This is a genomic window from Pseudomonas sp. MAFF 730105, from assembly GCF_055380705.1.
The window spans coordinates 5,869,595-5,981,519 of record NZ_AP018438.1; the positions used below are offsets into that span (position 1 = coordinate 5,869,595).

Here is a 111,925-nt window from a genome sequence, read left to right on the forward strand (position 1 = left end):
GGCTTGGGTGACATCGCCCGGTTCGTCAAAGGCGACGCCTTCGACCGCCAGGATCTCGCGGCGCTGGAGCCCAAGCCGACCCTCGCCGTAGTGTCTGGCCTGTACGAGTTGTTTGCCGATAACCAGATGGTCGGTGGCTCGCTCGCCGGCCTGGCTGAAGCGGTGGAGCCTGGCGGTTACCTGGTCTACACCGGCCAGCCATGGCACCCGCAACTGGAACTGATTGCCCGCGCCCTCACCAGCCACCGTGCCGGCCAGGCCTGGGTGATGCGTCGGCGCAGCCAGGCCGAAATGGATCAATTGGTCGAAGCGGCGGGCTTTCGCAAGATCACCCTGCGGGTCGATGAGTGGGGCATCTTTAGCGTTTCGCTGGCGCAGCGCGTGCAGTGATGAGTGCCGTCATCGCACCGCCCCGCGAACCTGCCCTGCTGAAACCGGCGGTGTGTTGGCTGCTGTTGCTCGCGCCGCTGTTCTTCAGCACCTACGGTTTCGCCACCTGGGTGACGGCCCGGCGCAGCGACGTCGGCAGCCTGGTGTTCGGCTGGGAAAGCCACATGCCGTTCATGGCCTGGACCATCGTGCCTTACTGGTCGATCGACCTGCTTTACGGCCTGTCGCTGTTGCTGCCCACCAGCCGCGCCGAACTCAAGCGCCACGCCCTGCGCCTGCTCACGGCCCAGGCCATTGCGGTCAGTTGCTTTCTGATCTGGCCGCTACGCTTCACCTTCCCCCGGCCGGAAATGGATGGGGTGTTCGGTTGGCTGTTCGAGGTGCTGGCCGGTTTTGACAAGCCATTCAACCAGGCACCGTCGTTGCACATCGCTTTGCTGGTGATTCTCTGGGTTTGCTATGAGCGGCACTTGCGGGGCGTATGGCGCTGGGTGATGCACGGCTGGTTCGCGTTGATTGGCGTGTCGGTGCTGACCACTTACCAGCACCACTTTGTCGACGTACCGACCGGCGCCTTGGCCGGTTGGCTGTGCGTCTGGCTGTGGCCGCTGGACCGGCCGAGCCCGCTGCAAAGCGCTCGGCTGACGTCGGACCGCAGCCGCCTGCAACTGGCCCTGCGCTACGGCGTGGGTGCGGCGGCGCTGTTCATTCCGGCGTTTGCCTTCGGCAGCGCGTGGCTCTGGCTGATCTGGCCGGCGGCGGCGGTGTTGTTTGTGGCGCTCAATTATCTGCTGTTCGATGCCGGCGGCTTCCAGAAGCGGGCCGATGGCCAACTGAGCCCAGCGGTACGCTGGTTGTTGGCGCCGTATCTCGCCGCCGCCTGGATCAATTCCCGCTGGTGGACGCGCAACCATCCGCAGCCGGATCACGTGACCGACAACGTCTGGCTGGGTCGCATTCCCACGCCACTGGAGTTGAAAGACAGTGCGTTTACCGGGGTGCTCGACCTCTGTGCCGAAATGTCCATGGACAGCACCGGGATTGCCTATCGCTCGCTGCCAGTGCTCGATCTCACGGCACCGACCGCCGAGCAATGCCTGGAGGCCGCGCTGGCCATTGAACAACTGCGCCAGCGAGGGCCGGTGCTGGTCTGTTGCGCCTTGGGTTATTCGCGCAGCGCCACCGCCGTGATCGCCTGGCTGTTGCACAGTGGCCGGGCGGCCAGTGTCGATGCCGCGATTGTGCAGCTCCAGCGCGTCCGCCCCCATATCGTTTTGCATCAGGCGCACCGTCAGGCGCTGGAGCCACTGCGCAAAGGCCATCGCCATGAGCAGTGATATGCAACTGCACGCCGTGGCGAGCCTGTTGCGTCGAGGCCATTCGCTGGACCAGTTTTCCACCGGTCTGACCCTGCTGGCGGCGCTGCTGGGGTTGGGGCAATGGCTGGTGGGCAGCGTCGACCCCTGGTTGCTGCTGTTCAGCATCACGCTGTTCAGCCTCGGCGTGTTGCAAAAATACTGGGCGTTGCGCGTGGCGTTCGATGCCGATCTGTTCCAGCGCGTGGCTGACGGTATCCAGCCATTGGCCGAACGCACCCAGGCACTGGATCAGGCCTTGAGCACGCTAGGCCTTCATCCGGTCGAACGCGCTGGCCGCCCCTGGAGCGAACGCAGCCACGGCGCCTTGCGGTTGCTGCGCACGCAGTCGCTGTTATTGGCCGCACAAATTGTCTTGACGCTGGGCTTCATCCTGGCCAGCCCTTGGTTAGCTTTTACAGGATAAGGAATCCTCATGCTCGAACCCGTCGTTGCCAACCTCATCACCTCCGCGGCCCGCATGGTCACGGGCGCCCGCAGCCTGTGGCTCGGCAGCGCGCCGCAGCCGGTGCAGCGGATCTATTTCGCCAACCACAGCAGCCACGGTGATTTCGTGCTGCTCTGGGCCTCACTGCCGCCGGCGCTGCGCAAGCTCACCCGGCCCGTGGCGGGTTCCGATTATTGGCAAAAGAGCCCGGTGCGTCGCTACATCATCAACCGGGTGTTCAACGGCGTGCTGGTGGATCGGGAGCGCAAGGACCCGTCCTACAACCCTCTGCAACCGATGCTCGAAGCCCTGGAAAATGGCGACTCGCTGATCATCTTTCCCGAAGGCACGCGCAACCCCGATGAAGGCTTGCTGCCATTCAAGAGCGGGATCTATCACTTGATGAAGAGCCACCCCGAGGTCGAAGTGATTCCGGTGTGGATCGCCAACCTCAACCGTGTCATGCCCAAGGGTCGCGTGCTGCCCCTGCCGCTGTTGTGCACCACCAGTTTCGGCGCACCGCTTCGCATCGAAGACGGTGAAAGCAAAGAGCATTTCCTTGAACGCAGCCGCGCCGCACTGCTGGCACTGGCCCCGGAGCACGTCTGATGGATCGATATACCCTGATGTTGTTTGGCGGGATTGGCGCGATTCTGGTGCTGGCCTCGCTGATCGGTTTCATTCTCAAGCTAAAGACCAAAGGTACGCCGAACTCGGTCATCGACAACCTCAACGCGCGAATCAACGCCTGGTGGATCATGGTGCTGGTGATCGGCGTCGCGTTCTGGCTCGGCAATGCGGCGGTGATCCTGCTGTTCTATGCGGTGTCGTTCTATGCCCTGCGGGAATTCCTGACCCTCACACCGACCCGGCGCAGTGATTATCCGGCGCTGGTGGCCGCGTTCTACCTGGCGCTGCCGTTGCAGTACCTGCTGATCTACTACGACTGGTACGGGCTGTTTTCGATCTTTATCCCGGTGTACGTGTTCTTGCTGCTGCCGATCCTGGCGTCCCTGGGGGGCGACAGCACGCACTTCCTGGAGCGTGCTTCCAAGGTGCAGTGGGGACTGATGATCGCGGTGTTCTGCATCTCCTTCGTCCCGGCACTGCTGACCTTGGACATCGCCGGTTTTGAGGGACGCAACCTGCTGTTGATCGCGTACCTGGTGATCGTGGTGCAATTGTCGGACGTGCTGCAGTACGTGTGCGGCAAGCTGTTCGGCAAACACAAGATTGCGCCGAATCTGTCGCCGTCGAAAACCGTCGAAGGCTTTGCCGGCGGTATTTTCCTGGCTTCGCTGATTGGTGGAGCGCTGTGGTGGATCACGCCGTTCAATCCTTGGCAGTCGTTCCTCATCGCCTTGCTGATCAACCTGCTGGGCTTTGCCGGCGGTATCGTCATGTCGGCGATCAAGCGCGACCGGGGCGTCAAGGATTGGGGGCACATGATCGAAGGTCATGGCGGCATGCTCGATCGGTTGGACTCGGTATGCTTCGCCGCACCGATCTTCTTCCATCTGGTGCGGTACTGGTGGACCTGAAAAAAAAGCCCACTTGAAGTGGGCAAGGGGAAACGAGCGCTCTGCACGCCGGGAAGCGTCAGCTTGACTGTTTGCCGGTGGCGGATGGCATAGCGGTGCAATCGCCCCGGACCTTGCGCGCCCGGGCCAGGGCGCGCTCCCATTCCCGGGCATCGTGACTGCAGAAAATGTCCACGGGCTGATGGTTGCGGGACAGTGCCAGTTCCCGCAAACGCCCCTGGTTATGCAGGCGCGCCGGGCGATGGGTGTCCATCATGTACTGGTAGAACTTCAGGCCCGGTGGGCAATGGGGTTCGGGCTGATGGACTTCATCATGAAAGAAATACGCGTCGCCGGCGTGCAGCATCCAGCCGTCCGGGGTGCGCAGGGCGATTCCGGCGTGACCGGCGGTGTGGCCCCGTAGCGGCACCAGGAAAATGTCCTCCTCTTCCGCACCGATCAGTGCCCGCACCGAATCGAAGCCAAACCAGGTGTCGCCTTCGGTGGTGTAGAACTCCCAACTGTCCACACCCTGCCACTGGCGGGCCTGGAACCGACGCCGACCGATCCAGGTGTTTGCAGAGCGGGCCACCGCCATTTCATCGCGCATCACATGTACCCGGGCCTGGGGGAAATCCTGCAGCCCGCCGGCATGATCGAAATCCAGATGGGTCAGTAGGATATGGCGCACATCGTGGGCGTCGAAACCCAGGCGCCGTACCTGTTCCAGGGCCGTGAGGCGATGTTCGAACTTGATGTTGTTGAAGACACGAAAGAATCGGCTCAGCCGCTCCGGCGTCTGGATATCCCGTTGGCCGAACCCGGTGTCCACCAGGATCAGGCCGTTGGTGTCGGTTTCAATCAACAGGCAATGACACACCAGACACGCCGTCAGCCCCCCGCTATAGCCATCGAACAAAGCCCCACCCACCGGGCACATGCAACCGCAGTTCAGGTGATGGACGCGCATGGGTGGCCTCCTGTCGCGAGGGTGGGCTTGCCCTGTTTTATGAATGGGCTCTTTGAAATCGACTGGAAGTCAGGGGGAGAATTCAGGGGAGGCGACAAGCGGCGGCACCCGTCAGACCTCCTCTTCGTCTGAAAGACACCCGATCAGCAAATCGAGGTTGCCGAATACAAGAGGCAATTGTTAACGTAACGTCAAACGTCATTACAAGTACCACCCCATGGCTTCTATCAACATTCGCATCGACGACGACCTGAAGCAGCGATCATTCGCCGAGCTGGAGAAGCTCGGCGTCACACCTTCCGAGTTGCTGCGTCAGACACTTCAGTACGTAGCAGAGCGAGGCAAGCTGCCTTTTAAAGCAGCTCTGCTCAGTGAAGAAGACGAAGCACTCATTGCGGTGGTAACGGAGCGTCTTTCCAACCCTCAACGAGTGAAGGTCAGCCTGGATGACCTATAGCCTCGAGTTTGATCGACGTGCATTAAAAGAATGGAACAAGCTAGGCGATACACTGCGACAACAGTTCAAAAAGAAACTGATCGAGGTACTTGAAAACCCTCGCATCGAAGCCAATCGACTTAGACAACTTCCCGACTGCTACAAGTTGAAATTGCGAAGCGCCGGTATCGCCTGATCTACCAAGTTATTGATCAGGAAGTTGTGGTGCTCGTTGTTGCGATAGGAAAACGCGAGCGTGAAGCAGTTTATCAAGATGCGCAGGAGCGCATCTCATCCGATTGATAAGCGCTCTCCGAGTAGCCTATTGAATTGTCCAACCGCTGTCGGACAATTCCTTTTCACGGATAGCTAAAGCTCTTCACCAACGTCAGCTCCCCCACCGCCCGCATCGGCACGACGAACGTTTCCATCTTCTCGCTCGGGGTGCCTTCCTCGGTGATCACGGTGACTTGCGCCGTGGTCAGGGCTTGCACCGCGTCCTGGCCGCCGCTGCTTTCCCCGTCGCCTTCCTCATCATCCGAAACGCTGCGATAGCCGCCGCCGTAGTAGTTCAGGTAGACCTGGTATTGCCCCTTGATCGGTGCGGGCATGGCGAAGATTTCCGGGCCGTAGCCGGTGGTGACGTCGACGTCGAGGACCGCGCCGTTGGGGGCGACGCGGTCGCCGTACCAGATGTGAGCGCCGTCCGGGGTGATGACGTGCAGGTCCAGGTCGGTGCCGTCACTGTCCCAGGTCAGCAGCACCCGCAGCTTGGCCGGTGTGGCGCCGCCGCTGGTGTTGAGGAACTGGGTGCGGTGACGGTGCTGGCCATCGGGGCTGCGCACCTCGACGCTGTTGCTGCCGTTGGGGAACGAGAACGGCCGGTCGAAGCGACCTTCCTCATCAAGTTTCAACGGCAAGGCCACACCGTTGACGATGAGCTTGCCCGGGTCATTGCTGTCCTTGGGCATGGCCTTGATCTGGCCGGTGATGCGCGCGGTGTTGGCCTGGCCCTGGGGCGTATTGACCGACGAGGCCGGGTAATTGACGGTCTGGCTGAAGTTTTCACCTTCGCCGCCCGGCGCCCCGCTGCGCCACCCACCAATCGGAGTGTCGAGTTTGATCTCATCGGCGGCAATGGCCAGGGGCAACGCGGTCATGGCGCAGAGCAACAGCAAGACCTGTGGGTAACGGAGTGTCATGGTCTATTCCAGCAAGAGGTGACGGGCGAGCCCTTCGATATAGTCTTCGTCCTGGCCGTTGGGATGAGCTTCAAAGGCCAGGTGCAAATATTCGTGAGTCAGGTCGAGACGGTCCTGCAGCGACAGCACGCCACGGACGTAGATGCGCTGGCGTTCACGGTCAACGTAAGGCCGGCCGAAAGCGACGCGGCACACCGCGAATGAGCTGATTTCGTTGTAGCCCACTTCGCTTTCCAGCCTGGAACGCCAGCCTCGACGCTGCTTGAGCAACCAGTCCTGGGCGGCCGGCAGTGCTTCGCAGGACGCCACCGGATTGTCCCAGCGGCTGAGGCTGGCACGCGGATAGGCATGCAAGAGAATGGCGTCGTAGCGTTGGCCGGCGTTGGCTTGTTCCACGGCTTGCAGCCAGGACAATTTGTCCGGGCCGGATTGGTCGGAGTGATAGGTGACGTCGGTGCCGGCCAGGACCAGATCGCTGGTCCAGGCCGCGACAGCGCGGGTTTCCGGTGCCGCCGGGCGTGGCGCGACGCGCTGGCGATGGCTGCTGTCGTCGATGCTCAGACAATCGCCGTTGCGTTGGGCGTTTTGCAGCAGGTAGGTGCGGATCGCCACGGCCAGGGCCTTGGCCGCCTCGGCGGGCTCGGCCTTGGCCTCCCGTTGCAGGACTCGGGCGACATACTCCTCCCGATCCAGGCGCGCCACCAGCTTGCCGGGCGTGAGGAACAGCTCGCCATCGCTGTGGATATCCAGCTGATTGCCATTGGTGAACTCGACACGGTAATCGCCCCGCAACTGACCCGGCGAGGCTGGCTGGTTGCCCGACATGACCCGCTGCAACGGATAACGGGCAAACAACCCCACTTCCACGCAACGCCCGGTTTCGGCCGGCCACTGGGTCGGCAGCGCCGTAGCCAGGCCATCACCGAACACCTTCAGGACCTGCTGGCTGGTGCCGCGTCCACCGGCCCATACGGGCGTGCCGTCGGCCAGCCAACCGGCGAAACCACCCTGGCGCGACGACGGTCCCTGGTCGCCCAGCCAGCTCCAGGTCTTGACCCGCAAACGGCTGCCCAGTTGCCCGACGAGGCGACCATCCGCTGCGTTGAGTACCACGTCCAGCAGCACCCGGCGGGCCTGGTCCTGGGCCGGCAGCGTCGCCAATGCCTTGAGCAATTGCGCGACGGGAACCTGTTTTTGCGGTTGCAGGGTCGGCAGGTCCAGCAGCCACTCGGGCGCCTGACGGATCTGCCAGTAGTCGCGCCAACTGGCGGCCGACAACCCGAGCCGCTGCGGTTCGAAATACAAGCCGCAGGACTTCACCAGTGCCTGATCGCGACCGATACTCTTCCCGGCGCTGCAGCAGTAAACCTCTTCTTTCGACTCACCGCGGCACTCATAGGCCGGCTCGTGGGCATCGGTGTCCACCAGCCACGCGTAGACGAACAACTTCCACAGACTGCCCAGCGGGGCCTGCAGGGAATCGGGCAATGGCTGGCGATCGAGCACCTGGGTCTGGCTCACCCGCAGCAACTGGCCATCGAAGGCCAGGCGCAAGGGTTCGTCCTGCGCTGTCGCCAACGCAGGTATCAAGCACAACAACCAACCCACCCACCGCAGGCGCATGTCAGTTGACCGTGACCTGGCCGAGCGCTGGTTTCTTTTCCCAGGCCTGGTTCTGTGGTGCGTAGACCTGAGTGAAGCGCACCGGTGGCAGGTTGAACTGCCCTTTCTGGGAGAAACGCACCAGATGACGCAGGCGCAGTTCGCCACTCAGGGCATCCACCGGCACCGCATAAGCCATCTGGCCCGGCTCGAAGCGCGCCTTTTCCAGCGACGTCGGTTCGCTGTCGGCTTTGCCCTGCAACTGGATGCCCCAGGTAGTGCGTTCCACGTCGGCGCCCGGCGGCAGCGGTACTTCGAGCATGCCGTAGCGCAGCGGTACGGTGGCCTTACTGTTGATGATCACTTCATCCAGGTAGAGGCTGTCGCTGGACAACGGCTTGTTGCCCACGGCCTCAAGCGTGAAGGTAAAGGCATCGCCACCCGGTACCAGGCGCGACAACCGACGGGTGATGGACACTGCCATCGGTGCCACTGGTGGTTGCTGGCTCTGGAAGCTCAGCGCCGCTTGCAACGGACGCTGCTGCGCACCGCTGAGGGTCAGCGTGGTCGGCAACTGCGCGCCCTGCCACTGCCAGTAGGTTTCCCCGGTGGCGCCTTGGCGGGCTTTCCAACCTTCGCCAGGAGCGAGCGCCACGGCCGGCGACGCCTGCTCGATGCTGCGCTGCAACCAGGTCAGGGCCAGGGCCCGTTCCAGGGTGGACTGTTGTGGCAGCAGTCGTTCCAGCAACGCGGCGGCTCGGGCCTGATCGAAGGTTTGCAACGACAGCACCAGGGCCTGGGCAAACGGCTCGACGCTGACGTCCAGTTGCTGTTGCGCGGCGGCCAGTTGACGGTTGAAAGCATCCGGCAGCGGCACTTTCGCCTGCTTGGCGAGGGCTGCGGTCAGTACCCGAGCACTGGCCAGCCCCAGGGCCGAATCCGGTGCGTTCATGACCAGGCTGTCGTCACCGTTGTCCATCACGCTCCCGGCGCTGCCTGCACCGGCCTTCGCCAGATCGTCCATCAGACCGCTGAGCAAGGTGTTCACCGGCAATTGCATCTGCTTGGCGAACGACAGGATCAACGCGCGCTGCAACAGCGGCGTGTCACCGGCCTGCTTGGCGTAGACCTCCAGCACGCGCTGCCAGTGTTCCGGCGGCAGGCTGATGTCCAGCGCCTTGCTGGCGTGCCAGTCGGCGTAATAGGCATAGGCGGTCAGGAAAGCATCCGGCTCGCCGTCCTGGCCCCACCAGGTGAAGCTCGCCGAGGGGCCGGCCATCTGCACCAGGCGCAGGCGACTGTTCTGCATGATCAGGCGCAAGCGGTCGCGGGTCTGCGAGTCCGACGCCAGGGTCGGGTACGCGATGCTCAACGGCAGCAGGCTACTGGCGGTCTGCTCGACGCCACCGTAGGGGTAACTCAACAGGTCGTCCAGGGCGGAACGGAACAGCGCTTGCGGGCTGTCGTCCAGGCGCAGGCGAACATCGCTGGCGTCGGCCGGCAAGGCCAGTGGCGTGTCGCCGACGGCAACATCGAGGCGTTGGCTTTGGGTAACCTGCCAGCCATTGCCGACGGCGTTCAGGTGAACGGCCAGGGCGTCCTGGGTTTCACCGCTCAACTGCAATTGAACACTCAGGTCACCGCTGCTCAACTCCATGGCTGGCAGCGCCACGTAGTTGATACCTTTCTTCAGGTCCGCCACCACACGTTGCTCGGCACCGGCGTAACGGATCAGCAGTTCCGCCTTCAGCGGTTTGTCCGCCTGGCTGAAAGCGAACAGGCCCAGTTGCGGCTTGTCGCCGATACGGAACCGGGTCGGGCCGCTCCACTTCAGGTACAGCGGTTTTTCCGAAGCGATGAATTGCTTTTTCTGACCGACCTGGCCGTCATCGGAGATGGCCTTGGCGGTGATGCGCCAGCGGGTCAGCGAGTCCGGCATCTTGAAGGTGAAGCGGGCCTTGCCGCTGGCATCGGTGACCAGTTCCGGCTGCCAGGCAGCCGTGTCCACATCTTCACGACGCGGCCGCTCCAGCACCTTGACCCCGCGTTCGCTGCGGTTGGCCTTGCCCGGCGCACCCGGGCTGCCCGGCAATGCCACGTCGTAGCTGATGAACGAAAGGCTGGCGCTGGTGCGCACGTTGTTGCGGCGCGGGTGATAGAAGAACTGATCGATGGTCGGCGCCACTTCCGGTTGCAGGGCGTAGATCATTTCATCCACGACACTGACGGTCAGGTGCGCCGGAATCGCCTTGCCGGCGAACTGGGTACTCAGGTCCACGGTCACCGTGTCGCCAGGCCGGTAGGTGGCCTTGTCGGTGACGACAGCGACGTCGATCTGCGGCGTAACCACCTTGATACCGGCGTTCTGGAAGCTGTATTGGCCACCCTTGGTGTACAGGACCGAGAACGTCATGTTCGGCGCAAAGTTGTCTTTCACCGGGATGCGGGCACGGTATTGGGTCGGGCTGAGGCTTTCCATTTTCAGCCAGTCGCCGCCCTTGGACAGCAGCGCCGTGGCCTCGACCTTGTCCCGTTCCAGGGACAGCAGCGCATCGCTGACCGGCTCCGGGAAGGTGATCAGTGCCAGTGCTTCGTCACCAGCCTTGTATTCCGGCTTGTCGAGGACGATCTCGACGGTGCCCGGCACGGCCTTGACGCCTTCGCCGGTCACCGCATGAGCCGCGGCGCCGATGACCCGGCCGTGGTCGTCCTTGAGGGTGAGGTTGTAGGTACCGGGACGGTCAAAGGCCACGGTGAAGCCCTTGTCCTTGGCCGTCAGCTTGCCCTCGCCAGTGCTCTGGTCTTCCAGGCGCACCCAGGCGTAGCCGGCCGGCGTCACGGCCTTGCTCTGTTCGCTGCCGCCTTCGTTGACGTAGCTGAACGCGACCTTCTCGCCGGCCGCACTGAAACGCTGACGAGCGCTCAGGCGGAAATTCGCGGCACCGCGGTCGATGAGGATTTCCTTGGTGGTCTTGACCCGATACGCCGCGCCATCGCTGGCAAACACGGTGAGCGTGTAGCGGCTCGGCTTGTCGGCGGCCGGCAGTTCGAGCGTCGCGACGCCCTGGCCGTCGGTGGTCACTTCACTGCTGGTCAACTCCACCGGGAATTGCCCCAGGTATTGCAGTTCGTTGTCCACCATCGACAGCTGCTGGGCCCGCAGGCTCAGGCTCACCGTGGCATCGACCACCGGCTTGCCGTCCGGGTACAGCAGCACGAGGTTGCCCTTGACCGGCTCGCCGGTGCGGTATTCCTGCTTGGCCAGGTTCAAGGCGATCTCGAAATGCGGCTTGATGTATTCAGCCACGCGGAAGGCGCTGCTATAGAGCTGGTCCTTGTAGCTGAAGCGCAGTTCATAGCCACCGGCCACAGCGTTTTCCGGCAGTTGGAAACGGCCTTGGGTACCGGCCTTGGAGTCCAGTTTCAGGGCCAGGGTCTGCAGCGCGGTGCCCGTGGCATCCAGCACGCTGACGTTGACGTCGGCCGCCGTCGGCTGCACCGAGTCGCGGGCATTCTTGAACTCACGGCCGACGATCTTCAACGAGACCCAATCCCCCGGGCGATACAGCGGTCGGTCGGTGAAGGCGTAGAGCTTGGTGTCGTAGATTTCGCTGTCGTAGTAGAAGTTTTCGGAGACGAATACCCCACCCTCCTCATCCTCGCCAATGACGAACGAACGCTCCGGGCTGACGTGCTTGAGCCGCAGCAGGCCGCTTTCATCGGTAGCACCGCTGTTCATCACGCCCAGGCCGTCGGTCCACAGCACATTGACCTTGGGCACCGAGCTGCCTTCATGTTTGCGGGCGGCCCAGACCAGCAGCTCGTCGCCGGAAATCTTGCTCACCGCCACGGTGTTCGAGACGAAGACCATGGTGGTCGCCCGGTACTTGCCGACCAGTGCTTCCACCAGGTACAGGCCAGGCTTGAGCTGGCCCAGCGGGACGTAGACGTTGCCCGGCGCGACGTTGACGAACTCGCTGGACGAACCGGCCAGGTTGACGCCTGCCGGCGGCTGGATCGGCTTGGCCTGCCACAGCGGATAACGGAATTGGCTGACCAGCGGAAGGCCAGGGATCAGGGCGAACTGGGCCGGAGCCTCGTAAGGCGTCGGTGCGACCAGGGCGTCACCGATCTTCAGCTCCGGTACTTCTTCGGTGACCTGTTGGCGGGACTCGTAGGAGAACGCCCGCTGCATGACCCGCCGGGACTTGCGGTACCAGTTGTCCCACAGGTACGCGAGGGTATTCGAAAGCCCTTCACCCTTGAACTGGCCGTCGCTGACGACGCGGTGCAGGTTCTTCTGGCGCTTGAGGAAGTCCAGGGGCTTTTCGATGCGATAGACGCGGATATCGGCGCCACCGTAAGGCTCCATGCGGAACCGGCGATAGTCGCGGCCCGGTGCCTCGAGGCGGACCATGGCCTGCTCATCGCTGGCAAAACTGCTGTCGGCCAGCAGGAAGAAGCTTTCACCGGACACCGGCGTGTAGCCGCTTGGTTCCACCGTGTCTTCGGCGTGAACGAAGGAGGCCAGCAACAAGGCAAACAGCAGGGACAGTTTCGAACACAAGCGCAGCATGCGGGCACCGGTCATTGGGAGAGAAAGTTGAGTCGATAGACGCCGATGAAGTTGGGGTTGGCTGCGTCGGGTATCCATCGGGTGTCCTTCCAGTTCATGAGTTGTTGCAGGCTTGCGGAGCGCATGCCGTTGTCGGTAGGGGTTGTGGTGCCGGTGTGATAGGCGATGTAGCGACCCATCCAGATCATCAGGTGCTGGTCATCGCCCTGATCGAAGAACATCAGGTCGCCGGGACGGGCCTGGGCCACGTCACGGCCCACCAGGCGACTGTTGAATTGAATCAACTTGATGGCGTTGACGTAGGGCCCGACCTTACCGCCGCCCTGCTGCCATTGCTGGGCCAGGCGCCGCTGCTCGTCGCTCAGCTCAAGCTCCGGCGGCAGGTAGCGATTGGACAGGCCGTTGCTGCGCAGCCATTTTTCGTTGTGGACCTTCAGCGCTTCGTTGGCGGCAAAACGCACCAGCCCGGCACAGTCCTGCTGATACCAACGCGGGCTCGGCCCCCGGCTCAACTGCTCCTCGGCGATGCGCACGAACCAGGCACGGAACACCTGGGATTGCTGCACATCCAGCGCCGGCGTTTCCACGGCAAAGGCCTGCCCTCCGAGGAACAGTGCCATCAGCCCGAGCGTGCGGATCAGTCCGGTCACAGTGCTTTCCATTCCAGCGGCAACCACTGCCAGTGGCCGTCCGGCTCGCTGCCTGCCGGCAGGGTCAACGCGTATTTGCCATAACCGCCGAGGGTGCGCAGTTTTGGAATCAGGTAGGTCTGCGCGGCGTTGTAAAACACCGGTTCCATGTCCTGGGGCAAGCTGTCCAGGGTTTCACGCTGCATCAGTTGGGCCATGGAGTCCGGGCCGAAGTAGAACGGCATCAGCAGGTCCTTGGGCACCACGTCGGCCATCGGCGGGAAGCGCTTGTCGAGGGTACCGAGGGCCTTGTCCACCAGTTTGTCGTCGAGGGAGAACAGCAGGGTCGAACCGTGGCGCGCCAGGCTGACCCGCATGAACGCCTTGCCGGTGATGGCATCGGGTTGCAGCGAGTCCTTGGCCAGGTACGGGCCGAAATTGGAGCTCACCTGGCGCTGCCAATGATGCATCGAGCCTTCCTGCTTCTCGACAACCGGGAACGCGTGCTCGGCCACATTGTTTTCATAGGCGCCCACCATCGACCCGAACAGGTTGCCCAGGTCGGCGTCGATCTTGCCGTCGTCTTCGTTCAGGCTGGCCACCAGCAGCGGCGTGTACAGCCGCGAATCGGCGTACCAGCACAGGCCCGCCGCGCCGGCCATATGGTCGACCATGGCCTGGGCGGCTTTCTCCTCGGCACCGAGTTTCACCAGCAGCGGTTTCTGTTGTTCGGCGGCCAATGGCAAGGCCACGCAGGCACTCGCGCCCATGGGCATGGCTTGCCAGATCGGCTTGAAGTCGAAATCCGGCTGGTTCTCCAGTTCGTCCATGGCCAGGAAGCTGTGCCAGCCCTTGTCGTCCATGTCGAAACGCAACCCGGCGAAGTTCGGGATGAAACGCTGGTAGCCCATGGCAAGCACGCTGGCATTGACCGAGATACGTTGCTTGACCTCAGGCGCCTTGGGCGGCAGGCCGAAGGCTTCGGTGAAGAGTTTGTCGCCATTGAGCAGCGCAGCCAGTGCGGTGGTCGAAACGCCGCCGTGCTCTTCGGACGCCCCATTGGCCGGGTCATAGAGCTTGGTCGGGTCGGACAGCACCACCAGCTTGTCGCCATGGGAGGCGAAGACCAGGGATTTGCTGGCGTTGTAGCTGAGCTGGTAGAGCGCGACGTCATCGCCGCCGACCTTCAGGTCGCTGAGCTTGCTCAACTGCGTATCGTCCAGGGCGACTTTCGCCAGCGGTTCCAGCACCTTGGCCAACCCGCCGCGGTCCAACACCAGCAGGAAATCCTTGAGCCGGCCATCCGCGCCGCGCCACAGCGCCACATCGGCCGGCTGGTCGAAAAGCTCTTCGATCAGGCTGTCCTGCAGCTTCAGGTCATGCTCGTAGATGATCCGGCGCAGGCTGCCGATCAGCCCCAGGCGGTCGGCATGGGCCTGGTAATAGAAGACGAAATCCTCGGTGAGCGTGGCCTTGAGGAACGGCACCGCCAACAGGTCCTTGGGCAACTGGCTCAGGGAATGGGCTTCGAGCAGCCCGTCGGGACGACTCAGGCCGAGCTTTTCCAATGCCAGCGCCGTGGGCGGTGCCTTGGGCTTGTGCATGAACCAGCCCAACCCGGCGGCGACACCGGCCACCAGGCACAGCCCGATCAGCAACGCCGGCCAGCGGCGCGCAGGTTTAGCGACAGGTGTCGGCACGGTCGGGGAAGCAGTGTTGTCGCTCATATTCACAAGGGCCTGTTCATCCGTGGAGCGGAATTAGTAGTTGAAAGTCTTGACCAGCAAAAGATCGCCGATGGCGCGCAAGGGCACGACAAAGGTTTCGCGTTTCTCATTGACGGTGTTTTCGTTGAGCACCAGATTGATCTGCGAGGTGATCACCTCGTTCTGGTTGCTGGTTTCGTCGAAGTTATAGCCGCCGTCGCCGTAGTTGCCCCAATAGTTCACGTAGACCAGGTAGGTGCCGTGCATCGGCGCCGTCATGGTGAACATTTCGGGGCCGGGGCCATCGACACCGTCCGGGTCGAGGCCGCCGCCATTGCTCAGCGCCGGCTGGCCGAAGAAGGCGTGCTGACCGTCGGGGTGATGATGTGCAGGTCCAGCTCGGCCTTGGGATCGTCCCAGCCCAGCACCACGCGGATCTGCGCCGGAGTCCGCAGGTTGTTGGCCTCGTAGAACTGCACACGCTTGAGGGACTTGCCTTCGGAGCTGCGGACCTCGACGCTGTTGGAGCCGGCACCGAACGCATACGGCCGGGCGAAACGGCCTTCGTCGTCGGTATAGAGATTCAGTGGATTGCCATTGACCGCCAGGCTGTGGGGCGGACGGGCGGTGCCCATGGCCTTGAGCCGGCCCTCGATCATCGTGCGATTGCGCTGCACGCCCCGGTCGATGGGCGGCGTGGGATAGGCCACCTGCGGGTTTTCAGTGCGATCGAGCAAGCCGCTGTAACGCCAGCCGCCCACCGGCTCCGACATCTCGGCCGTAGGCTCGGCCCACACCAGCGGTGCGACCGTCAGCGCGATCAGCAATGAAAGAAAACGCATGTATGCCTCCTGCCATGCACAACGCAACCCGGCGCCCTTCCTCGGCGCATTGATTATCTTTTTTCAGGTTTCGTCAGGGGCCCGCCATACGGGGGCTGTAGATGGCGCGAAGGTTAGCGATTCGGCGCGTTATTCACAATCGGGGAACGCGTGATTCTGTGTGGGAAATCACGTCTTGAGGAGAGCGTGAGCCGATTAGTGAATTTATTCGGCTCACAAAATGAGCCGAATAGCATTATTATTCGGCTCATCCCAGGAATGGAGAGACTCATGGAACCCTATTGGATCTGGCAACAGCCCGACTGGCCCAACTTTCACTGGCAGTCTGAAGCGTTAACGCCTCTGCTACGGGAATGCGTACAAACCCAAGGTCAATTGCTCGGAATGACCGGCGCTGTCACTAAGGCGCTCAACGCCCAGAACGAACTTGACGCGTTGTTGCAGAACATCGTGACCTCTTCGGCCATTGAAGGGGAGCAATTGAATGTGGGCTCGGTGCGGTCGTCCCTGGCCCGACGCCTGGGCCTGGAGCGGGCCGGCGATAACCCCGTCAGCCCACGCAGCGAGGGTCTGGCAAACCTTCTGCTGGATGCGACCCGGCATTTCAGCCAGCCCCTGACGGTCGAGCGGCTACTTGAATGGCATGAGTGGCTGTTCCCTGAGCAGGCGGAGGAACTTTTCCACCAGCACATTCGCGTAGGTTCGCTGCGGGGGGACGAGCCGATGCAAGTGGTCTCGGGCAGGTTGGACCGCCCTACCGTTCATTTCGAGGCACCGCCTCGCCAAGGTCTCGAACGGCAATTGCAAACGTTCCTCGACTGGTTTGAGGCCAGCCGCCATCAACCCGGACTCGATCCTTTGTTGCGGGCCGGTATCGCCCACTTCTGGTTTGTCACTCTGCATCCGTTCGACGACGGCAACGGCCGCCTGACCCGCACTCTCACCGATCTCGCACTGGCTCAGGGCGAAGCCCAGGCAATCCGTTTCTACGCCATGTCCGTGAGCATTCTGGAAGACCGCGCAGGCTATTACCGAGCCCTCGAAAGCACTCAGAAAGCTACGTTGGATATCACCGATTGGCTTAGCTGGTTTCTGCAGACCCTGTCACGCAGCTTGCACAAAGCCATGGTGCAGACCGAAAGCGTGCTAGGTAAGGCACGGTTCTGGCAGGTCCATCGCGCCTCAGGACTCACGCCAGAACAGACCAAAGTGCTTAACCGGTTGCTCGATGGTGGTGAAAAAGGTTTTGAGCAGGGTATCAGCGCCGCGCAGTACCAGGCCGTAGCCAAGGTTTCCAAGGCAACGGCAACCCGACATCTGACGGAGTTGCTGGAAAAAGGCTGTCTGGAGCGCTTACCGGGAGGTGGACGCAGCACTCGGTACCGGATCAATTATCCAGCGGCATGAGATTGCGTTTATAGCGAGCAGATGCTGCAAAGGGGCGCCACAAACGAACACGCCACCTGTAACCCGCCCTGATTTGCCCCAAAACCCCATGTCTGCTAGTGTCGCGCCGGTTTAACAGTCAACCGGAATAGCCGCCATGGCCCGCAAAAAAGCTGCATTGGACTTCGAACAATCCCTGGCCGACCTGCAAACGCTGGTCGAACGGCTGGAGAACGGCGAATTGTCGCTGGAAGACTCGCTGACTGCCTTCGAACAAGGTATCGGCCTGACTCGCGACTGCCAGGCGGCGCTGGCCCAGGCCGAGCAGAAGGTGCAGTTGCTGCTCGAGCGCGATGGCGAGCTGACCGAAGAACCTTTCGACGCGGAACAACCTGAATGATCGGCGCCTATCAGGCCAGCAGCCAGGCCCGGGTCAATGCTGCGTTGAGCACTTTGTTTACCGCGCCGAGCCCCGAGCTGGCGCGCCTGTACGAAGCCATGCGCTATAGCGTGATGAACGGCGGCAAGCGTGTGCGGCCCCTGCTGGCTTATGCCGCATGCGAAGCCTTGGGCGGTGTGGCCGAACAGGCCAACGGCGCGGCATGTGCGGTGGAACTGATCCACGCTTATTCCCTGGTGCACGACGACCTGCCGGCCATGGATGACGACGACCTGCGTCGCGGCCAGCCGACCACCCACAAGCAATTCGACGAAGCCTGCGCGATCCTGGCCGGTGACGGCTTGCAGAGCCTGGCCTTCAGCGCCCTGCTCGATCCGTCCCTGAGCGATTGCCCGGCACAGGTCCGCCTGGATATGGTCAGCACCCTGGCACTGGCGGCAGGACCCGCCGGCATGGTCGGCGGCCAGGCCATCGACCTGGGTTCGGTCGGCCTGAAGCTGGATCAGGGTGCGCTGGAATACATGCACCGGCACAAGACCGGTGCCCTGATCGAAGCCAGCGTCAAGCTCGGCGCCCTCGCCAGCGGCCGGGCCACCCCAGAACAGTTGCACGCCTTGCAGGCATACGCCCGAGCCATCGGCCTGGCGTTCCAGGTGCAGGACGATATCCTCGATGTCGAAAGCGATACCCAGACCCTGGGCAAGCGCCAGGGTGCGGACATCGCCCGCGACAAGCCGACCTACCCGGCCCTGCTGGGCCTCGACGCCGCCAAGGCCTACGCCCTGGAATTGCGCGACCAGGCCCTGGAAGCGTTGCGGCTGTTTGACGCGGCGGCCGAACCGCTGCGCGACTTGGCGCGCTATATCGTCGAACGACGCAGCTGATACGGGGTCAACCTTTCAGACTGCGTATCGGCCAAGTTCCGGCCAACGCGTGGGCAGCTTGCGATGCATAAGGTAAACTGCCGCCTCTTTCTATACCTATAACGATTCGCCTGATGCCCACGACGTTTCAAGAGATTCCCCGCAAACGCCCGACCACGCCCCTGCTGGACCGCGCCAACACGCCGGACGGCTTGCGTCGGCTGGGTGAAGCCGAGCTGGAAACCCTGGCCGATGAGTTGCGCCTGGAACTGCTCTATACGGTCGGCCAGACCGGTGGGCACTTCGGTGCCGGCCTGGGCGTCATCGAGCTGACCATCGCGCTGCATTACGTATTCGACACTCCGGACGACCGGCTGGTGTGGGACGTCGGCCATCAGGCCTACCCGCACAAGATCCTCACCGGTCGCCGCGAGCGCATGGGCACGCTGCGCCAGAAGGACGGCATCGCGGCATTCCCACGGCGCTCCGAAAGCGAATACGACACCTTTGGCGTCGGTCACTCCAGCACCTCCATCAGCGCTGCCCTGGGCATGGCCATTGCCGCCCGGCTGCAGAACAGCGACCGCAAGGCCATTGCCGTGATCGGCGATGGCGCCCTGACGGCGGGCATGGCTTTCGAGGCGCTGAACCACGCGCCGGAAGTCAACGCCAACATGCTGGTGATCCTCAACGACAACGACATGTCGATCTCGCGCAATGTCGGCGGCTTGTCCAACTACCTGGCGAAGATCCTTTCCAGCCGCACCTACGCCAGCATGCGCGAAGGCAGCAAGAAGGTCCTGTCGCGCCTGCCCGGCGCCTGGGAAATCGCTCGCCGCACCGAGGAATATGCCAAGGGCATGCTGGTCCCCGGCACGCTGTTCGAAGAACTGGGCTGGAACTACATCGGCCCGATCGACGGTCATGACCTGCCGACGCTGATCGCCACGCTGCGCAACATGCGTGACCTCAAGGGACCACAGTTCCTGCATGTGGTGACCAAGAAGGGCAAGGGCTTCGCCCCGGCGGAAGTCGACCCTATCGGTTACCACGCCATCACCAAGCTCGAACCGCTGGATGCCCCGGCCTCCGCCCCGAAAAAGGCCGGTGGCCCCAAGTACTCCGCCGTATTCGGCCAATGGCTGTGCGACATGGCCGCCAAGGACTCGCGCCTGGTGGGCATCACCCCTGCCATGAAGGAAGGCTCGGACCTGGTGGCCTTCAGCGAACGCTACCCGCAACGCTATTTCGACGTAGCGATTGCCGAGCAGCACGCCGTGACCTTTGCCGCCGGCATGGCGTGCGAAGGGGCAAAACCGGTGGTGGCGATCTATTCGACCTTCCTGCAACGCGGTTACGACCAGCTGGTCCATGACGTCGCGGTGCAGAATCTCGATGTGCTGTTCGCCATCGACCGCGCCGGCCTGGTGGGCGAAGACGGCCCGACTCACGCCGGCAGCTTCGACCTTTCGTACCTGCGCTGCATCCCCGGCATGCTGGTGATGACCCCGAGCGACGAAAACGAGCTGCGTAAGATGCTCACCACGGGCCACTTGTTCAATGGCCCAGCGGCGGTGCGCTATCCCCGTGGCAGCGGACCGAACGCAACCATTGAGGCCACCCTCGAGCCGATTGAGATCGGCAAGGGTGTGATCCGCCGCCAGGGCAAGCAGACCGCCCTGTTGGTGTTCGGCGTGCAACTGGTCGAGGCCTTGAAAGTCGCACAGACCCTGGACGCCACTGTCGTGGACATGCGCTTCGTCAAACCGCTGGACGAAGCCCTGCTCCGCGAAATGGCCGCCAGCCATGAGCTGCTGGTGACCATCGAGGAAAACGCCATCATGGGCGGCGCCGGCGCGGCGGTCAGTGAGTTCCTGGCCCGGGAGAACATCCTCAAGCCCGTGCTGCACCTGGGCCTGCCGGACATCTACGTCGAACACGCCAAGCCTGCGCAAATGCTGGCCGAGTGCGGGCTGGACGAGGCTGGGATCGAAGCATCCGTGCGCCGGCGGCTGCAGTTGCTGGGCCTGTAACCTACCTACCCTGTGGGAGCGAGCTTGCTCGCGATGCGATCTGTCAGTCGACGACTGTTTGGACTGATACACCGCCATCGCGAGCAGGCTCGCTCCCACAGAGGAATGCATTTCAACTGTGGGAGCGAGCCTGCTCGCGATAGGGGCGCCGCGGTGTATCAGCCGAGCTGACGCGGAAGGCGATACAGGTAGAACAGCACCGTGGAAGACAAGGCCAGCAACATCAGCGGCACGGCTTCCAGGCCCACGAACACCGCCAGGGCACCGATCCAGGCCGGCAGCCCGGCGACCAGGAACGCAGCACGCCGACTGGCAGCCAACGTGATCCAGGCCTGGGGCTCTTCGGGGGTATCGAGGGCATTCTGGGTGGCGATCAAAGCGTGTTTGTATGCGCCAAAGAATCGCAGGCTGACGAACATCGAGGCCACGCCGGCGATGAACAGCGGCATCGCCAACACCGGCAGGATCGCTTCGCCCTGGCCGAAGACCAGATTGATCACGAACAGCGGCAGCAACGCCAACGCCAGGTATTTCCACCAGCTGATGGACAATCGCCGCCGGACCTGACCCCGCGTCACGCCCGGTCGACCTCGCCCTGGTGCTCGTTGCCCATCATGTGGTCGAGCTTGCTGGCCTTGGTCGCCAGGTAGAGCTTGTTGTGAGGGTTATGGCCGGTGTGCAGCGGCACCCGCTCCGCCACGACGATACCCATGTCGGTCAACGCCTTGACCTTGCGCGGGTTATTGGTCATCAACCGCAGGGACTTGACGCCCAGGTGTTCGAGCATGGGCAGGCAGATGCTGTAGTCACGCAGGTCGGCGGCAAAACCGAGGCGCTCGTTGGCTTCCACGGTATCGGCACCGCCATCCTGCAATTCATAGGCACGGATCTTGTTCAACAGGCCAATGCCACGCCCTTCCTGGCGCAAGTACAGCAACACGCCTCGACCTTCGCGGGCAATGGCCTGCAAGGCGGCTTCGAGTTGCGAGCCGCAGTCGCAGCGCTGGCTGAACAGGGCATCGCCCGTCAGGCATTCGGAGTGCAAGCGGCCCAGTACCGGAACGCCGTCGGCAATATCACCCAGGCTCAGCACAACGTGCTCGCGGCCGGTGGCCTCATCCAGAAAACCATGCATGGTGAATTGCGCAAAGGGCGTTGGCAGCTTGGAAGCGGCAACAAAAACGACAGGCACCGGTGTGCTCCTGATCTAGTACTGGAGATTCGCAGAGGAGGGCATTGTAACAGCAGGTCCCGGCAGACGCTTAGGCTGAATTGTCGACTATTACTATCGAAGAGATTGATTACGGCTTCGGTGGCTTACCGTGCTCATCGAAAGGATAAGGTTGTTTCCAACGCTCGAAAATCGGTTTCAACCGACCACTTTTCACCAACACCTCCATACGCCGGTCGAACAGCGCACGTAGCGCCCGTCCGTTTTCGGTGTTGGCGAAGCCCAGGTACAGCGGCAGGTTGATCAACGGCGAGAGCTTGAACTGCTGGGGATTGTCGGCCTTGGCGAGCACGCCCTGGATCTCCATCAAGGCGTCGATGTAATAATCGGCCCGATCATGCAGCAGCATCGGCAAGATACCCACCGCCCGGTGGATTTCGTTGAAACGGCGGATGTTGGGCAGATAGGCGTTGTATTCGTACCCGCGCATCCACACCAGCCGATAATTGCCGACCGTCTCCAGTGTGGGTGACGGCTTGGAGGCCAGCCCCAAGGCATAAATATGATCGACGTCGTAGTGCCATTGGGGATAGAGCAGCCCTTCGGTTTCATCGCGATAGGCACCGACCTGTGCATCGGCCTCGCCGCGCTGCACCAAGCCGATCGAACGGGTGTAGGGGACGCTGCGGATCTCCAGCTTCACACCTTCAGGTTCGAACACCTCGCGCAAGATGTCCCAAGCCATGCCCCGGCCATCAGCGCCGGTATAGTCGCTCCACTCTTCACTGGCTGCGCGGATCTTGCCAGGTAACGGTGTTGGCTCGGCCGCCAGAACGCCGAGGCAAGTCCCTAGACACAGAAACAGCAACAGCGCTCGGCTTACGCCCATGCCTGGATCCCTCAGGAAAGACACCACACCAGTCCTTGCATTGCCAGCCAGGCAAACACCCCGGCCAGGATGTCGTCGAGCATGATACCGACGCCTCCGTGGACATGCCGGTCGATCCACCGGATCGGCCATGGCTTGAGAATATCGAAGAAGCGGAACATCAGGAAACCCGCCAAGAGCCAGTACCAGCCTTCCGGCACCAGCCACAGGGTAATCCACATCCCGACCATTTCATCCCAGACGATCCCTTCATGATCGTGCACACGCAGGTCGTCCGCCACCTTGCCACACAACCAGAAGCCGAACAGCATGGTGATGCCGAGCATCAGCCAGTAGCCCCAGTCCGGCAACATCTGCCACAACGGTATGAAGGGTAGCGCAACCAGCGAGCCCCATGTACCTGGCGCCTTGGGCAAAGTACCCGAACCGAAGCCAAATGCCAGGAAATGCCAGGGATTACGCCAGACCGAGGGGGGACGAATTCGGCTGGAACCTGGTTGGGATGATCTGTCACGGTGTCTCCCGAAAATGTTGATAACCCCGGGTTTGCGGGGTGATGTCGCTTCCATCGGCGTCCACCAGCATGACACCCTGCCCTGCCATGACACTGCCGATCACGTGGATTGGCCAGCCTTCGGCCTGCAACGCCGATAATCGGACCGGTGGCAAGCTGAACAGCAGCACATAATCGTCACCCCCGCTCAGCGCGGCCTGCTCCGCGTCCGTTCGGCCGAGGAAGGCCAGCAAAGCGTTGGACAGCGGCAAGCGCTCCCGTTCAACCTGGATGGCCACGCCGGACGCCAATGCGATATGCCCGCAATCGGCCAGCAGACCATCGGAAATATCCATGGCCGCACTGGCCCTGCCCCGTAGCGCCAGCCCCAGGCGGGTCTGCGGACGCGGTGACCAATAATGCGCCAGCAACGGCTCGGCGACGGCCGGCTCAGTGTGACGCTGGCCAAGCACGAGCGGCAATGCACCGGCAGCATTGCCCAGTTCACCACCGACACACAGCAGATCGCCAGGCTGCGCGCCGCTCCGGGTCAACGCCTGGCCGGACGGCACGCGACCGAACACGGTCATGGTCAGGCTCAGCGGCCCGCGAGTGGTGTCACCACCCACCAGCGCAACGCCACAAGCCTGGGCCATCTGGTTCAAACCACAGGCATAGGCTTGCAACCAATCGGCTGTCACCGTCGGCAAGGTCAGGGCGAGGGTAAAGGCAAGGGGCCTGGCGCCCATGGCGGCGAGATCGCTGACCGCCACGGCCAGCGAGCGCTGGCCGAGCAGGAATGGATCGCAAGGATCTGGAAAATGCACACCGGCCACGAGCGTGTCGGTGGACACTGCCAACTGCTCCCCGGGAAGAACCGCCAGCAAGGCACAATCGTCGCCGATCCCCAGCGCAACGCCGTCGCCGCCCTGCGCACAAGGCGCCGCGGCGAAATAGCTGCGGATCAGCTCAAACTCACCCATTCAGCGCTTGAACGCCTTCACTTCAGCTTCCCGCAGACGCGGGGCGAGCTTGTCGAGCACACCGTTGACGAATTTGTGTCCGTCGGTGGAACCGAAGACCTTCGCCAGCTCGATCCCTTCGTTGATCACTACGCGGTACGGTACGTCGACGCGCTGCATCAGTTCCCAGGTGGACAGGCGCAACACCGCCAGTTCAACCGGGTCCAGCTCTTCGATGGTCAGGTCCAGGCAAGGTGCCAGGGCCTTGTCGATTTCGGTCTTGTGCGCCGGAACTCCGTGGAGGATCTCGCGGAAATACGCGCCGTCAACATCGCTGAAATCGTTATCGACACGAAACTGCGCTTCGATCTCGTTCAGCGACTGCTTGGCCATGTGCCATTGATACAGCGCCTGGGTCGCAAGCTGACGGGCTTCGCGACGCTTGACGCTTTTCGAAGGCTTGCCGGCATCGGCAGGCTTGGGATCGCGCGGGTTGAAACGATCGCTTTCGTCGCTAATCACTTGGCCTCCAACTGCGCCAGCAGACTGACCATTTCCAGGGCGGACAGGGCGGCTTCGGCGCCTTTGTTACCGGCCTTGGTGCCGGAACGTTCGATGGCTTGCTCGATGGAATCAACGGTCAGCACGCCGAAAGCCACCGGCACGCCGAACTCCATGGACACCTGGGCCAGGCCCTTGGTGCACTCGCCAGCCACGTACTCGAAATGCGGAGTACCGCCACGAATGACCGCGCCCAGGGCGATGATTGCTGCATATTCGCCTTTTTGAGCGACTTTCTGCGCAACCAGCGGAATTTCGAAGGCGCCAGGGGCACGGATGATGGTGATGTCGCTTTCGCTCACGCCATGGCGAACCAGGGCATCGACCGCACCGCCAACCAGGCTCTCGACCACGAAGCTGTTGAAACGGCCCACTACCAGAGCGTAGCGGCCTTTGGGGGCGATGAAGGTACCTTCGATGGTCTTCAGGGTCATTCGTCAATTCTCTTAAAGAGCCGGAACGCGCTCGGTGCGCGCTCCTCGGTGATATTTAGCCACGAATTACAGGGCCAGCCGTTCATTTCAGGAAACTGCACCCCTAGTGGGAGCGGTCCTGCTCGCGATGACGTCAGCTCAGAGACATTAATGTCGCCTGATGCACCGCTTTCGCGAGCAGGCTCGCTCCCACAGGGGGAAGACCTCCTTAACTGAACGAGGTCATTATTCGGAGGGCACGTATTCTACAACTTCCAGATCGAAACCGGATATCGCATTAAATTTCATCGGTGCGCTCATCAGGCGCATTTTGCGTACGCCCAGGTCACGCAGGATCTGCGAACCGGCGCCGACCGTACTGTAAGTGGTGGTCTTCTTCACCGGCAATTGCTCGCCGGTTTCGCGGATATGCGCCAGCAGCACATCGCCATCGAGGGGGTGTCCGAGCAGCAGCACCACGCCGCTGCCGGCCTCCGCCACCGCAGCCATCGCGGCCCGCAGGCTCCAGCGGCCGGGTTGCTTGACCATCAGCAGGTCCCGCAGCGGGTCCATGTTATGCACGCGGACCAGGGTCGGCTCTTCGGCGCAGACGGTGCCCAGGGTCAGTGCCATGTGCACGTCGCCTTCCACCGAATCGCGGTAGGTCACCAGGTTGAAATGGCCCAGCTCGCTGTCCAGCGGCTGCTCGGCAATCCGCTGAACGGTACGTTCGTGGATCATCCGGTAATGGATGAGGTCGGCGATGGTGCCGATCTTGATGTCGTGTTCGGCGGCGAAGGCCTCCAATTCCGCGCGACGGGACATGGTGCCGTCGTCGTTCATCACTTCGCAGATCACGCCGCTGGGCTCGAAACCGGCCATGCGCGCCAGGTCGCACGCTGCCTCGGTGTGGCCGGCGCGGGCCAAGGTACCGCCGGCCTGGGCCATCAGCGGGAAGATATGGCCAGGGCTGACGATGTCTTCGGCCTTGGCGTCCTTCGCGGCGGCGGCTTGCACGGTGCGTGCGCGGTCAGCGGCGGAAATACCGGTGGTCACGCCCTCGGCGGCCTCGATGGATACGGTGAACTTGGTGCCGAAGCCGGAACCGTTGCGCGGAGCCATCAGCGGCAGCTTCAGCAGCTCGCAACGCTCGCGGCTCATCGGCATGCAGATCAGGCCACGGGCGTGCTTGGCCATGAAGTTGATGTGTTCGGCCTTGCAGCATTCGGCGGCCATGATCAGGTCGCCTTCGTTCTCGCGGTCTTCGTCATCCATGAGGATGACCATCTTGCCTTGGCGGATGTCTTCAACCAGCTCTTCGATGCTATTGAGCGCCACGCGGCACCCCCTTGGGTCAGGATTTGAGGTAGCCGTTGGCGGCCAGAAAGCTTTCGGTGATGTTACTGCCGGACGTCGGCTCTGCGGCCTTGTCACCGAGCAGCAAGCGCTCCAGGTAACGGGCCAGCAGGTCGACTTCCAGGTTGACCCGGCGCCCAGGCCGGTACGAAGCCATGATGGTTTCGCTCAAGGTGTGCGGGATGATCGTCAACAGGAATTCGGCGCCATCCACCGCGTTGACCGTCAGGCTGGTGCCGTCGACGGTGATCGAGCCCTTGTGCGCGATGTACTTGGCCAGCTCCTTCGGCGCACGGATGCGAAACTCCACGGCCCGGGCGTTATCGGTGCGCGAAACCACTTCGCCGACGCCGTCGACATGGCCGCTGACCAGATGCCCGCCCAACCGGGTGGTGGGCGTGAGGGCTTTCTCCAGATTGACCGGACTGCCGCTCTTGAGGTCGTTCATGGCGGTGCAGTCGAGGGTTTCGCGGCTGACGTCCGCCAGGAAACCATTGCCGGGCAGTTCGACGGCAGTCAGGCAGACACCGTTCACGGCGATGCTGTCGCCCAGTTTGACGTCGCTCAGGTCGAGCTTGCCGGTTTCGACGTGAACCCGCACGTCGCCGCCCTTGGGGGTGAGTGCACGGATACTGCCGATGGATTCGATAATGCCGGTAAACATGGAGTCCTCCTCGAGAACAGGCCGCCGCTTGAGCGAAGGCCGGGAATTATACGCTGGCCGGCGGAACGGGAACGGCGATGACTCGCCAGTCATCGCCCACGGCGCGGATTTCGGTGATTTTCAGCGCCGGGGCATCTTTCATGTGCGCCAGCGGCCAATCCAGCAAGGGTCGCGCCGAAGATCCCAGGAACTTGCCGGCGATAAAAATCTGGAATTCGTCCGCCAAGCCTTGCCGGGCGAATGCCCCCGCCAGGCGTGGGCCGGCTTCCACCAGCACCTCATTGACGCCACGAGCCGCCAGCTCCACCAGCAGGCGCCGCAGGTCGACCTGGCCATCATCGCCTGCCACGATCATGCATTCGGGCCCGTTGGCGTACTGTTCTTCCACCGCCATGCACGTGGCGACCAGCGCCGGGCCAGCCTTGAAGAAGGGGGCATCCAGCGGCACCCGCAAGCGACCGTCCACCAGTACCCGCAGCGGCGGACGACTCATGACCAATGCTGTCTGATCGGCATCCAGCCCGAGCTCATCGGCGCGTACGGTCAGCCGGGCGTTGTCCGCCAGCACCGTGTCGGCGCCAGTCAGTACCACGCTGGCCTGGGCTCGCAGCCGTTGCACCGCTGAACGTGCCGCCGGGCCGGTGATCCACTGGCTTTCGCCGCTCTCCATGGCGGTGCGGCCATCGAGGCTCATGGCGAGCTTGACCCGCACGAATGGCAAGCCGTGCTCCATGCGCTTGAGAAAACCCTGGTTGAGCTGACGGGCCTCGCCTTCCAGTACGCCGCTTTCGGTGGCGATACCGGCCTGGGCCAGCCGTTGCAAACCGCGACCGGCGACTTCCGGGTTCGGGTCCTGCATCGCCGCCACGACCCGGGCAACACCGGCGTTGACCAGCGCATCGGCACAAGGCGGCGTACGGCCGTGGTGACTGCAGGGTTCGAGGGTCACGTAGGCGGTGGCGCCCCGGGCCAGTTCACCGGCGGCGCGCAAGGCATGGACTTCGGCATGGGGTTCACCGGCGCGGATGTGCCAGCCTTCGCCGACAATCTGCCCGTCACGCACGATCACGCAACCCACCCGGGGATTGGGATGGGTGGTGTAGTGACCGCGCCGCGCCAGTTCCAGGGCGCGGGCCATGTAATGGGCGTCGAGGACGGCCTGCTGTGCCGGGACGGTCATTCTTTCACCGGTTCGCGGGCCAGGCGGTCGATTTCCTCGCGGAACTCGTTCAGGTCCTGGAAGCGCCGGTACACCGAGGCAAAACGGATGTAGGCGACTTCGTCGAGCTTCTGCAGCTCGGCCATCACCAGCTCGCCAACCACCAGGGATTTGACCTCCCGCTCGCCGGTCGCCCGCAGCTTGTGCTTGATGTGCACCAGCGCCGCTTCCAGGCGCTCGACGCTCACCGGGCGTTTTTCCAGGGCTCGCTGCATGCCGGCACGCAGTTTTTCTTCGTCGAACGGCTGGCGGCTGCCGTCGGTTTTGATCAGGCGCGGCAACACCAGTTCAGCGGTCTCGAACGTGGTGAAACGTTCGCCGCAGGCCAGGCATTCGCGCCGACGGCGGACCTGTTCGCCCTCGGCGACCAGTCGCGAGTCGATGACTTTGGTGTCGTTGGCACCGCAGAAGGGACAGTGCATGGTGGCAGGCAACAAAAAATGGGAGGGCCATGGTAGCGCATCCCACTGGCAAGACAAGCCATAGGGTTTACGGTATACAGACGGGCTTACCGTCAGATCCATGGAATTCACCCCTGTTGGAGCCGCACATGCCGCTACGATCGCTCGTTTTGCTCAGTCTTTTCAGCCTGTTGATGGCGTGCAGCAGTGACGCTCCCAAGCCCGCCGCGCCCGCACCGGCGCCCGCACCGAAACAGGCCCAGGATAAAGCCCGGCAAGCCGCCGAGTTGGGACCATTGCCAGCGTACCAGCGGGAACTGAGCGGCACCCTCGAAGGCGTACCGACCGGGGCCGAGGTCGAACTGGCGCTGCTGGTGATCGACGACAAGGGCCGTCCACAGCAATTGCTCGCCAGCTCCAGCCTGATTGGTACCAACCGCGCCCTGCCCTTCCGCCTGCGTTTCAACCCCGATGCCTTCCCGGTCGGCGCCCGCGTGGAACTGCGTGGCCGTGCCAGCCAGTCGGGCCAATTGATCCTGCACCTGCCGGAGCAGCGCATCGCGCAACCAACCACCCAGGCGTTGGGCGCCTTGCAGTTAGTCAAAGCGCCATGAATGCACCGCAGGACCTGCAACACGCGCTGAGCGAGTTGCTGGGAGACGCGCACCTGGTGGACTGCCCGTTACCCGGCACTGATTTGAAGCTGTGGTTGATCGACGGCGATAACATGGACCGCGCCTTCAGCCCGGAGGAAACCCGGCGCATCCTCCATGAACCGCCTTACTGGAGCTTCTGTTGGGCCAGCGGCCTGGCGATGGCGCGCTACCTGGCCGAGCGACCGCAGTGGGTCGAGGGCAAGCGGGTGCTGGACTTCGGTGCCGGCTCCGGCGTGGCGGGCATCGCGGCGATCAAGGCCGGGGCGCTGGAAGTGGTGGCGTGCGACCTGGATCCATTGGCCATCGCGGCATGCCGGGCCAATGCCCTGCTCAATGACGTGGCGCTGACTTATTCGACGGATTTCTTCGCCGAAGCGGATCGCTTCGACCTGATCCTGGTCGCCGATGTGCTCTACGACCGGGCCAACCTGCCACTGCTGGACCAGTTCCTCAGCCGCGGCCGCGAGGCCCTGGTGGCCGACTCCCGGGTACGGGATTTCCAGCATCCACTGTACCGACGTATCGAACTGCTCGAAGCCATGACCCTGCCGGACCTGGCCGAGCCCGAGGAGTTTCGGCATGTGAGCCTGTATCACGCGCGGCGTTCGCCCTGAAAGGCATCGCGAGCAGGCTCGCTCCCACAGGTGATCGAGTTTTTTTCAGATAGCACGCGATCAAACCGTGGGAGCGAGCCCGCTCGCGATAGCGACCTACCAGGCACCGCAAGACCCCGCGTATAGTTGCCTCATTCAAGCGTTCTAAGAGATTCCCATGACCCAGGACACTCCCTACATCTTCGACGCCACCACCGCCGATTTCGATCAGTCGGTGATCGCGAACTCTTTCCACAAACCGGTGCTGGTGGATTTCTGGGCCGAGTGGTGTGCGCCGTGCAAGGCGCTGATGCCGATGTTGCAAGGTATTGCCGAGAGCTATCAGGGCGAGTTGCTGCTGGCCAAGGTCAACTGCGACATCGAGCAGGACATCGTCGCCCGCTTCGGCATCCGCAGCCTGCCGACGGTGGTGCTGTTCAAGGACGGCCAGCCCGTCGACGGTTTCGCCGGGGCCCAACCGGAATCGGCGGTGCGAGCGATGCTCGAACCCCATGTGCAGATGCCGCCTCCCGCCGCGGCCGATCCGCTCGAGCAGGCCCAGGCGTTGTTCGACGACGGGCGTTTCGCCGATGCCGAAGCCCTGCTCACCGTGCTGCTGGGTGAAGACAACACCAACGCCAAGGCGCTGATCCTGTTTGCCCGTTGCCTGGCTGAACGCGGCGAGCTGGGCGAAGCGCAGACCGTGCTGGACTCGGTGAAAAGCGACGAGCACAAGGCCGCACTGGCCGGGGCCAAGGCGCAGATCCAGTTCCTCGGCCTGGCCAAGCATCTGCCAGACGCCGCCGACCTCAAGGCCCGCCTGGCAAAAGACCCACAGGACGATGAAGCGGTGTATCAACTGGCGATCCAGCAACTGGCGCGCCAGCAATATGAGCCGGCTCTCGACGCACTGCTCAAGCTGTTCAGCCGTAACCGGGGCTACAGCGAGGGTCTGCCGCACAAGACGCTGCTGCAAGTGTTCGAACTGTTGGGCAACGATCATCCGTTGGTGACGACCTATCGCCGCAAGCTGTTTGCCGCGTTGTACTAAGCCTCAGCCCCCACCCAACTGTAGAGCGGCGTATCACCGCCGCTCAGCACCTTGACCTCGGCGCTGTGGCGCAAGCGCACCAACAGGCGCTTGCCCGCCGGAGCACTGCCCGTCAGGCCTTCCAGTTGTTCCAGCAGGTCCGGGCCGCTCAACTGCCCGGCCTTGCGCAGCAACTCCCTGGCGATCTGCCACAGCGCATCGTCCTGATTCGCCGGTTTGGCCGCCGCCATCGCCGCGCCCTCCGGCTTGACCACCTGCAACTGCGCGCCGAGCTGCGCCCAGTCGCCCTCGTCCATTTCGATCGACAAGTCCACCGGCCAATCGCCGACGGTTCCGCGTATGCGCAACATCACCGTGCTCCTGAAGATTTAATGTTCCCATGCTCCCATGGGCCTTGCGCGACGCCAAGCAGACGGTCAAACTCTGCGCAGATTCGTTATAAGATTACATAACAAAATATTCACTTTGTCTGGAGACTCGTCATGCGTCGTCTGCTTCTTGCTTTGCCGTTCGCCCTGCTGCCATTGGCCGTTGCTCATGCGGCGGTCGAGCACGACCATGACCATGACCATGATCATGAGCACGGCAGCCTGGGTGCCCATGAACACGGCGTTGGCCGCCTGAACGCTGCGCTCGACGGCCAGACCCTGGAACTCGAGCTGGAGAGCCCGGCCATGAACCTGGTCGGCTTTGAACACGAAGCCACCAGCGATGCCGACAAGGCCAAGGTCGAAGCGGCCCGGGCGCGTCTTGAGAAGCCACTGGCACTGTTCAACCTGCCGGCCGCCGCCCAATGCACCCTGGCCCAGCAGGAACTGGAAAGCCCGTTGTTCGGTGATGAACCGGATCATGAACAGCATGACGAAGACGAAGACACCGACGGTGACGAGCACCACCACGAGCACAGCGAAATCCACGCCCACTACCAGTTCACCTGCGCCACACCCGGTGCCTTGAAGAACCTCGACCTGGCGACGCTGTTCAAAACCTTCCCGGCCACCCAGAAAATTCAGGTACAACTGATCAGCCCGAGCGGCCAGCAAGGCGTGGAAGTGACGGCCAAGGCGCCATCGCTGAAGTTCTGAATACACTGCACGCCCTGCGGTGGAAGCCTGTGGGAGCAAAGCTTGCCCGCGATAGCGGTCCGACCGTCGACATCGACGTTGAATGTGACAAGCCCATCATGGACAAGCTTTGCTCCCACAGGTACTCCACAGGGGCTTCCATCATCCTGATATCAGCCACCATGACCCAAGCACTCATCGAACTGTCCGACCTGGTCTTCAGCTGGCCCGGGCATCCGCCACTGCTGGACATCCCGGCCTTTCGCCTCGAAGCCGGCGAAACCCTGTTCCTCAAAGGACCCAGTGGCAGTGGCAAAACCACCTTGCTAGGGCTGCTGGGCGGGGTGCAGACGCCGGATCGCGGCAGCATCCGCCTGCTCGGCCAGCCGCTCACCGAACTGGGTGCCGGCAGCCGCGACCGCTTTCGCGTGGACCACACCGGCTACATCTTCCAGCAATTCAACCTGCTGCCGTTTCTCTCGGTGCGCGAGAACGTCGAGCTGCCCTGCCATTTTTCCAGGCTGCGGGCCCAACGAGCCATCCAGCGCCACGGCAGCATCGATCAGGCCGCCGCCACGCTGCTGACCCACCTGGGGCTGACCGACCCGAACCTGCTGGGGCGCCGCGCCGACTCGCTGTCCATCGGCCAGCAGCAACGAGTCGCCGCCGCCCGGGCGTTGATCGGCCAGCCGGAACTGGTGATCGCCGACGAACCGACCTCGGCCCTGGACTACGACGCCCGAGAAAACTTCCTGCGGCTGCTGTTCGCCGAATGCCGCGAGGCCGGCTCAAGCCTGCTGTTCGTCAGCCATGACCAGAGCCTGGCGCCGCTGTTCGACCGCAACCTCTCGCTGGCCGATCTCAATCGTGCCGCCAAGCCACTCGAGGTCTGAGATGTATTTGTTCCGTCTAGCCATGGCCAGCCTGGCAAACCGCCGTTTCACTGCGATCCTCACTGCCTTCGCCATCGCCCTGTCGGTCTGCCTGCTGCTGGCGGTGGAGCGGGTGCGCACCGAGGCAAAAGCCAGTTTTGCCAGCACCATCAGCGGCACCGACCTGATCGTCGGCGCCCGTTCCGGCTCGGTGAACCTGTTGCTGTACTCGGTGTTTCGCATCGGCAACGCCACCAACAACATTCGCTGGGACAGCTTCGAACATTTCGCCAGCAACCCGAAAGTGAAGTGGGCAATCCCCATGTCGCTCGGTGATTCCCATCGCGGCTACCGAGTAATGGGCACCACCGAGGCCTATTTCGAGCATTACCAGTACGGCCGCCAGCAACACCTGGAACTGGCCGACGGCCGGGCTTTCGCCACCGACCCGTTCGAAGTGGTGCTCGGTGCCGAAGTGGCCGAGGCGCTGCATTACAAGCTCGGCGACAAACTGGTGCTGGCCCACGGCGTGGCAGCCATCAGCCTGGTCAAGCATGACGACAAGCCCTTCACCGTGGTCGGCATTCTCAAGCGCACCGGCACCCCGGTGGACCGCACACTGCACATCAGCCTAGGCGGCATGGAAGCGATCCACATCGACTGGAAGAACGGCGTGCCGGCCCAGGGCAACGGTCGCATAAGCGCCGACCAGGCCCGCAACATGGACCTCACGCCCCAGGCCATCACCGCGTTCATGCTTGGCCTCAACAGCAAGATCTCCACCTTTGCCTTGCAGCGCGAAATCAATGAGTTCCGGGGCGAGCCATTACTGGCGATCCTGCCCGGCGTGGCCCTGCAAGAGTTGTGGAGCCTGATGGGCACGGCGGAAAAAGCCTTGTTCGTGATTTCGCTGTTCGTCGTCCTGACCGGGTTGATCGGCATGCTCACGGCGATCCTCACCAGTCTCAACGAGCGTCGTCGGGAGATGGCGATCTTGCGCTCGGTGGGCGCGCGACCGTGGCACATTGCGAGCCTGCTGGTGCTGGAAGCCTTTGCCCTGGCGCTGACCGGAGTGGCCGCCGGGCTGGCCTTGTTGTATATCGGCATCGGCGCCGCCCAGGGTTACGTACAGTCGGCCTATGGCCTGTACCTGCCATTGAGCTGGCCAAGCGAATATGAATGGACGCTCATGGCTGGCATCCTGATCGCCGCCCTGCTGATGGGCAGCGTGCCGGCCTGGCGCGCCTATCGCCAATCGTTGGCCGACGGCTTGTCGATCCGTTTATGAGGACATTGAAGATGCCCCGCGCCCTGCTTGCGCTGTTGATGATGGTCGCCCTGCCGCTGTGGGCGGCCGAGCCGAGGGACCTGGCCTGGTCGGAAATGATCCCGCCCGACGCGCCGCCGGAAGTACCGAACATGACCCCGCTGCATGACCTGTCACAGATGGGCACCGCACTGTCCTCCGAATCCGCCCCAGCCGCCAAACAGGACCTGCCCAACGCACCGGTGGTCAAGGCGCTCGATGGCCAGCAGATTCGTTTGCCGGGCTACATCGTGCCGTTGGAAGTGAGCGAGGAAGGCCGCACCACGGACTTCTTGCTGGTGCCGTATTTCGGTGCCTGTATCCATGTGCCGCCACCGCCTTCGAACCAGATCGTGCATGTGAAGAGCGAAGTCGGGGTGAAGCTCGATGAGCTGTATCAACCGTACTGGGTCGAAGGGCCGATGCAGGTCAAGCCGTCCACCAGCGAACTGGCCGATGCCGGGTATCAGATGGAGGCTGAGAAGATTTATGTGTATGAGCTGCCGGAGTGAATCCGGTGGTCATGCCTTGTCTGTGAAATAGCTATCGCGAGCAGGCTCGCTCCCACATGGGATCGTTGGTGTTCTCACGATCAGTGTAAGAGCGGGCCTGCTCGCGATGAGGCCCTCAAAGGGCTCATCACACTTTCATTGAGCTGAGTCAAAAGACGGAACCAGACGCCTCCGTACCATGGGACATCCTTTTGAAATGTCCTCTGGAGCCCCCATGCACAAGTCCTTGCTCAGCGCTTCCCTCGTCGCCCTCGCGCTCACAGCCCCTCTCGCCCAGGCCCATACGGCTGGCGATATCATCGTTCGCGCCGGCGCCATCACCGTCAACCCGGAAGCCGACAGTTCCAGCGTCAAGGTCGACCGTGGCCCGCTGGCCGGTGCCGATCTGGGCGGCAAGGCGACCATGAGCAGCGACACGCAACTGGGCTTGAACTTTGCCTACATGATGACCGACCACCTGGGCATCGAGCTGTTGGCAGCTTCGCCGTTCGAGCACGACGTGAAGATCAAGGGCACCGCCCTGGGCGCAGCCAACGGCAAGCTCGGCACCCTCAAGCACCTGCCGCCGACCCTGAGCCTGGTCTACTACCCACTCGAGGCCAAATCGGCATTCCAACCGTATGTCGGCGCCGGCATCAACTACACCTGGATCTACGACGAACATGTCGGCAGCGAAGCCAGCGCCAACGGCTTCAGCAACTTCCGGGCGAGCAACAGTTGGGGCATGGCATGGCAAGTGGGCGCTGACTACATGCTGACCGACAACATCATGATCAACGGCCAGATCCGTTACATCGACATCGACACCACGGCGTATGTCGACAACAACGCCGTGGCCGGTGGCACCCGGGCCAAGGTGAATGTCGATGTGGATCCGTGGATCTACATGGTGGGGTTGGGTTACAAGTTCTAACCGAACCAGAACATAAGATGCCCCTGTGGGAGCGAGCCTGCTCGCGATGGCGGCCTGACATTCACCTCTTCAGTGACTGTCATGCCGCTATCGCGAGCAGGCTCGCTCCCACAGTTTTTTTGTGCCTATTGGAAACTCAGCGACCCAACAGCCGCGCCAGCCCCACACTCATCGGCGTCTGTTGCGGGAAGCTGAAGCGCTGCAACAGCCGATGGTTATCGGCCCGGGAATGGCGGATGTCCCCCGAACGCGCCGGGCCGTAGCTGACCGGAGGCAGGTCACCGACAACCGTGGCCAGGGCCTGAAGCATTTGCTTGAGAGTCGTGGCCTGGTTCCAGCCGACGTTCACCGCCCCGACTTCCACCTCAGGCTTCTCGATGGCCTGCACCAGCAAATCCACCAGGTCTTCGACGTAGACGAAATCCCGGGTCTGCTCGCCATCGCCGAACACGGTGATCGGCAAGCCTTTCTGTGCCCGCTCGCTGAAGATGCTGATGACCCCGGAATACGGCGATGACGGGTCCTGGCGCGGGCCGTAGATGTTGAAGAAGCGGAACACCACCGGCTCCAGCGCGTGCTGGCGGCGGTAGAAGTCGAAGTAGAACTCGCTGGCCAGTTTGTCCGAGGCATAGGGCGTTAGCGGGGCCTTGGGGGTCTCTTCGTCGATGGACTGGCCTTCGCCGTTGTTGCCATAGACCGCTGCGCTTGAGGCGAACAGCACCCGTTTCACGCCGGCCTGGCGCATGGCTTCGCAGACATTCAGGGTGCCGATGAAATTGCTCTGGTGAGTACGCACCGGGTCGTCTACCGAGGCTTGCACCGAAGCCACTGCGGCCAGGTGCGCCACGGCGCTGCAGCCGACCATGGCCCGCGCCACCAGGGCGGCGTCGGCGACGTCGCCTTCGATCAGTTCGACAGCGGGATTGTCCAGCGGCAGGTTGCTGCGCTTGCCAGTGGACAGGTCATCCAGGATGCGCACCGAATGCCCCTTGGCGAGCAAGGCGTCGGTCAGGTGTGAACCAATGAAACCCGCACCGCCGGTGATTAAAACAGGGCCGTCAGCCATGGCGATAAAACCTATCCAGTAAGCCCGGGAGTGCGGCGCGCCAGGCGCGGGGCTTGATCCCGAAAGTGTGCAGAATTTTCTTGCAGGCCAGTACCGCATGCTGCGGTTCTTCCGCGGCATCCGGTCGTGCGGCGTGGGCCTGGGGCGTGGGCGACTCGATTGCCAGCGGATGCAGGGCGCGGGCTTCGGTGAGGATCGCCTGGCCCAGCGCCAGCGGCGTGGTCGCCTCATGTCCGGCGTAATGGTAAGTGCCCCACAGCGGCGCGGCGCAGTCGAGTTGTTTGAGCACGGAGATGATCACCCGGGCAGCGTCGTCCACCGGCGTCGGGTTGCCTCGACGGTCATCGGCCAGCAACAGCTCCTCGGGCTGTTCGGCCCGGGCGAGAAAACGTCCGAGGATGCCGTCGGCGCTGTCGTCCAGCAGCCAGCCGAAGCGCAGCAGGACATGTTGCGGGCACGTGGCGCGCACACTCTGCTCGATCCGCCACAAGGCTTGACCCCGCAGGCCCAGGGGCACGGGCTCGTCTTTTTCGCTGTAGGCGGTGGCGCGGGAGCCGTCGAACACGCGATAGCTCGACGGTTGCAGCAAGACGATATTGTGGTGCTGGCACAATTCGGCCAGGCGCTCGACCGCGCGCTCCTGGCTGGCCAGGCGCTGCTCGCTGACGACCTCGGCCTGAAACCAGTCGAAGTAGTACGCCAGGTTGATCAAGGCGTCCGGACGGGTGTCGTCGAGCAGCTGCGTCAGGCTCGCGGCATCCCAGCCATCTTCGGGGGGCGGGGGGCGAGAAAACCGATGTCTTCTTCCGCACCGAGGCGAATCAGCGCCTGCCCAAGGGCATTTCCGCCGCCCAGTAACATAAGGCGCATTCGCATAAAGTTCGCAGGCCCAGTCTGTTGGCACAAGAATTTGATCGACAACGCCCGCAGGCGTTGCCGGAATCGTTGCATTTTGCGGGTTTAGTGCGCAACCGTCATCCGTAAAGTGCAGATCAGGGATTTTGCGCCGCGCTTCAGGGCCCCATCGCGAGCAGGCTCGCTCCCACAATGGCTCTGTGGTGCTCCACCCTGTGGGAGCGAGCCTGCTCGCGATGGGGCCTGCAGGCAACGGAGATATCAGCCAGTACTTGCATCTTCCCCATCCCACCCGCATAACTGCCCCTATGAATCTGCCCCTTGCAGCCGACCACACCATGGCAGGCTTTCACCCCGCCGTCCGTGCCTGGTTCGGCCAGACCTTCCCGGCGGTCACGGCCGCCCAGGCCCGGGCGTGGCCGTTGATCGGCCAGCGTCGTTCGACCCTCGTGGCCGCGCCCACCGGTTCGGGCAAGACCCTCACGGCGTTTCTCGCCGTGCTTGACGAGCTGGTGCACCGCGGCCTGGAACAAGGCGGCCTGCCGGACCAGACCCTGGTGGTCTACGTCTCGCCGCTCAAGGCCCTGAGCAACGATATCCGGATCAACCTGCAAACCCCGCTGGCCGGCATCACCGAACAATTGCGGCAGATGGGCCTGCCAGCCCTGCAAATCACCACCGCCGTACGCACTGGCGACACACCGCAGAAAGAACGCACGGCGATGCGCAAGACCGCGCCGCACATTCTTGTGACCACGCCCGAATCGCTCTACGTGCTGCTCGGTTCCGATTCCGGCAGGCAGATGCTCGCCAGTACCCGCACGGTGATCGTCGATGAAATCCACGCCATCGCCGCCAGCAAGCGCGGCAGCCACCTGGCCCTGAGTCTGGAACGCCTGCAAGCGCTGTGCAGCGAGCCGCTGGTGCGCATCGGCCTGTCCGCCACGCAAAAACCCATCGAAGCAGTGTCACGCTTTCTGGTGGGCGAAGGTCGCTCGTGCGAAATCGTCGACATCGGCCATGCCCGCCCCCGCGACCTGGACATCGAGGTGCCACCAGTACCGCTGTCGGCGGTGATGGCCAATGATGTGTGGGAACTGGTCTACAACCGCCTCGCCGAGCTCGCCCGGGCACACCGCACCACCCTGGTGTTCGTCAATACCCGGCGCCTGGCCGAACGCCTGAGCCGCCATTTGAGCGAGCGCCTGGGCAAGGACGCCGTGGCCGCCCACCATGGCAGCCTCGCGAAGGAGTTTCGCCTCGATGCCGAGCAACGGCTCAAGCGCGGCGAATTGCAGGTGCTGATCGCCACCGCGTCGCTGGAACTGGGCATCGACATCGGCGACGTCGACCTGGTGTGCCAGATCGCCTCGCCCCGCTCGATTTCGGCGTTCCTGCAACGGGTTGGCCGCTCCGGTCACCAGGTCGGCGGCACGCCCAAGGGACGCCTGTTCGCCACCACCCGCGACGATCTGATCGAGTGCGCCGCCCTGCTCGACTGTGTACGCCGGGGTGAACTGGACATCCTGCACATCCCCAAGGCACCGCTGGACGTGCTGGCCCAACAGATCGTCGCCGAAGTCAGTTGCCAGGAATGGCAGGAGCAGGCGCTGCTGAGCACCTTTCGCCGCGCCTCGCCCTACGCCGAATTGGACGAAGGGCACTACCAGGCGCTGCTGCAGATGCTCGCCGAAGGCCTCAACGGTCGCCAGGGCGTGCGCAGCGCCTACCTGCACCGTGACGCAGTCACCCGTACCCTGCGCGGGCGCCGGGGCAGCAAACTGACCGCCGTGACCAGCGGCGGCACCATTCCGGACAACGCCGACTACAGCGTGCTGCTCGAACCCCAGGGCCTGAACATCGGCAGCGTCAACGAAGACTTCGCGGTGGAAAGCATCGCCGGCGACGTGTTCCAGCTCGGCAATACCTCCTACCGCATCATTCGCGTCGAGACCGGCCGCGTGCGGGTCGAGGACGCCCAGGGCCAGCCGCCAACCATTCCGTTCTGGCTCGGCGAGGCCCCGGGGCGCAGCGCCGAACTGTCCCTGGCCGTGGCCCGCCTGCAAGCACAGCTCGATCAACTGCTCGGCGCCACCCCCGGCAATCTGCAGCCGGCCCTCGACTGGCTGACCGGCACCCTGCAATTGAACCTGGCCAGCGCCGAACAACTGGTGGATTACCTGGCCCCGGCCCGCCTGGCGTTCGGCGCCCTGCCGTCGCAGGACACGCTGGTCATGGAGCGGTTCTTCGATGAGTCCGGCGGCACGCAACTGATCATCCATACGCCGTTCGGCAGCCGCATCAACCGCGCCTGGGGGCTGGCCCTGCGCAAGCGTTTCTGCCGCACCTTCAATTTCGAATTGCAGGCCGCCGCCAGCGAAGACGCCATCGTGCTGTCGCTGTCCACCAGCCACAGTTTCGAGTTGGATGAGGTCTGGCGTTACCTCAACAGTCACAGCGCCGAACAGATCCTTGTGCAGGCGGTGCTGGATGCGCCGCTGTTCGGCGTGCGCTGGCGCTGGAATGCCGGGGTAGCCCTGGCCTTGCCGCGCTACACCGGCGGACGCAAGGTCGCCCCGCAAGTCCAGCGGATGAAAAGCGAAGACCTGATCGCCAGCGTGTTCCCCGATCAGATCGCCTGCCTGGAGAACCTCGCCGGCGAGCGGGAAATCCCCGACCACCCGCTGGTGGAACAGACCCTCGATGACTGCCTGCACGAAGCCATGGACAGCGAAGGCTGGCTGGCGCTGTTGCGGCGCATGGAGGCGGGCGAAGTTCGCCTGATCAGTCGCGACCTGCCTGCCCCGTCGCCCCTGGCGGCAGAAATCCTCAGCGCCCGCCCCTACACCTTCCTCGACGACGCGCCGCTGGAAGAGCGCCGAACCCAGGCGGTCATCAACCGGCGCTGGAGCGATCCGCAATCCACTGACGACCTCGGTGCGCTGGACGCCGAGGCCATCCAGTCGGTCAGGGAGGAAGCCTGGCCGACGCCCGCCAATCTCGATGAAATGCACGAAGCGCTGATGAGCCTGGCCTGCATCGCCGACAGCGAAGCACGCGCCCACGAATCGTGGCCGGGCTGGCTGCAAGCGTTGGCCGAACGCGGGCGGGCCAGCCATGTGCAGATCAGCGCCGAGCGCGGCCTGTGGGTGCCACTGGAGCGACTGACCTGCCTGCAAGGGATTTATCCACAGGCCCAGTGGCAGCCCGCGCTGACACCCCTGGCCGGGTTCGATGAGGCCTGGGACAGCGACGAAGCCGTGGTGGAAGTGCTCCGCGCCCGGCTCAGCGCCTTTGGCCCGCTGCCGCTGACCGCCATCGCCTATCCGTTGGGGTTATCGACAGCGCAAGCCACCCAGGCCCTGGCGCACCTTGAACAACAAGGCTACGTGCTGCGCGGCCGCTTCACACCGGGCACCGGCCAGGAAGAATGGTGCGAACGGCATCTGCTGGCCCGCATCCACCGCTACACCGTCAAACGCCTGCGCCGGGAAATCGAACCGGTGATGCTGCAGGATTTCATGCGGTTCCTGTTCGACTGGCAACACCTGTCGCCGTCGACCCAGGGCCGGGGCAGCGCCGTGCTGCCGTCGATCGTCAGCCAGTTCGAAGGCTACCCCGCTGCGGCCTCGGCCTGGGACAGCGACCTCTTGCCGGCGCGGATCAAGGACTACTCCGCCAGTTGGCTCGACGAACTGTGTCGCAGCGGCAAGCTGGTCTGGACTCGCCTCAGCGCCCGGCAGAAAGCCTCCGCCACGGCCCTGCGCAGCACGCCGGTGGTGTTGCTGCCGCGCAGTCAGGTCTCCCTATGGAGCAGCCTGACAGAGCAGACGCCACTGAGCGAACTGTCCCTCAAGACGCAAAAAGTCCACCAGGCCCTCAGCGAGCATGGCGCGCTGTTTTTCGACGAGTTGCTGCACGAAGCCCACCTGCTGCGCGCCGAACTGGAAATCGCCTTGCAAGAGCTGGTGGGTGCCGGCCTGGTGAATGCCGACAGCTTCGCCGGGCTGCGGGCATTGATCACACCCGCCAGCAAACGCCAGGCCCGCAGCAGTCGGCGTGGGCGCGGGGCGTTTGTCGGTGGCATGGACGATGCCGGGCGCTGGGCTTTGTTGCGCCGCAGCCAGCCAGCACCGACCGAAGGCAACCGACCCGCGCCCACACCGCCCGACACCCTGGAGCACATCGCAATGACCCTGCTGCGCCGTTACGGCGTGGTGTTCTGGCGCTTGTTGGAGCGGGAGGCGGATTGGCTGCCGAGCTGGCGCGAGTTACTGCGCACGTTCCATCGCCTGGAGGCACGCGGCGAAATCCGTGGCGGGCGCTTTGTCAGCGGTCTGGCCGGAGAGCAGTTCGCCCTGCCCGAAGCCATCCCGCTGCTGCGCGAAGTCCGTCGTCGTCCCACTGACGGCAGCGTGATTGCGGTGTGCGGCGTCGACCCGCTGAACCTGGCCGGGACATTGCTGCCTGGGGCAAAAGTGCCGGCGCTGGCGAGCAATCGGCTGGTGTATCGCGATGGAATGCCGGTGGCGGCGCAGATTGCCGGGAAGCTGCATTTCTGGATGGAGCTGGATGTGCAGGCTATGGGGGAAATCCGCAGCAAGCTTATCCAGAAAGGTTGAAGATCGATCGTTCCCACGCGGAGCGTGGGAACGATCAAACCGCCTCCTCGCCACCTTCTTTCGGCTCTTCCACCAATCGCTTCGGCAACATCACCTGCTGTGGATAAGTCTGCGCGAAATGCACCGCCGGGTGGTTATCCACAAGCTTTTTCAAGCGCTGGTTGAACGCCCTGCTCACTGCATACTGCCCACCCGAAACGGTGCGGAACTGCGCCGTGAGCACCACACCATTGAGGTCCATCCGGTCCACGCCGAACACGTCCAGCGGCCCTTGCAGGTTGAACTTCAGAAACGGGTCTTCCGAGATCGAACGCCCGGCTTCGCGGATCAGTTCGATGGCCTGGTCCACGTCGGTGTCGTAGGTGAACTGCACCGAGAAAAAAGCAAAGGCAAACTGCCGGGACTGATTGGTCACTGCCTTGATCTGGCCGAACGGCACCGAATGCACGAAACCCTTGCCGTCGCGCAGGCGCAGGGTGCGGATCGTCAGGCCCTCGACGGTGCCGGCGTGGCCGGAGTCGAGCACCACCCAGTCGCCGATGGACAGGGTGTCTTCGATGATAATGAACAGCCCGGTAATCACGTCCTGCACCAGTTGCTGCGAACCGAAGCCGATCGCCAATCCCACCACCCCGGCGCCCGCCAGCAGCGGCGCAACGTTGATGCCCAGGTTGGCCATGGTGGTGATGGCGCAAATCACCACCAGGATGATTTTCGCCGCGTTGCGCAACAGCGGCAGGATGGTCTTGATCCGAGTGCTGGGCTGACGTGCGCCGCGCTTGTTCATCGGCGGTTTCAGAGCCTCCTGGATCGCCGTGTCGAGCACCACCCACATCAGCCAGGTCACCAGGAAGATCAAGCCGATGCGACTCAGGGAATCGCTGATCGCCCGCCCCACCGCATTGCGCGAGGCGAATTCGAACAGCGAGATCCCCCAGATCCGTCCGAGGATTTCAATGAACGCCACCGCCATGACGATCCGCAGCAAGGCGTGTAACAGGCTCAGCAGCCGGCCCTTGTAGGCACTGTTGCGCTGGATGGTTTCGGCCTTGGGCGACTTGAACACATGCTGGAGCACGGTGCTGAGAAACACCGTGGCGATCAGCAGGATGGTGGTGAACAGCGCGCAACGCAGGGCTTTCTGGTTGTCTTCGCCGACGCCGATCAGGCTCACCGCCGACACCAGCACCATCAACAGGATCGGCCAGTTCCAGAGCCCGGAAAAGATCCGCAGCGACTCCTGCAGGGCGGGCTGTTTCAGGCGTTGGGCCAGCGGCCGGTTACGGATCAGGTGTGCCACCGGCCGGCGCATGCGAATCACCAGCCAGCCAAAGATCACCGAGGCCAGCAACCCGGTGAACACCGCCACGCTGCTGGTGATGTTGCTACCCAATTGCCGGGCAATCTGCGGGCTGGTGAGCGCATCGCTCAGGGCGGCGAGGAAACCGATCAGGAACAACGGCCGCGGGCTGAAATGGCGAATGATCGCCACCGCCCGGCGCTTGTGGCCGGCGTTGAACATCACGATCAGACACAGCAGCACTGAGGTCGAGAAAACGCCGCTGCTGGTGGCATAGGCGAAGCACAGCGCCAGGGCACGACCGACCGACACTTGCAGGAAGTGGCTGACGTACAGGGTCAGCGGCAAGCAGACCAGCGCCGGCACGGTGTAGGGCAACAGGTAGCCGAGCAGGTCCAGCACCCGCTGGCGGGTGCGCAGCCAACGGCGTCGGCCGAGGTGATGGACCAGCAGCCGCGCGCCGGCCCAGATCAGCCCGAAGGCGCCCAGCCAGACGCCGGAGAGCAGCAGGAAATCCCCCGCCACACGCCAGGACGAGCGGGAAGTCTGGTCCACCAACCGATCCACCTCGTCCGCCGCCCGGTCCGCGCGCAAGCGCCAGGCATCGATCAGGCTCTGGTTGAGGTCGAGCTTGTCCTGGACGTCATCGATGCTCGAACTGATCGCCCCGAGCAAACCACCCTGGACCAGGGGTTCGGGTTCGGCAGGCGCTTCACTGGGCGCGGGCATGCCGGGAATAGCGGCTGCGCCGTGGGCGATGCCGCCGGTCAGCGCCAGCAATACCAGCAGGAATACACGGCTCAATCGAGACAAAACGCGAGGCTCCTTGATGGGGATCGGTAAGGAACTGATCCATATCAGGCAGGCAAGTTCGCTCAAGACCAATACAAAACCCTCGCCACAAGAACCCCACCGCTTTCGCCACCGGGCACTTCGTCGAAACTTTCTGCGCCGCCCGACAGTCATCAGCAAGACACCGGCAGTACGAGGTCATTTGGCACGGGAGGGACACATGACGGCGATCCACATCGGCATTTCCGGTTGGCGATACACGCCTTGGCGGGGGGATTTCTACCCCAAGGGGCTGACCCAGAAGCGTGAATTGCAGTTCGCCTCGCGAGCGGTCAACAGCATCGAAATCAACGGCTCGTTCTATGCCCTCCAACGTCCCGAACGCTATGCCCAGTGGTATGCCGAGACGCCGCCGGACTTCGTGTTCAGCGTCAAGGCACCGCGCTTCATCACCCACATCAAGCGCCTGCGGGATATCCATAAGCCGTTGGCCAATTTCTTCGCGTCCGGGGTGCTGGAACTCAAGGAAAAGCTCGGCGCCATCCTCTGGCAGTTTCCCCCCAGCTTCAAATTCGACCCCGAGTTGTTCGAGGACTTTCTCAAGCAATTGCCCCACGACACCGCCAGTGCCGCCGCCCTGGCCCGGGAGCACGAGCCGCGCCTGGACGGCCACGCCAGCACCGAAACCGATAAGAAGCGCCCGCTGCGCCACGCGGTCGAGATCCGCCATGAAAGCTTCATCGACCCGCACTTCATCACCCTGCTCAAGCGTTACGACATTGCGCTGGTGATCGCCGACACGGCCGGCAAGTGGCCCTACCGCGAAGACGTCACCAGCGATTTCGTCTATCTGCGCCTGCACGGCGCCGAAGAACTCTATGCCAGCGGCTACACCGACGAGGCGTTGAAACGCTGGGGCGACCGGATCGAGGCCTGGAGCCACGGCACGCAACCGGAGGACGCCCACCTGATCGACCCGAAAAAGAAACCCAGGGCGCGCAAGAGCCGGGAAGTGTTCTGCTATTTCGACAACGACATCAAGGTCCGCGCGCCCTATGACGCGCGCCACTTGCTGGAGCGCTTCGACCTGGACAAGGACCTCGCCACCACACCCGGCGAGCGCCCGGCAGAGGGAGTATTGCCATGAGCACGTCTGGCCCTACCGAAGCGACCCGTGATGCAACCACCGACGCCCCGCAGAACCTGGCGCATGACCTCGACCGGATCAGCCGCTTCACGGTCCTGACGGTCAACACCCACAAGGGTTTCACTGCCTTGAACCGGCGCTTCATCCTGCCGGAGCTGCGCGAAGCGGTGCGCAGCGTGTCTGCCGACGTGGTGTTCCTGCAGGAGGTGCACGGCACCCACGAACATCATCCCCAGCGCTTCTCCAACTGGCCGAGCATGCCACAGTACGAATTCCTCGCCGACAGTCTCTGGCCGCAGTTCGCTTATGGACGCAACGCCGTGTATCCGGCGGGCGACCATGGGAACGCGCTGCTGTCGAAATTCCAGATCATTCGCCATGACAACCTGGACGTGTCCATCAGCGGCCATGAGAGCCGCGGCATGCTCCACAGCGTGTTGCGCCTGCCCGGGGGTGACGGTCCGCAGGTCCATGCCATTTGTGTGCACCTGGGCTTGCGCGAAAGTCATCGTGTCGAACAACTGAAATTGTTGTGCAAACGCTTGAGCGAACTGCCGCCCGAGGCACCGGTGATCGTCGCCGGGGACTTCAATGATTGGCGCGGCAAGGCCACCGACCTGCTCGAACCCTGCGGCCTGCGGGAAGTGTTTGCCGAACAATGGGGCAAGCCGGCCCGCAGTTTCCCCGCGCGCCTGCCAATCCTGCGCCTGGACCGAATCTATGTGCGCAACCTCAAGGCTAATCAGGCCAAGGTCCTGAGCGTACGCCCATGGTCGCACCTGTCCGACCACGCCCCGCTGTCGGTGGAGATCGAACTATGAGCGCGACGATGAACAAGGCAGCGGTGGAGAAGGTCGAGACGCCGCCCACCGAGCGCGACCCGGCGCTGGTGGACGTCGAGTATGGCTGGCATGGCAATAACCGCGTCACCCTGCTGGAAAATGGCGAGGAATATTTCCCCCGAGTGTTCGAGGCTATCCGTCGAGCCGAAAATGAAATCCTCATCGAGACTTTCATTTTGTTCGAGGACAAGGTCGGCAACGAATTGCGCGACCTGCTGGTGGACGCCGCCCAACGGGGCGTGCGAGTCACCCTGAGCCTGGATGGCTTCGGTTGCGGGGAGCTGACACCGGACTTCCTGGCCTCGTTGAGCGACGCGGGTGTGCGCCTGCAAATGTTCGATCCGGCCCCTCTTCACCTGGGCATTCGCACCAACTGGTTCCGCCGCTTGCACCGTAAGGTGGTGGTGATAGACGGCGTGATCGCCTTCATCGGCGGGATCAATTTTTCCGCCGACCATCTGGGCGATTTCGGCCCCGAGGCCAAGCAGGACTATTCGGTGGAGGTCAAAGGTCCGGCAGTGATCGATATCCATCATTTCGCCTTGATGCAAAGCGGCCGGCCGGCCCGGGCCAAGTACTGGTGGCAGCGCCGCCGTAGTCGGCGCAGCGAGTTGGCCTTCAGTGACCACGACGGCCAGGTACGCCTGGTCTATCGCGATAACCACGAACACCAAACCGACATCGAAGAGGTCTACCTGCAAGTGCTGCGCAGCGCCAAACGGCGCGTGGTCATCGCCAATGCCTATTTCTTCCCCGGCTATCGGTTGCTGCGGGAGATCCGCAATGCGGCGCGACGTGGCGTGGAGGTGCGGCTGATCCTGCAGGGCCAGCCAGACATGATGATCGCCAAGCTCGCGGCGCGGATGCTGTACGACTACCTGCTCAAAGCCGGCGTGACGATCCACGAATATTGCGAGCGGCCCCTGCATGGCAAGGTCGCCCTGGTGGATGAGGACTGGAGTACCGTCGGTTCGAGCAACCTCGACCCCCTGAGCCTGTCGCTGAACCTGGAAGCCAACGTGCTGATCCGCGACCGGGGGTTCAACCGCGAACTGTTCCAGCGCCTCGATTACCTGAGCCGCGAGCACTGCACCGCCATGCCCGCCAGTCGCGCCCCACGGGGCCTGCTCTGGCGCATGACCATCGGTTTCATGGTGTTCCACTTCCTGCGTCACTTCCCGGCCTGGGCCGGATGGCTGCCGGCCCATAAACCGCGCCTGAAACCTTTTTCGCCGCCGACGGCGGTTCGGAGCGAACCCCATGAATCACTCTGAGGCGCACACCGCGCCAAGCAACGCCCGTGTCCGGGACGAGAGCAAGCCCAAGTCACGCTGGAGCCGCTGGAAAAGACCGCTGACCCTGGCGTTCTTCCTGCTGCTGATCGTGCTGTTCACGACCCTGGCCCGGCGCATCGACTGGTCCGAGGTATTCGACACCCTGGCCGATTTCAAGGTACGGACCTTGGTCATCGCCGCTACGCTGACCGTCGCCAGCTTCATTACCTATGCTTGCTTCGACCTGATCGGTCGCACCTACATCCGCCAGAAACTGGGTTGGCGGCAGATCTTGCCCGTGGGGGTGATCAGCTACGCCTTCAACCTCAACCTCAGCGCCTGGGTCGGGGGCATCGCCATGCGCTACCGGCTGTATTCCCGGCTGGGGGTCAGCAACGGCAACATCGCCAAGATCCTCGGCCTGAGCCTGGCCACGAACTGGTTCGGCTACATGACCCTGGCCGGGGTGGTGTTCAGCAGTGGTCTGGTGACCATGCCGCCGGGCTGGAAACTGAGCAGCGATGCCTTGCAGGGCGTGGGCGCGCTGTTGCTATTGGCGAGTGCCGGGTATCTGCTGGCCTGCCGGTTTTCCAAGCGTCGTGCCTGGACGATCCGCGGCATGGAAATCAACTTGCCCTCGCTGCGCATGGCGGTGTTGCAACTGGCGCTGGGGGCGCTGAACTGGTCGTTGATGGCGGCGGTGATCTTTACTTTGCTGCCCAGCAAACTGGAGTACCCGGTGGTGCTTGGGGTATTGCTGATCAGCAGCATTGCCGGGGTCATTACGCACATTCCGGCAGGGCTCGGCGTGTTGGAGGCGGTCTTCATCGCGCTGCTGCAACACGACGCGTCCAGGGGCAGCCTTCTGGCGGGGTTGATTGCCTATCGGGCAATCTATTTCATCCTGCCGTTGCTGGTCACGATGGTGATGTACCTGGTGATCGAGGCGAAGGCCAAGGCGTTGCGGGTCAAGCCCGGGCTCAAGAAGCCCGAGCTCAAGTGATCATTGTCTGAACCGACGCTATCGCGAGCAGGCTCGCTCCCACAGGGGGAATGCGAGCCCATGTGGGAGCGAGCCTGCTCGCGATGGCGCCCGCATAGACAATGAAGTCTACCGCTCCTGAATGATGCTCAACCGCTCTCCCACCACCATTTCCGTGATCCAGTCCACCAGGATCGAGGTGTAGGCCTGTTGTGAGACGGGGTCGCTCAAGGCATGGTCGGCGCCATCGATGATTCGATGGGTCAACGAATGGGTCTGCTGGCACGCCGCGCGGTAGCTCATGATAGTGGCATGGGGCACATGGTCGTCGGTTTCCGATTCCACCAGCAGCACATCACCGGTGAACTGCGAACAGGCGTGTAACGCGCGGTTGGTGCTGGCGTGCACCAGCGTACTGCGATAATCCAGCAGGTCGGTCTTGTCCAGGTCGCGCTTGGGCGTGTGCCATTGCTCGTCGCGGTACAGCGCCGGTACCCGCAACGCCAGCCAACGTACCGGGCGTAGCGAGGTAAGAATCGAGGCGAGGTAACCGCCGTAGCTGGTGCCGACCACCGCAATCGCTGAAGTGTCCAAGGCGGGATGAGCGAGCAGCCGGTCGTAGGCCGCCAGCAGATCCCGCAAGTTGTCTTCCCGTGTCACCCGGGACAGCGGAATGCCCGCACCACCGGTGTGCCCACGCAAGTCAAAGGTCAGACAGACGCAACCCAGGCCGGCAATGCCCTTGGCCCGTTCCAGATCACGCTCCTGGCTGCCGCCCCATCCGTGCACGAACAACACGCCAGGGACTTTCGACTTGGGGCTCAGGAACGTGCCGTTCATGTGCTCGTCGTCGATCTCGATCTGAATGATTTCACTTCTAGCCGTCATGGGAATGAACCGTTACGTATTTGAGTAGGAAATCACCGTTGTGCGCCGGGCCGCGGTACACCTCCATGGCGCCGGGAGGCAACGGCTGGTCGATGTAGGTTTCCACCGAAGACACGCGGACCACGCTGGTCGACGGCTCCTGAACGAACACTTGTAGCGCCGCCAGTTCCGCACTGCTGGCCCCGCCCATGCGCCAGGATTGCTCCAGCACACCGCCACGGGGCTGGCCGCCAGTATCGATGCCTTGGGCAATGTCGTAGTTGCGCCGGGAGGCAAAGAAACCGGGATAGGCCTGGTTGGCGGCATCGTCGAACACTTGCGCGAGCCGCACCGCTTCGCGTACCTCATCGGGCAGTTCAAGCCTGAGCAACTCGATGTAGCCGCCCTGCACCACCAACAGGTCCGAGCCGCCGTACACTTCCAGCCCTTGGCTGTCCCGGGTCAGGTGCTGCACGCCGCAATAGCTCAGGCTCTTGCCATGGATAGCGCTCTGGCCAACGCTCTGGGTCCTGACCTCATTGAGGTTCTGCTCCAGCACCACACCGTCGCGAAACACGGCCTGGGCCTCGGGATCAGCGGCGATTTCATCGAACTGTGCAAGGTTCTGGATCACCCGCTGGTCGCGCCCGGCACAAGCATGAATCGGCTTGAAGCGGATCGGTCCGGTGTACAGCAGATGTTCGGCGGCCAGACGTGCGTCCTTGAGTGAAAAAACACTCACGCCATCGAGCACCACGCTACGGGCGAGCTTGGCAAACAACGGCGACCAGCCGATGGGGGCGACGGCATCCTTATTCAGTAGACCGTGGGTGATGGCCTTGGTGCAGATGAAATCATGCTCGACGTAACCGCCCCACAGATCGTCCGGCCCCGAGACACCCAAATGCCGCGCGGCTTCCGGACCTATCAGGGTTTGCGTGGGTAACAGATACAGATCGCGCCCGGCATGCTGCTGGCTGTCATAGCTGCCGCCGTATTCCATGCCGAGGATCTGCGCCAGCCAACGGGCCAGGGCACGATTGGTTTCCACTTCATGAAGTGGCGCGTGAGGGTTGACCGAATGGGCCACCACGGTTTTGTTGCGATTGACTGACGTCATGCGTTGCCCTTTTACCTGCGCTCATGGCTGTGGGTAAACGGGTGCAGAGATCAGGCCAACAGGGTGACGCTGGTGGACGACCAAGGAAACGGGCGAATTTCGGAAGATGGGTAGCATCGAGCCTGTCTCATTCTGCACGATCCGTGACGGGGATCCCGCAAATTGCACGATGATTTGAATCTCATACCCCCTCTAGTGAGGGAGCCATTACTGTTTCGAAGCGCTTGGCGGACTGACTCCGAACTTTGCCCGGTAATCGCTCGGCGCCAGCCCGGTGATTTTCTTGAACGTCGCTCGAAAGGCACTCGGGTCTTGATAACCGACGGTCCAGGCGATGTGGTCAATGGTGCCGTTGGTGAACTCCAGCATTTCCCGAGCCTTGCCGACCCGCAGGTGCTGGCAGTATTCGGTGGGCTTGAGCCCGGTGGCGCTACGGAACCTGCGCAGGAAGGTGCGTTCCTCCAGGCCCGCCTGCTCGGCCATCGCGGCCAGGGAGACGTCTACCGCGCCGCTGCCTTGCAGCCAGTGTTGCACCTTGAGAATCGCCCCGTCGCCGTGCCCGAGGATCGGCGCGAAATTGCTGCCGCACTCGCTGGCGCTGTCACTGTGCTCGATCACCAGGAACCGCGCCGTGCGCGTCGCGATGCTGGGGCCCAGCAAGCGATTCACCAGCCGCAGCCCCAACTCCGCCCAGGCCATCAGCCCAGCGGTGGTGATCAGGTCGCCGTCGTCGACAATCGGCTTGTCGGCGTCGAGCTTGATCTTCGGGTAACGCTCGGCAAAGGTCTTGGCCGACGTCCAGTGGGTGGTGGCGCTACGCCCATCGAGCAGGCCGCTTTCAGCCAGCAGGATCGACCCTACGCACACCCCGCCCAACACGGTGCCAGCGCCGTGCCGGGCCCGCAGCCAAGCCATCAGCGGTGCCGAGGACTGGCTTTTGCTGAAACCGCCAAGGGCCGGTGGAATCAGCAATGCCGCCAGCGGCCCGTCCGGACCGGGTGCGCTGTCGAATACCCGCGACGGCGCCCCACCCTCCTGTGCCTGCCAGTGACTGACCCGTAACCGCGGCAACTGTGCGCCGGCATGCTCGGTCGCGATCCGGTCCGCCACGCAGAACAGATCGGTCAAGCCATGCACCGCCGCCAGTTGCGCACCGGGATAGATCAGCACCCCAAGCTCGGCAACCGCCTTCTCCTGCGTCATTTGTCAGTTTTCCCCCGCCTATTGTCGTTGCGGCCAATCCTCGAACCGATGGCAAAAGCCAATACTGGCTTCACCCCTCATTGATCAAGGAAGCACTCATGTCCAAGCAAGCGCTCATCGTAGTCGATATCCAGAACGACTACTTCCCCCAGGGTAAATGGCCCCTGAGTGGCGTCGAAACCGCCGCGGACAACGCCGCACGAATGATCGCAGCCTTTCGCCAGGCAGGAAATCAAGTGGTGCACATCCGCCACGAGTTCACCTCCGAAGACGCGCCATTCTTCACCCCGGGCTCCGAAGGCGCGAAACTGCACCCCAAGGTCCTTAACCAGGCCAATGAACCGGTGGTGCTCAAGCACTTCGTCAATTCATTCCGCGAAACCGAACTGCAATCCCTCCTCGACCATCACGGCATCACTCAACTGGTCATCGTCGGCAGCATGAGCCACATGTGCATCGACGGTGTCACTCGGGCCGCGGCGGACCTGGGCTACGACGTCACGGTGATCCACGACGCCTGCGCAACCCTGGACCTGGAATTCAACGGCGTCGTCGTTCCGGCAGCCCAGGTCCACGCGGCCTTCATGGCGGCGTTGGGGTTTGCTTATGCGAAGGTAGTGAGCACGGAGCAATTTCTGGCGGCCAGCCACTGAGACCCAGGCAAAAACAAACCGCGCTTGGAGCACCGAGGCGCGGTTTTTCATTAGAAACTGACGATTACCGATTTCCACTAGGCGTAGTTGAGGAATAACGATAAGAATGGCCGCTGAGTTTCCCAAGAGCCAGCCGCATGAAACGCAAACACCCGTCGCGCCTGGTTTCCTCCCCAGTCCCGACCGATACCGCCGCACCCACGCCACAACATCCTCCCACGTGGGATTACCCAAGCGAAATATCCACAACAGGATACCTGGGTACCCTGCTGTACGCCGTGATGCTATTGCTTGCCTTGCCGGTCTACGGGCTGGTGGTGGTATCAATCGAGCTGTTCTCCACCGAAGGCCTGTCGAGCACTCATACCAGGACGATCGAGGATCCTCTGTTTTTGACACTCATGTGCGTCAGCGCATTAGCGGCCACCGGTCTGCTTTACTGGCTTTTCTCCGGCCCTCAAGTGCTTGGCTTCTGCTTTGACGAACGCCAGCAACGCCTCACCTTCACCCAGCGCCGCCCAGCACGCGCGCCCACCGAAGAGTGCGTGCCCTACAGCGACATCTATTCCATCACGCCCTGCGTGGAAAACTCTATCGCCCACGCCTGTCATTTGGTGGTGTGCTTCACCGGGGACAATGGCAAGCCGATGGAGGTCCGGTTCTGGATGCACATTCCACTCAAGGACATGGCGTTTCATTCAACCTGGTTACGGCAGTCCATTGGCGAAAAGATGCAGGAGGTCTTGGATTTGGATTTGTGATCGGTCCTGGACGCAGGAGCCAGCCCGATCTGACCAGCGTCGAAACAAAAAGCCCCAGGCACGGGGCTCTGGGGCTTTCGGGGCGATACCGGGCAGGCTAGGCCTGAGACGCAGCCTTAGAACGGGATATCGTCATCAAAGCTGTCGAAATCCGGAGCTGGTTGCGGCGCGGCCTGTTGTGGGGCTGGGCGCTCGCGCTGTGGCTGCGGCGCCGATTGCGGGCGCGGTGCCTGCTGACGTGGGGCCGACTGCTGGTAGTTGTTACCACCTTGCTGCTGGTCACCCTGTGGACGGCCGCCCAGCAATTGCATGGTGCCCTGCATGTCGACCACGATTTCAGTGGTGTAGCGCTTGATGCCGTCTTTTTCCCACTCGCGCGTCTGCAGCTTGCCTTCGATGTACACCTGCGAACCCTTGCGCAGGTATTCGCCGGCGATCTCAGCCACTTTGCCGAACATCGACACGCGATGCCATTCGGTCTTCTCGACTTTCTGGCCGGTCTGCTTGTCGGTCCACTGTTCGCTGGTCGCCAGACTCAGGTTGGTCACGGCGTTGCCATTAGGCAGGTAGCGAACCTCGGGATCCTGGCCGCACGTACCGACCAATATGACTTTGTTAACCCCACGGGCCATAACGTTCTCCTAGGCTTCGCACGCAGTCGGGGCCGGGTTGTTCACCAGGCGCTCGAGGGTCGCACGATCCAATAATTCGGTGTCCAGTTTGATATAAACGGCCGCTTCGTCGGCGACCACCACTGCATCGGTTACGCCAACGACGGCCCTGAGGCGCTCGACCAGGCCTGCTTCGCGAATGGCTTCGGGCGATAACGGCAAGCGCAGGCTCGTCACATACGGTGGTTCGCGCATGGTAACAGCAAAGACCAGCCAAAGTGCAGCCAGCGCGGCGCATCCCAGGAAGACAACCGACAAACCGCCGTGCTGGAACAGCCAACCACCGAGAATCCCGCCCAACGCCGAACCCAGGAACTGGCTGGTGGAATAAACCCCCATTGCCGTGCCCTTGCCGCCCGCCGGTGAAACCTTGCTGATCAGCGACGGCAGCGACGCCTCCAGCAGGTTGAACGCGGTGAAGAACACCACCGTGCCAATCACCAAGGCTCGCAGGCTGTCGCCGAACTGCCAGAAGAATAGCTCAGTGAGCATCAGCGTCACGACGGCGCCGAGCAAAACTCGTTTCATTTTGCGTCGTTTCTCGCCATAGATGATGAACGGAATCATGGCGAAGAACGAAATCAGCAGCGCCGTCAGGTAGACCCACCAATGCTGCTCCTTGGGCAGTCCGGCCTTCTCGACCAAGGCCAGCGGCAAGGCGACGAAACTGGACATCAGCATGGCGTGGAGCACGAAAATACCCAGGTCCAGGCGCAGCAGGTCCGGGTGCTTTAGGGTCGGGATCAGCGCCTGGCGCGCCACCCCGGATTCACGGTGCTGCAGCGGCCCGGTGGAACGGGGCACCATGAACGCCACGATCAGGATACCCACCAGCGCCATGCCGCCGGTCGCCAGGAACAGGCCCGACAAACCGAAAGCGCGGGTCAGCAAGGGGCCGACGACCATGGCGACGGCGAACGACAGACCGATGGTCATGCCGATCATGGCCATGGCCTTGGTCCGATGCTGTTCGCGGGTCAGGTCCGAGAGCAAGGCCATGACGGCAGCGGAAATCGCCCCCGCGCCTTGCAGGATCCGTCCGGCGATCACACCCCAGATCGAGTCGGCGTTGGCCGCCAGCACACTGCCGAGGGCGAAGACGATCAGTCCAAGGTAGATCACGGGACGTCGGCCGATGCGGTCGGAAATGATCCCGAACGGGATCTGGAAAATGGCCTGGGTCAGGCCATAAGCGCCAATCGCCAACCCGATCAGGGCTGGCGTCGCACCCGCCAGGTCCATGCCATAGGTCGCCAGCACCGGCAACACCATGAACATGCCCAGCATACGGAAGGCGAACACCAGGGCCAGACCGCTTGCCGCCCGGGTCTCGCCGCCACTCATGCGCTCGCTGTGGGGATCGTGCATGGAAAAACCTCATCTGAACCGGCGGCGATTCTACCAGTCCCATCGATTGAGAGGGTATATCGCGACTGTTTGACGCGCAGTCTTCATGTATGGCTGCGATCGCACGCTCAATAGTGTTTATCCATCCAGTATTTGCCCGTATACTCCTACGTTTTCGATGCCCGCCGAGCGAGGCCACTTTGGACAAGATCCTGATTCGTGGGGCCCGTACCCACAACCTGAAGAACATCGACCTGACCCTGCCACGGGACAAGCTGATCGTCATCACCGGCCTGTCCGGATCCGGCAAATCATCGCTGGCATTCGATACCCTGTACGCCGAAGGCCAGCGACGCTATGTCGAATCGCTGTCGGCCTACGCCCGGCAGTTCCTGTCGATGATGGAGAAACCGGACGTCGACACCATCGAAGGCCTGTCGCCAGCCATTTCGATCGAACAGAAATCGACGTCCCATAACCCGCGGTCGACGGTCGGCACCATTACCGAGATCTACGACTACCTGCGCCTGCTGTATGCGCGAGTGGGCATTCCCCGCTGCCCCGACCACGACATTCCCCTGGAAGCCCAGACCGTCAGCCAGATGGTCGACCTGGTGCTGGCCCAGCCGGAAGGCAGCAAATTGATGCTGCTCGCGCCGGTCATTCGCGAGCGCAAAGGCGAACACCTGCTGGTTTTCGAGGAACTGCGGGCCCAGGGCTTCGTGCGGGCCCGGGTCAATGGCAAGCTCTGCGAGCTGGACGAACTGCCGAAGCTGGACAAACAGAAGAAGCACTCGATCGATGTGGTGGTCGACCGCTTCAAGGTCCGGGCCGATCTGCAACAGCGGCTGGCCGAATCCTTCGAGACCGCGCTGAAACTGGCCGATGGCATCGCCCTGGTGGCGCCGATGGACGACGAGCCCGGTGAGGAAATCATCTTCTCGGCGCGCTTCGCCTGCCCGATCTGCGGCCATGCCATCAGCGAGCTGGAGCCCAAGCTGTTTTCCTTCAACAACCCCGCCGGCGCCTGCCCGACCTGCGATGGCCTGGGGGTCAAGCAGTTCTTCGACACCAAGCGCCTGGTCAACGGCGAACTGACCCTGGCCGAAGGCGCGATTCGCGGCTGGGACAGGCGCAACGTCTATTACTTCCAGATGCTCGGGTCGCTGGCAGCTCATTACAAGTTCAGCCTGGACAAGCCCTTCAACGAACTGCCCGCCGATCAGCAGAAATACATCCTGCATGGCAGCGGCTCGCAGAACGTCGACTTCAAATACCTGAACGACCGTGGCGATATCGTCAAGCGCTCCCACCCGTTCGAAGGCATCGTGCCGAACCTCGAGCGACGCTACCGCGAGACTGAATCGGCCAGCGTGCGCGAAGAGCTGGCCAAGTTCCTCAGCACCCAGCCCTGCCCTGATTGCCGCGGCACCCGTTTGCGTCGCGAGGCACGTCATGTGTGGGTGGGCGAGAAGACACTGCCGGCAGTGACCAACCTGCCCATCGGCGACGCCACCGATTACTTCGCCGGCCTGAAACTCACCGGCCGCCGGGGCGAAATTGCCGACAAGATCCTCAAGGAAATCAGCGAGCGCCTGCAGTTCCTGGTGAACGTCGGCCTGGATTACCTCACCCTCGACCGCAGCGCAGACACGTTGTCCGGCGGCGAAGCCCAGCGTATCCGCCTGGCCAGCCAGATCGGCGCCGGCCTGGTGGGAGTGATGTACATCCTCGACGAGCCGTCCATTGGCCTGCACCAACGGGACAACGACCGGCTGCTCGGCACCCTCAAGCACCTGCGGGACATCGGCAACACGGTGATCGTGGTCGAGCATGACGAAGACGCGATCCGCCTGGCCGATTACGTCGTGGACATCGGCCCGGGAGCCGGTGTGCATGGTGGACATATCGTCGCCCAGGGCACCGCCGCCGAAGTCATGGCGCACCCCGACTCCTTGACCGGCAAGTACCTGTCGGGACGGGTGAAGATCAAGGTGCCGGCCAAACGGACGCCGCGCAACAAGAAGCTGTCGCTGACCCTCAAGGGTGCCCGTGGCAACAACTTGCGCAACGTCGACCTGGAGATCCCGATTGGCCTGCTGACCTGCGTCACCGGCGTATCCGGCTCCGGCAAATCGACGCTGATCAACAATACGCTGTTTCCCCTCAGCGCCACGGCCCTGAACGGCGCGACCACCCTGGAAGCCGCCCCCCACGACAGCATCAAGGGCCTGGAGCACCTGGACAAGGTCGTCGACATCGACCAGAGCCCGATCGGCCGCACACCGCGCTCCAACCCGGCGACTTACACCGGGTTGTTCACGCCGATCCGCGAATTGTTCGCCGGCGTGCCGGAATCGCGCTCCCGGGGTTACGGCCCGGGACGGTTCTCGTTCAACGTCAAGGGTGGGCGTTGCGAAGCCTGCCAGGGTGACGGCCTGATCAAGGTGGAAATGCACTTCCTGCCAGACATCTATGTGCCTTGCGATGTGTGCAAGAGCAAGCGCTACAACCGCGAGACCCTTGAGATCAAATACAAGGGCAAGAACATCCACGAAACCCTCGAGATGACCATCGAGGAGGCCCGGGAGTTCTTCGACGCAGTGCCAGCCCTGGCGCGCAAGCTGCAGACATTGATGGATGTCGGCCTGTCGTACATCAAGCTCGGCCAATCGGCAACGACGCTGTCCGGCGGCGAAGCCCAGCGGGTCAAGCTGTCCCGCGAGTTGTCCAAGCGCGACACCGGCAAAACCTTGTACATCCTCGACGAGCCGACCACCGGTCTGCACTTCGCTGATATCCAGCAATTGCTCGACGTGTTGCATCGGCTTCGCGACCACGGCAACACCGTGGTGGTCATCGAGCACAACCTGGACGTGATCAAGACGGCCGACTGGTTGGTAGACCTGGGGCCGGAAGGTGGCTCCAAGGGCGGCCAGATCATTGCGGTGGGTACGCCTGAGCAAGTCGCTGGGATGAAGCAGTCCCACACAGGGCACTACCTGAAGCCGTTGCTGGAACGTGATCGGGACTGATTCATTCCCGAGCATGAAAAAGCCCCTGTCATCTCATCGACGACAGGGGCTCGTTCCCACGCTCCGCGTGGGAATGCATCCAATGACGCTCCGCGTCCGGTAACCGGCAATCAGAACTGCGACTGCAGGTAATTCTCCAACCCGATCAACTTGATCAAACCCAACTGCTTCTCAAGCCAGTAGGTATGGTCTTCCTCGGTGTCATTGAGTTGAACACGCAGGATTTCGCGGGTGACATAGTCGTTGTGCTGTTCGCACAACTCGATACCCTTGCATAGCGCGGCGCGGACCTTGTATTCCAGGCGCAGGTCGGCAGCTAGCATATCGGGCACTGTGGTGCCGATGTCCAGATCGTCCGGGCGCATGCGCGGCGTACCTTCGAGCATCAGGATGCGGCGCATCAACGCATCGGCATGCTGGGCTTCTTCTTCCATTTCATGGTTGATACGTTCGTAGAGCTCGGTAAAACCCCAATCCTCGTACATCCGCGAATGGATGAAATATTGATCACGGGCTGCCAGTTCGCCTGTCAGCAACGTGTTGAGGTAATCGATTACGTCCGGGTGACCTTGCATCGCCCTACATCTCCACAAGCCTTGAAAGGCTCTAGTTTGAACCAAGCCGGCCGCCAGGTCACGGTGCTATCGCAATAAATGCGAAGAAAATCTGAGAAAACTGGGCTAAATAACGCAAAAACCGCCCTAATGAGGGCGGTTCTGCTTCTCGTTTAGACTTAGTTAAGCTGTACGCCCAACGCCTTTGCGATACCTTCTCCATAAGCGGCGTCCGCCCTGGAGAAATGCTGCAGCTGACGGTCGACGACATCCGCTGATACACCGCCCATCGCACCGGCGATGTTGCTGATCAGCAGGGCCTGCTGTTCGCTGCTCATCAGGCGGAACAGCGCACCGGCATGGCTGTAGTAGTCAGTGTCTTCCCGATGATCGTAACGATCCGCCGCCCCGGTAAGGGCCAAGGCTGGTTCCGCATAATGCGGCGCCTGCTTCGGCGCCTCTACGTAGCTGTTGGGCTCGTAGTTCGGTGCTGCCCCGCCATTGCTGCCGAACGCCATGGCTCCGTCGCGCTGGTAGGTATTGACCGGACTGCGCGGTGCATTCACCGGCAATTGCTGGTGATTGGTGCCGACACGGTAGCGGTGGGCATCGGCGTAAGCGAACACGCGCCCCTGCAGCATGCGGTCCGGCGACAGGCCTACGCCCGGCACCATGTTGCTCGGCCCGAACGCCGCCTGTTCCACTTCGGCAAAGTAGTTCAGCGGATTACGGTTGAGTTCGAGTTCCCCGACTTCAATCAGCGGAAACTCCTTCTGCGACCAGGTCTTGGTCACGTCGAACGGGTTCTCGTAATGGGCGGCGGCCTGAGCTTCGGTCATGATCTGGATGCAAACGCTCCATTTCGGAAAGTCACCGCGCTCGATGGCATTGAACAAGTCACGCTGCGCGTAGTCCGGGTCGGTACCCGCCAGACGCGCTGCCTCAGCCGGCGCCAGGTTCTTGATGCCTTGCTTGGTCTTGTAGTGCCACTTCACCCAGTGACGCTCACCTTGGGCGTTGATCAGACTGTAGGTGTGACTGCCGAAACCGTGCATATGACGGTAGCCGTCAGGAATGCCGCGATCGGAGAACAGAATGGTGACCTGGTGCAAGGCTTCTGGAGAATGAGACCAGAAATCCCACATCGCCTGGGCGCTTTTCAGGTTGCTTTGTGGCAGGCGCTTTTGGGTATGGATGAAGTCTGGAAACTTCAGCGGATCACGAATGAAGAAAACCGGCGTGTTATTACCAACAATGTCCCAGTTACCTTCCTCGGTGTAGAACTTCAGGGCAAAACCACGGGGATCGCGCTCGGTGTCGGCAGATCCGCGCTCGCCACCCACGGTGGAGAACCGCAGGAACGTTGGTGTCTGCTTACCGACCGAATCGAACAGCTTGGCGCTGGTGTACTGAGTGATGTCCCGAGTTACCGTAAATGTACCGTAGGCGCCCGAGCCCTTGGCGTGTACACGACGTTCAGGGATGTTCTCGCGGTTGAAGTGAGCAAGCTTCTCGATGAGGTGGAAATCGTCGAGCAACAGCGGGCCACGCGGGCCAGCTGAGCGAGAATTCTGGTTATCGGCGACAGGAGCGCCGCTTGCGGTCGTAAGCGTTTTGATCTGGCTCATGCTCAATCTTCCTCGGTCGGTCTTCGAACTGCCGGCTAATCGGCTGGAAAGGAGTATCGAACATGTTAGTGACAGTATCCAAATTTATTAAATCATGGGCGTCGATAGTCATTATCTAACGTTGCCCTGTTGCCAATAGCGAAGCCAGCCGCAACGGTTCCTTTGCTTTTCTATCAGGCACAAAAAACCGGGCACTAGGCCCGGTTCTTTGTATATTGCCGTCTTACTCAGCGGATACAGCTTCACCGCCGGTAGCACGATCAACCAACTCGACGTACGCCATAGGCGCGTTGTCGCCAGCGCGGAAACCGCACTTGAGGATGCGCAGGTAGCCACCCTCACGGGTAGCGTAACGCTTGCCCAGGTCGTTGAAGAGCTTACCAACGATAGCTTTCGAACGAGTACGGTCGAAAGCCAGGCGGCGGTTAGCCAGGCTATCTGTCTTGGCCAGAGTGATCAGCGGCTCAGCAACGCGACGCAGTTCTTTGGCTTTCGGCAGTGTAGTTTTGATCAGCTCGTGCTCGAACAGCGACACCGCCATGTTTTGGAACATGGCCTTGCGGTGCGAGCTGGTGCGGCTCAGGTGACGACCACTTTTACGATGACGCATGGTTCATTCCTTACCAAACACAACGTTCGGTGATTACGACGATCAGGCAGTCGCCTTGTCGTCCTTCTTAAGACTTGCAGGCGGCCAGTTGTCGAGGCGCATGCCGAGGGACAGACCGCGGGAGGCCAGAACGTCCTTGATTTCAGTCAAGGATTTCTTGCCAAGGTTCGGAGTCTTCAACAGCTCTACTTCGGTGCGCTGAATCAGGTCGCCGATGTAGTAGATGTTTTCCGCCTTAAGGCAGTTAGCCGAACGTACAGTCAGTTCCAGATCGTCAACCGGGCGAAGCAGGATCGGATCGATCTCGTCTTCCTGCTCGACAACCACTGGCTCACTGTCACCCTTGAGGTCGACGAACGCAGCCAACTGCTGTTGCAGGATGGTTGCAGCGCGGCGGATAGCCTCTTCAGGATCCAGGGTACCGTTGGTTTCCAGATCAATAACCAGCTTGTCCAGGTTGGTGCGCTGTTCGACACGGGCGTTTTCCACCACGTATGCGATACGGCGAACCGGGCTGAACGAAGAGTCAAGCTGCAAGCGACCGATGCTGCGGCTTTCGTCTTCATCGCTCTGACGCGAGTCTGCCGGTTCATAACCACGACCACGAGCTACGGTGAGCTTCATGTTCAGGGCGCCGTTAGACGCCAGGTTAGCGATTACGTGATCGGGGTTAACGATCTCGACATCATGATCCAGCTGAATATCGGCAGCGGTAACCACCCCCGAACCCTTCTTCGACAAGGTCAGCGTAACTTCGTCACGACCGTGCAGCTTGATAGCCAGACCTTTAAGGTTCAACAGGATTTCAATGACATCTTCCTGTACGCCTTCGATGGCGCTGTACTCGTGGAGTACACCGTCAATCTCGGCCTCGACTACTGCACAGCCGGGCATTGAGGACAACAGGATGCGGCGCAGCGCGTTGCCCAGGGTGTGGCCGAAACCACGCTCGAGAGGCTCGAGAGTGATCTTGGCGCGGGTTGGACTGACAACCTGCACATCAATATGGCGGGGTGTCAGGAACTCATTTACCGAAATCTGCATGGATGCACCTATTTTCTAGCCCTTACTTGGAGTAGAGCTCGACAATCAGGCTTTCGTTGATGTCGGCGGACAGATCACTGCGAGCTGGAACGTTCTTGAAAACGCCCGACTTCTTCTCAGTGTCTACTTCTACCCATTCTACGCGGCCACGTTGGGCACACAGATCGAGAGCTTGGACAATGCGAAGTTGGTTCTTTGCTTTCTCGCGAACAGCAACCACGTCACCAGCACGAACCTGGTAGGACGGAACGTTTACGGTTTGACCGTTAACGCTGATCGACTTGTGCGATACCAGCTGACGGGATTCGGCACGAGTAGAACCGAAACCCATACGGTATACAACGTTGTCCAGACGGCATTCGAGCAGTTGCAACAGGTTTTCGCCGGTTGCGCCTTTCTTGCCAGCAGCTTCTTTGTAGTAGCCGCTGAATTGACGCTCGAGAACGCCGTAGATACGACGGACCTTCTGCTTTTCACGCAGTTGGGTGCCGTAATCGGACTGGCGACCGCGGCGTTGGCCGTGGATACCAGGTGCTGCTTCGATGTTGCACTTCGATTCGATCGCGCGCACGCCGCTCTTCAGGAAGAGATCGGTGCCTTCGCGACGAGCGAGTTTGCATTTTGGACCAATGTAACGAGCCATTCTTTACAATCTCCTGGATTACACGCGGCGCTTCTTCGGCGGACGGCACCCGTTGTGCGGGATTGGCGTCACGTCGGTGATGCTGGCGATCTTGTAGCCACAGCCGTTCAAAGCACGAACTGCGGATTCACGACCTGGACCTGGACCCTTGACGTTGACGTCGAGGTTTTTCAGGCCGTATTCCAGCGCAGCTTGACCAGCACGCTCAGCAGCTACTTGAGCAGCGAACGGGGTGGACTTGCGGGAACCGCGGAAACCCGAACCACCGGAGGTAGCCCAGGAAAGAGCGTTACCTTGACGGTCGGTAATGGTCACGATGGTGTTGTTAAAAGAAGCATGGATGTGGGCGATGCCATCAACCACTGTCTTTTTAACTTTTTTACGAGGACGAGCAGCAGGTTTTGCCATGATTAAATTCCTGTCGATTCGCTGGGGCGATTACTTGCGGATCGGCTTACGCGGACCTTTACGGGTACGCGCGTTGGTCTTGGTACGCTGACCGCGTACTGGCAGACCACGACGATGACGCAGACCGCGATAGCAACCGAGGTCCATCAAGCGCTTGATTTTCATGTTGACTTCGCGACGCAGGTCACCTTCAGTGGTGAACTTCGCCACTTCGCCACGCAGCTGTTCAATCTGCTCGTCGCTCAGATCTTTGATCTTTGCCGCTGGGTTGACCCCAGCCACTGCACAAATTTTCTGCGCAGTAGTGCGACCAACACCATAGATGTAGGTCAGCGAGATAACAGTATGCTTGTTATCTGGAATGTTGACGCCTGCAATACGGGCCATTCAGTGGGACTCCAATTGACAGCTACCTACGCCCCGGAAGCCAAGAAATAGGGCGCGAGATAATATCGCTGTAATAACAAATAATCAACCCGGCAGCGCACTAGCTGCCGGGCTTAAAGCACAATCACACTCAGCCTTGGCGCTGTTTGTGACGCGGTTCCGCGCTGCAAATTACTCGAACAACACCTTCGCGGCGAATAATCTTGCAGTTACGGCACAGCTTTTTCACCGATGCACGAACTTTCATCACCAACTCCTCGAACCTTATGGACGCTACTCAGCGCAGCATGCCGCTGCCGTAGCCCTTCAGGTTGGCTTTCTTCATCAGGGATTCGTACTGGTGCGAAACGAGGTGCGATTGTACTTGGGACATGAAGTCCATCACAACCACGACCACGATCAGCAACGAGGTCCCGCCAAGGTAGAACGGTACGTTTGCCGCAACCACCAGGAACTGGGGCAACAAGCAGACGGCCGTCATGTAAAGAGCACCGAACATGGTCAAGCGAGTCAGAACGCCATCAATGTAGCGCGCAGACTGCTCACCTGGACGGATACCCGGAATAAAGGCACCGGACTTCTTCAGGTTTTCCGCTACGTCTTTCGGATTGAACATCAACGCCGTATAGAAGAAGCAGAAGAAAATAATCCCTGCACTAAACAGCAGAATATTCAACGGCTGACCAGGAGCGATCGACTGCGAGATGTCCTGCAACCAGCCCATACCTTCAGACTGGCCGAACCAGGCACCCAACGAAGCCGGGAACAGCAAGATGCTGCTCGCGAAAATAGCCGGGATAACGCCGGCCATGTTCACCTTCAACGGCAAGTGGCTGGTCTGCGCAGCAAACACCTTGCGGCCCTGCTGACGCTTGGCGTAGTGAACAGCAATACGACGCTGACCACGCTCAATGAACACCACGAAACCGATAATCGCTACTGCCAGCAAACCGATGGCAACCAGGGCGAAAATGTTGATATCACCCTGACGCGCAGACTCGAAAGACTGCCCGATCGCTCTCGGAAGACCGGCGACGATACCTGCGAAGATCAACATCGAGATACCGTTGCCAACACCACGCTCAGTAATCTGCTCACCCAACCACATCATGAACATCGCGCCTGCCACAAACGTGGAAACCGCGACGAAATGGAAGCTGAAGTCAGCAGTGAACGAAACGCCCTGCCCTGCCAGGCCAATGGACATGCCAATGGCCTGGACGAGAGCGAGTACGACAGTGCCGTAGCGGGTGTACTGGCTGATCTTGCGACGGCCAGCTTCACCTTCCTTCTTCAACTGCTCCAGTTGCGGGCTGACGGCTGTCATCAGTTGCATGATGATCGATGCCGAAATGTACGGCATGATCCCCAGTGCAAAGATGCTCATCCGCTCAAGCGCGCCGCCGGAAAACATGTTGAACAAGCTAAGAATGGTCCCCTCATTCTGTCGAAACAGGTCTGCGAGTCGGTCCGGGTTGATACCTGGAACCGGGATGTGTGCGCCTATTCGGTAGACGATAATCGCCAGGAACAGAAAACGCAGACGAGCCCAGAGTTCAGACATACCGCCTTTGCCGAGCGCAGAGAGAGCACCTTGCTTAGCCATTTATTCCTCGAACTTGCCGCCAGCTGCTTCGATAGCCGCACGCGCACCTTTGGTGGCGCCGATTCCCTTTCCGATGGTGACAGCGCGAGCAACTTCGCCCGACAGCATGATTTTCACACGCTGTACGTTCTGGTTGATCACGTTGGCATCCTTCAGGGACTGCACGGTGACGATGTCGCCGTCCACTTTAGCCAGCTCGGACAGACGCACTTCTGCGCGGTCCATGGCCTTCAGGGAAACGAAACCGAACTTCGGCAGGCGACGATGCAGCGGCTGTTGACCGCCTTCAAAGCCTGGAGCAATGGTGCCACCGGAGCGGGAGGTCTGACCTTTGTGGCCACGGCCACCGGTCTTGCCCAAACCACTACCGATACCACGGCCCGGACGATGCTTTTCGCGACGGGAACCCGGCGCTGGACTCAGATCATTGAGTTTCATCGATTAACCCTCGACACGCAGCATGTAGTAAGCCTTGTTGATCATCCCGCGATTCTCGGGAGTATCCTGGACTTCTACAGTGTGACCGATGCGACGCAGACCCAGACCCTTAACGCACAGTTTGTGGTTAGGGATGCGGCCGGTCATGCTTTTGATCAGCGTAACTTTTACGGTAGCCATGATCAGAAGATCTCCTTGACGCTTTTGCCACGCTTGGCGGCAATGGATTCAGGAGACTGCATTGCTTTCAAACCCTTGAAAGTGGCGTGAACCACGTTTACTGGGTTAGTCGAGCCGTAGCACTTGGCCAGAACGTTCTGAACGCCAGCAACTTCGAGGACAGCACGCATAGCGCCGCCAGCGATGATACCGGTACCTTCAGAAGCAGGCTGCATGTACACCTTCGAAGCGCCATGGGCAGACTTCATTGCGTACTGCAGGGTGGTGCCGTTCAGATCAACCTGGATCATGTTGCGGCGAGCAGCTTCCATTGCCTTCTGGATCGCAGCAGGCACTTCACGCGACTTGCCACGGCCGAAGCCAACACGGCCTTTACCATCACCAACCACGGTCAACGCGGTGAAAGTGAAGATACGGCCGCCTTTAACGGTTTTGGCTACGCGGTTAACTTGAACCAGCTTCTCGATGTAGCCTTCGTCGCGCTTTTGGTCGTTATTTGACATAACTTAGAACTCCAGCCCAGCTTCACGAGCAGCATCAGCCAGCGCCTTGACGCGGCCGTGGTACTTGAAGCCAGAGCGGTCGAAAGCCACCTGCGAGACGCCAGCGGCTTTAGCACGCGTAGCGACCAGCTGGCCAACCTTAGTGGCCGCGTCGATGTTGCCGGTGGCACCATCACGCAGTTCTTTATCCAAAGTCGAGGCACTTGCCAGGACCTTGTTGCCGTCGGCCGAAATGACCTGGGCGTAGATGTGCTGCGAAGAGCGGAACACGCAGAGACGCACGACTTCGAGTTCGTGCATTTTCAGGCGTGCTTTGCGAGCGCGACGCAGTCGAGTAACTTTTTTGTCGGTCATTTGCTATGCCCTACTTCTTCTTGGCTTCTTTACGACGGACGACTTCGTCCGCGTAGCGCACACCTTTGCCTTTGTACGGCTCTGGTGGACGGAAGTCGCGGATCTCGGCGGCCACTTGACCTACCAGCTGCTTGTCGATGCCCTTGATCAGGATATCGGTCTGGCTAGGAGTCTCAGCGGTGATGCCTTCCGGCAGTTCGTAATCCACTGGGTGCGAGAAGCCAAGAGCCAGGTTCAGAACCGAGCCTTTTGCTTGCGCTTTGTAACCAACACCGACCAGCTGGAGCTTGCGCTCGAAGCCTTGGCTTACGCCTTGGACCATGTTGTTTACCAACGCACGAGTGGTACCAGCCATTGCGCGAGTCTGTTGATCGCCATTGCGAGCAGCGAAACGCAGCTCACCGGCTTCTTCAACGATCTCAACGGACGAATGGATGTTCAGTTCAAGAGTGCCCTTGGCACCCTTCACCGAAAGCTGTTGGCCTGCGAATTTGACTTCGACACCGGCTGGCAGCTTAACGGGGTTCTTAGCGACGCGAGACATGCTTATCCCCCCTTAGAACACAGTGCAAAGAACTTCGCCGCCGACACCGGCAGCGCGCGCAGCACGATCAGTCATCACACCTTTGTTGGTGGAGACGATAGACACGCCCAGACCGCCGCGAACTTTCGGCAGATCCTCGACGGACTTGTACTGACGCAGGCCTGGACGGCTAACGCGCTTCACTTCCTCGATGACCGGACGGCCTTCGAAGTATTTCAGCTCGATGGACAGCAGTGGCTTGATTTCGCTGCTGATCTGATAACCCGCGATGTAACCTTCGTCCTTCAGGACTTTTGCTACAGCCACCTTCAACGTGGAAGACGGCATGCTTACGACGGACTTTTCAGCCATCTGGGCATTACGGATTCGAGTTAGCATGTCCGCTAACGGGTCCTGCATACTCATGGGCTAGACGCTCCTAATGCAAAAAAATTAGCCTTGCGGCTACTACGTGTCGCCGAGAAACCCCGGGCATAAAAAACACGGGCTCAGGCGAGCCGGTCATTCTAGACATACCCCAGAAATGAATCAAGCCCCAAAAGGGGCTTGATTCTGCTTCAAGGCCACCGGCGGTCAGGATCCTGAGATCCCGAACACCGAGACTTTGACAGTGCTTACCAGCTGGCTTTAACCAGACCTGGAACGTCACCACGCATTGCAGCTTGGCGCAGCATGTTACGGCCGAGGCCGAACTTGCGGTATACGCCGTGCGGACGACCAGTCAGGCGGCAGCGGTTACGCATGCGCGAGGCGCTTGCGTCACGTGGCTGCTTCTGCAGTGCTACGGTCGCTTCCCAACGTGCTTCTGGACTTGCGTTCAGATCAACGATGATAGCTTTCAGCGCTGCACGCTTGGTGGCGTACTTGGCAACGGTGAGCTGACGCTTCAGCTCACGGTTCTTCATGCTCTTCTTGGCCATTTTCCTACTCCAATCAGTTGCGGAACGGGAATTTGAAAGCACGCAGCAGAGCGCGACCTTCGTCATCCGATTTGGCAGTGGTGGTCAGGGTAATGTCCAGACCGCGCAGAGCATCGATCTTGTCGTAATCGATTTCCGGGAAAATGATCTGCTCTTTCACGCCCATGCTGTAGTTGCCACGACCGTCGAAGGACTTGGCATTCAGGCCGCGGAAGTCGCGAACCCGAGGCAGGGAGATCGACAGCAGACGATCCAGGAACTCGTACATACGATCGCGACGCAGGGTCACTTTGACACCGATCGGCCAACCTTCGCGGACTTTGAAGCCAGCGATGGATTTGCGAGCGTGAGTCACAACGACTTTCTGGCCGGTGATCTTCTCCAGGTCAGCTACCGCGTGCTCGATGACTTTCTTGTCACCGATCGCTTCGCCCAGACCCATGTTCAGGGTGATCTTGGTAATGCGCGGAACTTCCATCACGTTCGCCAGCTTAAGTTCTTCCTTAAGCTTCGGTGCGATTTCCTTCCGGTAAATCTCTTTCAGTCGTGCCATGGTCTTCTACCTAGCAGTGTTCAAGCATCAACCGCTTTTTGGGTCGACTTGAAGACACGAATTTTTTTGCCGTCTTCTACTTTGAAACCAACGCGGTCAGCCTTGTTGGTTTCGCCGTTGAAAATGGCGACGTTGGAAGCGTGCAGTGGCGCTTCTTTCTCGACGATACCGCCCTGTACGCCCGACATCGGGTTAGGCTTGGTATGGCGCTTGACCAGGTTCAGACCACCAACAACCAGACGGTTGTCAGCGAGAACCTTGAGCACCTTACCGCGCTTGCCCTTGTCTTTGCCGGCGATCACGATGATCTCGTCGTCACGACGAATCTTTTGCATGTCGGATCTCCTTACAGCACTTCTGGGGCGAGCGAGACGATCTTCATGAACTTCTCAGTACGAAGTTCACGGGTCACTGGCCCAAAGATACGGGTGCCGATTGGCTCTTGCTTGTTGTTCAACAGAACAGCAGCGTTGCCATCAAAGCGGATGATGGAGCCGTCAGCGCGACGAACACCATGGCGAGTGCGGACTACAACAGCAGTCATCACTTGACCTTTCTTCACTTTACCGCGAGGAATTGCTTCCTTGACGGTAACTTTGATGATGTCGCCAATAGCAGCGTAACGACGATGGGAGCCACCCAGCACCTTGATGCACATAACGCGGCGAGCGCCGCTGTTATCGGCCACATCAAGCATGGATTGAGTCTGAATCATATAATTTCTCCGACCCCTAGCCCTTAGACTTCCACAGCGCGTTCGAGAACATCAACCAGCGCCCAAGATTTGGTCTTGGCCATCGGACGGGTTTCACGAATAGTGACCTTGTCGCCGATGTGGCACTGATTGGTTTCGTCGTGCGCGTGCAGCTTAGTCGAACGCTTAACGTATTTACCGTAGATCGGGTGCTTAACGCGACGCTCGATCAGAACGGTGATGGTTTTGTCCATCTTGTCGCTGACAACACGGCCAGTCAGCGTACGGACAGTTTTTTCGGCTTCAGCCATGATTACTTACCTGCCTGCTGGTTGAGCACAGTTTTCACGCGAGCGATGTCACGCTTAACTTGCGAGAGCAGATGAGACTGCCCCAACTGGCCAGTTGCTTTCTGCATACGCAGATTGAACTGGTCGCGCAGCAGGCCGAGCAGTTGCTCGTTCAGCTGCTGTGCTGATTTCTCACGAAGTTCATTCGCTTTCATCACATCACCGTCCGTTTAACAAAGGAGGTGGCGAGCGGCAGCTTTGCAGCAGCCAGGGCGAAAGCCTCACGCGCCAGCTCTTCAGAAACACCCTCGATTTCATACAGGACTTTGCCTGGCTGAATCTGGGCAACCCAGTACTCCACGTTACCCTTACCTTTACCCATCCGAACTTCGAGTGGCTTCTTGGTGACAGGCTTGTCCGGGAATACACGGATCCAGATCTTGCCGCCACGTTTTACGTGACGGGTCAGAGCACGACGCGCTGACTCGATCTGACGAGCGGTGAGACGACCACGAGCAACAGACTTCAGCGCGAACTCGCCGAAGCTGACTTTGCTACCGCGCAATGCCAGGCCACGGTTGTGACCGGTCATCTGCTTGCGGAACTTCGTACGCTTTGGTTGCAACATTTGGCGTACCCCTTACTTAGCAGCTTTTTTACGAGGCGCTGGTGCTTGTGGTTTCAGCTCTTCTTGGCGACCACCAATTACTTCGCCTTTGAAGATCCAAACCTTTACACCGATCACACCGTAGGTGGTGTGAGCTTCGTAGTTGGCATAGTCGATGTCGGCACGCAGGGTGTGCAGTGGCACACGACCTTCGCGATACCATTCAGTACGTGCGATTTCAGCACCGCCGAGACGACCGCTCACTTGGATTTTGATGCCTTTGGCACCAATGCGAATTGCGTTCTGTACAGCGCGCTTCATAGCGCGACGGAACATTACGCGACGCTCCAGCTGCTGAGCTACGCTCTGCGCAACCAGCATACCGTCGAGTTCCGGCTTGCGGATCTCTTCGATATTGATGTGCACAGGCACACCCATTTGCTTGGTCAGGTCCTGACGCAGTTTCTCAACATCTTCACCTTTCTTCCCGATAACGATACCTGGACGAGCGGTGTGGATGGTGATACGTGCAGTCTGAGCCGGACGATGGATATCGATACGGCTTACGGACGCGCTTTTTAGTTTGTCTTGGAGATACTCACGCACCTTCAGATCAGCGAACAAGTAGTCCGCATAAGTCCGACCGTCTGCGTACCAGACGGAGGTGTGCTCCTTGACGATTCCCAGGCGAATGCCAATGGGATGTACTTTCTGACCCATCTCTTCGACTCCGTTACTTGTCAGCAACCTTGACAGTGATATGGCAAGACCGCTTGACGATGCGATCAGCACGGCCTTTGGCACGTGGCATGATGCGCTTCAGCGAACGCCCTTCGTTGACGAAAACGGTGCTGACTTTCAGGTCATCAACGTCTGCGCCTTCGTTATGCTCGGCGTTGGCTACGGCCGACTCCAGCACTTTTTTCATGATCTCGGCGGCTTTCTTACTGCTGAAAGCCAACAGGTTGAGCGCTTCGCCCACCTTCTTCCCGCGGATCTGGTCGGCGACCAAGCGGGCTTTCTGGGCGGAGATTCGAGCGCCCGACAACTTAGCGGCTACTTCCATTTCCTTACCCCTTAACGCTTGGCTTTCTTGTCAGCCACGTGCCCACGGTATGTGCGGGTACCGGCGAACTCGCCCAGTTTGTGGCCGACCATGTCTTCGTTCACGAGAACTGGGACGTGCTGGCGACCGTTGTGTACTGCGATGGTCAGACCGACCATTTGTGGCAGGATCATCGAACGACGCGACCAGGTCTTAACTGGTTTGCGATCGTTCTTTTCCGCCGCCACTTCGATCTTCTTCAGTAGGTGAAGATCAATAAAAGGACCTTTTTTCAGAGAACGTGGCACTGTCGTATCCCTCTATTTACTTGCGACGACGGACGATCATTTTGTCGGTACGCTTATTACCACGAGTCTTCGCGCCCTTAGTCGGGAAGCCCCATGGCGATACCGGATGACGACCACCAGAGGTACGACCTTCACCACCACCATGTGGGTGGTCAACCGGGTTCATGGCAACACCACGAACGGTTGGGCGAACGCCACGCCAGCGCTTGGCACCAGCTTTACCCAACGAACGCAGGCTGTGCTCGGAGTTCGAGACTTCGCCCAGGGTCGCACGGCATTCAGCCAGTACTTTACGCATCTCACCAGAACGCAGACGCAGGGTCACGTAGACACCTTCACGAGCGATCAGCTGAGCCGAAGCACCAGCGGAACGAGCGATTTGCGCGCCTTTACCTGGCTTCAATTCGATGCCGTGTACGGTGCTACCAACTGGAATGTTACGCAGTTGCAGAGCGTTGCCCGGCTTGATCGGTGCCAGGGCACCTGCGATCAGCTGGTCGCCAGCACTCACGCCTTTAGGGGCGATGATGTAGCGACGCTCGCCATCTGCGTACAGCAGCAGAGCGATGTGAGCAGTACGGTTTGGATCGTATTCGATACGCTCGACGGTGGCAGCGATGCCATCCTTGTCGTTGCGACGGAAGTCGACCAGACGATAATGCTGCTTATGACCACCACCCACGTGACGTGTAGTGATACGGCCATTGTTGTTACGACCACCAGACTTCGATTTTTTCTCGAGCAGCGGTGCGTGAGGAGCGCCTTTATGCAGCTCCTGGTTGACCACCTTGACCACAAAACGGCGGCCAGGGGAAGTCGGTTTGCATTTAACGATTGCCATGATGCACCCCTTCCTTACTCAGCACTGCTGCTGAAATCGAGATCTTGGCCTGGCTGAAGGGAGATAACTGCCTTCTTCCAGTCATTACGCTTGCCCAGACCGCGAGCAGTGCGCTTGCTTTTACCCAGAACGTTCAGGGTAGTCACGCGCTCTACTTTCACGCTGAACAGGCTTTCGACGGCCTTCTTGATTTCCAGCTTGGTTGCGTCGGTAGCAACCTTGAAAACGAACTGGCCTTTCTTGTCTGCCAGAACCGTAGCCTTCTCGGAAACGTGCGGGCCAAGCAGAACTTTAAATACGCGTTCCTGGTTCATCCCAGCAGCTCCTCGAATTTCTTCACGGCCGACACGGTGATCAACACCTTGTCGTATGCGATCAGACTGACCGGATCGGAACCCTGTACGTCACGAACATCGACGTGCGGCAGGTTACGAGCAGCCAGGTACAGGTTCTGATCAACAGCGTCAGACACGATCAAGACGTCAGTCAGGCCCATGCCGTTCAGCTTGTTCAGCAGATCTTTGGTTTTCGGTGCTTCAACAGCGAAGTCCTGAACCACGACCAGACGATCAGTACGCACCAGCTCAGCAAGGATGGAACGCATTGCTGCGCGATACATCTTCTTGTTCAGCTTCTGGGAGTGATCCTGAGGACGAGCTGCGAAAGTGGTACCGCCGCCACGCCAGATTGGGCTACGGATAGTACCGGCACGAGCACGGCCAGTACCTTTCTGACGCCATGGGCGCTTACCGCCACCGGAAACGTCGGAACGGGTCTTTTGCTGCTTGCTACCTTGACGGCCGCCAGCCATGTAGGCCACGACTGCTTGGTGAACCAGCGTCTCGTTGAATTCGCCGCCAAATGTCAGTTCGGAAACTTCGATCGCTTGAGCGTCATTTACATTTAATTGCATGTCAGCTTCCCCTTAACCGCGAGCCTTGGCTGCTGGACGTACAACCACGTTGCCGCCAGTAGCGCCAGGAACAGCGCCCTTGACCAACAACAGATTGCGTTCAGCGTCCACGCGCACTACTTCGAGGGACTGCACGGTCACGCGCTCGGCGCCCATATGACCGGACATTTTCTTGCCCTTGAATACACGACCAGGAGTCTGGCACTGGCCGATAGAGCCTGGAACGCGGTGGGATACGGAGTTACCGTGGGTGTTATCTTGCCCGCGGAAGTTCCAACGCTTGATCGTACCCTGGAAGCCTTTACCTTTGGACTGACCGGTTACATCAACCAGTTGACCAGCAGCGAAGATTTCAGCGTTGATCAGATCGCCGGCCTGGTACTCGCCTTCTTCAAGACGGAATTCCAGTACGGTACGACCAGCGGCAACGTTCGCCTTGGCGAAGTGGCCAGCTTGAGCAGCTGTTACACGCGAAGCACGACGCTCGCCGACAGTGACTTGCACTGCACGATAGCCATCGGTCTCTTCAGTTTTGAACTGGGTGACGCGATTCGGCTCGATCTCAATGACCGTGACCGGAATGGAGACACCTTCTTCGGTGAAAATACGGGTCATACCGCATTTACGACCGACTACACCAATAGTCATGTTGTAAACCTCATGAGTGTACGGGGCTTTCACCCGCTATGGCCGCCCATTTCAGAGCGTTACACGACTAAGACCGAGTCTTAGCCGAGGCTGATCTGCACTTCCACACCGGCCGCAAGATCGAGCTTCATAAGTGCATCAACGGTTTTATCCGTTGGCTGGACGATGTCCAGAACGCGCTTATGAGTACGGATCTCGTACTGGTCACGCGCGTCTTTGTTGACGTGCGGGGAGACCAGAACGGTGAACCGCTCTTTACGGGTAGGCAATGGAATTGGACCACGCACTTGAGCACCAGTACGTTTCGCGGTTTCCACGATTTCCTGGGTGGATTGGTCGATCAGGCGATGGTCAAAAGCCTTCAACCTGATACGGATTTGCTGATTTTGCATTGGATTTCAGACTCCGGCTGCTATTCCCACCGGGCGCAATACGCCCGTTAAAAGGAGGCGCAATTCTATAGACGCCCCTGATAGGTGTCAACCCAATAAAAAAGCCCCCGCTAAGCGGGGGCTTTTTCAACTCATCAGGCAGACTCTAAAAGAGACTTACTCGATGACTTTGGCTACGACGCCAGCGCCGACGGTACGACCGCCTTCACGGATAGCGAAACGCAGACCGTCTTCCATCGCGATGGTTTTGATCAGAGTGACAGTCATCTGGATGTTGTCACCTGGCATTACCATTTCAACGCCTTCTGGCAGCTCGCAGTTACCAGTCACGTCAGTTGTACGGAAGTAGAACTGTGGACGGTAGCCTTTGAAGAACGGAGTATGACGACCGCCTTCTTCCTTGCTCAGAACGTAAACTTCTGCAACGAACTTGGTGTGTGGCTTGACGGTGCCTGGCTTGACCAGAACCTGACCACGCTCAACGTCGTCACGCTTGGTGCCGCGCAGCAGCACGCCGCAGTTCTCGCCAGCACGACCTTCGTCCAGCAGCTTGCGGAACATTTCAACGCCGGTGCAGGTAGTTTTCTGAGTGTCGCGCAGACCGACGATCTCAACTTCTTCCTGGATGCGAACGATGCCACGCTCAACACGACCAGTCACAACAGTACCGCGACCGGAGATCGAGAATACGTCTTCGATTGGCATCAGGAACGGCTTGTCGATAGCACGCTCTGGCTCTGGGATGTAGCTGTCCAGAGTTTCCACCAGCTTCTTGACAGCAGTGGTGCCCATTTCGTTGTCGTCTTGGCCGTTCAGAGCCATCAGAGCCGAACCGATGATGATTGGAGTGTCATCACCTGGGAAGTCGTAAGTGCTCAGCAGGTCGCGCACTTCCATCTCAACCAGTTCCAGCAGCTCAGCGTCGTCAACCATGTCAGCCTTGTTCAGGAAGACAACGATGTACGGAACGCCTACCTGACGGGACAGCAGGATGTGCTCACGGGTTTGTGGCATCGGACCATCAGCGGCCGAGCAAACCAGGATCGCGCCGTCCATCTGGGCAGCACCGGTGATCATGTTTTTTACGTAGTCGGCGTGACCTGGGCAGTCAACGTGTGCGTAGTGACGCACGGCCGAATCGTATTCAACGTGAGCGGTGTTGATGGTGATACCGCGAGCTTTTTCTTCCGGGGCGCTGTCGATCTTGTCGAAGTCAACCTTGGCCGAACCGAAAACTTCGGAGCAGACGCGGGTCAGAGCAGCGGTCAGAGTGGTTTTACCGTGGTCAACGTGACCGATGGTGCCAACGTTGACGTGCGGTTTGTTACGTTCAAATTTTTCTTTAGCCACGACAATTAACTCCTAGCCTAAAGGGGCTGAATCAGCCTTGTTTTTTAACGATAGCTTCGACGACGTTCGACGGAGCCTCGGAGTATTTGGAGAATTCCATAGAGTAGCTCGCGCGACCCTGGGACATGGAACGAACGTCGGTTGCGTAACCGAACATCTCGCCCAGCGGAACCTCGGCACGGATAACCTTACCGGAAACCGTGTCTTCCATACCCTGGATCAGACCGCGACGACGGTTCAGGTCACCCATCACGTCGCCCATGTAGTCCTCAGGTGTTACGACTTCAACCTTCATGATCGGCTCAAGAACAACACCGCCACCTTTGGTAGCCAGTTGCTTGGTCGCCATGGAGGCCGCCACCTTGAACGCCATCTCGTTGGAGTCGACGTCGTGGTAAGAACCATCGAACACGGTAGCCTTCAGGCCGATCAGCGGATAGCCGGCGACAACGCCGTTCTTCATCTGCTCTTCGATACCCTTCTGAATAGCAGGGATGTATTCCTTCGGAACCACACCACCAACTACTTCGTTCACGAACTGCAGACCTTCCTGACCTTCGTCAGCAGGCGCAAAACGGATCCAGCAGTGGCCGAACTGACCACGACCGCCGGACTGGCGAACGAACTTGCCTTCGATCTCACAAGCCTTCGTGATCTTCTCACGATAGGAAACCTGTGGCTTACCGATGTTGGCTTCGACGTTGAACTCGCGGCGCATCCGGTCAACCAGGATGTCCAGGTGCAACTCACCCATGCCGGAGATGATCGTTTGACCAGTCTCTTCATCGGTCTTGACGCGGAAAGACGGGTCTTCCTGAGCGAGTTTGCCCAGAGCGATACCCATTTTTTCCTGGTCATCCTTGGTTTTCGGCTCAACGGCAACCGAGATAACCGGCTCCGGGAAGTCCATGCGAACCAGGATGATTGGCTTGTCAGCGGAGCACAGGGTGTCACCAGTGGTGACGTCCTTCATGCCGATCAGGGCCGCGATGTCGCCAGCGCGTACTTCCTTGATCTCTTCGCGGGTGTTTGCGTGCATTTGCACCATACGACCCACGCGCTCTTTCTTGCCCTTGACCGAGTTGATCACGCCGTCGCCGGAGTTCAACACGCCCGAGTAAACGCGAGCGAATGTCAGGGTACCCACGAATGGGTCGGTAGCGATCTTGAACGCCAGAGCCGAGAACGGCTCGTTGTCGTCTGCATGACGCTCCATTTCGACAGTCTCGTCATCCGGGTCGGAACCCTTGATGGCTGGAATGTCGACCGGTGCAGGCAGGTAGTCGATAACGGCGTCGAGAACCAGGGGAACACCCTTGTTCTTGAAGGAAGAACCGCAAACAGCCAGAACGATTTCACCAGCGATAGTACGCTGACGCAGAGCAGCCTTGATCTCTTCGATCGACAGCTCTTCGCCTTCCAGGTACTTGTTCATCAGCTCTTCGTTGGCTTCGGCAGCAGCCTCAACCATGTTGCTGCGCCACTCTTCAGCCAGCTCTTGCAGCTCAGCCGGGATCGGACCACGAATGGCAGCCATACCCTTGTCGCCGTCGTTCCAGCGAACAGCTTCCATGGTCATCAGATCGATCTGACCTTCGAAGTTGTCTTCGGAACCGATAGCCAGCTGGATAGGCACCGGGGTGTGACCCAGACGCTGCTTGATCTGACCGATCACGCGCAGGAAGTTGGCACCAGCACGGTCCATCTTGTTTACGTAAACAAGACGCGGAACGCCGTATTTGTTGGCTTGACGCCATACGGTTTCAGACTGAGGCTCAACACCGGAAGTACCGCAGAACACAACGACAGCGCCGTCGAGTACGCGCAGCGAACGCTCTACTTCAATGGTGAAGTCAACGTGGCCGGGGGTATCGATGATGTTGAAGCGGTGCTTAGGGAATTGCTTGTTCGAGCCTTCCCAGAAAGCAGTAGTAGCAGCGGAGGTAATGGTAATACCCCGCTCCTGCTCTTGTACCATCCAGTCCATGGTCGCGGCGCCATCATGCACCTCGCCCATTTTGTGGTTTACGCCCGTGTAGAACAGGACGCGCTCGGTGGTAGTGGTTTTACCCGCATCCACGTGAGCAACGATACCAATGTTACGGTAGCGTTTAATATCGGTTGTACGAGCCATAAAGCCCTCGCAAATTGAGTGACGCTAAAATTAGAAGCGGTAGTGCGAGAAAGCCTTGTTGGCCTCAGCCATACGGTGCACGTCTTCACGCTTCTTAACTGCAGCACCTTTACCTTCAGCAGCGTCCAGCAGCTCACCAGCCAAACGCAGAGCCATGGACTTCTCGCCGCGCTTGCGGGCGAAGTCTACGAGCCAGCGCATGGCCAGAGCGTTACGACGGGACGGACGAACTTCGACCGGAACCTGGTAGGTAGCACCGCCTACGCGGCGCGACTTCACTTCGACCAGCGGAGCGATGGCGTCGAGTGCTTTTTCGAAGAGTTCCAGGGGATCGGAGTTCTTACGCTCTTTAACTTTTTCCAGCGCGCCATAAACGATACGTTCGGCAACGGCTTTCTTGCCGCTTTCCATTACGTGGTTCATGAACTTGGCGAGAATCTGGCTTCCGTATTTCGGATCGTCCAGAATCTCACGTTTGGCTGCTACGCGACGTCTTGGCATTGATAAGCCCTCAAACGGTCTTCAGGTTAGCCCGGGACAGCAAACGCGTGCCCGACCTTACTCTTATCGACTCAATAAAAATGAAAAACTGCAAAACGACCGATTACTTCGGACGCTTGGTACCGTACTTCGAACGACCCTGGTTACGGCCTTTAACGCCGGAGGTATCCAAGGAGCCGCGAACGGTGTGGTAACGAACACCTGGCAAGTCTTTTACACGACCGCCGCGGATCAGTACCACGCTGTGCTCTTGCAGGTTGTGGCCTTCACCGCCGATGTACGAGGAAACCTCGAAACCGTTGGTCAGACGCACACGGCATACTTTACGCAGTGCCGAGTTAGGTTTTTTCGGCGTGGTGGTATACACACGGGTGCATACGCCACGACGTTGCGGGCAGTTCTGCAGCGCAGGTACGTCGGATTTCTCGACGATACGCTTACGCGGCTGACGTACCAGCTGGTTGATAGTTGCCATCTACTAGCTCCACTGTTGTCTTGCGACGCTATTGTCTTACAAGAAAAGCAAAATGGCAGGAACGAATTCCCGCCAAATTTAGGGGATCAAGAGTCTAAAGAGGATCTTGTCCCCAGTCAAGGCAAGGCCCCGACCTCCCCGCTCGCCGGATCTCGACATTTGTCTCGATTCGGCGAATGGGGCGACCAGGGCCAGGCACTTAATTACCGCAGAACTCAGTTACCGCTCGAGTTCAACGCTTCGGTCAGTGCAGCTTCCACTTCACTGGCGCTTACGCGCAACGGCTTGTCTGCATCACGGCGACGCTTGCGCTCGCTGTGATAGGCCAAACCGGTACCAGCCGGGATCAGACGACCCACGACCACGTTTTCCTTCAGGCCGCGCAGGTAATCGCGCTTGCCGGTAACCGCCGCCTCGGTCAGTACCCGAGTGGTTTCCTGGAAGGAAGCCGCCGAGATGAACGATTCGGTGGACAACGACGCCTTGGTGATACCCAGCAGAACGCGGGTGAACTTGGCGACAAACTTGTCTTCCGTGCTCAGGCGCTCGTTCTCTACCAGTACGTGAGTCAGTTCCATCTGGTCGCCCTTGATGAAGCTGGAGTCACCGGACTCGGAGATCTCAACTTTACGCAGCATCTGACGCAGAATGGTCTCGATGTGCTTGTCGTTGATCTTCACGCCCTGCAGACGGTAAACGTCCTGGATCTCGTTCACGATGTACTTGGCCAGCGCACTCACACCCAGCAGACGCAGGATGTCGTGTGGATCGCTCGGGCCGTCGGAGATAACTTCGCCGCGGTTTACCTGTTCGCCTTCGAAGACGTTCAGGTGGCGCCACTTCGGAATCAGCTCTTCATACGGATCGCTACCGTCGTTCGGGGTGATAACCAGACGGCGCTTGCCCTTGGTCTCTTTACCGAACGCGATGGTGCCGCTGACTTCAGCCAGAATTGAAGCTTCTTTCGGACGACGGGCTTCGAACAGGTCGGCAACACGCGGCAGACCACCGGTGATGTCACGAGTCTTCGAAGTTTCTTGCGGGATACGAGCGATAACATCACCGATCGCGATCCGCGCACCGTCGGCCACACCGACCAGGGCGTTGGCTGGCAGGAAGTACTGAGCGATTACGTCAGTGCCTGGCAGCAACAGGTCCTTGCCGTTGTCGTCGACCATCTTAACGGCTGGACGGATGTCCTTGCCGGCAGCTGGACGATCTTTGGCGTCAAGTACTTCAATGTTGGTCATACCGGTCAATTCGTCGGTCTGACGCTTGATCGTGATGCCTTCTTCCATGCCCACGTAGGTCACGGTACCTTTCATCTCAGTGACGATCGGGTGAGTGTGCGGATCCCACTTGGCCACGATTGCGCCAGCTTCGACCTTGTCACCTTCCTTCACCGAAATCACAGCACCGTAAGGCAGCTTGTAACGCTCGCGCTCACGACCGAAGTCGTCCGCGATCGCCAGCTCACCCGAACGGGATACAGCTACCAGATGACCATCCACACGCTCAACGTGCTTCAGGTTGTGCAGACGGACAGTACCGCCGTTCTTCACCTGAACGCTGTCGGCTGCGGAGGTCCGGCTTGCCGCACCACCGATGTGGAACGTACGCATCGTCAGCTGGGTACCCGGCTCACCGATGGACTGGGCAGCGATAACGCCGACCGCTTCACCGATGTTCACCTGGTGACCGCGAGCCAGGTCGCGACCGTAGCACTTGGCGCAGATGCCGTAGCGGGTTTCACAGCTGATCGGAGAACGCACGATCACTTCGTCGATGCTGTTGAGTTCGATGAACTCGACCCACTTCTCGTCGACCAGGGTGCCAGCAGGAACGATCACGTCCTCGGTACCCGGCTTGAAGACGTCACGGGCAATGACACGACCCAGTACGCGTTCACCCAACGGCTCAACAACGTCACCGCCTTCAATGTGCGGCGTCATCAGCAGGCCATGTTCGGTGCCGCAATCGATCTCGGTCACGACCAGATCCTGCGCCACGTCTACCAGACGACGAGTCAGGTAACCGGAGTTCGCCGTTTTCAACGCGGTATCCGCAAGACCCTTACGAGCACCGTGCGTGGAAATGAAGTACTGGAGTACGCTCAAACCTTCACGGAAGTTCGCTGTAATCGGGGTCTCGATGATGGAACCGTCCGGCTTGGCCATCAGGCCACGCATACCGGCGAGCTGACGGATCTGCGCAGCAGAACCCCGTGCGCCCGAGTCGGCCATCATGTACATCGAGTTGAAGGACTCCTGGTCGACTTCCTCGCCATGACGGTCGATGACCTTCTCTTTCGAGAGGTTGGCCATCATCGCCTTGGAAACTTCGTCGTTCGCCTTGGACCAGAGGTCGATTACCTTGTTGTACTTCTCGCCCTGGGTTACCAGGCCGGAGGCGTACTGACTTTCGATCTCTTTCACTTCTTCGGTAGCAGTACCGATGATGCGGGCTTTCTCATCCGGGATAACGAAGTCGTTAACACCGATGGAAACACCGGAGATGGTCGAATAGGCAAAACCGGTGTACATCAACTGGTCAGCGAAGATCACGGTCTCTTTCAGACCCACCACGCGATAGCACTGGTTGATCAGCTTGGAGATCGCCTTTTTCTTCATCGGCAGGTTGACGACGTCAAACGACAGACCTTTCGGCACCACCTGGAACAACAACGCACGGCCGACGGTAGTGTCGACGATACGGGTGTTGGTCACGCTGTTGCCGTCACGATCGTTCACCGTTTCGTTGATCCGCACCTTGACCTTGGCGTGCAGTGCGGCTTCGCCGGCACGGAACACACGGTCAACTTCCTGCAGATCCGCGAACACACGACCTTCGCCCTTGGCGTTGATCGCTTCACGAGTCATGTAGTACAGACCCAATACAACGTCCTGCGACGGAACGATGATTGGCTCACCGTTGGCTGGCGACAGGATGTTGTTGGTAGACATCATCAACGCGCGCGCTTCGAGCTGGGCTTCCAGCGTCAGCGGCACGTGCACGGCCATTTGGTCGCCGTCGAAGTCGGCGTTGTACGCAGCACAGACCAGTGGGTGCAGCTGGATAGCCTTACCTTCGATCAGTACCGGTTCAAACGCCTGGATACCCAGGCGGTGAAGGGTCGGTGCACGGTTGAGCAACACTGGGTGTTCGCGAATCACTTCGGCGAGAACGTCCCAGACCTCTGGCAGCTCGCGCTCGACCATCTTCTTCGCAGCCTTGATGGTGGTCGCCAGACCACGCATTTCCAGCTTGCCGAAAATGAACGGCTTGAACAGTTCCAGAGCCATCTTCTTAGGCAGACCGCACTGATGCAGACGCAGGGTCGGACCTACGGTAATTACCGAACGACCGGAGTAGTCAACGCGCTTACCGAGCAAGTTCTGACGGAAACGACCCTGCTTACCCTTGATCATGTCAGCCAGGGATTTCAGAGGACGCTTGTTGGAACCGGTGATAGCGCGGCCACGACGACCGTTGTCGAGCAATGCGTCGACCGCTTCCTGCAACATACGCTTTTCGTTGCGCACGATGATGTCCGGAGCGGACAGGTCGAGCAGGCGCTTCAAGCGGTTGTTACGGTTGATCACCCGACGATACAGATCGTTGAGGTCGGAAGTCGCAAAACGACCGCCATCGAGCGGAACCAGTGGACGCAGATCTGGCGGCAGAACCGGCAGAACGGTCAGCACCATCCACTCTGGCAGGTTGCCGGAACCCTGGAAGGCCTCCATCAACTTCAGACGCTTGGACAGCTTCTTGATCTTGGTTTCGGAGTTGGTTTGCGGAATTTCTTCACGCAGACGGCCAATCTCATGCTCCAGGTCGATCGCGTGCAGCAGTTCGCGGACAGCTTCGGCACCCATGCGGGCATCGAAATCGTCGCCGAATTCTTCCAGCGCCTCGAAATACTGCTCGTCGTTCAGCAGCTGACCTTTTTCAAGGGTGGTCATGCCTGGATCGATAACGACATAGCTCTCGAAGTAGAGAACGCGCTCGATATCACGCAGGGTCATGTCCATCAGCAGGCCGATACGGGACGGCAGCGATTTCAGGAACCAGATATGGGCAACCGGCGATGCCAGCTCGATGTGCGCCATGCGCTCACGACGAACTTTTGCCAGTGCAACTTCAACGCCGCACTTCTCGCAGATAACACCACGGTGCTTCAAGCGCTTGTACTTACCGCACAGGCACTCGTAATCCTTTACCGGGCCAAAGATCTTGGCGCAGAACAGGCCGTCACGCTCAGGTTTGAACGTACGGTAGTTGATGGTTTCCGGCTTTTTCACTTCACCGAACGACCACGAACGGATCATCTCAGGCGAGGCCAATCCGATACGGATGGCGTCGAACTCTTCGACTTGACCCTGGTTTTTCAGCAAATTCAGTAGGTCTTTCAAGGCCTTTCCTCCTGGCGGAGCAGAGAGCGGGCAAGACAGCCCCGCTCTCGATTCGCGTCACGTGTTATTCGGTTTCCAGATCGATATCGATGCCGAGGGAACGAATTTCCTTGATCAACACGTTGAAGGACTCGGGCATGCCCGGCTCCATACGGTGATCGCCGTCCACGATGTTCTTGTACATCTTGGTCCGACCGTTCACATCGTCCGACTTCACTGTGAGCATTTCTTGCAGAGTGTATGCAGCACCGTACGCTTCCAGTGCCCAGACCTCCATCTCCCCGAAACGCTGACCACCGAACTGTGCCTTACCACCCAGCGGCTGCTGGGTGACCAGGCTGTAAGAACCGGTAGAACGAGCGTGCATCTTGTCGTCCACCAAGTGGTTCAGCTTCAGCATGTACATGTAGCCAACGGTAACCGGACGCTCGAACTTGTTGCCGGTACGACCATCGAACAGTTGCATCTGGCCGCTTTCCGGCAGGTCTGCCAGTTTCAGCATGGCCTTGATTTCAACTTCCTTGGCACCGTCGAACACCGGAGTGGCCATTGGAACGCCGCCCTTGAGGTTCTTCGCCAGATCCAGGATTTCCTGGTCGGAGAAGCTGTCGAGCTCTTCGTTACGACCGCCGATCTCGTTGTAGATCTCGTGCAGGAACTTGCGCAGGTCAGCGACCTTGCGCTGCTCTTCGAGCATGCGGTTGATCTTCTCGCCCAAGCCCTTGGCCGCGAGGCCCAAGTGGGTTTCAAGGATCTGACCGACGTTCATACGCGAAGGTACGCCCAGCGGGTTGAGGACGACGTCGACTGGAGTACCGTTGGCATCGTGCGGCATGTCTTCAACCGGCATGATCACGGAGACCACACCCTTGTTACCGTGACGACCGGCCATCTTGTCACCCGGCTGGATGCGACGGCGGATTGCCAGGTAGACCTTGACGATCTTCAGCACGCCCGGCGCCAGGTCATCGCCCTGCTGCAGCTTGCGCTTCTTGTCTTCGAACTTGTCGTCCAACAGGCGACGGCGATCAACGATATAAGCCTGAGCCTTCTCGAGCTGCTCGTTCAACGCGTCCTCAGCCATGCGCAGCTTGAACCACTGGCCATGCTCAAGACCGTCGAGGACTTCGTCGGTGATTTCCTGACCTTTCTTCAGGCCGGCGCCGCCTTCGGCCTTGTGGCCAACCAGCGCTGCGCGCAGACGTTCGAAAGTTGCGCCTTCAACGATACGGAACTCTTCGTTCAGGTCCTTGCGGATCTCGTCGAGCTGAGTCTTCTCGATGGACAGTGCGCGTGCATCACGCTCAACGCCGTCGCGAGTGAAGACCTGTACGTCGATGACGGTACCCTTGGTGCCAGTAGGCACGCGCAGGGAGGTGTCCTTAACGTCGCTGGCCTTCTCACCGAAGATGGCACGCAGCAGTTTTTCTTCCGGAGTAAGCTGGGTCTCGCCTTTCGGGGTGACCTTGCCGACCAGGATGTCGCCAGCGCCTACTTCGGCACCTACATAAACGATACCGGCTTCGTCCAGCTTGTTCAGTGCAGCTTCACCCACGTTCGGGATGTCCGCAGTGATTTCCTCTGGGCCAAGCTTGGTGTCACGAGCCACACAGGTCAGTTCCTGGATGTGGATCGTGGTGAAGCGGTCTTCCTGAACCACACGCTCGGACAGGCAGATGGAGTCTTCGAAGTTGAAGCCGTTCCACGCCATGAACGCGATGCGCATGTTCTGGCCCAGTGCCAGCTCACCCATGTCGGTGGATGGGCCGTCAGCCATGATGTCGCTGCGCTGGACCCGATCACCTTTGCTCACCAGCGGACGCTGGTTGATGCAGGTGTTCTGGTTGGAGCGGGTGTATTTGGTCAGGTTGTAGATGTCGACACCAGCTTCGCCCGGCTCAACTTCATCATCGGCAACACGAACCACGATACGGCTGGCATCGACGGAATCGATCACACCGCCACGACGAGCCACGACGCAAACGCCGGAGTCACGGGCAACGTTACGCTCCATGCCGGTACCTACCAGCGGCTTGTCGGCACGCAGGGTCGGTACAGCTTGACGCTGCATGTTCGAACCCATCAACGCACGGTTGGCGTCGTCGTGCTCGAGGAACGGGATCAGCGACGCAGCGACCGAAACTACCTGCTTGGGCGATACGTCCATCAGTGTGACGTCTTCCGGCGCCTTGACGGTGAACTCGTTCAGGTGACGAACAGCTACCAGCTCGTCGATCAGGACTTTCTTGTCGTTCATCGTGGCCGAAGCCTGAGCGATCACGTGATCGGCTTCTTCGATGGCGGACAGGAATACGATCTCGTCGGTGACCAGAGCGTCTTTCACCACACGGTACGGGCTCTCGAGGAAGCCGTACTGGTTGGTGCGCGCATAGGCAGCCAGGGAGTTGATCAGACCGATGTTCGGACCTTCCGGCGTTTCGATCGGGCAGACGCGACCGTAGTGGGTCGGGTGTACGTCACGAACTTCGAAGCCTGCGCGCTCACGGGTCAGACCACCTGGGCCGAGTGCGGAGACACGACGCTTGTGGGTGATCTCGGACAGCGGGTTGTTCTGGTCCATGAACTGGGACAGCTGGCTGGAACCGAAGAACTCTTTCACCGCCGCCGCTACCGGCTTGGCGTTGATCAGGTCTTGCGGCATCAGGCCTTCGCTTTCAGCCATCGACAGACGTTCCTTGACCGCGCGCTCTACACGCACCAGGCCAACACGGAACTGGTTCTCGGCCATTTCGCCTACGCAGCGAACACGGCGGTTACCCAGGTGGTCGATGTCATCGACGATGCCCTTGCCGTTACGGATGTCGACCAGGGTCTTGAGTACTGCAACGATGTCATCCTTGTTCAGCACGCCCGAACCTTCGATCTCGGTACGACCGATACGACGGTTGAACTTCATCCGGCCGACCGCAGACAGGTCATAGCGCTCAGGGCTGAAGAACAGGTTGTTGAACAGGGTTTCGGCGGCATCCTTGGTTGGCGGCTCGCCAGGACGCATCATGCGATAGATCTCGACCAGCGCTTCCAGTTGGTTGCCAGTGGAGTCGATCTTCAACGTATCGGAAATGAACGGACCGCAGTCGATATCGTTGGTGTACAGAGTTTCGATACGAACGACCTGGGCCTTGACGATTTTCGCCAGGATCTCGGTGCTCAGCTCGGTATTGCACTCTGCGAGGATTTCACCGGTGGCCGGGTGCACGATTACCTTGGCCGTGGTGCGACCGAGGACGTAATCAATTGGCACCTGCAGCTCTTTGATCCCGGCCTTTTCCAGCTGGTTGATGTGACGGGCAGTAATACGACGACCCTGCTCGACAATAACCTTGCCTTTGTCGTCCTGGATATCGAGGACCGCGATCTCACCGCGCAGGCGCTGAGGCACCAGTTCCAGGCTGAGGTTTTCACCCTGAACATGGAAGACGTTGGTGGTGTAGAACGCGTCCAGCACTTCTTCCGTGGTGTAGCCGAGCGCACGCAGCAGTACCGATGCAGGCAGCTTGCGACGACGGTCGATACGCACGAATACGCAGTCTTTCGGGTCGAACTCGAAGTCCAACCAGGAACCGCGGTAAGGAATGATGCGCGCGGAGTAGAGCAGTTTACCGGAGCTGTGCGTCTTGCCACGGTCGTGGTCGAAGAACACGCCCGGAGAACGGTGCAGCTGGGAAACGATTACACGCTCGGTACCGTTGATAACGAAGGTACCGTTCTCAGTCATCAGGGGGATTTCACCCATGTAGACTTCTTGCTCTTTGATGTCCTTGATCGCTTTGTTCGACGATTCTTTGTCGAAAATGATCAGGCGCACTTTTACCCGCAAAGGTACGGCGTAAGTTACACCGCGCAATACGCATTCTTTGACATCAAATGCCGGTTCGCCCAGGCGATAACCGACGTACTCCAGCGCAGCATTGCCGGAGTAGCTGATGATCGGGAAAACGGATTTGAAGGCCGCATGCAGGCCCACGTCGCGGAACTGATCTTTAGTCGCTCCCGCTTGCAAGAATTCACGATACGAATCCAGCTGGATGGCCAGGAGGTACGGCACATCCATGACGTCCGGCAACTTGCTAAAGTCCTTGCGGATACGTTTTTTCTCAGTATATGAGTAAGCCATCAGCGTTCCCCAGCTTGGTCACCTGCTTGTTTGGCTCCCCCCGACGGGAGCAGCCAGAAAATCGTGCAAACCCCATGGTTTGCGCCACCGCCTCGGGTGGTTACAGCTCGTTACCAGCACCGACCCAATCGGCTGCCAATAACGGAAAAAGGCCGGTGGCAAGAGCCACCAGCCATCAGCCTTTCGCTTGACGCTCGGGCTGGAGACGCAAGGTCGAAGTTACTTAACTTCGACGGAAGCGCCTGCTTCTTCCAGCTTCTTCTTCGCGTCTTCAGCAGCTTCTTTGGAAACGCCTTCAGCGATAACCTGAGGAGCGGTGTCAACCTTCTCCTTGGCTTCTTTCAGACCCAGACCGGTCAGTTCGCGAACAGCCTTGATCACGTTGACTTTCTTGTCGCCAGCGGCGGTCAGAACAACGTTGAACTCGGTTTGCTCTTCAACGACAGCAGCTGGACCAGCAGCAGCAACGGTAGCAGCAGCGGCGGTAACGCCGAACTTCTCTTCCATTGCCTTGATCAGCTCAACGATTTCCATTACGGATTTTTCGCCGATTGCTTCGATGATTTGTTCGTTAGTCAGAGACATGACTCAATTCCTGAATTGGGGGATAGCCGGCACGGCCATCGAAATAAACAAAAATACGCGAGAGAGGAAACGCTCAGCCTTAGGCTGCAGCGGCTTCTTTCTGATCGCGAATTGCCGCCAGAGTACGAGCCAATTTGCTGGTAGCGCCTTGAATCACGCTCATCAGCTGAGAAATTGCTTCGTCACGGGTCGGCAGAGTTGCCAGTACGTCGATTTGGTTAGCTGCGAGGAACTTGCCCTCGAACGCAGCTGCCTTGATCTCGAACTTATCCTGACCCTTTGCGAACTCTTTGAAGATACGGGCAGCAGCGCCCGGATGTTCTTTCGAGAATGCAATCAGGGTCGGGCCGACGAACGCGTCGTTGAGCACGTCATATTGAGTGCCTTCAACAGCGCGCTTCAGCAGGGTGTTACGTACGACACGTACATAAACACCAGCTTCGCGGGCCTCTTTACGGAGTCCGGTCATAGCGCCTACTGTTACGCCACGGGCATCAGCCACGACAGCGGACAGAGCGACTTTGGCAGCCTCGTTGACTTCAGCGACGATGGCCTTCTTGTCTTCGAGTTTAATTGCCACGGGTTTAACTCCTGCTTGTTACCGTTTCATTCGATCGAAACCGAATGTCGTTTTGGTGTCTGATTCGGTAAGGAACCGGGAGCACCATCTGCGTAGGCTTGTGGTTTAAGACTTGCGTCGCCTACGGTCTTGGATAGCCCCCGCCAGGCAGGGACCCCAATTTTTCAATTGGCGCAATTGCTTGCGCCAATCTGTGTCTTACGCGTCGAGCGAGCTCTGGTCGATGACCAGACCTGGACCCATGGTGGTGCTCAGGGTAACGCGCTTGACGTAGATGCCTTTCGAAGAAGCTGGCTTGATACGCTTCAGGTCAGCGATCAGGGCTTCAACGTTTTCCTTCAGCTTGACGGCATCGAAACCGATCTTGCCAACGGAAGTGTGGATGATGCCGTTTTTGTCGGTGCGATAACGAACCTGACCAGCCTTCGCGTTCTTGACCGCGGTAGCTACGTCTGGGGTTACGGTGCCGACTTTCGGGTTAGGCATCAGACCACGTGGACCGAGGATCTGACCCAGTTGACCTACAACGCGCATGGCATCAGGGGATGCAATCACTACGTCATAGTTCAGGTCGCCGCCTTTCATTTCAGCAGCCAGATCATCCATGCCTACGCGATCAGCGCCAGCAGCCAGAGCAGCTTCAGCTGCTGGGCCCTGGGTGAAAACGGCAACACGGACAGTCTTGCCAGTGCCGTGTGGCAGCACGGTAGCGCTACGAACGACCTGGTCGGATTTACGTGGGTCAACGCCCAGGTTTACAGCAACGTCGAACGACTCGCTGAACTTGACAGTCGACAGCTCAGCCAGCAGAGCTGCGGCGTCTACAAAGTTGTAGGCCTTGCCTGCTTCGATTTTGCCGGCGATAGCCTTTTGACGCTTGGTCAGCTTAGCCATTACACACCCTCCACGTTAAGGCCCATGCTACGAGCAGAACCGGCGATAGTACGCACGGCTGCATCCATATCAGCTGCAGTCAGATCCGCGTTTTTGGTTTTCGCGATTTCTTCCAGCTGAGCACGGGTAACGGTGCCAACCTTAACGGTGTTTGGACGAGCGGAACCGCTGGTCAAACCTGCAGCCTTCTTCAGCAGAACCGAAGCAGGGGTGCTCTTTGTTTCGAAAGTGAAGCTACGGTCGCTGTAGACAGTGATGATCACTGGAGTCGGCAGACCTGGCTCAAGACCCTGGGTACGGGCGTTGAAAGCCTTGCAGAATTCCATGATGTTCACGCCGTGCTGACCCAGAGCAGGACCAACGGGTGGACTTGGGTTAGCCTGAGCGGCCTTCACTTGCAGCTTGATGTAAGCGGTAATCTTCTTGGCCATGAGGCACTCCAATTACGGGTTCGAACGCCTCGAAAGGCTCCCCGGTTACTTGCGCGTTTATCCCAGTGACGACAAAACCCCACAGCCTTGGGCTGCGGGGTTGGGATGCCTGTTCGATCAGACCTTTTCGACCTGACTGAACTCGAGCTCTACCGGAGTAGAGCGACCGAAAATGAGCACTGCGACCTGGATCCGGCTCTTCTCGTAGTTAACTTCTTCAACCGTGCCGTTGAAATCAGCGAATGGACCATCGGTGACTCGCACCACTTCACCTGGCTCAAACAATGTTTTCGGCTTCGGCTTGTCGCTACCATCAGCGACGCGACGCAGAATTGCTTCTGCCTCTTTATCCGTAATTGGCGCAGGCTTATCGGCAGTACCACCAATGAAACCCATCACCCGAGGGGTATCCTTGACCAAGTGCCAAGTCCCTTCGTTCATATCCATCTGCACTAGCACATAGCCTGGAAAGAACTTGCGTTCGCTTTTGCGTTTCTGGCCATTACGCATTTCAACCACTTCTTCAGTGGGAACCAGAATCTCGCCAAAGCCATCTTCCATGCCAGCCAGCTTCACACGCTCTATCAGCGAGCGCATCACATGCTTCTCGTAACCCGAGTAAGCATGCACAACGTACCAACGCTTAGCCACGGGACACCCTTAGCCAACAATCAAGGAAACGAGCCAGCCGAGCAGGGAATCAAGCCCCCACAACAGCAACGCCATAACCAGAACAACAGCCACAACGATCAACGTGGTCTGCGTGGTTTCTTGGCGAGTCGGCCATACGACTTTACGAATCTCGGTGCGGGCTTCCTTAGCGAGTACAAAGAAAGACTTGCCCTTGGCTGTCTGCAGGCCTACAAAGGCAGCAACAGCAGCGATAGCAAGCAATGCGAGTACACGGTACAGGATCGGCGAAGCAGAGAAATACTGATTGCCAACAACGCCAACAACCACCAAAGCGACTACCACTAGCCACTTGAGCAGATCGAAGCGAGAGCCTTGAGCTTCAGCTTTAGGAGTCATCTATGAAGATCCTGTGAAAAGAAAGCCAGACACACTGAGTGAATCTGGCAGGTCAGGAGGGAATCGAACCCCCAACCTACGGTTTTGGAGACCGTCGCTCTGCCAATTGAGCTACTGACCTAAAACAAAATCAGGCCGACCATTATGCCGGCCCGAAAAAGACATTACAACTGTTTACTCGATGACTTTTGCTACGACGCCAGCGCCGACGGTACGACCGCCTTCACGGATAGCGAAACGCAGACCGTCTTCCATCGCGATGGTTTTGATCAGAGTGACAGTCATCTGGATGTTGTCACCTGGCATTACCATTTCAACGCCTTCTGGCAGCTCGCAGTTACCAGTCACGTCAGTTGTACGGAAGTAGAACTGTGGACGGTAGCCTTTGAAGAACGGAGTATGACGACCGCCTTCTTCCTTGCTCAGAACGTAAACTTCTGCAACGAACTTGGTGTGTGGCTTGACGGTGCCTGGCTTGACCAGAACCTGACCACGCTCAACGTCGTCACGCTTGGTGCCGCGCAGCAGCACGCCGCAGTTCTCGCCAGCACGACCTTCGTCCAGCAGCTTGCGGAACATTTCAACGCCAGTGCAGGTAGTTTTCTGAGTGTCGCGCAGACCGACGATCTCAACTTCTTCCTGGATGCGAACGATGCCACGCTCAACACGACCAGTCACAACAGTACCGCGACCGGAGATCGAGAATACGTCTTCGATTGGCATCAGGAACGGCTTGTCGATAGCACGCTCTGGCTCTGGGATGTAGCTGTCCAGAGTTTCCACCAGCTTCTTGACAGCAGTGGTGCCCATTTCGTTGTCGTCTTGGCCGTTCAGAGCCATCAGAGCCGAACCGATGATGATTGGAGTGTCATCACCTGGGAAGTCGTAAGTGCTCAGCAGGTCGCGCACTTCCATCTCAACCAGTTCCAGCAGCTCAGCGTCGTCAACCATGTCAGCCTTGTTCAGGAAGACAACGATGTACGGAACGCCTACCTGACGGGACAGCAGGATGTGCTCACGGGTTTGTGGCATCGGACCATCAGCGGCCGAGCAAACCAGGATCGCGCCGTCCATCTGGGCAGCACCGGTGATCATGTTTTTTACGTAGTCGGCGTGACCTGGGCAGTCAACGTGTGCGTAGTGACGCACGGCCGAATCGTATTCAACGTGAGCGGTGTTGATGGTGATACCGCGAGCTTTTTCTTCCGGGGCGCTGTCGATCTTGTCGAAGTCAACCTTGGCCGAACCGAAAACCTCGGAGCAGACGCGGGTCAGAGCAGCGGTCAAGGTGGTTTTACCGTGGTCGACGTGACCGATGGTACCGACGTTGACGTGCGGCTTATTACGTTCGAACTTTTCCTTAGCCATCGAAATCACCCCTAGGAGAAGAATTTAGCAACTCACACAAGCCATTAAAACAAAGGCAGATATTTTCATATCTGCCTTGTTATATGGAGCTCTTGAGCGGATTTGAACCGCTGACCTCACCCTTACCAAGGGTGTGCTCTACCAACTGAGCTACAAGAGCGAAACACTTTGCACAACCTGCAAACCTGGAGCGGGTAGCGGGAATCGAACCCGCATCATCAGCTTGGAAGGCTGAGGTTCTACCACTAAACTATACCCGCGGAGCCTGCAGCTCACGCTAGAAACTGGTGGAGGGGGAAGGATTCGAACCTTCGAAGTCGTAGACGTCAGATTTACAGTCTGATCCCTTTGGCCGCTCGGGAACCCCTCCTAAGCGAGCCGGCATTCTACATCATGCCAGCCTTCTGTCAAGCATTTTCTCATTAAAAACCTGAGGTTAGCTGCGTTGACCACGTTTCGCATTGTTGACCGTTAAAGGTCTTCGCTGCGAAGCGGGCGCCATTCTATGCAAACTACCCCAAGGGTGCAACCCCTCACAAGGCATTATTTTATGTTTTAACTCATTGAATTCTTTAGAAAGGTTTTGAAGGAACGTTTCATTCACCTTCCCTGTACTTTCCGGCGAAACCTGGACCCAAAATCCGGCCTCAGGGGCACCTGAAGTAGTGGCGCGTGCCACAACCCCCAGCGCTGCCAATTTTTGCTCCAACTGCCGGTTCATTTCCGGACGAGTAAAGCCGCCCAGATAAACGCACGTCTTTTGCGCTTCACCGGGCTTTCCCGAATCGCGCCTCACAAGCGCGTCCGCCGTCTCGCTCAAGAGATGAATATCCTGCTGCGAGCCGCGATACAAACTCTGAGGGGTGACGTCCTTAGCACGAAGCGGAGCCTCCTGTTGATGCCAGACATAATAGAAAGCGTTCAAAACCAGCAATAACAGGAACAGCCACCGCATAGGAACCTCAACACAAAGGACAGGCTATCGCCAAGCCGACAAAAACCAGGTCAGGCACCAATCTGGCGTCAGGGACAATACCGGAAACCAGATTAGCGTCCCCCCCGTTAGAAACACAACGAAATCCTCACCCCAGTACTGCCGCGCCATCTCAAGTTGAGTCAGGACAAACCCCCTGAGCATCAACATGCAACCACGCTCCACGGCCTCGACAGTCGCCCGTCCAGGAGCGAGACTTTCATGAGCACGCTCCGCAGCCCTATCGTCATAGCGAATCCGGCGGGTATGGGTACGCAACTGATTGCGCATCAAAGACATGCCCGGACAAATGAAGCCCCCAAGGTGCTCACCGTCTGCAGCCACAAAATCGGCTGTAACGGCGGTACCAAAATCGAGCACCAGACAAGCACCCGAGGCCAGGTGAAACCCTCCAAGCAAAGCCAACCATCGATCCAGGCCCAGCCGCTCGTAATCCTCATAGCCATTTCGAACGCCGGCCATTTCACGGGTTGGCGCAGCTCGCGCTACGGTCACTCCGAACGCATCAACCAGCGCAGTAACCAGCGATTCGGTTTCGTCCTGGGTGCGCACGCTGACAAGACGACATTTTATGAGCTGAAATTTTCCAGCATCGCTCAAACAAGCCAGTAGATCGCCATCAGAACTGACCACACCTCCGTCGACCGGCGTAAGGCCGTCGGCGCGAAGCACACGCCACTTGATAAAGCTGTTGCCGCAATCGAGCTCAAGAATCATCACGCAACCTCAAACTGAGCTCACCACCGCTAAAATTTCTTTCCACGCCATCCACCTTCAAACGCAGCGCTCCCTGGTAATCGATACCCAGCACAACGCCATCAATTTGATTGACACCCGCAATCAATGATACAGCCCGCCCTTGCCACAAATGATGCCGCTCCCACTCTGGCTGTATTGCGGCAAATCCAGACGCCTGGTGAAGCGTCAAGAATCGCTGGAGATTTGCCCCCAATCGCGCCACCAACTCATTCCGGTCAAAACACCCTCCAGCCACAAGACTCATGGATGTCCACTGCTGATCAACCTCATCGCTGGACTGCATATTCACATTGATTCCCACCCCCAGGACAACGTGGCAGACATCAGCCGGATCCCCTACTAGCTCAAGCAATATCCCTGCAATCTTTCTATCATCAACCAGAACATCGTTAGGCCATTTCAACCCCGCCTGCTGAACGCCCATATCATGCAAAGCATGCAAGACAGCCAGTCCCACAACGAGACTGAGCCCTTCTATTTGGCGCATGCCGCCATCGATACGCAGTACCAGGCTGTAGTAGAGGTTTTCTGCAAAGGGACTGACCCACTTTCGACCGCGGCGACCGCGGCCGGCAGTCTGCCGCTCAGCCAAAACCAGGAATGGCGCCGCCACCCCGCGCTCTATGGAGCGCAACGCTTCAGCATTGGTGGAGTCGATGGAATCGAATATATGAACAGGCCATCCGCAAGGTTCCTTTGCATCAATCTCGGCCGCATCCAGTAGCAATAATGGCCTGGCCAATTGATACCCCCTGCCTCTGACCTTATGAACAGACAAGCCCAGCTCTGCCTCCAGGTGCTGTAGCTGCTTCCATACAGCACTGCGACTGATACCCAGCGCAGCGCCTAGCGCCTGCCCCGAATGGAAGCGGCCATCCTTCAGAAGTTTTAGCAACGTGAGCATGCGAACTGCGCCCTGACAATGAGGCCCGCATGATAGCCATGCGCAAGACGGTTGCATAGAAAGACAAAGGAAGCTTTCCTGCGAGCAAAACAAAACCCCTACCTGCATCAGCAGATAGGGGTTTCGGAATTTAATCTTGACGATGACCTACTCTCACATGGGGAAACCCCACACTACCATCGGCGATGCATCGTTTCACTTCTGAGTTCGGGATGGGATCAGGTGGTTCCAACGCTCTATGGTCGTCAAGAAATTCGGTAGCCAGCGCGTGCCTTGCGGTCACGTTCCAGCGAATGGGTATGCGATAGTTTGTGTGTTGCTGCTGAGTCAGTCCGAACTTTCGGTTCGTTTCGTCTTCACACACCGCAATCTGGTGCCCTTTCAGGTCAACAAATTGCTTGGGTGTTATATGGTCAAGCCTCACGGGCAATTAGTACAGGTTAGCTCAACGCCTCACAGCGCTTACACACCCTGCCTATCAACGTCGTAGTCTTCGACGGCCCTTCAGGGAGCTCAAGGCTCCAGTGAGATCTCATCTTGAGGCAAGTTTCCCGCTTAGATGCTTTCAGCGGTTATCTTTTCCGAACATAGCTACCCGGCAATGCCACTGGCGTGACAACCGGAACACCAGAGGTTCGTCCACTCCGGTCCTCTCGTACTAGGAGCAGCCCCTCTCAAATCTCAAACGTCCACGGCAGATAGGGACCGAACTGTCTCACGACGTTCTAAACCCAGCTCGCGTACCACTTTAAATGGCGAACAGCCATACCCTTGGGACCGGCTTCAGCCCCAGGATGTGATGAGCCGACATCGAGGTGCCAAACACCGCCGTCGATATGAACTCTTGGGCGGTATCAGCCTGTTATCCCCGGAGTACCTTTTATCCGTTGAGCGATGGCCCTTCCATACAGAACCACCGGATCACTAAGACCTACTTTCGTACCTGCTCGACGTGTCTGTCTCGCAGTCAAGCGCGCTTTTGCCTTTATACTCTACGACCGATTTCCGACCGGTCTGAGCGCACCTTCGTACTCCTCCGTTACTCTTTAGGAGGAGACCGCCCCAGTCAAACTACCCACCATACACTGTCCTCGATCCGGATAACGGACCTGAGTTAGAACCTCAAAGTTGCCAGGGTGGTATTTCAAGGATGGCTCCACGCAGACTGGCGTCCACGCTTCAAAGCCTCCCACCTATCCTACACAAGCAAATTCAAAGTCCAGTGCAAAGCTATAGTAAAGGTTCACGGGGTCTTTCCGTCTAGCCGCGGATACACTGCATCTTCACAGCGATTTCAATTTCACTGAGTCTCGGGTGGAGACAGCGCCGCCATCGTTACGCCATTCGTGCAGGTCGGAACTTACCCGACAAGGAATTTCGCTACCTTAGGACCGTTATAGTTACGGCCGCCGTTTACCGGGGCTTCGATCAAGAGCTTCGCGTTAGCTAACCCCATCAATTAACCTTCCGGCACCGGGCAGGCGTCACACCCTATACGTCCACTTTCGTGTTTGCAGAGTGCTGTGTTTTTAATAAACAGTCGCAGCGGCCTGGTATCTTCGACCGGCGTGGGCTTACGCAGCAAGTGCTTCACCCTCACCGGCGCACCTTCTCCCGAAGTTACGGTGCCATTTTGCCTAGTTCCTTCACCCGAGTTCTCTCAAGCGCCTTGGTATTCTCTACCCAACCACCTGTGTCGGTTTGGGGTACGGTTCCTGGTTATCTGAAGCTTAGAAGCTTTTCTTGGAAGCATGGCATCAACCACTTCGTCACCCAAAGGGTAACTCGTCATCAGCTCTCGGCCTTAAGATCCCGGATTTACCTAAGATCTCAGCCTACCACCTTAAACTTGGACAACCAACGCCAAGCTGGCCTAGCCTTCTCCGTCCCTCCATCGCAATAACCAGAAGTACAGGAATATTAACCTGTTTTCCATCGACTACGCTTTTCAGCCTCGCCTTAGGGACCGACTAACCCTGCGTCGATTAACGTTGCGCAGGAAACCTTGGTCTTTCGGCGTGGGTGTTTTTCACACCCATTGTCGTTACTCATGTCAGCATTCGCACTTCTGATACCTCCAGCAAGCTTCTCAACTCACCTTCACAGGCTTACAGAACGCTCCTCTACCGCATCACTTACGTGATACCCGTAGCTTCGGTGTATGGTTTGAGCCCCGTTACATCTTCCGCGCAGGCCGACTCGACTAGTGAGCTATTACGCTTTCTTTAAAGGGTGGCTGCTTCTAAGCCAACCTCCTAGCTGTCTAAGCCTTCCCACATCGTTTCCCACTTAACCATAACTTTGGGACCTTAGCTGACGGTCTGGGTTGTTTCCCTTTTCACGACGGACGTTAGCACCCGCCGTGTGTCTCCCATGCTCGGCACTTGTAGGTATTCGGAGTTTGCATCGGTTTGGTAAGTCGGGATGACCCCCTAGCCGAAACAGTGCTCTACCCCCTACAGTGATACATGAGGCGCTACCTAAATAGCTTTCGAGGAGAACCAGCTATCTCCGAGCTTGATTAGCCTTTCACTCCGATCCACAGGTCATCCGCTAACTTTTCAACGGTAGTCGGTTCGGTCCTCCAGTCAGTGTTACCTAACCTTCAACCTGCCCATGGATAGATCGCCCGGTTTCGGGTCTATTCCCAGCGACTAGACGCCCTATTAAGACTCGCTTTCGCTACGCCTCCCCTATTCGGTTAAGCTCGCCACTGAAAATAAGTCGCTGACCCATTATACAAAAGGTACGCAGTCACAGAACAAAGTCTGCTCCCACTGCTTGTACGCATACGGTTTCAGGATCTATTTCACTCCCCTCTCCGGGGTTCTTTTCGCCTTTCCCTCACGGTACTAGTTCACTATCGGTCAGTCAGTAGTATTTAGCCTTGGAGGATGGTCCCCCCATATTCAGACAAAGTTTCTCGTGCTCCGTCCTACTCGATTTCACTTCTAAGATCCTTTCGCGTACAGGGCTATCACCCACTATGGCCGCACTTTCCAGAGCGTTCCGCTAAAATCAAAGAAGCTTAAGGGCTAGTCCCCGTTCGCTCGCCACTACTAAGGGAATCTCGGTTGATTTCTTTTCCTCAGGGTACTTAGATGTTTCAGTTCCCCTGGTTCGCTTCTTGCACCTATGTATTCAGTGCAAGATAACCATCTTATGATGGCTGGGTTCCCCCATTCAGACATCTCCGGATCAAAGTCTGTTTGCCGACTCCCCGAAGCTTTTCGCAGGCTACCACGTCTTTCATCGCCTCTGACTGCCAAGGCATCCACCGTATGCGCTTCTTCACTTGACCATATAACCCCAAGCAATCTGGTTATACTGTGAAGACGACATTCGCCGAAAATTCGATCTTGCTCATGAGAGCAACTCACAAATTTTACCTTAGCCTGATCCGTTACCAGTGAAAGTAACGTTCAGTCTATCTTTCTATCACATACCCAAATTTTTAAAGAACGATCTAATCAAAAGACTAGAAATCAACATTCATCATCGTCTTGATGGAATGCTCATTTCTAAGCTTTAAACGAGGGTCACCAATCGGTAAATGGTGGAGCCAAGCGGGATCGAACCGCTGACCTCCTGCGTGCAAGGCAGGCGCTCTCCCAGCTGAGCTATGGCCCCGTATCGCTACAGGGTGCACCAGTAATTGGTGGGTCTGGGCAGATTCGAACTGCCGACCTCACCCTTATCAGGGGTGCGCTCTAACCAACTGAGCTACAGACCCAATCGTCTTCTTCAATGAATCAAGCAATTCGTGTGGGAGCTCATGGAGCAGCTGCTGTCGTCGATTAAGGAGGTGATCCAGCCGCAGGTTCCCCTACGGCTACCTTGTTACGACTTCACCCCAGTCATGAATCACACCGTGGTAACCGTCCCCCGAAGGTTAGACTAGCTACTTCTGGTGCAACCCACTCCCATGGTGTGACGGGCGGTGTGTACAAGGCCCGGGAACGTATTCACCGCGACATTCTGATTCGCGATTACTAGCGATTCCGACTTCACGCAGTCGAGTTGCAGACTGCGATCCGGACTACGATCGGTTTTATGGGATTAGCTCCACCTCGCGGCTTGGCAACCCTCTGTACCGACCATTGTAGCACGTGTGTAGCCCAGGCCGTAAGGGCCATGATGACTTGACGTCATCCCCACCTTCCTCCGGTTTGTCACCGGCAGTCTCCTTAGAGTGCCCACCATAACGTGCTGGTAACTAAGGACAAGGGTTGCGCTCGTTACGGGACTTAACCCAACATCTCACGACACGAGCTGACGACAGCCATGCAGCACCTGTCTCAATGCTCCCGAAGGCACCAATCCATCTCTGGAAAGTTCATTGGATGTCAAGGCCTGGTAAGGTTCTTCGCGTTGCTTCGAATTAAACCACATGCTCCACCGCTTGTGCGGGCCCCCGTCAATTCATTTGAGTTTTAACCTTGCGGCCGTACTCCCCAGGCGGTCAACTTAATGCGTTAGCTGCGCCACTAAGAGCTCAAGGCTCCCAACGGCTAGTTGACATCGTTTACGGCGTGGACTACCAGGGTATCTAATCCTGTTTGCTCCCCACGCTTTCGCACCTCAGTGTCAGTATCAGTCCAGGTGGTCGCCTTCGCCACTGGTGTTCCTTCCTATATCTACGCATTTCACCGCTACACAGGAAATTCCACCACCCTCTACCATACTCTAGCTCGACAGTTTTGAATGCAGTTCCCAGGTTGAGCCCGGGGCTTTCACATCCAACTTAACGAACCACCTACGCGCGCTTTACGCCCAGTAATTCCGATTAACGCTTGCACCCTCTGTATTACCGCGGCTGCTGGCACAGAGTTAGCCGGTGCTTATTCTGTCGGTAACGTCAAAACCATCACGTATTAGGTAATGGCCCTTCCTCCCAACTTAAAGTGCTTTACAATCCGAAGACCTTCTTCACACACGCGGCATGGCTGGATCAGGCTTTCGCCCATTGTCCAATATTCCCCACTGCTGCCTCCCGTAGGAGTCTGGACCGTGCCTCAGTTCCAGTGTGACTGATCATCCTCTCAGACCAGTTACGGATCGTCGCCTTGGTGAGCCATTACCTCACCAACTAGCTAATCCGACCTAGGCTCATCTGATAGCGCAAGGCCCGAAGGTCCCCTGCTTTCTCCCGTAGGACGTATGCGGTATTAGCGTCCGTTTCCGAGCGTTATCCCCCACTACCAGGCAGATTCCTAGGCATTACTCACCCGTCCGCCGCTCTCAAGAGGTGCAAGCACCTCTCTACCGCTCGACTTGCATGTGTTAGGCCTGCCGCCAGCGTTCAATCTGAGCCATGATCAAACTCTTCAGTTCAAACATCTTTGGGTTTTGAGAAAACCCTAAACTTGGCTCAGCAATCGTTGGTTACATCTTTGATTTCTCGCGGAGTAACTTGTGATGCTGATAATCTGTTGACTAGCAGTCTAACTCCACAAGCACCCACACGAATTGCTTGATTCAATTGTTAAAGAGCGGTGGGTTGATCCTTTCGTCTCAACCGAGGCGCGCATTCTACAGCGCCCCGTGTATCTGTCAAGCGATTATTTTAGAAGTTTTCAAAGTTTCCTTTTCAACTTCAACCACTTGCGCTTTCGATCTCTCGTTAGCGGGAGGCGAATTCTACAGCGTTAGTCGCTGCTGTCAACACCTCTTTTTCACCGCTTTCGACCGAGAAGATCGAACCGTCAACGGGGCCAAACAACACACCCTGCCAACTCCTTCCGGACTTCGATGAACTGAAGCCCTGCGCCATCTTAAATCGTCTAACTCATTGAAACTCAAGGAGTTTTCCGCTTCGACTGCGCCGGAAGTGGGGCGAATTATAGAGACTCAGAATCTGCCGTCAACACCTATTTCGCAATCTTATTCAGATTTCAGCGTGATACGTGCAAAAGCCTTCTTACCCGCCTGACATACATGGGTAGAGCCCAACTCATATATATAGGTGCGATCCACAACCTCACCATCTATACGCACCCCGCCCGAACCCAGGAGGTCTCGCGCCACCGCAGCGTTCTTGACCAACCCCGCCTTATTAAGGACGGCAGCGATCGGCATAGCCTCGGTAGCAGACAGCTCGATCTCTGGCAGATCATCCGGAAGCTCGCCATCCTTCATGCGGTTACCCGCCGCACGATGAGCATTGGCCGCAGCTTCTTCACCATGGAAGCGAGCAACGATCTCTTCAGCCAACTTGATCTTGATGTCCCGCGGGTTAGCCCCTGCCTCGACATCTGCGCGGAACGCATTGATCTCATCCATGGAGCGGAAACTCAACAGCTCGAAATAACGCCACATCAACGCGTCAGGAATGGAAACCAGCTTGCCGTACATAACGCCCGGCGCTTCCTGAATGCCAACGTAGTTGCCCAGCGATTTGGACATCTTCTTCACACCATCCAGACCTTCCAGCAACGGCATGGTCAGGATGCACTGAGCTTCCTGCCCATAGCCACGCTGCAGTTCGCGCCCCATCAACAGGTTGAACTTCTGATCCGTACCGCCGAGCTCGACGTCCGCGCGCAACGCGACCGAGTCATAGCCCTGCACAAGCGGGTAGAGAAATTCATGGATAGCGATCGGCTGATTGGTTGTATAGCGCTTATCGAAGTCATCGCGCTCGAGCATGCGAGCCACGGTGTACTGGGAGGTCAGGCGAATGAAATCCGCCGGCCCCATCTGATCCATCCAGGTGGAGTTGAAAGCCACTTCGGTCTTGGCCGGATCAAGAATCTTGAACACCTGCGTCTTGTAGGTCTCGGCATTATCGAGAACCTGTTCGCGGGTCAGCGGTGGACGCGTTGCGCTCTTCCCGCTTGGATCACCGATCATCCCGGTGAAGTCACCGATGAGAAAGATGACCTGATGCCCCAGATCCTGGAACTGGCGCAGCTTGTTAATAAGCACGGTATGACCCAAGTGCAGATCGGGCGCCGTCGGATCGAAACCAGCCTTGATACGCAGCGGCTGCCCGCGTTTGAGCTTCTCGACCAGCTCGGACTCGACCAACAGTTCTTCCGCACCACGTTTGATCAGCGCTAGCTGCTCTTCAACCGACTTCATAACAGACCCGCAAGGCTCAGATTCAAAGGGCCCCAACCATACAAGATCGCGCACCAAATACAAGGTTTGCCCGGCGCGCGGACACCAATCCGCAAGCAGAGCGCGTGCGGGCTTGCTTCGCAGGGGATTTGGTTATATTTTATACAGTTATTTCATCTTCATCATGTCATTCATCTTTTCCAATTCATATTTTCAAAAGTCAAATTACTTATGACCACAGAACCGTCTAAAGCGCCGCCGCTTTACCCAAAGACCCACCTGCTCGCCGCAAGCGGCATCGCAGCCCTCCTTAGCCTGGCGCTCCTGGTGTTCCCTTCCAGCGATGTTGAAGCCAAAAAGACGACTCTGAGTCTTGAACTGGAAAGTCCCGCTGAACAACTGACACAAGAACAAGACGCTGCCGAAGCCGTTCAAGCCACAAACGAACCGGCTGCCTCCCCTTTCGCGCAGATAGACGATAGCGCCGATGACACGACCGAGGCCGCCCAGGCACAACCTCCAGCCGTGGAAGAAAAGAAGGAGCCGGGGCACCGTGAGGTGATCGTAGCCAAAGGCGACACGCTGTCCACCCTCTTCGAAAAGGTTGGCCTGCCCGCCGCATCAGTCCATGAAGTTCTGGCCAGCGACAAACAAGCCAAGCAATTCACTCAGTTGAAACACGGCCAGAAGCTCGAGTTCGAGCTCAACCCCGAGGGACAACTGACCAACCTGCACACCAAGCTGAGCGATCTGGAAAGCATTACCCTGACCAAGAATGACAAGGGTTATGTATTCAACCGCGTGACCGCCAAGCCAACCGTACGTTCGGCATACGTTCATGGCGTGATCAACAGCTCGCTATCGCAATCGGCCGCACGCGCCGGTCTTTCCCACAGCCTGACGATGGACATGGCCAGTGTCTTTGGCTACGACATCGACTTCGCCCAGGATATTCGCCAGGGTGACGAGTTCGATGTCATCTACGAGCAGAAAGTGGTCAATGGAAAGAGCGTCGGCAACGGTCCGATCCTTTCCGCGCGCTTCACCAACCGTGGCAAGACCTACACGGCAGTGCGCTACACCAACAAACAAGGCAACAGCAGCTACTACACCGCCGACGGCAACAGCATGCGCAAGGCCTTCATCCGGACACCGGTTGACTTCGCCCGCATCAGTTCGAAGTTCTCCGCAGGCCGCAAACACCCGATCCTGAACAAGATCCGCGCCCACAAGGGCGTCGACTATGCCGCCCCCCGCGGCACGCCCATCAAGGCCGCCGGTGACGGCAAGGTACTGCTGGCCGGACGTCGTGGCGGTTATGGCAACACGGTGATCATCCAGCACGGCAACACCTATCGCACCTTGTACGGCCACATGCAGGGCTTCGCCAAAGGCGTGACGACTGGCAGCACCGTAAAGCAAGGCCAGGTAATCGGATACATCGGTACCACTGGTCTGTCCACCGGTCCGCACCTGCACTATGAATTCCAGGTCAACGGCGTTCACGTCGACCCACTCGGCCAGAAACTGCCAATGGCCGACCCGATCGCCAAATCCGAACGCGCGCGCTTCCTGGCTCAAAGCCAACCTTTGATGGCTCGTATGGATCAAGAAAAGGCTACGCTACTGGCCTCGAGCAAACGCTAGGCCATGGCGCTTTATATTGGTGTGATGTCCGGAACCAGCCTGGATGGCCTGGACATCGCACTGGTTGAACTGACCCCGGCGATCAGATTGGTTGCCACGCACTACATTCCCATGCCCGACGCGCTGCGCACCGAGCTGTTTGGCTTGTGCAGCAGCGGGCCCGACGAAATCGCCCGCTCCGCCATTGCCCAGCAGAACTGGGTACGCCTGGCGGCACAAGGCATTCATGTCCTGCTCGACAGTCAGAAGCTCAAGCCGGAGGATGTGAGGGCAATTGGCAGCCATGGTCAGACCATCCGTCACGAGCCAGCACGCGGGTTTACCGTGCAGATTGGCAACCCCGCACTATTGAGCGAGCTGACCGGGATTACCGTCGTCAGCGACTTCCGCAGCCGCGATGTCGCCGCCGGTGGACAAGGCGCGCCGCTGGTTCCCGCATTTCATGAAGCGCTGTTTGAAGGGCAGCTCGGCCACCGTGCCGTGCTGAACGTCGGCGGCTTCAGCAACCTCAGTCTGATAGAACCTGAAAAGTCCGTGGCCGGTTTCGATTGCGGCCCCGGCAACGTATTGCTGGATGCCTGGATTCATCAACAGCGCAATGAGCATTTCGATCGTGACGGCCAGTGGGCAGCGAGCGGCAAGGTAGAGCCGACATTACTCAAGGCCCTGCTCAGCGACCCTTTCTTCCTGACCAAGGGTCCAAAAAGCACCGGGCGGGAAGTATTCAACCTGCCCTGGCTGACCCGGCATCTGTCGCATTTACCCACTTTCGCTGCCGAAGACGTGCAGGCCACGTTGCTCGAACTGACGGCGCTGACCATCGTTGAATCACTGCAAAGTGCCCAACCGCATACTGATGAACTGCTGATCTGCGGCGGCGGTGTGCACAACCACACGCTGATGAAGCGCCTGGCCGATCTCCTGCCGAGCACCAAGGTCAGCAGCACGGCTGTTTACGGCGTAGACCCGGATTGGGTCGAAGCCATGGCCTTCGCGTGGCTCGCGCATTGCTGCCTGGAAAACATTCCTGCAAATCGCCCAAGCGTTACAGGCGCATGCGGCTTGCGTGTACTCGGTGCTATCTACCCCGCTTGATCTCGCCTGCTTGAACGCTGGACAGCAAAACGCCGCAGGGCCCACTAGGCACTGCGGCGTTTTGCTGAAGCGGTCCGCGGCGATCAGATCGAGAACGAAGAACCGCAGCCACAAGTGGTGGTAGCGTTAGGGTTCTTGATCACGAAACGTGAACCTTCCAGACCTTCCTGGTAGTCCACCTCGGCACCGGCCAGGTACTGGAAACTCATGGGATCGACCACCAGACTGACGCCTTCGCGCTCGACAATGGTGTCATCTTCGGCCACTTCTTCATCGAACGTGAAGCCGTACTGAAAACCCGAACAACCGCCGCCCGTCACGAAGACGCGCAGCTTCAAACGATCATTTCCCTCTTCATCGACGAGGCTCTTCACCTTGTGCGCGGCACCGTGGGTGAATTGCAAAGCCGTGGGAGTGAAGGTTTCGACGCTCATGCTGAATATCTCCCGGCGCTGACGCCGCCATAATGCCTAATGGCAGGCATTATCCGCTTCTCCTAGAAAATCGGTCAACTATTAGAAGAGCAGCGGCAAGCCTGAAGCTTGCCGCCCAAGACCGCTGTTAAGGCAACATCCCCGCATGGGACAAGCCCAGCCGCTCATCCAGGCCGAACAGAATGTTCAGGTTCTGCACCGCCTGACCGGACGCGCCCTTGACCAGGTTATCAATGACCGACAACACCACGACCAGATCGCCATCCTGTGGACGATGCACCGCAATCCGGCAGACATTCGCGCCCCGCACACTGCGCGTTTCCGGGTGGCTACCTGCAGGCATCACGTCGACGAACGGTTCGTCGGCATAACGCTTCTCGAACAGCGCTTGCAGGTCCACAGAGCGGTCTACAACAGTTGCATACAGTGTGGAGTGGATGCCGCGGATCATTGGCGTCAGGTGCGGCACGAACGTCAGGCCGACATCCTTGCCCGCCGCCCGGCGCAGGCCCTGGCGAATTTCAGGCAGATGACGGTGACCTTTGACGGCGTACGCTTTCAGGCTCTCCGAAGTCTCGGAATACAACGAACCGACGCTGGCACCACGACCGGCGCCACTGACACCGGACTTGCAGTCGGCGATCAGACGCGAGGTATCGGCAAGGCCCGCCTCGAGCAGCGGCAGAAAGCCCAACTGCGTGGCAGTCGGATAGCAACCCGGTACCGCGATCAGCCGTGCCTGCCGGATTTTTTCGCGATTGACTTCCGGCAACCCATAGACCGCTTCGTCCAACAGATCCGGGGCGCCATGGGGCTGTCCGTACCACTTGGCCCACTCATCCGCGTCCTGCAGGCGGAAGTCCGCCGAGAGATCGATGACCTTGGTCCCGGCGGCCAGCAGCTCACCCGCCAGGGCGTGGGCGACACCATGCGGCGTAGCGAAGAACACCACATCGCAGGCGCCCAGGGTCTTGATGTCCGGAACGCTGAACGCCAGGCCATCGTAATGGCCTCGCAGGTTCGGATACATGTCGGCAACAGCCAGACCGGCCTCGGATCGGGAGGTAATGACCACCACCTCAACTTGCGGATGCTGCGCCAACAGACGCAGCAGTTCGACACCGGTGTAACCCGTGCCGCCGACGATACCGACCTTGACCATAAACCTGCCCTCAACGAACCCACTGGAAAGCCGTCGATAATAGGGGCCGCGCAGCCTGCCGACAACCGCCAAGGTGACGTGTGGGCGCATGAATGACTACTATCGAACGACCGTAAAATTGGGAATCGCCAAAAATGCTCTATCTGTGGCTCAAAGCACTTCACATTGTCAGTATGGTCTGCTGGTTCGCCGGCCTGTTCTATCTGCCTCGCCTGTTCGTCTATCACGCTCAAAGCGAGGACAGTGTCAGCAAGGAACGTTTCAGCGTCATGGAGCGCAAGTTGTATCGCGGCATCATGGGGCCGGCGATGATTGCCACCCTGGTGTTTGGCATCTGGCTGCTCAGTCTCAACGCCGGCGCCTACTTCAGCCAAGGTGGCTGGATGCACGCAAAGCTGACCCTCGTGGTGTTGCTGATCGGTTATCACCACATGTGCGGAGCCCAGGTAAAACGCTTCGCTCGTGGTGAAAATACCCGCAGTCATGTCTTTTATCGCTGGTTCAATGAGGTGCCGGTACTGATATTGCTGGCTATCGTCATCCTGGTCGTCGTCCGACCGTTCTGACTTCCTATCGGCACTCTTCATCCGGGGTACTTCCCATGTCGCTACCCGCTCTGCTTGAACAACGTTTGCGCCTGCCCGTCGTGGCGGCACCGATGTTCCTGATCTCCAATCCACAGCTGGTGCTGGCTTGCTGTCGTAATGGCATCGTCGGCAGTTTCCCCGCACTGAACCAGCGCGAAAGCAGCGGTTTCAAGACTTGGCTGGAAGAAATCGAAGCGGGCCTGGCAAGCATGGAGGACCCTGCGCCCTATGCCGTCAACCTGATCGTCCACCAAAGCAATCCAAGGCTTCAGGCCGACCTGGCCATCTGCATCGAGCACAAGGTGCCGATCGTCATCACCAGCCTTGGCGCAGTCAAGGAACTGGTCGATACCGTCCATAGCTATGGAGGCCTGGTCTTTCACGACGTGACCACACGTCGTCATGCCGAGAAAGCCGCCGAAGCCGGTGTCGACGGCCTGATCGCCGTTGCCGCCGGTGCGGGTGGACATGCGGGGACCTGGAGCCCTTTTTCGCTGATCGCCGAAATCCGGCAATTCTTCGACAAGACCGTGCTGCTTGCGGGGTGTCTGAATCACGGCCATCAGATCCTCGCGGCACAAATACTCGGCGCGGATCTGGCCTACCTGGGAACACGCTTTATCGGCACGACTGAAAGTCACGCGCCTGACGCTTATAAAGAGATGTTGCTCACATCCCGAGCCGCAGACATCGTGCATACTCCTGCCGTGTCCGGTGTACCGGCCAGCTTCATGCGCCAAAGCCTGGAAAACGCAGGCTTTGACCTGGCCGCCCTGCAAGGCAAAAGTGACGCGGCTTCCGGTTCGAAGCTCAAACCATTGAGCGATGAAGCCAAAGCCTGGAAAACCGTCTGGTCCGCAGGTCAGGGCGTTGGGGAAATCAGTGATTTGCCCAGCGTCGACCAGCTGGTTGCGCGCCTGGATGAAGAATACCGTGAGGCCCAGGCCCGAGCGGTACAGCTTGGCGGCCGATGGCCCCGCTGAAACCTGCCTGATCTAACAAATATCAAACTTTCAATGACAAGGATGCCCGTCATGAGCGAAACCCGTTTCAACATCGTATTCGACGGAACCCTACTGCCGGGCATCGATGCGGCCACCGCCAAACTCAACCTCGCCAACCTGTTCAAGAGCGACATCAGCGCCATCGAGCGTCTGTTCGGCGGACACAAGGTGGCCCTGAAAAGCAACCTGTCCCAAAACGAGGCGCAGAAGTATCTGGAGGCCCTCAACCAGAGCGGGATTGATGCGCGCATCGAAGCCGAGCCTGCCCTCCAGCTGAATCTCGACGAAGTGCAGCACTCGTCACCGGCCACGAGCGGGCGTCACCCCGAATCGCTCATCGAACCGGCCTCCCCGTACGCACCACCCCGGGCCCATGTCGGTGACGCCGTTGCCGAATACGCCACGCTCAAGCCGTTCAGCTTCGATGGGCGCATCGGACGCCTGCGATACCTGGCCTGGACCATGGCCCTGACCCTGGTCATGATGCTAGTGGTTGGCGTGGCCTTCGCACTCGGAGCGGCATGGATTTTCACCTCGGGCTCGATAGCAGCAATGATCGTCGGCGGTTTGCTGGCAGCGGTCGTTTTTCTCGGCTTTGCCTACGTCAGCATCCAGTTCAACGTCCAGCGCCTGCATGACCTTGGCTGGTCCGGCTGGCTGTGGCTGTTGAACCTCATCCCATTCGTGGGCAGCGTCTTTCCGTTTGTGCTCATTTTCGCCCCCGGCAATGAGGGCGCCAATCGCTATGGCCCTCCTCCGCCGCGTAACAACACCGGGGTCAAGGTACTTGCGTCGCTCTGGCTCGTCATGATCGTACTGATCATCTTCGCGACCGTGGCTGGCGTCTTCAGTGCCATCGAAGAGGATTACGGCACCAGCTCGCTGAGCAGCTACGAAAGCAGCGAATCCACGGATGAAGATGCTGCGGAACCTGCCGAAGAACCTGCCGAGGCAGAGGCACCTTCTGTAGACTCCGAGGAACAGTAAGCGCCCCTCGTTCCTATGACAGTCAAGTCCACTGGCGACGGGCCATTGCGATGGAGAACTGCATGACCCGTTACGCCCTGATCACTGGCGCCTCCAGTGGCATTGGCCTGGCCATGGCCGAAGCTTTGGCCCGGCGCGGCCGCAATCTGCTGCTGGTGGCCCGACAACGTGATCGGTTGGAAAGCATTGCGATAGAACTGACCCAGCGGTTTGGCGTGGAGGTACTTTTCCGGGCATGCGACCTGGGGGAGCCGCTACGGCTTTCAGGTTTCCTGCTGGAACTGGAGGAAAGCGAGCGCCAGATCGATCTGCTGGTCAATTGCGCGGGTATCGGTACCTGTGGCCCGTTCCTGGGCCAGGACTGGATGACCGAGCAGGACCTGATCGAAGTCAACATTCTCGCCCTGACACGCCTCTGTCACGCCGTTGGCAATAGCATGGCACTGCATGGCGGCGGGCAGATCCTGAACGTGGCCTCGATTGCAGCTTTCCAGCCGGGCCCCTGGATGAGCACCTATTACGCCAGCAAGGCCTATGTGCTGCACTTCTCCGAAGCCCTGCGAGTCGAGCTGAAGAAATGCGCGATCAAGGTGTCAGTCCTTTGCCCAGGTCCGACTCAGACCGGCTTCTTCGCCAAGGCACATCTCGACGAACAGAAACTAAAGCACGGTAACCTGCTGATGAGCCCGGAAGAAGTAGCTTTGTATGCCGTGCGCGCGCTCGACAGAAACCGAGCGATCATCATTCCCGGACGCCGCAATCGCTGGCTCGCCATGCTCCCGCGGCTAGGCTCGCGATGGATGGTGCGAAGCATCGCCGGCTTGATCAACAAGGCGTACTGCCCACGCTGAATGAAATTTGAATGGAAACCCGGGCTCAGCCACCGAACCTTCAGTACACTCGACTTCCACAACCAAAGGGAGAACAGCTGTGGATACTTTGTTTACCAAGATCATCAACCGGGAAATCCCGGCGAAGATCATCTACGAGGATGACCAGGTCCTGGCATTCCACGACATCGCCCCACAGGCGCCAGTGCATTTCCTGGTCATTCCGAAAAAGCCGATTCGCACCCTCAATGACCTGACCGAGGAAGACAAGGCGCTGGCCGGACATATCCTGTTCACAGCCCAGCGCCTCGCCAAGGAACAGGGCTGCGAGGACGGTTTCCGTGTGGTGATGAACTGCAATGAACTTGGCGGACAGACCGTCTATCACATTCATATGCACGTACTCGGGCAGCGCCAGATGAACTGGCCGCCGGGTTGAGACCCTGACCCAACGCAAATCCTGAGCGGCCAATTGGGTTAAACTGGCCGCCGTGATTTCTTCCGGAGGTAAGCATGACTACCCAACGTCACTACTCGCCGATTGACCGCCTGCTGTTGCAGGCCGATACCGCGATGCGCACGCTGTTGCCCTTCAGTGGTCAACCGTACCGCCCATCCCCGGCCATCGTGCAGCCGGACGCGCAACTGAGTGACGAGCAGACCCGCCATGTTGCCGGACTGATGCGTATCAACCACACCGGCGAGGTCTGTGCCCAGGCGTTGTACCAGGGCCAGGCGCTGACAGCGAAGCTGCCTAAGGTGCGCGAGGCAATGGAGCATGCCGCCGAGGAAGAAGTCGACCACCTGGTCTGGTGCGAACAACGCATTCGCCAACTGGGCAGCCATACCAGCGTGCTGAATCCGCTGTTCTACGGGATGTCATTCGGAATAGGCGCCGTCGCCGGGCTGATCAGCGATAAGGTCAGCCTCGGTTTCGTTGCCGCCACCGAACATCAGGTGTGTAAGCACCTGAATGAACACCTGGAGCAATTGCCGGCGGAGGATGAAAAGTCGCGGGCGATCCTGGAGCAGATGCGCGAAGATGAAGAACACCATGCAGAAAGCGCATTGGAGGCCGGTGGTTTCCGCTTTCCGGCACCGGTGAAATTCGGCATGAGTCTGCTGGCGAAGGTCATGACCAAGAGCACTTATCGGATCTGACAGAAGCATCCCCGTGCTTTCAGAAAACAAAAAAGGCGACTTCCGTCGCCTTTTTTGCATCTGAAATTTCAGCGCGGCATGTTGCGTGCGTAGAAAATTTCCAGCATCTCATGCTTCACACGCTCTTCCACCTGGTCACGCTGTTCAGCAGACAGGTTGCTGGTGGCATCGCCGAACAGGTAGTTGTCCAGCTCAAAGTCCTTGAGCAGCATCTTGGTGTGGAACAGGTTTTCCTGATACACGTTCACGTCGGTCATCTGATACGCGTCACGGGTATCTTCGGACAGGTAGTTCTGAATCGAATTGATCTCGTGATCGATGAAGTGCTTGTGACCTTCCACATCGCGAGTAAAGCCACGCACGCGGTAATCCACGGTCACGATATCCGAGTCGAACTGGTGGATCAGGAAATTGAGTGCCTTGAGCGGTGAAATGACGCCACAGGTCGAAACATCAATGTCCACACGGAACGTTGCAATACCGTCTACCGGATGTATTTCCGGGTAGGTGTGCACCGTGATGTGGCTCTTGTCGAGGTGGGCCAGGATAATTTCGGGCAATGGGCCCGGGGACTCTTCGATCTGGCTGTCGGTCGGTGTCACCGGCTCTTCCGAGATCAGAATGGTCACGCTGGCGCCTTGGGGTTCATAGTCCTGACTGGCGATGTTCAGGATGTTGGCACCAATGATATCGACAACTTCCGTGAGGATCTGCGTGAGGCGCTTGGCGTTGTACTCTTTATTGATGTACTCGACGTAGGCCTGCTGGTCTTGCGGGGTTTCCGCATAGCAGATGTCATAGATGTTGAAGCTCAAGGTCTTTGTCAGGTTGTTGAAACCATGGAGCTTGAGTTTGCTTTTCACCGTTTGAAAACTCTCTGTGTATTGCGGCCCGGCCGCGTGATCAAGCATGCCCGTCAGATGCGAACAACGCATCTGCGTAGGACGGTTAACACCTCTTCGCGATGGCGATTTTGGTTGTCTGTCCAGACAAGCGACCGGTCAGAAGACCGGCCACTGCCCTGAAAAAAGTGGCGCATTATGCAGACGTCGGCTTCCGATCGCCAGAGCTTGCACCGCTTTTATGATAGTTGGATGTCGATTCAACCCAATTCGATGATTTCATAATCGTGGGTGATTTCAACACCGGCTGCGCCGAGCATGATCGAAGCCGAGCAATATTTCTCGGCGGACAGCTCGATGGCACGCTTGACCTGGGCCTCCTTCAGGGCCCGGCCCTTTACCACGAAATGCATGTGGATCTTGGTGAACACTTTCGGGTCTTCGGTGGCGCGCTCC

The 111,925-nt window shown here is 59.5% G+C and carries 107 protein-coding genes, 6 tRNA genes, 3 rRNA genes and 6 pseudogenes (2 of these 122 cut by a window edge); 35 read left to right on the top strand and 87 right to left on the bottom strand.

What is annotated here, in order from left to right:
• The 5 genes in view from PCOSP_RS25780 to PCOSP_RS25800 are tightly spaced (at most 9 nt apart) and all read left to right on the top strand, a layout consistent with a single transcriptional unit that may run on beyond the window.
• Window positions 1-390, top strand: partial view of a bifunctional alpha/beta hydrolase/class I SAM-dependent methyltransferase gene (locus PCOSP_RS25780; protein ID WP_464709791.1) — the final stretch only. It extends 1,368 nt beyond the left edge of the window; the window shows 390 of its 1,758 coding nt (coding positions 1,369-1,758); its start codon lies off the left edge, out of view; the stop codon is at window positions 388-390.
• A complete protein-coding gene (locus tag PCOSP_RS25785) occupies window positions 390-1,727 on the top strand; it encodes a phosphatase PAP2/dual specificity phosphatase family protein (protein WP_464709793.1) in 1,338 nt (445 codons plus the stop codon). Before PCOSP_RS25780 ends, PCOSP_RS25785 begins: the two co-directional genes overlap by 1 nt.
• A complete protein-coding gene (locus PCOSP_RS25790; protein ID WP_464709794.1) occupies window positions 1,717-2,172 on the top strand; it encodes a hypothetical protein in 456 nt (151 codons plus the stop codon). The genes PCOSP_RS25785 and PCOSP_RS25790 overlap by 11 nt, the downstream gene beginning before the upstream one ends.
• 9 nt (window positions 2,173-2,181) lie before the next feature.
• Window positions 2,182-2,802, top strand: a complete 621-nt coding sequence (locus PCOSP_RS25795; RefSeq protein ID WP_139650227.1) for a lysophospholipid acyltransferase family protein — start codon at window positions 2,182-2,184, stop codon at window positions 2,800-2,802.
• Complete coding sequence (locus tag PCOSP_RS25800; protein WP_024778387.1) at window positions 2,802-3,734, top strand: phosphatidate cytidylyltransferase; 933 nt, start codon at window positions 2,802-2,804, stop codon at window positions 3,732-3,734. The genes PCOSP_RS25795 and PCOSP_RS25800 overlap by 1 nt, the downstream gene beginning before the upstream one ends.
• A gap of 58 nt (window positions 3,735-3,792) precedes the next feature.
• Here the strand turns inward: PCOSP_RS25800 and PCOSP_RS25805 are convergent, their stop codons facing one another.
• Window positions 3,793-4,683, bottom strand: coding sequence for an MBL fold metallo-hydrolase (locus tag PCOSP_RS25805; protein WP_464709795.1), 891 nt, complete (start codon window positions 4,681-4,683; stop codon window positions 3,793-3,795).
• Between the two features lie 217 nt (window positions 4,684-4,900).
• On the opposite strand from PCOSP_RS25805, the gene PCOSP_RS25810 reads away from it, so the two are divergent.
• Both PCOSP_RS25810 and PCOSP_RS25815 read left to right on the top strand, forming a co-directional pair.
• Complete coding sequence (locus PCOSP_RS25810) at window positions 4,901-5,140, top strand: type II toxin-antitoxin system RelB/DinJ family antitoxin (RefSeq protein ID WP_047702740.1); 240 nt, start codon at window positions 4,901-4,903, stop codon at window positions 5,138-5,140.
• Window positions 5,130-5,422 (top strand): annotated as a pseudogene (locus tag PCOSP_RS25815) (type II toxin-antitoxin system RelE family toxin). Before PCOSP_RS25810 ends, PCOSP_RS25815 begins: the two are co-directional and overlap by 11 nt.
• 56 nt (window positions 5,423-5,478) lie before the next feature.
• Here PCOSP_RS25815 and PCOSP_RS25820 read toward each other — a convergent pair.
• The 6 genes and pseudogenes from PCOSP_RS25820 to PCOSP_RS25845 all read right to left on the bottom strand — a co-directional run bounded on the left by PCOSP_RS25820 (window position 5,479) and on the right by PCOSP_RS25845 (window position 15,676).
• The gene (locus tag PCOSP_RS25820) at window positions 5,479-6,321 is read right to left on the bottom strand and encodes a YfaP family protein (protein ID WP_139650223.1); all 843 of its coding nucleotides are present in this window, start codon (window positions 6,319-6,321) and stop codon (window positions 5,479-5,481) included.
• Between the two features lie 3 nt (window positions 6,322-6,324).
• Entirely contained in the window at window positions 6,325-7,944 is a 1,620-nt protein-coding gene (locus PCOSP_RS25825; protein WP_464709796.1) for a DUF2300 domain-containing protein, read from the bottom strand.
• 1 nt (window position 7,945) lies between these two features.
• Window positions 7,946-12,514, bottom strand: a complete 4,569-nt coding sequence (locus tag PCOSP_RS25830; RefSeq protein ID WP_464712002.1) for an alpha-2-macroglobulin family protein — start codon at window positions 12,512-12,514, stop codon at window positions 7,946-7,948.
• Window positions 12,511-13,119 carry a DUF1175 domain-containing protein gene (locus PCOSP_RS25835; RefSeq protein ID WP_230166570.1) on the bottom strand — a complete coding sequence of 203 codons (609 nt, stop codon included), beginning with the start codon at window positions 13,117-13,119 and terminating at the stop codon, window positions 12,511-12,513. Before PCOSP_RS25835 ends, PCOSP_RS25830 begins: the two co-directional genes overlap by 4 nt.
• A gap of 26 nt (window positions 13,120-13,145) precedes the next feature.
• Complete coding sequence (locus PCOSP_RS25840; protein ID WP_464709797.1) at window positions 13,146-14,855, bottom strand: DUF2138 domain-containing protein; 1,710 nt, start codon at window positions 14,853-14,855, stop codon at window positions 13,146-13,148.
• Window positions 14,856-14,888: 33 nt separating this feature from the next.
• Window positions 14,889-15,676: pseudogene (locus PCOSP_RS25845) on the bottom strand (YfaP family protein).
• A gap of 270 nt (window positions 15,677-15,946) precedes the next feature.
• Between PCOSP_RS25845 and PCOSP_RS25850 the strand changes: the two are divergent.
• The 4 genes from PCOSP_RS25850 (at window position 15,947) to dxs (ending at window position 20,358) form a co-directional block, all read left to right on the top strand.
• The gene (locus PCOSP_RS25850; RefSeq protein WP_464709798.1) at window positions 15,947-17,083 is read left to right on the top strand and encodes a Fic family protein; all 1,137 of its coding nucleotides are present in this window, start codon (window positions 15,947-15,949) and stop codon (window positions 17,081-17,083) included.
• A 136-nt stretch (window positions 17,084-17,219) separates the two neighbouring features.
• Window positions 17,220-17,462: an exodeoxyribonuclease VII small subunit gene (locus tag PCOSP_RS25855; protein WP_003185917.1), complete on the top strand. Its 243-nt coding sequence runs from the start codon at window positions 17,220-17,222 to the stop codon at window positions 17,460-17,462.
• Window positions 17,459-18,346 (top strand): (2E,6E)-farnesyl diphosphate synthase, encoded by an 888-nt coding sequence (gene ispA, locus PCOSP_RS25860; RefSeq protein ID WP_139650210.1) that lies wholly within the window; start codon window positions 17,459-17,461, stop codon window positions 18,344-18,346. Before PCOSP_RS25855 ends, ispA begins: the two co-directional genes overlap by 4 nt.
• Before the next feature lie 113 nt (window positions 18,347-18,459).
• Entirely contained in the window at window positions 18,460-20,358 is a 1,899-nt protein-coding gene (gene dxs, locus PCOSP_RS25865) for a 1-deoxy-D-xylulose-5-phosphate synthase (protein WP_464709799.1), read from the top strand.
• Between the two features lie 158 nt (window positions 20,359-20,516).
• On the opposite strand, the gene PCOSP_RS25870 is transcribed toward dxs, so the two are convergent.
• The 11 genes and pseudogenes from PCOSP_RS25870 to nrdR form a co-directional block, all read right to left on the bottom strand.
• Window positions 20,517-20,936 (bottom strand): MFS transporter, encoded by a 420-nt coding sequence (locus PCOSP_RS25870; RefSeq protein ID WP_139650207.1) that lies wholly within the window; start codon window positions 20,934-20,936, stop codon window positions 20,517-20,519.
• A complete protein-coding gene (ribA, locus tag PCOSP_RS25875) occupies window positions 20,933-21,550 on the bottom strand; it encodes a GTP cyclohydrolase II (RefSeq protein WP_175386442.1) in 618 nt (205 codons plus the stop codon). Before ribA ends, PCOSP_RS25870 begins: the two co-directional genes overlap by 4 nt.
• 109 nt (window positions 21,551-21,659) lie before the next feature.
• The gene (locus PCOSP_RS25880) at window positions 21,660-22,418 is read right to left on the bottom strand and encodes a substrate-binding periplasmic protein (RefSeq protein ID WP_464709800.1); all 759 of its coding nucleotides are present in this window, start codon (window positions 22,416-22,418) and stop codon (window positions 21,660-21,662) included.
• An 11-nt stretch (window positions 22,419-22,429) separates the two neighbouring features.
• A pseudogene (locus PCOSP_RS25885) lies at window positions 22,430-22,932 on the bottom strand (phosphatidylglycerophosphatase A family protein).
• Window positions 22,929-23,894 carry a thiamine-phosphate kinase gene (gene thiL / locus PCOSP_RS25890; protein ID WP_464709801.1) on the bottom strand — a complete coding sequence of 322 codons (966 nt, stop codon included), beginning with the start codon at window positions 23,892-23,894 and terminating at the stop codon, window positions 22,929-22,931. The pseudogene PCOSP_RS25885 and the gene thiL overlap by 4 nt, the downstream one beginning before the upstream one ends.
• Entirely contained in the window at window positions 23,895-24,395 is a 501-nt protein-coding gene (gene nusB, locus PCOSP_RS25895; protein WP_024778364.1) for a transcription antitermination factor NusB, read from the bottom strand. It lies immediately after the preceding gene.
• On the bottom strand, window positions 24,392-24,868 hold the full coding sequence (gene ribH, locus PCOSP_RS25900) for a 6,7-dimethyl-8-ribityllumazine synthase (RefSeq protein ID WP_003206025.1): 477 nt from the start codon (window positions 24,866-24,868) through the stop codon (window positions 24,392-24,394). Before ribH ends, nusB begins: the two co-directional genes overlap by 4 nt.
• 225 nt (window positions 24,869-25,093) lie before the next feature.
• A complete protein-coding gene (gene ribBA / locus PCOSP_RS25905) occupies window positions 25,094-26,185 on the bottom strand; it encodes a bifunctional 3,4-dihydroxy-2-butanone-4-phosphate synthase/GTP cyclohydrolase II (RefSeq protein WP_024778362.1) in 1,092 nt (363 codons plus the stop codon).
• Window positions 26,186-26,201: 16 nt separating this feature from the next.
• On the bottom strand, window positions 26,202-26,867 hold the full coding sequence (locus PCOSP_RS25910; RefSeq protein WP_139650196.1) for a riboflavin synthase: 666 nt from the start codon (window positions 26,865-26,867) through the stop codon (window positions 26,202-26,204).
• A gap of 46 nt (window positions 26,868-26,913) precedes the next feature.
• A complete protein-coding gene (ribD, locus tag PCOSP_RS25915; RefSeq protein WP_464709803.1) occupies window positions 26,914-28,047 on the bottom strand; it encodes a bifunctional diaminohydroxyphosphoribosylaminopyrimidine deaminase/5-amino-6-(5-phosphoribosylamino)uracil reductase RibD in 1,134 nt (377 codons plus the stop codon).
• Window positions 28,044-28,508 (bottom strand): transcriptional regulator NrdR, encoded by a 465-nt coding sequence (gene nrdR / locus PCOSP_RS25920; RefSeq protein WP_013694316.1) that lies wholly within the window; start codon window positions 28,506-28,508, stop codon window positions 28,044-28,046. Before nrdR ends, ribD begins: the two co-directional genes overlap by 4 nt.
• 128 nt (window positions 28,509-28,636) lie before the next feature.
• On the opposite strand from nrdR, the gene PCOSP_RS25925 reads away from it, so the two are divergent.
• The 3 genes from PCOSP_RS25925 (at window position 28,637) to trxA (ending at window position 30,787) form a co-directional block, all read left to right on the top strand.
• A complete protein-coding gene (locus PCOSP_RS25925) occupies window positions 28,637-29,101 on the top strand; it encodes a hypothetical protein (RefSeq protein ID WP_139650190.1) in 465 nt (154 codons plus the stop codon).
• On the top strand, window positions 29,098-29,757 hold the full coding sequence (locus tag PCOSP_RS25930) for a class I SAM-dependent methyltransferase (protein ID WP_175363215.1): 660 nt from the start codon (window positions 29,098-29,100) through the stop codon (window positions 29,755-29,757). Before PCOSP_RS25925 ends, PCOSP_RS25930 begins: the two co-directional genes overlap by 4 nt.
• A gap of 157 nt (window positions 29,758-29,914) precedes the next feature.
• On the top strand, window positions 29,915-30,787 hold the full coding sequence (trxA, locus tag PCOSP_RS25935; RefSeq protein ID WP_464709804.1) for a thioredoxin: 873 nt from the start codon (window positions 29,915-29,917) through the stop codon (window positions 30,785-30,787).
• Here the strand turns inward: trxA and PCOSP_RS25940 are convergent.
• The gene (locus tag PCOSP_RS25940; RefSeq protein ID WP_464709805.1) at window positions 30,784-31,137 is read right to left on the bottom strand and encodes a hypothetical protein; all 354 of its coding nucleotides are present in this window, start codon (window positions 31,135-31,137) and stop codon (window positions 30,784-30,786) included. The two genes, trxA and PCOSP_RS25940, sit on opposite strands and share 4 nt — an antisense overlap.
• A gap of 132 nt (window positions 31,138-31,269) precedes the next feature.
• On the opposite strand from PCOSP_RS25940, the gene PCOSP_RS25945 reads away from it, so the two are divergent.
• The 5 genes from PCOSP_RS25945 to PCOSP_RS25965 all read left to right on the top strand — a co-directional run bounded on the left by PCOSP_RS25945 (window position 31,270) and on the right by PCOSP_RS25965 (window position 35,454).
• On the top strand, window positions 31,270-31,872 hold the full coding sequence (locus tag PCOSP_RS25945; protein WP_464709806.1) for a DUF2796 domain-containing protein: 603 nt from the start codon (window positions 31,270-31,272) through the stop codon (window positions 31,870-31,872).
• A 161-nt stretch (window positions 31,873-32,033) separates the two neighbouring features.
• Complete coding sequence (locus PCOSP_RS25950; protein WP_175363216.1) at window positions 32,034-32,744, top strand: ABC transporter ATP-binding protein; 711 nt, start codon at window positions 32,034-32,036, stop codon at window positions 32,742-32,744.
• A 1-nt stretch (window position 32,745) separates the two neighbouring features.
• Window positions 32,746-34,011, top strand: coding sequence for an ABC transporter permease (locus tag PCOSP_RS25955; RefSeq protein WP_464709808.1), 1,266 nt, complete (start codon window positions 32,746-32,748; stop codon window positions 34,009-34,011).
• 11 nt (window positions 34,012-34,022) lie between these two features.
• On the top strand, window positions 34,023-34,541 hold the full coding sequence (locus tag PCOSP_RS25960; protein ID WP_464709809.1) for a DUF3299 domain-containing protein: 519 nt from the start codon (window positions 34,023-34,025) through the stop codon (window positions 34,539-34,541).
• Window positions 34,542-34,755: 214 nt separating this feature from the next.
• Entirely contained in the window at window positions 34,756-35,454 is a 699-nt protein-coding gene (locus tag PCOSP_RS25965) for an OmpW/AlkL family protein (protein WP_139650174.1), read from the top strand.
• Window positions 35,455-35,590: 136 nt separating this feature from the next.
• Here PCOSP_RS25965 and PCOSP_RS25970 read toward each other — a convergent pair whose 3' ends face one another.
• Together PCOSP_RS25970 and PCOSP_RS25975 are read right to left on the bottom strand one after the other, a co-directional pair.
• Window positions 35,591-36,520, bottom strand: a complete 930-nt coding sequence (locus PCOSP_RS25970; RefSeq protein ID WP_139650172.1) for an NAD-dependent epimerase/dehydratase family protein — start codon at window positions 36,518-36,520, stop codon at window positions 35,591-35,593.
• A pseudogene (locus PCOSP_RS25975) lies at window positions 36,513-37,396 on the bottom strand (sugar nucleotide-binding protein). The gene PCOSP_RS25970 and the pseudogene PCOSP_RS25975 overlap by 8 nt, the downstream one beginning before the upstream one ends.
• 287 nt (window positions 37,397-37,683) lie before the next feature.
• On the opposite strand from PCOSP_RS25975, the gene PCOSP_RS25980 reads away from it, so the two are divergent.
• Entirely contained in the window at window positions 37,684-41,997 is a 4,314-nt protein-coding gene (locus tag PCOSP_RS25980) for an Lhr family helicase (RefSeq protein WP_464709810.1), read from the top strand.
• Between the two features lie 34 nt (window positions 41,998-42,031).
• Here PCOSP_RS25980 and PCOSP_RS25985 read toward each other — a convergent pair whose 3' ends face one another.
• Window positions 42,032-44,110: a mechanosensitive ion channel family protein gene (locus PCOSP_RS25985; protein ID WP_464709811.1), complete on the bottom strand. Its 2,079-nt coding sequence runs from the start codon at window positions 44,108-44,110 to the stop codon at window positions 42,032-42,034.
• Between the two features lie 199 nt (window positions 44,111-44,309).
• Here PCOSP_RS25985 and PCOSP_RS25990 point away from each other — a divergent pair, with 199 nt between their 5' ends.
• The 4 genes from PCOSP_RS25990 to PCOSP_RS26005 are packed head-to-tail and all read left to right on the top strand — an operon-like array spanning window position 44,310 to window position 48,355.
• The gene (locus PCOSP_RS25990) at window positions 44,310-45,236 is read left to right on the top strand and encodes a DUF72 domain-containing protein (protein ID WP_464709812.1); all 927 of its coding nucleotides are present in this window, start codon (window positions 44,310-44,312) and stop codon (window positions 45,234-45,236) included.
• Window positions 45,233-46,057: an endonuclease/exonuclease/phosphatase family protein gene (locus tag PCOSP_RS25995; RefSeq protein WP_464709813.1), complete on the top strand. Its 825-nt coding sequence runs from the start codon at window positions 45,233-45,235 to the stop codon at window positions 46,055-46,057. The genes PCOSP_RS25990 and PCOSP_RS25995 overlap by 4 nt, the downstream gene beginning before the upstream one ends.
• Entirely contained in the window at window positions 46,054-47,352 is a 1,299-nt protein-coding gene (clsB, locus tag PCOSP_RS26000) for a cardiolipin synthase ClsB (RefSeq protein WP_464709814.1), read from the top strand. Before PCOSP_RS25995 ends, clsB begins: the two co-directional genes overlap by 4 nt.
• Complete coding sequence (locus PCOSP_RS26005) at window positions 47,339-48,355, top strand: lysylphosphatidylglycerol synthase domain-containing protein (RefSeq protein WP_464709815.1); 1,017 nt, start codon at window positions 47,339-47,341, stop codon at window positions 48,353-48,355. Before clsB ends, PCOSP_RS26005 begins: the two co-directional genes overlap by 14 nt.
• Window positions 48,356-48,463: 108 nt before the next feature.
• On the opposite strand, the gene PCOSP_RS26010 is transcribed toward PCOSP_RS26005, so the two are convergent.
• The 3 genes from PCOSP_RS26010 to PCOSP_RS26020 form a co-directional block, all read right to left on the bottom strand.
• Window positions 48,464-49,222, bottom strand: a complete 759-nt coding sequence (locus PCOSP_RS26010; protein WP_139650161.1) for an alpha/beta hydrolase family protein — start codon at window positions 49,220-49,222, stop codon at window positions 48,464-48,466.
• Complete coding sequence (locus PCOSP_RS26015; RefSeq protein WP_464709817.1) at window positions 49,212-50,321, bottom strand: DUF3182 family protein; 1,110 nt, start codon at window positions 50,319-50,321, stop codon at window positions 49,212-49,214. The genes PCOSP_RS26010 and PCOSP_RS26015 overlap by 11 nt, the downstream gene beginning before the upstream one ends.
• A 207-nt stretch (window positions 50,322-50,528) precedes the next feature.
• Complete coding sequence (locus PCOSP_RS26020) at window positions 50,529-51,524, bottom strand: GlxA family transcriptional regulator (protein ID WP_139650145.1); 996 nt, start codon at window positions 51,522-51,524, stop codon at window positions 50,529-50,531.
• A gap of 98 nt (window positions 51,525-51,622) precedes the next feature.
• Here PCOSP_RS26020 and PCOSP_RS26025 point away from each other — a divergent pair, with 98 nt between their 5' ends.
• Window positions 51,623-52,177 (top strand): cysteine hydrolase family protein, encoded by a 555-nt coding sequence (locus PCOSP_RS26025; RefSeq protein WP_139650143.1) that lies wholly within the window; start codon window positions 51,623-51,625, stop codon window positions 52,175-52,177.
• A gap of 137 nt (window positions 52,178-52,314) precedes the next feature.
• The gene (locus tag PCOSP_RS26030) at window positions 52,315-52,938 is read left to right on the top strand and encodes a hypothetical protein (RefSeq protein ID WP_176563044.1); all 624 of its coding nucleotides are present in this window, start codon (window positions 52,315-52,317) and stop codon (window positions 52,936-52,938) included.
• Between the two features lie 116 nt (window positions 52,939-53,054).
• Here PCOSP_RS26030 and PCOSP_RS26035 read toward each other — a convergent pair whose 3' ends face one another.
• Window positions 53,055-53,570, bottom strand: a complete 516-nt coding sequence (locus PCOSP_RS26035) for a single-stranded DNA-binding protein (protein ID WP_024778338.1) — start codon at window positions 53,568-53,570, stop codon at window positions 53,055-53,057.
• 9 nt (window positions 53,571-53,579) lie between these two features.
• Complete coding sequence (locus PCOSP_RS26040) at window positions 53,580-54,977, bottom strand: MFS transporter (protein ID WP_139650141.1); 1,398 nt, start codon at window positions 54,975-54,977, stop codon at window positions 53,580-53,582.
• Window positions 54,978-55,156: 179 nt separating this feature from the next.
• Between PCOSP_RS26040 and uvrA the strand changes: the two genes are divergently transcribed.
• Entirely contained in the window at window positions 55,157-57,991 is a 2,835-nt protein-coding gene (uvrA, locus tag PCOSP_RS26045; RefSeq protein ID WP_139650139.1) for an excinuclease ABC subunit UvrA, read from the top strand.
• Between the two features lie 110 nt (window positions 57,992-58,101).
• Here uvrA and bfr read toward each other — a convergent pair whose 3' ends face one another.
• From bfr to tyrS, 56 genes and pseudogenes are all read right to left on the bottom strand, one after another.
• Complete coding sequence (bfr, locus tag PCOSP_RS26050; RefSeq protein ID WP_024778335.1) at window positions 58,102-58,566, bottom strand: bacterioferritin; 465 nt, start codon at window positions 58,564-58,566, stop codon at window positions 58,102-58,104.
• A 158-nt stretch (window positions 58,567-58,724) separates the two neighbouring features.
• A complete protein-coding gene (locus PCOSP_RS26055) occupies window positions 58,725-60,173 on the bottom strand; it encodes a catalase (RefSeq protein WP_464709818.1) in 1,449 nt (482 codons plus the stop codon).
• A 223-nt stretch (window positions 60,174-60,396) separates the two neighbouring features.
• Window positions 60,397-60,783 carry a 50S ribosomal protein L17 gene (rplQ, locus tag PCOSP_RS26060; RefSeq protein ID WP_024778333.1) on the bottom strand — a complete coding sequence of 129 codons (387 nt, stop codon included), beginning with the start codon at window positions 60,781-60,783 and terminating at the stop codon, window positions 60,397-60,399.
• A 42-nt stretch (window positions 60,784-60,825) separates the two neighbouring features.
• Window positions 60,826-61,827 carry a DNA-directed RNA polymerase subunit alpha gene (locus tag PCOSP_RS26065; RefSeq protein ID WP_003186012.1) on the bottom strand — a complete coding sequence of 334 codons (1,002 nt, stop codon included), beginning with the start codon at window positions 61,825-61,827 and terminating at the stop codon, window positions 60,826-60,828.
• Between the two features lie 22 nt (window positions 61,828-61,849).
• A complete protein-coding gene (gene rpsD, locus PCOSP_RS26070) occupies window positions 61,850-62,470 on the bottom strand; it encodes a 30S ribosomal protein S4 (RefSeq protein WP_003176404.1) in 621 nt (206 codons plus the stop codon).
• Window positions 62,471-62,488: 18 nt separating this feature from the next.
• A complete protein-coding gene (gene rpsK / locus PCOSP_RS26075; RefSeq protein ID WP_002555466.1) occupies window positions 62,489-62,878 on the bottom strand; it encodes a 30S ribosomal protein S11 in 390 nt (129 codons plus the stop codon).
• A gap of 30 nt (window positions 62,879-62,908) precedes the next feature.
• Window positions 62,909-63,265, bottom strand: coding sequence for a 30S ribosomal protein S13 (rpsM, locus tag PCOSP_RS26080; RefSeq protein WP_024778332.1), 357 nt, complete (start codon window positions 63,263-63,265; stop codon window positions 62,909-62,911).
• Between the two features lie 130 nt (window positions 63,266-63,395).
• Complete coding sequence (gene rpmJ, locus PCOSP_RS26085; RefSeq protein ID WP_002555468.1) at window positions 63,396-63,512, bottom strand: 50S ribosomal protein L36; 117 nt, start codon at window positions 63,510-63,512, stop codon at window positions 63,396-63,398.
• Between the two features lie 30 nt (window positions 63,513-63,542).
• The gene (secY, locus tag PCOSP_RS26090) at window positions 63,543-64,871 is read right to left on the bottom strand and encodes a preprotein translocase subunit SecY (RefSeq protein ID WP_139650135.1); all 1,329 of its coding nucleotides are present in this window, start codon (window positions 64,869-64,871) and stop codon (window positions 63,543-63,545) included.
• The gene (gene rplO, locus PCOSP_RS26095) at window positions 64,872-65,309 is read right to left on the bottom strand and encodes a 50S ribosomal protein L15 (protein WP_003186032.1); all 438 of its coding nucleotides are present in this window, start codon (window positions 65,307-65,309) and stop codon (window positions 64,872-64,874) included.
• Window positions 65,310-65,312: 3 nt separating this feature from the next.
• On the bottom strand, window positions 65,313-65,489 hold the full coding sequence (gene rpmD, locus PCOSP_RS26100) for a 50S ribosomal protein L30 (RefSeq protein ID WP_003176408.1): 177 nt from the start codon (window positions 65,487-65,489) through the stop codon (window positions 65,313-65,315).
• A 2-nt stretch (window positions 65,490-65,491) separates the two neighbouring features.
• Window positions 65,492-65,992 carry a 30S ribosomal protein S5 gene (gene rpsE, locus PCOSP_RS26105; RefSeq protein ID WP_003186035.1) on the bottom strand — a complete coding sequence of 167 codons (501 nt, stop codon included), beginning with the start codon at window positions 65,990-65,992 and terminating at the stop codon, window positions 65,492-65,494.
• Between the two features lie 3 nt (window positions 65,993-65,995).
• Complete coding sequence (rplR, locus tag PCOSP_RS26110) at window positions 65,996-66,346, bottom strand: 50S ribosomal protein L18 (RefSeq protein WP_003186037.1); 351 nt, start codon at window positions 66,344-66,346, stop codon at window positions 65,996-65,998.
• Window positions 66,347-66,356: 10 nt separating this feature from the next.
• Window positions 66,357-66,890: a 50S ribosomal protein L6 gene (rplF, locus tag PCOSP_RS26115; RefSeq protein ID WP_024077677.1), complete on the bottom strand. Its 534-nt coding sequence runs from the start codon at window positions 66,888-66,890 to the stop codon at window positions 66,357-66,359.
• Between the two features lie 12 nt (window positions 66,891-66,902).
• Complete coding sequence (gene rpsH / locus PCOSP_RS26120) at window positions 66,903-67,295, bottom strand: 30S ribosomal protein S8 (protein ID WP_017848802.1); 393 nt, start codon at window positions 67,293-67,295, stop codon at window positions 66,903-66,905.
• A 209-nt stretch (window positions 67,296-67,504) separates the two neighbouring features.
• Entirely contained in the window at window positions 67,505-67,810 is a 306-nt protein-coding gene (gene rpsN / locus PCOSP_RS26125; RefSeq protein ID WP_003186042.1) for a 30S ribosomal protein S14, read from the bottom strand.
• Window positions 67,811-67,823: 13 nt separating this feature from the next.
• Complete coding sequence (rplE, locus tag PCOSP_RS26130) at window positions 67,824-68,363, bottom strand: 50S ribosomal protein L5 (RefSeq protein ID WP_024778330.1); 540 nt, start codon at window positions 68,361-68,363, stop codon at window positions 67,824-67,826.
• A 20-nt stretch (window positions 68,364-68,383) separates the two neighbouring features.
• The gene (gene rplX, locus PCOSP_RS26135; protein ID WP_003186046.1) at window positions 68,384-68,698 is read right to left on the bottom strand and encodes a 50S ribosomal protein L24; all 315 of its coding nucleotides are present in this window, start codon (window positions 68,696-68,698) and stop codon (window positions 68,384-68,386) included.
• Between the two features lie 11 nt (window positions 68,699-68,709).
• The gene (gene rplN / locus PCOSP_RS26140) at window positions 68,710-69,078 is read right to left on the bottom strand and encodes a 50S ribosomal protein L14 (protein WP_024778329.1); all 369 of its coding nucleotides are present in this window, start codon (window positions 69,076-69,078) and stop codon (window positions 68,710-68,712) included.
• 23 nt (window positions 69,079-69,101) lie between these two features.
• Complete coding sequence (gene rpsQ, locus PCOSP_RS26145) at window positions 69,102-69,368, bottom strand: 30S ribosomal protein S17 (RefSeq protein WP_003194644.1); 267 nt, start codon at window positions 69,366-69,368, stop codon at window positions 69,102-69,104.
• 2 nt (window positions 69,369-69,370) lie between these two features.
• Entirely contained in the window at window positions 69,371-69,562 is a 192-nt protein-coding gene (rpmC, locus tag PCOSP_RS26150) for a 50S ribosomal protein L29 (RefSeq protein WP_002555481.1), read from the bottom strand.
• Window positions 69,562-69,975, bottom strand: a complete 414-nt coding sequence (gene rplP / locus PCOSP_RS26155; RefSeq protein ID WP_003186052.1) for a 50S ribosomal protein L16 — start codon at window positions 69,973-69,975, stop codon at window positions 69,562-69,564. Before rplP ends, rpmC begins: the two co-directional genes overlap by 1 nt.
• Window positions 69,976-69,987: 12 nt before the next feature.
• Window positions 69,988-70,674, bottom strand: coding sequence for a 30S ribosomal protein S3 (gene rpsC / locus PCOSP_RS26160; RefSeq protein WP_024778328.1), 687 nt, complete (start codon window positions 70,672-70,674; stop codon window positions 69,988-69,990).
• Window positions 70,675-70,687: 13 nt separating this feature from the next.
• On the bottom strand, window positions 70,688-71,020 hold the full coding sequence (gene rplV, locus PCOSP_RS26165; RefSeq protein WP_003103908.1) for a 50S ribosomal protein L22: 333 nt from the start codon (window positions 71,018-71,020) through the stop codon (window positions 70,688-70,690).
• Window positions 71,021-71,031: 11 nt separating this feature from the next.
• The gene (rpsS, locus tag PCOSP_RS26170) at window positions 71,032-71,307 is read right to left on the bottom strand and encodes a 30S ribosomal protein S19 (protein ID WP_002555486.1); all 276 of its coding nucleotides are present in this window, start codon (window positions 71,305-71,307) and stop codon (window positions 71,032-71,034) included.
• A gap of 16 nt (window positions 71,308-71,323) precedes the next feature.
• On the bottom strand, window positions 71,324-72,148 hold the full coding sequence (gene rplB, locus PCOSP_RS26175) for a 50S ribosomal protein L2 (RefSeq protein WP_007924198.1): 825 nt from the start codon (window positions 72,146-72,148) through the stop codon (window positions 71,324-71,326).
• Window positions 72,149-72,162: 14 nt separating this feature from the next.
• A complete protein-coding gene (gene rplW, locus PCOSP_RS26180) occupies window positions 72,163-72,462 on the bottom strand; it encodes a 50S ribosomal protein L23 (protein ID WP_002555488.1) in 300 nt (99 codons plus the stop codon).
• Window positions 72,459-73,061, bottom strand: a complete 603-nt coding sequence (gene rplD, locus PCOSP_RS26185) for a 50S ribosomal protein L4 (protein WP_003186057.1) — start codon at window positions 73,059-73,061, stop codon at window positions 72,459-72,461. Before rplD ends, rplW begins: the two co-directional genes overlap by 4 nt.
• A gap of 12 nt (window positions 73,062-73,073) precedes the next feature.
• The gene (gene rplC / locus PCOSP_RS26190; protein ID WP_041022493.1) at window positions 73,074-73,709 is read right to left on the bottom strand and encodes a 50S ribosomal protein L3; all 636 of its coding nucleotides are present in this window, start codon (window positions 73,707-73,709) and stop codon (window positions 73,074-73,076) included.
• A gap of 80 nt (window positions 73,710-73,789) precedes the next feature.
• Window positions 73,790-74,101: a 30S ribosomal protein S10 gene (gene rpsJ, locus PCOSP_RS26195; RefSeq protein ID WP_003186070.1), complete on the bottom strand. Its 312-nt coding sequence runs from the start codon at window positions 74,099-74,101 to the stop codon at window positions 73,790-73,792.
• 156 nt (window positions 74,102-74,257) lie between these two features.
• A complete protein-coding gene (gene tuf / locus PCOSP_RS26200) occupies window positions 74,258-75,451 on the bottom strand; it encodes an elongation factor Tu (RefSeq protein WP_053191465.1) in 1,194 nt (397 codons plus the stop codon).
• A gap of 31 nt (window positions 75,452-75,482) precedes the next feature.
• Complete coding sequence (gene fusA, locus PCOSP_RS26205; protein WP_024776463.1) at window positions 75,483-77,585, bottom strand: elongation factor G; 2,103 nt, start codon at window positions 77,583-77,585, stop codon at window positions 75,483-75,485.
• 30 nt (window positions 77,586-77,615) lie between these two features.
• Entirely contained in the window at window positions 77,616-78,086 is a 471-nt protein-coding gene (rpsG, locus tag PCOSP_RS26210; RefSeq protein WP_024776462.1) for a 30S ribosomal protein S7, read from the bottom strand.
• Between the two features lie 103 nt (window positions 78,087-78,189).
• Window positions 78,190-78,561 carry a 30S ribosomal protein S12 gene (gene rpsL / locus PCOSP_RS26215; RefSeq protein ID WP_003186084.1) on the bottom strand — a complete coding sequence of 124 codons (372 nt, stop codon included), beginning with the start codon at window positions 78,559-78,561 and terminating at the stop codon, window positions 78,190-78,192.
• Window positions 78,562-78,776: 215 nt separating this feature from the next.
• Window positions 78,777-82,976 carry a DNA-directed RNA polymerase subunit beta' gene (gene rpoC / locus PCOSP_RS26220; RefSeq protein ID WP_024776461.1) on the bottom strand — a complete coding sequence of 1,400 codons (4,200 nt, stop codon included), beginning with the start codon at window positions 82,974-82,976 and terminating at the stop codon, window positions 78,777-78,779.
• A 64-nt stretch (window positions 82,977-83,040) separates the two neighbouring features.
• Complete coding sequence (rpoB, locus tag PCOSP_RS26225) at window positions 83,041-87,114, bottom strand: DNA-directed RNA polymerase subunit beta (protein WP_139650416.1); 4,074 nt, start codon at window positions 87,112-87,114, stop codon at window positions 83,041-83,043.
• 219 nt (window positions 87,115-87,333) lie between these two features.
• Window positions 87,334-87,699 carry a 50S ribosomal protein L7/L12 gene (rplL, locus tag PCOSP_RS26230; protein ID WP_024776459.1) on the bottom strand — a complete coding sequence of 122 codons (366 nt, stop codon included), beginning with the start codon at window positions 87,697-87,699 and terminating at the stop codon, window positions 87,334-87,336.
• Between the two features lie 79 nt (window positions 87,700-87,778).
• Complete coding sequence (gene rplJ / locus PCOSP_RS26235) at window positions 87,779-88,279, bottom strand: 50S ribosomal protein L10 (RefSeq protein WP_024776458.1); 501 nt, start codon at window positions 88,277-88,279, stop codon at window positions 87,779-87,781.
• 198 nt (window positions 88,280-88,477) lie between these two features.
• Window positions 88,478-89,173 (bottom strand): 50S ribosomal protein L1, encoded by a 696-nt coding sequence (rplA, locus tag PCOSP_RS26240; RefSeq protein WP_003186095.1) that lies wholly within the window; start codon window positions 89,171-89,173, stop codon window positions 88,478-88,480.
• Window positions 89,173-89,604: a 50S ribosomal protein L11 gene (rplK, locus tag PCOSP_RS26245; protein ID WP_003176435.1), complete on the bottom strand. Its 432-nt coding sequence runs from the start codon at window positions 89,602-89,604 to the stop codon at window positions 89,173-89,175. Before rplK ends, rplA begins: the two co-directional genes overlap by 1 nt.
• Before the next feature lie 117 nt (window positions 89,605-89,721).
• Window positions 89,722-90,255, bottom strand: coding sequence for a transcription termination/antitermination protein NusG (gene nusG, locus PCOSP_RS26250; protein WP_010443972.1), 534 nt, complete (start codon window positions 90,253-90,255; stop codon window positions 89,722-89,724).
• A 9-nt stretch (window positions 90,256-90,264) separates the two neighbouring features.
• Window positions 90,265-90,633 (bottom strand): preprotein translocase subunit SecE, encoded by a 369-nt coding sequence (gene secE / locus PCOSP_RS26255; protein WP_024776457.1) that lies wholly within the window; start codon window positions 90,631-90,633, stop codon window positions 90,265-90,267.
• Between the two features lie 45 nt (window positions 90,634-90,678).
• Window positions 90,679-90,754, bottom strand: a tRNA-Trp gene (locus tag PCOSP_RS26260).
• A gap of 53 nt (window positions 90,755-90,807) precedes the next feature.
• Window positions 90,808-92,001 (bottom strand): elongation factor Tu, encoded by a 1,194-nt coding sequence (gene tuf, locus PCOSP_RS26265; protein ID WP_053191465.1) that lies wholly within the window; start codon window positions 91,999-92,001, stop codon window positions 90,808-90,810.
• Between the two features lie 84 nt (window positions 92,002-92,085).
• Window positions 92,086-92,161, bottom strand: a tRNA-Thr gene (locus PCOSP_RS26270).
• A gap of 26 nt (window positions 92,162-92,187) precedes the next feature.
• Window positions 92,188-92,261 (bottom strand) — tRNA-Gly (locus tag PCOSP_RS26275).
• 25 nt (window positions 92,262-92,286) lie between these two features.
• Window positions 92,287-92,371: transfer RNA gene (locus tag PCOSP_RS26280), tRNA-Tyr, on the bottom strand.
• Between the two features lie 150 nt (window positions 92,372-92,521).
• Window positions 92,522-92,956 (bottom strand): annotated as a pseudogene (locus tag PCOSP_RS26285) (hypothetical protein); the annotation flags it as partial.
• Between the two features lie 7 nt (window positions 92,957-92,963).
• Window positions 92,964-93,712, bottom strand: a pseudogene (locus PCOSP_RS26290) (pantothenate kinase).
• Window positions 93,702-94,658 (bottom strand): bifunctional biotin--[acetyl-CoA-carboxylase] ligase/biotin operon repressor BirA, encoded by a 957-nt coding sequence (birA, locus tag PCOSP_RS26295; protein WP_139650422.1) that lies wholly within the window; start codon window positions 94,656-94,658, stop codon window positions 93,702-93,704. The pseudogene PCOSP_RS26290 and the gene birA overlap by 11 nt, the downstream one beginning before the upstream one ends.
• A 134-nt stretch (window positions 94,659-94,792) precedes the next feature.
• Window positions 94,793-94,908, bottom strand: a 5S ribosomal RNA gene (rrf, locus tag PCOSP_RS26300).
• A 159-nt stretch (window positions 94,909-95,067) separates the two neighbouring features.
• Window positions 95,068-97,959 (bottom strand): 23S ribosomal RNA (locus PCOSP_RS26305).
• A gap of 253 nt (window positions 97,960-98,212) precedes the next feature.
• Window positions 98,213-98,288 (bottom strand) — tRNA-Ala (locus PCOSP_RS26310).
• Window positions 98,289-98,314: 26 nt separating this feature from the next.
• Window positions 98,315-98,391: transfer RNA gene (locus PCOSP_RS26315), tRNA-Ile, on the bottom strand.
• Window positions 98,392-98,456: 65 nt separating this feature from the next.
• A 16S ribosomal RNA gene (locus tag PCOSP_RS26320) occupies window positions 98,457-99,992 on the bottom strand.
• The 16S, 23S and 5S rRNA genes sit together here with 2 tRNA genes alongside, the layout of an rRNA operon.
• A 549-nt stretch (window positions 99,993-100,541) precedes the next feature.
• Complete coding sequence (gene tyrS, locus PCOSP_RS26325) at window positions 100,542-101,741, bottom strand: tyrosine--tRNA ligase (RefSeq protein ID WP_139640545.1); 1,200 nt, start codon at window positions 101,739-101,741, stop codon at window positions 100,542-100,544.
• Window positions 101,742-101,951: 210 nt separating this feature from the next.
• Here tyrS and PCOSP_RS26330 point away from each other — a divergent pair, with 210 nt between their 5' ends.
• Window positions 101,952-103,367: a peptidoglycan DD-metalloendopeptidase family protein gene (locus tag PCOSP_RS26330; RefSeq protein WP_139640547.1), complete on the top strand. Its 1,416-nt coding sequence runs from the start codon at window positions 101,952-101,954 to the stop codon at window positions 103,365-103,367.
• 3 nt (window positions 103,368-103,370) lie between these two features.
• The gene (locus PCOSP_RS26335) at window positions 103,371-104,462 is read left to right on the top strand and encodes an anhydro-N-acetylmuramic acid kinase (protein WP_139640549.1); all 1,092 of its coding nucleotides are present in this window, start codon (window positions 103,371-103,373) and stop codon (window positions 104,460-104,462) included.
• Between the two features lie 83 nt (window positions 104,463-104,545).
• Here PCOSP_RS26335 and erpA read toward each other — a convergent pair whose 3' ends face one another.
• Together erpA and argC are read right to left on the bottom strand one after the other, a co-directional pair.
• The gene (gene erpA, locus PCOSP_RS26340; RefSeq protein WP_003177727.1) at window positions 104,546-104,896 is read right to left on the bottom strand and encodes an iron-sulfur cluster insertion protein ErpA; all 351 of its coding nucleotides are present in this window, start codon (window positions 104,894-104,896) and stop codon (window positions 104,546-104,548) included.
• A gap of 127 nt (window positions 104,897-105,023) precedes the next feature.
• Window positions 105,024-106,058, bottom strand: coding sequence for an N-acetyl-gamma-glutamyl-phosphate reductase (gene argC, locus PCOSP_RS26345; RefSeq protein ID WP_139641633.1), 1,035 nt, complete (start codon window positions 106,056-106,058; stop codon window positions 105,024-105,026).
• Between the two features lie 134 nt (window positions 106,059-106,192).
• On the opposite strand from argC, the gene hemJ reads away from it, so the two are divergent.
• The 6 genes from hemJ (at window position 106,193) to coq7 (ending at window position 110,627) form a co-directional block, all read left to right on the top strand.
• Window positions 106,193-106,624 (top strand): protoporphyrinogen oxidase HemJ, encoded by a 432-nt coding sequence (gene hemJ, locus PCOSP_RS26350; RefSeq protein WP_139640552.1) that lies wholly within the window; start codon window positions 106,193-106,195, stop codon window positions 106,622-106,624.
• Between the two features lie 35 nt (window positions 106,625-106,659).
• On the top strand, window positions 106,660-107,628 hold the full coding sequence (locus PCOSP_RS26355) for an NAD(P)H-dependent flavin oxidoreductase (protein WP_464709823.1): 969 nt from the start codon (window positions 106,660-106,662) through the stop codon (window positions 107,626-107,628).
• A 51-nt stretch (window positions 107,629-107,679) separates the two neighbouring features.
• Window positions 107,680-108,636: a DUF805 domain-containing protein gene (locus PCOSP_RS26360; protein ID WP_464709824.1), complete on the top strand. Its 957-nt coding sequence runs from the start codon at window positions 107,680-107,682 to the stop codon at window positions 108,634-108,636.
• Between the two features lie 62 nt (window positions 108,637-108,698).
• Entirely contained in the window at window positions 108,699-109,487 is a 789-nt protein-coding gene (locus PCOSP_RS26365; RefSeq protein WP_139640557.1) for an SDR family NAD(P)-dependent oxidoreductase, read from the top strand.
• Window positions 109,488-109,566: 79 nt separating this feature from the next.
• A complete protein-coding gene (locus PCOSP_RS26370; protein ID WP_139640559.1) occupies window positions 109,567-109,905 on the top strand; it encodes a histidine triad nucleotide-binding protein in 339 nt (112 codons plus the stop codon).
• Between the two features lie 74 nt (window positions 109,906-109,979).
• The gene (gene coq7 / locus PCOSP_RS26375; RefSeq protein ID WP_139640561.1) at window positions 109,980-110,627 is read left to right on the top strand and encodes a 2-polyprenyl-3-methyl-6-methoxy-1,4-benzoquinone monooxygenase; all 648 of its coding nucleotides are present in this window, start codon (window positions 109,980-109,982) and stop codon (window positions 110,625-110,627) included.
• Between the two features lie 68 nt (window positions 110,628-110,695).
• On the opposite strand, the gene speD is transcribed toward coq7, so the two are convergent.
• Together speD and PCOSP_RS26385 are read right to left on the bottom strand one after the other, a co-directional pair.
• On the bottom strand, window positions 110,696-111,490 hold the full coding sequence (gene speD, locus PCOSP_RS26380) for an adenosylmethionine decarboxylase (RefSeq protein ID WP_024777437.1): 795 nt from the start codon (window positions 111,488-111,490) through the stop codon (window positions 110,696-110,698).
• Window positions 111,491-111,729: 239 nt separating this feature from the next.
• A protein-coding gene (locus PCOSP_RS26385; RefSeq protein ID WP_003206127.1) for an OsmC family protein crosses the window boundary here: on the bottom strand, window positions 111,730-111,925 show its final stretch. It continues 227 nt past the right edge of the window; only the last 196 of its 423 coding nucleotides appear in the window; its start codon lies off the right edge, out of view; its stop codon occupies window positions 111,730-111,732.

What these genes read in the sequence shown, in the direction of transcription:
- PCOSP_RS25995 (WP_464709813.1), top strand. Translation starts at nt 45,233, where the DNA reads ATGAGCACGTCTGGCCCTACCGAAGCGACCCGTGATGCAACCACCGAC.
- PCOSP_RS25810 (WP_047702740.1), top strand. Translation starts at nt 4,901, where the DNA reads ATGGCTTCTATCAACATTCGCATCGACGACGACCTGAAGCAGCGATCA.
- rplN (WP_024778329.1), bottom strand. Translation starts at nt 69,078, where the DNA reads ATGATTCAGACTCAATCCATGCTTGATGTGGCCGATAACAGCGGCGCT.
- PCOSP_RS25785 (WP_464709793.1), top strand. Translation starts at nt 390, where the DNA reads ATGAGTGCCGTCATCGCACCGCCCCGCGAACCTGCCCTGCTGAAACCG.
- PCOSP_RS25980 (WP_464709810.1), top strand. Translation starts at nt 37,684, where the DNA reads ATGAATCTGCCCCTTGCAGCCGACCACACCATGGCAGGCTTTCACCCC.
- PCOSP_RS25925 (WP_139650190.1), top strand. Translation starts at nt 28,637, where the DNA reads ATGCCGCTACGATCGCTCGTTTTGCTCAGTCTTTTCAGCCTGTTGATG.
- PCOSP_RS25910 (WP_139650196.1), bottom strand. Translation starts at nt 26,867, where the DNA reads ATGTTTACCGGCATTATCGAATCCATCGGCAGTATCCGTGCACTCACC.
- rpsM (WP_024778332.1), bottom strand. Translation starts at nt 63,265, where the DNA reads ATGGCCCGTATTGCAGGCGTCAACATTCCAGATAACAAGCATACTGTT.
- rplE (WP_024778330.1), bottom strand. Translation starts at nt 68,363, where the DNA reads ATGGCACGACTGAAAGAGATTTACCGGAAGGAAATCGCACCGAAGCTT.
- PCOSP_RS25990 (WP_464709812.1), top strand. Translation starts at nt 44,310, where the DNA reads ATGACGGCGATCCACATCGGCATTTCCGGTTGGCGATACACGCCTTGG.
- rpmD (WP_003176408.1), bottom strand. Translation starts at nt 65,489, where the DNA reads ATGGCTACCGTAAAAGTTACGCTGATCAAAAGCATGACCGGCCGCATC.
- PCOSP_RS25840 (WP_464709797.1), bottom strand. Translation starts at nt 14,855, where the DNA reads ATGAGCGACAACACTGCTTCCCCGACCGTGCCGACACCTGTCGCTAAA.
- PCOSP_RS25880 (WP_464709800.1), bottom strand. Translation starts at nt 22,418, where the DNA reads ATGGGCGTAAGCCGAGCGCTGTTGCTGTTTCTGTGTCTAGGGACTTGC.
- rpsD (WP_003176404.1), bottom strand. Translation starts at nt 62,470, where the DNA reads ATGGCTCGTTACATTGGTCCAAAATGCAAACTCGCTCGTCGCGAAGGC.
- rplA (WP_003186095.1), bottom strand. Translation starts at nt 89,173, where the DNA reads ATGGCTAAGCTGACCAAGCGTCAAAAGGCTATCGCCGGCAAAATCGAA.
- PCOSP_RS25970 (WP_139650172.1), bottom strand. Translation starts at nt 36,520, where the DNA reads ATGGCTGACGGCCCTGTTTTAATCACCGGCGGTGCGGGTTTCATTGGT.
- ispA (WP_139650210.1), top strand. Translation starts at nt 17,459, where the DNA reads ATGATCGGCGCCTATCAGGCCAGCAGCCAGGCCCGGGTCAATGCTGCG.
- PCOSP_RS25930 (WP_175363215.1), top strand. Translation starts at nt 29,098, where the DNA reads ATGAATGCACCGCAGGACCTGCAACACGCGCTGAGCGAGTTGCTGGGA.
- PCOSP_RS25940 (WP_464709805.1), bottom strand. Translation starts at nt 31,137, where the DNA reads ATGTTGCGCATACGCGGAACCGTCGGCGATTGGCCGGTGGACTTGTCG.
- rpsN (WP_003186042.1), bottom strand. Translation starts at nt 67,810, where the DNA reads ATGGCCAAGAAGAGCATGAAGAACCGTGAGCTGAAGCGTCAGCTCACC.
- PCOSP_RS26360 (WP_464709824.1), top strand. Translation starts at nt 107,680, where the DNA reads ATGAGCGAAACCCGTTTCAACATCGTATTCGACGGAACCCTACTGCCG.
- bfr (WP_024778335.1), bottom strand. Translation starts at nt 58,566, where the DNA reads ATGCAAGGTCACCCGGACGTAATCGATTACCTCAACACGTTGCTGACA.
- PCOSP_RS26015 (WP_464709817.1), bottom strand. Translation starts at nt 50,321, where the DNA reads ATGACGTCAGTCAATCGCAACAAAACCGTGGTGGCCCATTCGGTCAAC.
- rplR (WP_003186037.1), bottom strand. Translation starts at nt 66,346, where the DNA reads ATGACCGACAAAAAAGTTACTCGACTGCGTCGCGCTCGCAAAGCACGC.
- rplC (WP_041022493.1), bottom strand. Translation starts at nt 73,709, where the DNA reads ATGACTATTGGTGTAGTCGGTCGTAAATGCGGTATGACCCGTATTTTC.
- rpsK (WP_002555466.1), bottom strand. Translation starts at nt 62,878, where the DNA reads ATGGCAAAACCTGCTGCTCGTCCTCGTAAAAAAGTTAAAAAGACAGTG.
- PCOSP_RS25955 (WP_464709808.1), top strand. Translation starts at nt 32,746, where the DNA reads ATGTATTTGTTCCGTCTAGCCATGGCCAGCCTGGCAAACCGCCGTTTC.
- rpsJ (WP_003186070.1), bottom strand. Translation starts at nt 74,101, where the DNA reads ATGCAAAATCAGCAAATCCGTATCAGGTTGAAGGCTTTTGACCATCGC.
- rplF (WP_024077677.1), bottom strand. Translation starts at nt 66,890, where the DNA reads ATGTCTCGCGTCGCTAAGAACCCCGTTAAGCTGCCAGCCGGTGTCGAA.
- ribH (WP_003206025.1), bottom strand. Translation starts at nt 24,868, where the DNA reads ATGACCCTGAAGACCATCGAAGGTACCTTCATCGCCCCCAAAGGCCGC.
- rpmC (WP_002555481.1), bottom strand. Translation starts at nt 69,562, where the DNA reads ATGAAAGCGAATGAACTTCGTGAGAAATCAGCACAGCAGCTGAACGAG.
- PCOSP_RS26365 (WP_139640557.1), top strand. Translation starts at nt 108,699, where the DNA reads ATGACCCGTTACGCCCTGATCACTGGCGCCTCCAGTGGCATTGGCCTG.
- rplQ (WP_024778333.1), bottom strand. Translation starts at nt 60,783, where the DNA reads ATGCGTCATCGTAAAAGTGGTCGTCACCTGAGCCGCACCAGCTCGCAC.
- rpsH (WP_017848802.1), bottom strand. Translation starts at nt 67,295, where the DNA reads ATGAGTATGCAGGACCCGTTAGCGGACATGCTAACTCGAATCCGTAAT.
- PCOSP_RS25835 (WP_230166570.1), bottom strand. Translation starts at nt 13,119, where the DNA reads ATGGCACTGTTCCTCGGAGGGCAGGCCTTTGCCGTGGAAACGCCGGCG.
- erpA (WP_003177727.1), bottom strand. Translation starts at nt 104,896, where the DNA reads ATGAGCGTCGAAACCTTCACTCCCACGGCTTTGCAATTCACCCACGGT.
- PCOSP_RS26335 (WP_139640549.1), top strand. Translation starts at nt 103,371, where the DNA reads ATGGCGCTTTATATTGGTGTGATGTCCGGAACCAGCCTGGATGGCCTG.
- rplP (WP_003186052.1), bottom strand. Translation starts at nt 69,975, where the DNA reads ATGTTGCAACCAAAGCGTACGAAGTTCCGCAAGCAGATGACCGGTCAC.
- rpsQ (WP_003194644.1), bottom strand. Translation starts at nt 69,368, where the DNA reads ATGGCTGAAGCCGAAAAAACTGTCCGTACGCTGACTGGCCGTGTTGTC.
- fusA (WP_024776463.1), bottom strand. Translation starts at nt 77,585, where the DNA reads ATGGCTCGTACAACCGATATTAAACGCTACCGTAACATTGGTATCGTT.
- secE (WP_024776457.1), bottom strand. Translation starts at nt 90,633, where the DNA reads ATGACTCCTAAAGCTGAAGCTCAAGGCTCTCGCTTCGATCTGCTCAAG.
- nrdR (WP_013694316.1), bottom strand. Translation starts at nt 28,508, where the DNA reads ATGCACTGTCCCTTCTGCGGTGCCAACGACACCAAAGTCATCGACTCG.
- rplK (WP_003176435.1), bottom strand. Translation starts at nt 89,604, where the DNA reads ATGGCCAAGAAGATTACCGCTTACATCAAGCTGCAAGTGAAGGCCGCT.
- coq7 (WP_139640561.1), top strand. Translation starts at nt 109,980, where the DNA reads ATGACTACCCAACGTCACTACTCGCCGATTGACCGCCTGCTGTTGCAG.
- ribD (WP_464709803.1), bottom strand. Translation starts at nt 28,047, where the DNA reads ATGACCGTCCCGGCACAGCAGGCCGTCCTCGACGCCCATTACATGGCC.
- PCOSP_RS25950 (WP_175363216.1), top strand. Translation starts at nt 32,034, where the DNA reads ATGACCCAAGCACTCATCGAACTGTCCGACCTGGTCTTCAGCTGGCCC.
- PCOSP_RS25960 (WP_464709809.1), top strand. Translation starts at nt 34,023, where the DNA reads ATGCCCCGCGCCCTGCTTGCGCTGTTGATGATGGTCGCCCTGCCGCTG.
- dxs (WP_464709799.1), top strand. Translation starts at nt 18,460, where the DNA reads ATGCCCACGACGTTTCAAGAGATTCCCCGCAAACGCCCGACCACGCCC.
- rplB (WP_007924198.1), bottom strand. Translation starts at nt 72,148, where the DNA reads ATGGCAATCGTTAAATGCAAACCGACTTCCCCTGGCCGCCGTTTTGTG.
- tyrS (WP_139640545.1), bottom strand. Translation starts at nt 101,741, where the DNA reads ATGAAGTCGGTTGAAGAGCAGCTAGCGCTGATCAAACGTGGTGCGGAA.
- rplL (WP_024776459.1), bottom strand. Translation starts at nt 87,699, where the DNA reads ATGTCTCTGACTAACGAACAAATCATCGAAGCAATCGGCGAAAAATCC.
- rpsE (WP_003186035.1), bottom strand. Translation starts at nt 65,992, where the DNA reads ATGTCAAATAACGACCAAAAGCGCGACGAAGGCTACATCGAGAAGCTG.
- thiL (WP_464709801.1), bottom strand. Translation starts at nt 23,894, where the DNA reads ATGGGTGAGTTTGAGCTGATCCGCAGCTATTTCGCCGCGGCGCCTTGT.
- PCOSP_RS26030 (WP_176563044.1), top strand. Translation starts at nt 52,315, where the DNA reads ATGAAACGCAAACACCCGTCGCGCCTGGTTTCCTCCCCAGTCCCGACC.
- PCOSP_RS25795 (WP_139650227.1), top strand. Translation starts at nt 2,182, where the DNA reads ATGCTCGAACCCGTCGTTGCCAACCTCATCACCTCCGCGGCCCGCATG.
- rpsG (WP_024776462.1), bottom strand. Translation starts at nt 78,086, where the DNA reads ATGCCAAGACGTCGCGTAGCAGCCAAACGTGAGATTCTGGACGATCCG.
- PCOSP_RS25805 (WP_464709795.1), bottom strand. Translation starts at nt 4,683, where the DNA reads ATGCGCGTCCATCACCTGAACTGCGGTTGCATGTGCCCGGTGGGTGGG.
- rpoB (WP_139650416.1), bottom strand. Translation starts at nt 87,114, where the DNA reads ATGGCTTACTCATATACTGAGAAAAAACGTATCCGCAAGGACTTTAGC.
- PCOSP_RS25850 (WP_464709798.1), top strand. Translation starts at nt 15,947, where the DNA reads ATGGAACCCTATTGGATCTGGCAACAGCCCGACTGGCCCAACTTTCAC.
- PCOSP_RS26005 (WP_464709815.1), top strand. Translation starts at nt 47,339, where the DNA reads ATGAATCACTCTGAGGCGCACACCGCGCCAAGCAACGCCCGTGTCCGG.
- rpsC (WP_024778328.1), bottom strand. Translation starts at nt 70,674, where the DNA reads ATGGGTCAGAAAGTACATCCCATTGGCATTCGCCTGGGAATCGTCAAG.
- PCOSP_RS26025 (WP_139650143.1), top strand. Translation starts at nt 51,623, where the DNA reads ATGTCCAAGCAAGCGCTCATCGTAGTCGATATCCAGAACGACTACTTC.
- hemJ (WP_139640552.1), top strand. Translation starts at nt 106,193, where the DNA reads ATGCTCTATCTGTGGCTCAAAGCACTTCACATTGTCAGTATGGTCTGC.
- secY (WP_139650135.1), bottom strand. Translation starts at nt 64,871, where the DNA reads ATGGCTAAGCAAGGTGCTCTCTCTGCGCTCGGCAAAGGCGGTATGTCT.
- PCOSP_RS26330 (WP_139640547.1), top strand. Translation starts at nt 101,952, where the DNA reads ATGACCACAGAACCGTCTAAAGCGCCGCCGCTTTACCCAAAGACCCAC.
- argC (WP_139641633.1), bottom strand. Translation starts at nt 106,058, where the DNA reads ATGGTCAAGGTCGGTATCGTCGGCGGCACGGGTTACACCGGTGTCGAA.
- PCOSP_RS26055 (WP_464709818.1), bottom strand. Translation starts at nt 60,173, where the DNA reads ATGAGCCAGATCAAAACGCTTACGACCGCAAGCGGCGCTCCTGTCGCC.
- tuf (WP_053191465.1), bottom strand. Translation starts at nt 92,001, where the DNA reads ATGGCTAAGGAAAAGTTCGAACGTAATAAGCCGCACGTCAACGTCGGT.
- PCOSP_RS25825 (WP_464709796.1), bottom strand. Translation starts at nt 7,944, where the DNA reads ATGCGCCTGCGGTGGGTGGGTTGGTTGTTGTGCTTGATACCTGCGTTG.
- PCOSP_RS25790 (WP_464709794.1), top strand. Translation starts at nt 1,717, where the DNA reads ATGAGCAGTGATATGCAACTGCACGCCGTGGCGAGCCTGTTGCGTCGA.
- PCOSP_RS25945 (WP_464709806.1), top strand. Translation starts at nt 31,270, where the DNA reads ATGCGTCGTCTGCTTCTTGCTTTGCCGTTCGCCCTGCTGCCATTGGCC.
- PCOSP_RS25820 (WP_139650223.1), bottom strand. Translation starts at nt 6,321, where the DNA reads ATGACACTCCGTTACCCACAGGTCTTGCTGTTGCTCTGCGCCATGACC.
- PCOSP_RS26355 (WP_464709823.1), top strand. Translation starts at nt 106,660, where the DNA reads ATGTCGCTACCCGCTCTGCTTGAACAACGTTTGCGCCTGCCCGTCGTG.
- PCOSP_RS25830 (WP_464712002.1), bottom strand. Translation starts at nt 12,514, where the DNA reads ATGACCGGTGCCCGCATGCTGCGCTTGTGTTCGAAACTGTCCCTGCTG.
- rplD (WP_003186057.1), bottom strand. Translation starts at nt 73,061, where the DNA reads ATGCAATTAAATGTAAATGACGCTCAAGCGATCGAAGTTTCCGAACTG.
- PCOSP_RS26010 (WP_139650161.1), bottom strand. Translation starts at nt 49,222, where the DNA reads ATGACGGCTAGAAGTGAAATCATTCAGATCGAGATCGACGACGAGCAC.
- PCOSP_RS26020 (WP_139650145.1), bottom strand. Translation starts at nt 51,524, where the DNA reads ATGACGCAGGAGAAGGCGGTTGCCGAGCTTGGGGTGCTGATCTATCCC.
- PCOSP_RS25965 (WP_139650174.1), top strand. Translation starts at nt 34,756, where the DNA reads ATGCACAAGTCCTTGCTCAGCGCTTCCCTCGTCGCCCTCGCGCTCACA.
- rplW (WP_002555488.1), bottom strand. Translation starts at nt 72,462, where the DNA reads ATGAACCAGGAACGCGTATTTAAAGTTCTGCTTGGCCCGCACGTTTCC.
- PCOSP_RS26035 (WP_024778338.1), bottom strand. Translation starts at nt 53,570, where the DNA reads ATGGCCCGTGGGGTTAACAAAGTCATATTGGTCGGTACGTGCGGCCAG.
- PCOSP_RS25855 (WP_003185917.1), top strand. Translation starts at nt 17,220, where the DNA reads ATGGCCCGCAAAAAAGCTGCATTGGACTTCGAACAATCCCTGGCCGAC.
- birA (WP_139650422.1), bottom strand. Translation starts at nt 94,658, where the DNA reads ATGCTCACGTTGCTAAAACTTCTGAAGGATGGCCGCTTCCATTCGGGG.
- rplV (WP_003103908.1), bottom strand. Translation starts at nt 71,020, where the DNA reads ATGGAAGTAGCCGCTAAGTTGTCGGGCGCTCGAATCTCCGCCCAGAAA.
- rpsL (WP_003186084.1), bottom strand. Translation starts at nt 78,561, where the DNA reads ATGGCAACTATCAACCAGCTGGTACGTCAGCCGCGTAAGCGTATCGTC.
- rpmJ (WP_002555468.1), bottom strand. Translation starts at nt 63,512, where the DNA reads ATGAAAGTTCGTGCATCGGTGAAAAAGCTGTGCCGTAACTGCAAGATT.
- clsB (WP_464709814.1), top strand. Translation starts at nt 46,054, where the DNA reads ATGAGCGCGACGATGAACAAGGCAGCGGTGGAGAAGGTCGAGACGCCG.
- PCOSP_RS26040 (WP_139650141.1), bottom strand. Translation starts at nt 54,977, where the DNA reads ATGCACGATCCCCACAGCGAGCGCATGAGTGGCGGCGAGACCCGGGCG.
- rplX (WP_003186046.1), bottom strand. Translation starts at nt 68,698, where the DNA reads ATGCAAAAGATTCGTCGTGACGACGAGATCATCGTGATCGCCGGCAAA.
- PCOSP_RS26065 (WP_003186012.1), bottom strand. Translation starts at nt 61,827, where the DNA reads ATGCAGATTTCGGTAAATGAGTTCCTGACACCCCGCCATATTGATGTG.
- trxA (WP_464709804.1), top strand. Translation starts at nt 29,915, where the DNA reads ATGACCCAGGACACTCCCTACATCTTCGACGCCACCACCGCCGATTTC.
- PCOSP_RS25800 (WP_024778387.1), top strand. Translation starts at nt 2,802, where the DNA reads ATGGATCGATATACCCTGATGTTGTTTGGCGGGATTGGCGCGATTCTG.
- rplO (WP_003186032.1), bottom strand. Translation starts at nt 65,309, where the DNA reads ATGAAACTCAATGATCTGAGTCCAGCGCCGGGTTCCCGTCGCGAAAAG.